Source organism: Saccharothrix sp. HUAS TT1, assembly GCF_040744945.1.
GTDB lineage: Bacteria > Actinomycetota > Actinomycetes > Mycobacteriales > Pseudonocardiaceae > Actinosynnema.
Genome location: NZ_CP160453.1, coordinates 4,310,703 through 4,426,045, shown reverse-complemented (window position 1 = coordinate 4,426,045; position 115,343 = coordinate 4,310,703). Strand labels below are relative to the sequence as shown.

Genomic DNA, 115,343 nt, shown 5'->3' with positions numbered 1-115,343 from the left:
CCACGTCCGGACCGGGTTGGTCGACCAGGACCATCCCCGCGCCGCGCAGGCGTTCGGCCACGTCGCGCGCCACCGGGCCCACCGCGGTGACGTGCACCCGCACGCCGCTCACAGCAGACCCGCGCGCAGCGCGTAGGCCACCGCGTGCGCGCGGTTGCGCAGCCGGAACCGGTAGGTGATGTCGTGCACCACCGTGGTGACGGTCCGGGGCGAGTAGCACAGCTTCTTCGCTATCTCCCCCGTCTCGTGCCCCTCGGCGACGAGGCTGAGCACCGCGCGCTCCCGCGCGCTCAGCCCGGACCCGGCCAGCGCCGACGCGGGCGACGAGCCCTCCACGCCGGGCAACCGGTCGAGCAGGTCGGGCGGCACCGTGCAGTCCCCGGCGGCGGCGGCCAGCACCGCGCGGGCCAACCGCTCCGCGCCCGCGTCCCGGCGGCGCAGCAGGCCGCGCACCCCGGCCAGCACGGCGTGCAGCGCCTGCGTGGGCGTCAGGTCGGCCACCACCAGCACCACCGCGCCGCGCCGCGACCGGGCGAGGTCGAGCACCGCGCGGTCGACCTCGTCCACCATCACCACCGTGACCTGCGCGGACTCCGCGTCGTCCGCGCTCACCACCACCAGTTCCGGGTAGCCGCGCAGGGCGCTGGCGGCCCCTGCCTCCAGCATCGGGTCCCTGGCCACCACGGCCACGGGCACCAGCGCGCCGATGACTGCACAGTTCTGCTCCATGTTCGCCCCCGAGCGATTCGACGGATGACATCGCGTTGAGACTGAGTTCGAACGAAGGATCGGCAGCGCGGCTATCACGGCGAAATCCCCGACCTATCCACCTGCCGCGAGCGGCGGGACGGGCCGGGGACGACGACACCTGCTCCTCTGCGGGGTCAGCGCATCTCGCGCACCGGTTTGGAGGCGAGCACGCCCAGCGCGGTCACGGCCAGGATCGCCGCCGTGCCGCCGAACATCGCCGCGGTGTTCCGCTCGGCCAGCGCGCCGCACAGCACCAGCGACAGCGGCGCGACCGCGTAGCCGAGCACCATGTCCACCGAGATGACCCGGCTCAGCACCGAGCCCTTGATGTTGCGCTGGATCCAGCTCAGCCCGAACACGCCCTGGAAGCCGATGCCGAAGCCCATCGCCAGCACCGTCGCGACGGCCACCACGACCTGGTCCACGACGCCCAGCGCGGCCATGCCCACCGCGAGCCACCCGGCCAGCGCCGCCACCAGCAGCCCGACCCGGGGTCGGGCGCCGATCGCGCCGCCGACGAGCGTGCCGAGCATCGCGCCCGCCGCGAGCGCGCCGTTGAGCAGGCCCATCGTGGTGGAGCCGCCCTGCACCTCGGCGCGGGCGAGGGTGGCGAACCCGACGGTGAACGGCCCGGCGTAGCAGAAGGTCACCGCCATGTCGACGACGAGGACGGTCCGGATGCGCGGGTCGGCCCACACGTACCGCAGGCCCTCCTTGATCCGGGCCCACAGCGAGTCCCCCGGCTCGGCGGAGCCGGTGGTCGCCTCCTGCTCGCGGGGCAGCGTGCGCACCGCGGACACGCACAGGGCGCACAGCGCGAAGCACAGGGCGTCGACCAGGAAGGCGTAGTTGGCGTCCGAGGCGGCGACCACCACGCCGCCGACCGCCGGGCCGAGGACCGAGGCGACCTTGATCCCGGTGCCGAGCAGCGCGTTGGCGGCGGGCAGCACGTCCTGGGCCACCACCGAGGGCAGGATGGAGACGCGGGCGGGCTGGAAGAAGGCGTCCACCGCGCCGAACGCCGCCGCGGCGACGCACAGCACCCAGAAGCCGAGCGTGCCGGAGAACCCGGCCACGGCGACCGCCGCCATCACCGCCGCCCGAGCCCAGCTGGACAGGACCATGAGCCGCCGGGGCGACCACCGGTCGCTCAGCGAGCCGCCCACGAGGGTGAGCAGCGCGCGGGGCACGGCCTGGAACGCCAGGACGTAGCCGAGCATGAGCGTGGACCCGGTCAGCTCCAGCGTGATCCAGGCGAACGCGATGTAGCTGAACCCGTCGCCGAGCAGCGACAGCGCCTGCCCCGCCCACAGCAGGCGGAACGAGCGGAGCCGGGCCGGGGCCCACAGGCGCGAGCCCGCACCTGCCAACTTGGTGGCCATAGCGGAGACCTTCTTCCTTGCCTGCGGGTGCGTCAGTAGCGGACGGGCAGCGCGGTGAGGCTGCGGTTGAGCAGGGACGGCTGCCAGGAGTGGCGGGCGCCGGCGAGGCTCAGGCCCGGGTACTCGGTGATCAGGACCTCCAGCGCCGAGCGGGCGACCATGCGGGCCAGCGCGGCGCCGATGCAGAAGTGGGCGCCGAACCCGAAGCCCAGGTGCGCGGTGTCGGCCCTGGTGACCAGGAACCGGTCGGGGTCGGGGTGGCGGGCCGGGTCGCGGTTGGCGGCGGCGGTGACCAGGAAGACCCGGTCGCCGCCGCGGACGGTGTCGCCGTCCAGCTCGAAGTCGCGGGCGGCGACGCGGATGGACATCTTGGAGGGCCCGTCGAACCGCATGGTCTCCTCGACCACGGCGCGCGCCAGCTCCGGTTCCTCGCGCACCGCGGCCAGCTGGTCGGGGTGCAGCAGCAGCGCGCGGACGGCGTTGGCGATGAGGTTGCTGGTGGTCTCGCCGCCCGCGAAGGCCATCTGGGTGAGCATCCCGATGAACTCGACCTCGCTGACGCCGTCCCCCACCTGCCCGCCGGCGAGCACGGCGCTGATGAGGTCGTCCCGGGGATCGGCGCGGCGCTGCCGGACCAGGTCGGCGAGGTAGTCCTCCAGGTTCACCAGGGACTGCAGGGAGGTGCGGTACTCGCGCTCCTCCTGCGCGGCGCCGAGCACGAGGTCGCCGACCCGGGCGTTCCAGTACCAGAACGACGCGCTGTGCTGCTGCGGCACGCCCAGCCAGCGGGCGAACACCAGCGCGGGCAGGGGTTTGGCCACGTCGGCGGTGAGGTCGCCGACCCGGCCGGGCACGGCGCGGCGGGCCAGCAGGGCGCGGGTGACGCGCTCGATGAGCGCCTGGTAGCGGTTGATCGCGCGGGCCGAGAACTGCTCCTGGAACACCTGCCGCAGCCGCCGGTGGTCGGGCGCGTCGGTGAACACCATCCAGCGGGACAGGATGTCGAAGGCGCGCTCGGCGTCACCGCGGGCGCCCTCGGGGACGGCGTCCATCATCGGGCCGACGCGGTCGGCGGACGCCGCCGGTTCGCGCAGCACGCGGGTGAGCTGGGAGTGCCCGGTGACCAGCCAGGCCCGGTGCAGCGGGCTCCAGTGGACGGGCCGGTGTTCGCGCAGGGAGTTGAGGTAGGGGTAGGGATCGGCGTTCACCGCGGGGTCGAGCAGGTAGCGCTCGGTGAACCCCGGCGCGGGCCGGGTGGGTTCCAGGGTCGCGGTCATCGGCGGGCCTCCGCCCTGATCGCGCCGAGCAGGTCCGCGAACGCGCGGGTGTTGGGCTCGGCGAGGATGGTCATGTGGTCGCCCGGTGAGACGTGCACGGCCAGGCCGCCCAGGGCCAGTACGCGCCAGCGCTCGACGTACTCGGCGAAGCCGACGTCCAGGCCGGGCATCAGCTCGCCGTCGGGCATGCCGGCGGCCTCGGAGCCGACGACCAGGTGGACGTGGCCCGGGTGGGGGCGGGGTTCGTAGTCGGCCAGCGCGGCCAGCAGGGAGTGCCACACCTCGATCGGCGCGTCCTGCACCAGGTCGGCCTCGCCGGGCGACATCCCGGCGCCCAGCAGGGTCTCCGTCAACTCGGCCACGGCGCGGTCGCGCTCGTCGGACGGCGGCAGCGCGCGCACCCGGTCGCGCAGCGCCAGCGCGCCGGCGAGGTCGTCGGCCACGCCCGAGAGGCGGGCGCGGGAAGCCTCGTTGGGCAGGTAGGGCTCGACCAGCACCAGCGGGTCGGCGGCGCGCCCCTGCTCGTGGAGCTGGGTGGCCATCTCCAGGGCGAGGTTGGCGCCCATGGACCAGCCCAGGACGGCGTGCGGCCCGTCGCCCCGCATCTCCCCCACGTAGTTCGCCGCGATGCCCGCCACGGTGGTGGGGTCCACACCGCCGAGCAGGCCGCGGGCCTGGAACGCCAGGACGGGCCCCTCGGGCAGGGTCCTGGCCAGCGGCACGAACCAGGCGGCGCTGCCGCCGGTGGGGTGCACGCAGTGCAGCGGGTCGCCCGCGCCGTCGCGCAGCCGGACCTCCGAGCGCACCTCGGCCGGGACGTCGCCGCGGGCGCGGTGCACCAGCGCGGCGAGCTGGGCGATGGTCGGGCGCTCCACGAGGTCGCGCACCGACACCGGCACGCCCTTGGCGCGGGCCGTGGCGGCGACCTTCACCGTGGACAGCGAGCTGCCGCCGATGCGGAAGAAGTCGTCGTGCACGCCGATCTCGGCCAGGCCGAGGACGTCCCGCCACACCTCGGCGAGCACCACCTCGGCCGGGGTCGAGGGCGCGACGTAGGCGGCGCCGCTGTCGCCCCGCTCCGCCGAGGGCAGGGGCAGCGCGCCGCGGTCGACCTTGCCGCTGCGGTTGATCGGCAGGGCGTCGAGGACGACGAACCGCGCGGGCACCATGTAGGCGGGCACCGCCGCGCGCAGCGCCTGCCGCAGTGAGTCCACATCGGACACGTCGCCGACGACGTAGGCCACCAGCGCCGGGCCGCCGGGCAGGTCGCGCAGCAGCACCACGGCCGCCGAGATCCCGGGCAGCTCGCCCAGCGCGTGCTCGACCTCGCCCAGCTCGATGCGGAAGCCGCGCAGCTTGACCTGGGAGTCGCGGCGGCCGATCCACTCCACGGAGCCGTCGGCGCGCCGCCTGCCCAGGTCCCCGGTGCGGCACAGCCGCGAGCCGGGCGGGCCGAAGGGGTCGGGCACGTAGGTGGCGGCGGTCAGGCCGGGCCGGTTGAGGTAGCCGCGACCGGTGGCCAGGCCGCCGAGGTGGATCTCGCCGGGGACGCCGACCGGGACGGGCCGCATGTCCGGGTCGAGCACGTGCATGGTGGTGTTGCGCATCGGGAGGCCGATCGAGGGCCTGCCGCCGCCGGGTTCGCAGACCTGCGCGGTGGACCACACCGAGGTCTCGGTGAGGCCGTAGACGTTGTGGAAGCGGCGTCCGCGCGACCAGGTGTCGGCCAGGTCGGCGGGGCACGCCTCCCCCGCGACCTGGAGGGTGGCCAGCTCCGGGAACTCCTCGCCCGGCATGACCGCCAGCGCGCTCGGCGGCAGCATGCCCGCGGTGATCCGCAGCTCGCGCAGGGTGCGGGCGAGGTCGGGGCCGGGCCGCAGCGCTTCCTTGGGCGCGGTGCACAGGCGCCCGCCGTTGGCCAGCGACCAGGTCATCTCCAGGATCGAGGCGTCGAAGCTCGCGGAGGCGAACTGCAGCACCCGGTCCGCGGGGCCCGGTTCGACCAGGTCGCGCTGCCCCTCGACCATGTTGGCCAGGCCGCGGTGCGGGATGGCCACGCCCTTGGGCGTGCCGGTCGAGCCGGACGTGTAGATGACGTAGGCGGTGGACTCGCCGAACACCTCGTCCGAACCGGCCACCGGCGTGACGCCCCCGGGCAGCGGTCGGTCGAGCGGGGTGGTGGGGCCGTCGAACGGGACGACGCCCACCAGCGGGGTCTGGGTGAGCAGCACGCGCATCCCGCTGTCGCGCGCCATGAACGCCAGCCGGTCGGCGGGCAGCTGCGGGTCCATCGGCAGGTACGCGCCACCCGCGTGCAGCACGCCGAGGACGGCGCGCACCAGGTCCGGGCCGCGGTCGACGCAGATGCCGACGATGGATTCCCGCCCGACGCCCAGCTCCCGCAGGTGCCCGGCCAGCAGCAGCGCCTGGTCGTTCAGCTCGCCGTAGGTCAGGTCGACCGGCCCCGCCGCCGACAGGTGCGTGATGGCGACCGCGTCCCGGTCCTGGGCGGCGACGAGGTGGTGGAACGGCGTGCCGGCGGGCGGCACGACCGGACCGCGCGCCCACTCCAGGTCCCGCTCCCGGGCCGCGCCCTTGATCGTGGGCCGGGTGACGGTCCCCTCCGGGTCGGCGACCATCGTCTCCAGCAGGTCGAGGAAGACGTCCGCGAGCTGTTCGGCGGTGGCCGGGTCGACGCGGGTGGGGTCGACGTCCAGGGTGAAGCCGTTGACGCTGGTGTTGGCCAGCAGCGGGAACATGGTGCGGGCGATCTCCAGCGACTCGTCCCAGGTGTCGCTGGTGAGCCGGTGGAAGTTGACGTAGTTGAAGATCACCTCGACCAGGTTCGGCTCACCGGGGCGGAAGCGCGCCATGCGGGCCAGCGGGACGCGGCGGTGCGGCAGCACCCCCTGCTCGGCGGCGAAGGTGTCGCGCACCAGGTCCAGCCAGGTGGCGCCGGTGCGGCGGACGCCGAAGGGCACGGTGTTGAGGAACAGCCCGCGCATCCGGTCCGCGCCCTCCCGCTCCGGCCTGCCGTTGGTGGCCAGGCCGATGGAGTGGCCGCCGACCGGGTCGCCCGGTTCGGCGAACAGGCTCGTGGTGTGGTGGAACGCGGCCAGCAGGACCGTGCGGCGCGGCACGCCCGCGAGCTGCGCCAGCCGCCCGATGGCCTCGGTCAGCCCGCCGAAGGAGCGGCGCACCTCGTGGACGACCTCGTCCGACCGCGACTCGCGGTGGCCGAAGCGCACCGGCCGGAACTCCGCCAGCTCCTCGCGCCAGAACTCCAGGCCCTCCGGCGACTCCAGCGCGGCCAGCTCCAGCGCGACGTACTCGGCGAAGCGCGGGGACGGCGACAGCTGCGCCGGGCGGCCCTCGACGGCCCGGCGGTGCAGGTCGAGCAGGTCGGCGATGAGGGAGGTGAGGCTCCAGCCGTCGAGGACCACGTGGCAGTCGGTGAGGGTGAGCCGCAGCTCGTGGTCGGTGAGCCGGTGCAGGTGGATGCGCACCAGCGGCGGGGCGGCCAGGTCGAAGCGGCGGGCGAACTCCGCGTCGACGAACCGGCGCAGCTCGGCCCGCTGCTCGGCGCGCGACCGGCCGCGCAGGTCGGAGTAGCCGACCGGCAGCTCCGCGGCGGGGTGCACGAGCTGCAGCGGCTCGCGGAAGCCGACCAGGTCGATGGAGGTGCGCAGGATGTCGTTGCGGCGCACCACCTCGTCGGCGGCGGCCTGGAACGCGGCCAGGTCGAAGCCCTCCGGGACGGTGATCTTGAGGTCGGTGACGTTGTGGTAGGCCGCGCGGTGCGGGTCGGCCAGCATCTCGTGCAGCATCCCCGCCTGGAGCATGGTCAGCGGGTAGGCGTCGACCAGGCCCTCCGGCAGCCGGGCCCGGTCGGCCGGGTCGACCAGCGAGAACGGCTCCACCGGCGCGGCCTCGTCCGGCGCGGCGCCCGCCAGCGCGGCCAGCGCGCCGAGGGTGCGGGCGCGGAACAGGTCGGCGACGCTCAGCCCGAGACCCGCCGAGCGGGCCAGGCCGACGACCCGCAGCGCCAGGATCGAGTCGCCGCCCAGGTCGAAGAAGTTGTCGCCCAGCCCGACCCGGTCGGCGCCGACGACCTCGGCCCAGATGGCGGCGAGCGCCCGCTCGGTCGGGGTGCGCGGCGGCACGTGCTCGGGCTGGGTGCGCGCGCCGCCGACCTCGACCGCGGCCAGGGCCGCGCGGTCGACCTTGCCGTTGGAGGTCAGCGGGAGCCGGTCGTGCCGGACGAACAGCGCCGGGACCATGTGGTCGGGCAGGGTCGCGCGCAGCCGGTCGCGCAGCGCGGACGGGTCGAGCCGGGCGCCCTCGGCGAGCACGACGTGGCCGACGAGGCGGGCGCCCTGCGGCCCCGGCCGGGCCACGACGGTGGCGTCGGCGATCTCCGGGCAGCCGCTCAGGGCGCTCTCGACCTCGCCCGGCTCGATGCGGAACCCGCGGATCTTGACCTGGTTGTCGGCGCGGCCGACGTACGCCAGCTGCCCGTCGGGCAGCACGCGCACCAGGTCGCCGGTCCGGTAGGCGCGCCCGCCCAGCGGGCCGCGCGGGAACCGCTCGGCGGTCAGCTCGGGCCGGTTGCGGTACCCGCGTGCGACGCCGCCGCCCGCGATGTGCAGCTCGCCGACGGTGCCCACCGGGACGAGGCGGCCGTGGCGGTCCAGGACGTAGCCGTGCTGGCCGGGCAGCGGGCGGCCGATGGGCGAGCGCTCCTCGGCGGCGACGTCGGACGCGGTGATCAGCCGGTGGGTGACGTGCACCGTGGTCTCGGTGATGCCGTACATGTTGACCAGCGCGGGCTTGCGGCCCGGCTCGGCGAACCAGTCGCGGTAGTCGCGGGTGTCGAAGGCGTCGCCGCCGAACACGACGGTGCGCAGCGCCAACCCGTCGAAGGTGTGGCCGTGCTGCGCCAGGTGCGCGCGCAGGCCCTTGAAGGCGGCCGGCGTCTGGCTGAGGACGGTGACGCCCTCGTCGCGCAGCACCCGGTGCACGGCCTCGGGGTCGCGGGTCTCCTCGCCGGTGAGCACCACGGCCCGGCCACCGCTGCCCAGCGGCCCCCACAGCTCCCACACGGAGAAGTCGAAGGCGGTGGAGTGCATCAGCGACCACACGTCGTCGGGGCCGAAGTCGAACACCCGGTCGGCGGCGTCGAACAGCCAGGCGGCGTTGGCGTGCGTGACCTCGACGCCCTTGGGCTTGCCGGTGGACCCGGAGGTGTAGATGACGTAGGCCAGGTCCTCGGGGCGCACCTCGACGCGGTCGGCCCCAGAGGCTCCGGCAGCACCGGCGGCACCGGCGGCACCGGCGTCCGCCGCGGGCCCGTCGACGTCGACCAGGCCGACGGGCAGGCCGGCCAGCGCGGCGCGGCCGGTGCCGTCGACCACGACCAGCGACACCCCGGCGTCGGCGACGGTGAACTCGACGCGCTGCCGCGGGTGGCGCGGGTCCAGGGGCAGGTAGGCCGCGCCGGCGCGCCACACGCCCAGCAGGGCCACCGCGAGGTCCGCGGTGCGGGCCAGGCACACCCCGACCAGGCTCTCCCGCCCGACGCCCCGCGCCCGCAGCCGGGACGCCAGCGCGGTGGCGCGGGCGTCCAGCTCGGCGTAGGTCAGCGACCGGCCGCCGCCGGTGACCGCGACCGCGCCCGGGGTGGCCGCGACGTGCTCCGCCACCCGGTCCAGGACCAGCTCGGGCAGGCCGACCGCCGCGCCGGGGGCGGCCGGGCCGTCCGGGCCGAGCAGGAACGCGCGCTCGGCCTCCCCCAGCAGCTCCACCGAGCCCAGCGGCTCGTCGGGGCGCTCGAAGAACGCCCGCAGGACGGCGACGGTGTGGTCGGCCAGCCGCGCCACGGAACCGCGCTCGAACAGGTCGGGCCGGTAGACGAACGTCAGCCGGTAGCCGCCGTCGTGGCCGCTCGCCTCCAGCGACAGGTCGAACTTGGCGGTGGTCAGCGCGATCGGGAACGCCCGCGCCGCCGCGCCGCCGAGCGCGAACCCGCCGTCGCCGGACTCGGCGTAGGCGAACAGGACCTGGAACAGCGGGTTGCGCGACAGGTCCCGCTCGGGGCTCAGCTCGTCCACGACCCGCTCGAAGGGCAGGGACTGGTGGCTCAGCGCGCCCAGCACCCGTTCCCGGGCGCGGTCGAGCACCTGCGCGCAGGTCGGGTCGCCGGACAGGTCGGCGCGCATGACCAGGGTGTTGACGAAGAACCCGACCAGCCCCTCGGTCTCGGCGCGGTCGCGGTTGGCGGTGATGGTGCCGATCGCGACGTCGTCCTGCCCGCTGTGGAAGCCCAGCGCGGCCTGGAACGCGGCCATGATCGTGGTGAAGGGGGTGGCGTCGGCGGCGGTGACGGCCGCGGCCAGGTCGGCGGGCAGCTCGACGGTGTGCACGGCGCCCTCGTGCGAGCGCTCCTCCGGGCGCGGGTGGTCGGTGGGCAGCTCCAGCGGGGTCAACCCGGCCAGCGCGGCGCGCCAGTGCTCCAGGTCGGCGGTCTCGTCGGCGGCGCGCTGCCACACCGCGTAGTCGGTGTACTCGATCGGGGTGGGCGTCAGGCGCGGCGCCTCGCCCGCGAGGCGGGCCCGGCACAGCTCGCGCAGGTCGCGCACCAGGACGTCCAGCGACCAGCCGTCGGTGACGATGTGGTGCATCGCCAGCACCAGCACGTGGTCGCTGTCGGTGACGCGGACCAGAGTGGCTTGGAAAGCGGGTTCGACGGCCAGGTCGAACGGCCGCACGGCGGCGGCCCGCACGGCCTCGGCGAGGCCGTCGGCGTCGGTGTCGACCACCGCCATCGGCCTGCCGCGCGGCAGGACCCGCTGGAAGGGCGCCCCGTCCTCGGCGGGGAAGACCACGCGCAGCTGCTCGTGCCGGGCGACCAGGTCGTCCACCGCGCCGGCCAGCGCGGCGGCGTCGAGCGGGCCGGTCAGCCGCCACGCGGCGGGCATCAGGTACTCGGTGCCGCCGGGCGCGAGCTGGTCGAGGAAGTACAGCCGCTGCTGCGCCGCGGACAGGGGCGCCCGGTCGGGCCGGGGTTCCCGGCGCGGGATGCCGGTCGGGGCGGCGCCGAGGCCGCGCAGGCGCCGCTCCAGCAGGGCGCGGGCCGCCGGGGACAGACCGGGACGGGTGGGCTGGATCTCCGAGGTGGTCATGGTGTGCTCCGTCCGGTTCGGCTCAGAAAGCGGCGTCGATCGACAGGGACAGGTCGATCTCGTCCTCGCTCATCGCGGAGATCTGCTCGACCAGCAGGCGTTCCACCTCGGTCGCGAGCAGCGCGACGGTAGGGTTCTCGAACAGCTCGCGCACCGCGATCGCGCAGTCGAACGCGGCGCGCACCCGGGAGGCGGCGGCCACGGCCCGCATGGAGTGCCCGCCCAGCGCGAAGAAGTCGTCGTGCAGGCCGACCCGCTCCACGCCCAGCACCTCGGCCCAGATCTGGGCGAGGACCACCTCGGTGGGCGAGGTCGGCGGGACGAACTCGGCCGCCGCGGCGACCTCGGGAGCGGGCAGGGCGGCGGTGTCGAGCTTGCCCTGCACGGTCAGCGGCAGGGCGTCGAGCACGACGAACGCCGAGGGCGCCAGGTAGGCGGGGAGCCGGTCGCGGCACCACGCGGCGAGCACGTCGGGGTCGAGGCGGTCGCCGGCGGCGTAGGCGACCAGGGCGCGGTCGCCCCGGACCTCGCGGACCACCACGGCCGCGCCGCGCACCCCGGCGCAGCCCTGGAGCACCGCTTCGACCTCGCCGGGCTCGATGCGGAACCCGCGGATCTTGACCTGGTCGTCGACCCGGCCGAGGAAGTCCAGCTCACCGCCGGGCAGCCGGCGCACCCGGTCGCCGGTGCGGTAGACGCGACCCGCGCCGAAGGGGTTGGGCGGGAACCGCTCCTCGGTCAGCTCAGGGCGGCCCAGGTAGCCGCGGGCCAGCTCCGGCCCGCCGACGAGCAGTTCGCCGGGCACGCCGTCGGGCACCGGTTGGCCCAGGGCGTCGACCACGTGCAGGGTGCGCGCGCCCAGCGCGACGCCGATCGGGACGCGGCCGTCGACCGGCGCGGTGACCACGTGGGCGGTGGTGGAGATGACCGACTCGGTGGGGCCGTAGGTGTTGACCACCGGGACGTCGGGCAGCAGCTCGAACCAGCGGCCGAGCGGGGTGGCCGGCAGCGCCTCGCCGCCGGTGACCAGCAGCCGCAGCGACGCCAGGTCGCCCGCCACGTCGCCCAGGCGGGCCACGACCTCCTCCCAGTAGGACGGGGTCAGCTCGGCGACGGTGACGCCCCGGGAGCGGACCTCGGCGGCCAGCTCGTCCACCGACCACACCTCGTCGGGCCGCAGCACCACGCGGGCGCCGGCGGTCAGCGCGGGCAGCACCTGCTCCAGCGAGGCGTCGAAGGACAGCGACGCGAACGACAGCACCCGGTCGTCGGCGGTGAGCCGGAACAGGTCGCGGGCGGTGGCGACGTGCGCGGCCAGCGGGCCGTGCTCGACGCCGACGGCCTTGGGCCGCCCGGTGGAGCCGGAGGTGAAGATGACGTAGGCCAGGTCGCCGGGGTCCGCGTCCGCGCCGGCGTGGGCGGAGGTGGGCACGACGTCCTCGACGGGGACGACCCGCGCGTCCAGCCCGGCGAGGGCGCCCGCCGTGCCGCCGTCGGCGACGACCAGCCCCACGTTCGCCTCGGCGAGCATGAACCTCAGCCGCTCCGCCGGGAACGCCGGGTCCAGCGGCACGTACGCGCCACCGGCGCGCCACACCGCGAGCATCGCGGCCACCGACCACACGCCCCGGCGCAGGCACACCCCGACCGGGTCGCCGCGGCGCGCGCCCGCGTCGGCCAGCGCCGCGGCGAGCCCGCCGACCAGCTCGTCCAGCTCCCCGTAGGCCACGGTCCGGTCGCCGCACACCAGCGCGACGTCCCCCGGCGCGCCGGCGACCCGCAGCGGCGGGACCGGGACGACCGGCGGCGCGGCGGTCAGCGCGGCGCGCTCGCGCTCGGAGAGCAGGTCGAGGCGGGCGACGTCGGCGTGCGGGTCGGCGACCACGGCGCGCAGCACGCGGGTCACGTGCTCGGCCAGCCGCGTCGCGGACGCCTCGTCGAACAGGTCGGCGCTGTACTCCACGTCCAGCGAGAACCGGTCGGGGTCCAGCAGGAAGGTCGCGGTCAGGTCGAACTTCGCCGACTCCCAGGGCAGGGTGAAGCCCTCGACGTCCAGGCCGGGCAGGGCCAGCCCGGTGGCCACCGCGCTCTCCTGCACGTCGAACATCACCTGGAACAGCGGGTTGCGCGACGGGTCGCGCTCGGGCCGCAGCTCCTCCACCAGCCGCTCGAACGGCACGTCCTGGTTGTCGAAGGCGCCGAGCACCGTGCCGCGCACCCGCGCCACCAGGTCGAGGAAGGACGGGGCGCCGGACAGGTCCGAGCGCAGCACCACGGTGTTGACGAAGAACCCGATGAGCCGTTCCAGCTCCACCCGGCCGCGGCCGGCGACCGGGGCGCCCACCGCGACGTCGGTCTGCCCCGACCAGCGGGCGAGCACCACCTGGAACACCGCCAGCAGCACCGTGAAGCGGGTCGTGCCGCAGCGCTGGGCCAGCTCGTCGACGCCCGCGGCCAGCTCGCGCGGCAGCGGGACCTCCACCGCGCCGCCGCGCGCCGACCGGGCGGCCGGGCGGGGGCGGTCGGTCGGCAGCTCCAGCACCGGCACGCCGTCCAGCGCCGCCCGCCAGTGCTCCAGCTCGGTGTCCAGCGCGCCCGCCGCGAGCAGTCCGCGCTGCCACACCGCGTAGTCGCCGTACTGCACGGGCACGGCGGGCAGGTCGGCCGCGCGGCCGGCCAGGCGGGCGGTGTAGGAGCGGGTCAGCTCGTCCACGACGACGTCCTTGGACCAGCCGTCGGTGGCCACGTGGTGGAACGACAGCACCAGCACGTGGTCCTCGGGACCCAGCTCCCACAGGCCGGAGCGGACCAGCGGTGGGCAGTCCAGGTCGAAGCGGGCGGCGGCGAACTCCTTGGCCCGCGCGCGGACCTCTTCGACGTCGGCGCAGGCGTGGCGCTCCAGGGGCGCCGGCACGTCGTCGTGGACGAGCTGCACCGGGTGCCCGTCGACCTCGACCAGCGCGGTGCGCAGCACCTCGTGCCTGGCCACGACGTCGCCCAGCGCGGCCTCCCAGGCGTCGGCGTCCAGCGCGCCGCGCACCCGCCAGGAGAACCACAGCACGTAGTCCTCGCCGGAGTCGGACATGCGGTCGAGGAACCACAGCCGCTCCTGGGCGAAGGACATCGGCAGCGGGCCGCCGCGGTCGACCGGGACGACCCCGGCGGTGGTGACCGGGCGGGCCGCGGCGACCAGGGGGCCGAACTCGCGGATGCGCGGGTTCTCGAACAGGGCGCGCAGCTCCACGTCGCGCTCCAGTCGCTCGGCGATGCGCGAGACGGCCATCGTGGCCAGCAGCGAGTGCCCGCCGAGGTCGAAGAACCCGTCGTCGATGCCGATGCCGTCCACGCCGAGCACCTCGCCCCAGATGCGGGCGATCTCGCGCTCGACGTCGTCGCGGGGCGCGGTGTAGGAGGCCCCGGTCGCCGCGCGGTCGGGGCGGGGGTCGGGCAGCGCGGCGCGGTCGAGCTTGCCGGAGGCGGTCACCGGCAGCGCGTCGAGCCGCACGACCTCCGAGGGCACCGCGTAGTGCGGCAGCCAGCGCGCCAGTTCGGCCCGCAGCGCGGCCGGGTCCGGGGTGGAGCCGTCGCCGACGACGTAGCCGACGAGGACCTGCCCGCCGTGCGGGTCGGCCTTGACCGCCGCCGCGGCGGCCAGCACGCCCGGGCAGCCGGACAGCGCCGACTCGACCTCGCCCAGCTCCACCCGGAACCCGCGGATCTTGACCTGGTCGTCGACCCGGCCGAGGAAGTCCAGCTCGCCGTCGGGGCGCCAGCGCACCAGGTCGCCGGTCCGGTAGAGCCGGCCGCCGTGCCCGGCGGGGTCGGGGACGAAGCGGTCGGCGGTCAGCGCCGGGCGGCCGAGGTAGCCGCGAGCCAGCTCCGGTCCGCCCACCAGCAGCTCGCCGGGGACGCCGAGGCCGACCGGGTCGCCGTGCGCGTCGACCACGAGGACGCGCCTGCCGCCCAACGGCCTGCCGATGGGCACCCGGTCGCTCCCGGCGGCTTCAGGGGCGCTCGCAGTGGCTTTATGGGCGTTCGTGGTTCCGGTGACCTCGTGGGTGGTCGCGGTGACGACGGCCTCGGTCGGGCCGTAGGCGTTGAGCACCCGCACGTGCGGGACGTGCCGCCGCCACGCGGCCAGCGCGCCGGTCGGGACGGCCTCGCCGCCGAGGATGAGCAGCCGCAACGACTCCAGCCCCGCGCCACCGGTCAGCGACAGCGCCAGCTCGCTCCAGTACGTCGGCGGGAAGTTGGCCACCGTGATGCCGTGCCGGGCCACGATCGCGGGCAGCCGCGAGGGCAGCCACTGCTCGTCCGGCCGGATCACCACCGTCGCACCGCTGGTCAGCGCCGGCAGCAGCTGGTCGAGGGAGGCGTCGAACGAGAACGAGGAGAAGGCGAGCACCCGGTCCCCCGCCGTGACGCCGAAGTGGTCGCGGGCGGCGGCGACGTGGGCGGCCAGCGCGCCGTGCTCGACGCCGACGGCCTTGGGCCGCCCGGAGGAGCCCGACGTGAAGATGACGTAGGCCAGGTCGGCCGGGTCCGGCGGGTCGACGGGCGCGGTGGCGTCCGGGACGACGTCGGCCACCGCGACGCGCCGCACCCCCGCCACGTCGACGTCGCCGACGACGTGGCGCACACCGGCGTCGGCGACCATGAACGCCAGCCGGTCGGGCGGCAGGGCCGGGTCCAGCGGCACGTACGCGCCGCCCGCCCGCCACACCGCGAGCATGGCCACCACCGACCACGTGCCGCGCGGCAGGCACACGCCCACCGCGTCACCCCGGCGCACCCCGGACTCGCGCAGCAGCGCGGACAACCCGCCCACCAGGGCGTCGAGCCGGTCGTAGGTCACGACCTCGTCGCCGCACACCAGCGCCGGCCCGTGCCCCCGGACCACCAGCGGCCCGGCGGGCGCGGGTGGCTCGGCGGGCCCGCCCCAGGAGTCCAGCAGGGCGCGGCCGGGCAGCGGCGGCAGCGCGGCGGCCAGGTCGGCCACCGGCGCGGACGGGTCGTCGAGCACGGCGGTGAGCAGCCGCAGGAAACCGTCGGCGAACCGCTCCGCGGCGCCGCGGTCGAACAGCGCGGTCGCGTACTGCAGGCGCGCGGCGAGGCTGCCGTCCGGCATCAGGTTGAGGTCGAGGAAGACGTCCATGTCGGTGCCGCCCAGCGGCGCCCTGGTCAGCACCGCGTCCAGCCCGCGCAGCGCGGCGGGCTGGTGGACGGTGTTGAGCAGCGTGAACGACGCCTGCGCCAGCGGGTGCCGGGACAGGTCGCGCTCCAGGCCCAGCGCGCCGACCACGCGGTCGAACGGCGCCTCGGCGTGCGACAGGTCCTTGAGCACGGTGTCGCGGACCCGGCGCAGCAGCACGTCGAACGACGGGCGACCGCCCAGGTCCGAGCGCAGCACGACGGTGTTGACGAAGGGGCCGATCAGCTCCGAGACGTCCACCGGGCCGCCCCGGTCGGCCATCGTGGTGCAGGTGGCGATGTCGGTGCGCCCGCTGTAGTGGCCCAGCAGCGACTGGTAGACCGCGAGCAGCAGGATGTAGCGGGTGGCCCGGCGCTCACGGGCGGCGGCGTCCACGCGGGCCAGCAGGTCGGCGGGCACCGCGAAGCGCACCAGGTCCACCGATCCGTCCCACACCTCGGGCCGGGGGCGGTCGGTGGGCAGCGCGAGCGGCGTCACCCCGGCCAGGCGCCCCGTCCAGTGCGCCAGCAGCCGCTCCAGCCGCGCCGGGGTCAGCCGCTGGTTCTGCCAGGCGGCGAAGTCGGCGTACCGGTGCCGCGGCGCGGGCACCGCCTCGCCCCGGTAGCCCGCGTCCAGCTCGCGCAGCAGCACGTCCCAGGACCAGCCGTCGACGGCGATGTGGTGCACGACCACCAGCAGCAGGTGGTCGTCCGCCGCCAGCCGGGCCAGCACCATCCGCACCGGCGCCTCCGCCGCCAGGTCCAGCGGGCGGCCCAGCTCGCGGGCGAACACCTCCTCCGGGTCGCGCGCCTCGGTCCGGCGCAGCACCACCGAGCCTGGCGGGTCCAGCACCGGCACAGGTTCGCCGTCCGCCGAGGCGAACCTCGTCCGCAACACCTCGTGCCGCTCGACGATGCCCGCCAGCGCCCGTTCCAGCGCGGCCGCGTCCAGGGCGCCGCGGATGCGCAGCGCCAGCGGCAGCAGGTTGTCCGAGGAGCCGCGGGTGAGCTGTTCCAGGAACCACAACCGCCGCTGCGCGGAGGAGACCGCGCCGCGGTCCGTCACCGTCTGCGGTGCGCCGCCTTCGTTCACTGCCGACCTCCCTGCGAGCTGAGTTGGACGCAGCCTGCTCGCCGGGAAGGGCCTCCCACCAGGGAAGAAGCGGCACGACGCGGTTGCCGTCGTGACTGCGCGTTCTTCTCTACCCGGCCGCCCGACCCGGCGGCATCGTCTGTCCCGGCAACGCAAGAGCGACCGATCGGGAGCGCCGATGACACAGGACGAGCGGGTGTACCGGGTCGTGACGAACGACGAGGAGCAGTACTCGATCTGGCCCGCCGACCGCGACCTGCCACCCGGCTGGGTCGCCGACGGGACCGAGGGGCCGCGCGAGGTCTGCCTCGACCACGTCGAGCGGGTGTGGACCGACATGCGTCCGCGCGGCCTTCGCGAGCGGATGGGGCAGCAGGGCTGACAACAGCCCTCGACAGACCTGGGAAGGGATGGTCAGCGTGGCTGGAACGGTGCTGTTGCCCGGTGGTGGTTGGCGGTTGTGGGGCCAGTTCGCCCTGCGCGGGACGGGTTTCCCGGCCGCCGGTGTGCTCCGCCTCGCCCCGCCGGGACTGGGGGTGGCCGCCGACAAGTTCGCCGACGTGGCGCCCCGCGACCGGTGGACGGGTCCGGAGTGGGAGGAGTTCGAGGCGTTCTTCGCCGAGTCGGCGGTGCGCACCGCCCGCGAGCTGCAGGACATCGCCGCGCAACCGCGGTTCCGCACGGCCCTGGCGTGGCAGAACAAGGCGGTCCTCGGCTCGGGCATCGCGCCGTTCCTGGCGTGGACGCCCACCGCGGCGGGCCGCACCAGCATGCCGCGGCAGCGCGAGGAGCTGGTGGCGCACTACTGGCAGCGGTTCTGCGTCAAGAACGACACCATCGGCTTCTTCGGCCCGGTCGGCTGGGGTAGCTGGGACCTGGGGGGCACGCGCGGCGTCACCGTCGTGCCGGGTGAGGACCTCCTGGCCGCCGCGGAGGTGTACTTCTCCAGTTGGGGCATCGACGCGCTGGCGAAGGTGATCGGCGCCGAGCCGGGGATGCGCCCGTGGGTGCCGCCGCGCCGGGTGTCGTTCGCCCGGGTCGCCGACGGCGCGGTGAGCCTGCCGGGCCGCCCCGCCGTGCCGCTGGCGGAGGGCCTGGAGGACGTGCTGCGGCTGTGCGACGGCGCCCACCAGCCGGTGGAGATCGCCGAACGGCTCGGCCGCGACCTGGACGGCGTGCTCGGCGCCCTGGACGAGCTGCTGCGCCGCCGCTGGATCACCTGGCGCATCGACGTCCCCGCCAGCGCCCACCCCGATCAGGCGCTGCGGTCGGTCGTGGAGCGCGTCGGCGACCCGGTGGCGCGGCAGCGGGCGCTGGACCGGATCGACGTGCTCCAGCGCGGCCGGGAGCGGGTGCGGGCGGCGCTGGGCGACGCCGACGAGCTGCTGGCGGCGATGTCCGCGCTGGAGGCCGACTTCGTCGGGATCACGCAGACCTCCGCGCAGCGCGAGAAGGGCGCCAAGACCTCCGCCAACCGGGCGCTGGTCTACTCCGACACCCGCCGCGCGGCCACCGCCCTCCTGGGCCCGGCCGTGCTGGCGGAGCTGACCCCGCTGGCCCAGTGCCTGACCGCGGCCCGGTGGATGACCAACCGGTACGCCGAGATCGCCCGCGACCACCTGCGCGAGGCGTTCGACTCGCTGCGCGCGAAGCGGCCCGCGGTGGACCTGGCGTCGCTGTGGATGGCGTGCCTGCCCGTGCCGCACCCGGACTCGATCGCCGACGCCGACCGCGTGCAGGCCGAGCTGCAGCGCCGCTGGGAGGCCATCGTGGACGCCCCCGAGGGCGCGCGGCGGGTACGGCTGTCGTCCGCGGCGATCGCCGACCGGGTCCGGGAGGCCTTCGAGGAGCCCGCCACCGGCTGGAACGTCGCCCGCTACATCAGCCCGGACGTGTTCATCGTCGCCGAGGACGCCGCCGCGGTCGAGCGGGGCGAGTTCGAGATGGTGCTCGGCGAGCTGCACGTGGGCGTCAACACCATGAGCGCGTCGCTGTTCGTCATGCAGCACCCCGACCAGGACGAGCTGCTGGCCGAGACCGACACCGACTACCCCGGCCCCCGGCTGCTGCCGATGCTGCCCAAGGAGCAGCCGCCGCGCTGGAACACCCGCAGCCGCCCGGCGCTCAACCGGCCGCGGGACTACCTGGTGGGCATGGTCGACCACACCGCCGACCCGCACCGCCCGCGCACCGCGACGGGCGCGGACGTCCTGGTCGAGGAGCGCGACGGCGACCTGGTCGCGGTGCTGCCCGACGGCGCGGTGTTCCCGGTGATCGACGTGTTCGGCAACGCGCTGACCGCCCGGATCATGGACCGGTTCAGCCTGCGGGCCGCCGCCGACCACTCGCCCCGGGTGACCGTGGACAACGTGGTGGTCGCCCGCGAGTCCTGGCGGTTCACCGCCGACTCGCTGGAGTTCGCCGCCGAGAAGCACGAGTCGCGCCGGTTCGTGCGGGCGCGGGCGTGGCGCGACGAGCACGAGCTGCCCCGCTACGCCTTCGTCGTCTCCCCCGTCGAGCCCCGGCCGTTCTACGTCGACTTCGACAGCCCGGTCTACGTCAACGTGCTGGCCAAGGCGGTGCGCCGGCTGGCGCGCGAGGACCCCTCGGCTCGGCTGACCGTGTCGGAGATGCTGCCCAACCCGGAGCAGGCGTGGCTGACCGACCACACCGGCGCCAAGTACAGCTCCGAGCTGCGCTTCGTCGCCTTCGACCAGACCGGGCGGGACTGACGTGGGCGGGACTGACGTGGGCGCGGCCGACCTGATCGGGACCGACCCGGACCCGGTCGGCACGAGCGCGGCCGGTCACCCGGACCGACCGGCCGTCGTCACCCCCGACGGCGTGCTCACCCACCGGGAACTCGCCCGGCGGACCGACCGGCTGGCCCGCGTGCTGCGCGGCCACGGCGTCGGCCCCGAGGTGGTGTGCGGCATCGCGCTGGAGCGCGGCGCGGACGCGGTGGTGGCGATGGCGGCGGTGCTGCGGGCCGGGGGCGCGTTCCTCACGGTGGACACCGACTTGCCGCCCCTGCGCACCGCCGCCCTGTTGGAAGGCGCGCGGGCGCTGGTCACCAGCCGCGGCCTGGCCGGCCGGTTCGCCGTTCCCGGTCCCACCGTGCTGGTCGGCGAGGACGGGACCACCGGCCCCGTCGCGCCGCTGCCGGCGGGGCGGCACGACCCCCGGTCGCTGGCCTACGTCAGCCACACCTCCGGGTCCACCGGCGTCCCCAACGCCGTGCTGGTCGAGCGCCGCTCGCTGCGGGCCTACCTGCGGTCCGCCGTGCGGGACAACGACCTCGGCCCGGACACCGCGGCGCTGCAGCTGGCGCCGCTGGGCTACGACGCCTCGATCCGCGACACCCTGGCCCCGCTGCTGGCGGGCGGTCGGCTGGTGGTGCTGCCCCGGTCGGCGCTGCTGCGCCCCGAGGAGCTGTTCGAGGCGGTGCGGACCTACGGCGTCAACACCGTCCTGAGCACCACCCCATCGTTCCTGACCTTCCTGTCCCGCCAGGACGGCGCGGCGCGGGCGCTGCGGGACGTGCGGCTGGTGGCGACCAGCGGCGAGTCGCTGCGCCCGTTCCTGGCCGCCGGCGGGCGGGCGCTGGTGCCGGGCCGGCTGGTCAACCAGTACGGCCCGACCGAGTGCACCATGACCTCCACCCGCCACGAGGTGCCCGACCGGCCCGAGGCGGACGCCGACCTGGTCGGCACGCCGCTGGCGGGCGTGGTGGTGCGGCTGCTGGGCGGCGACCTGCGGCCGGTGCCGGACGGCGAGGTCGGCGAGGTGCACATCGGCGGCGTCGGCGTGGCCCGCGGCTACGCCGGCAGGCCGGCCCTGACCGCGACCCGGTTCGTGCCCGACCCGTGCGGCGAGCCGGGCGCGCGCCTGTACCGCACCGGCGACCTGGCGCGGCGGCGGCCGGACGGCGTGCTGGAGTACCTGGGGCGCAACGACCGGCAGATCAAGGTCCGCGGGCACCGGGTCGACCCGGCCGAGGTGGAGGCGGTGCTGCTGACCCACCCGGCGGTCACCGGCGCGGCGGTCACCCCGGCCACCGACGAGGTGCGAGGCGCCTACCTCGTCGCGCACGTCACCGGCGAGCTGGCGGAGGTCCGCGACACGGCGCTGCGCGCGCACCTGGCCGAGTCGCTGCCGCCGCACCTGATGCCCCGGCGCTTCACCCGCCTGGACCGCTTCCCCACCACCCGCAGCGGCAAGGTCGACCGCGCCGCGCTCGCCGGGAGCGCGCGGTGACCCGCCTCGACACCCGGCTGGGCACGGCCGACGTGCTCGCCGCCGCCCGGCGCATCGAGGGGCACGTGCTGCGCACACCCCTGCTGGCGCTCGACTCCGTGCCGGGCGTGCTGCTCAAGGCCGAGCACGTCCAGCGCGGCGGGTCGTTCAAGATCCGCGGCGCGGCCAACGCCCTGCTGGCCGAGCCCTGCGGCGAGGTCGTCACCGGGTCCTCCGGCAACCACGGCATCGCGGTGGCCACCCTGGGCCGCGCGCTGGGCGTCGCGGTCACCGTGGTCATGGCCGGGGGCGCGAGCCCGGCGAAGGCCGCCGCGCTGCGCGGGCTGGGCGCGACCGTGCTGGAGGTGGCGGGCGGCGTGGACGAGCGCGACCACCGCGCCCGGGAGCACGCGGCGTCGACCGGGGCCAGGCTGGTGCCGTCCTCCGACCACGAACTGGTGGTCGCGGGCCAGGGCACGGTGGGCGTGGAGGTCTTCGAGGACGTGCCCGGCGTCGACGCGCTGTTCGTGCCGACCGGCGGCGGCGGGCTGCTGGCCGGGGTGTGCCTGGCGGCGCGGGACCTGCCGGTGCGGGTCATCGGCGTCGAACCGGCCGACGCCCGCCGCTACGCCCTCTCGCTGGACCGGGGCTCGCCCGTGGCGGTGCCGCCGTCGCGGACCATCGCCGACGGGCTGCGCGGGCAGCGGCCCGGCGCCGTGACGCTGCCGGTGATCGCCGACCGCGTCGACGACCTCGTGGGCGTCACCGACGACGCCATCGCGCACGCCGCGGCGCTGCTGCGCCGGGCGGGCGTGCACGCCGAGCCCAGCGGCGCCGTGGCGCTGGCCGGCGCGCTGGGATCGCGCTTCACCGGGACGGCCGCGGTGGTGGTGTCCGGCGGCAACACCGCCGAAGCGCTCGCCTTCGCCGGCTCGGCCGTCCCACCACCGCACGTCGACCACCGCACCACCACCAGAGGAGACCGACCATGACCGCCATCGGCATCACCGCGACCGAGCTGACCGACCTCGTCGTCGACGTCTACCGCGAGGCGCTGGCCAACCCGTCGCTCGACTCCGAGAGCGACTTCTTCGAGGCGGGCGGCGACTCGCTGGCCGCGTTCCAGATCACCGCGCGCCTGCAGGCCACGCTGGGCGTGGACGTGCCGGTGGCGCTGGTCTTCGCCTACCCGTCCCCCGCCGACCTCGCGTCGGTGGTCGAGCAGGAGCTGGAGGTCGGCTGAGATGGCGGACGAGCGGGAGGGGCCGGCCCGGGGGGAACGGGCGCTGCCCGGCGGGCGGTGGCGGCTGTGGGACCAGTTCAGCGTGCGCGGCGCGGGCTTCCCCGCCCAGGGCGTGCTGCGGCTGGCCCCGCAAGGGCTGGGGCTGGCGGCCGACCGGTTCGCGTCGGCGAAGTCCCAGCGGGGCGCGGAGTGGGAGGTCTTCGAGGCGGCGTTCGAGGCGGCGGCGGCCAAGGCGGCGCTGGAGATGCGGGACATCGCCGCGGGCGACGCGTTCCAGAGCGCGATCGCCTGGCAGAACCGGGCGGTGCTCGGCCGGGCGGTGCGGCCGTTCCTGGAGTGGGAGCCGGGTGACGGGCGCACCAGCCGCACCCGGCAGCGCGAGGAGCTGATCTCCCACTACTGGCAGCGGTTCTGCGTCAAGAACGACACCATCGGCTTCTTCGGCCCGGTCGGCTGGGGTCGGCTGGACGACGGCGTCGACGGCGTCGAGGTCGACCCCGGAGAGGGGCTGGTCGCCGAGACCACCGTGTACTTCGCCAGCTGGGCGATCGACGCGCTGGCCCGCGTGCTCGGCGAGGACCCGGCGCTCGCGCCGTGGGTCGCACCGCGCCGCGTGCCGTTCGTGCGCGTCGGCGACGGCGAGGCGGCCCTGCCGGGCTGCCCGCCGAAACCGGTGGCCGCGCCGCTGCTGGAGGTCCTGTCGCTCTGCGACGGCACCCGGTCCGCCGTCGCGATCGGCGAGGAGCTGGGCCGCGACGTCACCGACGACCTGGCGCGGCTGGAAAGCCGCCGGTACCTGGTGCGGCGGCTGGAGGTCCCCGCAGGCTCCCACCCCGAACGCGCCCTGCGGACGTGGCTGGAGGGGGTGCCCGCCGAGGTGGCCGCACCCGGCCTCGCCGCGCTGGGGGCGTTGGAGCTGGGCCGCGGCCGGGTCGCGCGGGCGTCCACTCCGGACGAGCTGGTCGAGGCGATGTCGGCGCTGGAGCGGGAGTTCGAGGCGCTGACCGACGCCGCGGCGGCCCGTGAGAAGGGCGGGTCCACCGCGCCGGGACGGGCGCTGGCGCACTCCGACGCCCGGCGCTCGGCCACCGTCCGGCTCGGCGGGGCGGTGCTGCGGGAGCTGGGCGCGCTGGAGCCGCTGCTGGCCGGCGCCGCCTGGCTGACCTCCTCGCTGGCGCGGCGGGTGCTGGCCGGCGCGCGGCGGGTGTTCGACGCCTCCGGGCCGGTGGACCTGGCGACGTTCTGGTTCGCCTGCATGCCGGTGCTGCACCGGGACGCGGTGGCCGACCTCGCCGAGCTGCGCGCCGAGTTCTGGCGGCGCTGGGCCGACGTGCTGGACCTGCCGGCGGGCGCGCGGGACGTGCGGTTGTCGACGGCGGAGGTCTCGGCGCGGGCGGCCGGGGCGTTCGCCTCCCCCGGCGGCGGCTGGAACGCCGCCCGCTACCTCAGCCCGGACGTGATGATCGCCGCGGCGGGCGTGGACGCGGTGCGGCGCGGCGAGTTCGACCTGGTGCTGGGCGAGCTGCACGTGGCGATGAACACCCTGGGCGCGTCGCTGTACCTCGACCAGCACCCGGACCGCTCGGAGCTGGTCGGGCTGACCACCCGCGACGTGCCGGGCCCGCGGCTGCTGCCGCTGCTGCCCAAGGAGCACCGGTCCCGGTTGTCCACGCGGGTCCGCCAGAGCCTGGTGCGCCCCGAGGACTACTGCGTGGCGCTGGTCGACGACACCGCCGACCCGCACCGCCCGCGCACCCCGCGCAGCGCCGACGTGCGGGTGGAGCTGCGCGACGACGAGCTGGTGGCGGTGCTGCCCGACGGCGCGGTCTTCCCGGTGGCCGACGTGTTCGGCCACGTGCTCACCACGCTGGTGGTCGACGGTTTCCGGGTGCTGCCCGAAGCCGACCACACGCCCAGGGTGCGGGTGGGCGGGCTGGTGGTGTCGCGGGAGACGTGGCGGTTCCCGGTGGCGGAGCTGGGTTTCGCCGACGCCAAGACCGAGGCGCGGCGCTTCGTGGGCGCCAGGGCGTGGCGGGCGGGGCACGACCTGCCCCGGTTCGTGTTCTTCACCTCCCCCGCCGAACCGCGCCCGGTGTTCGTCGACTTCGACAGCCCGGCCTCGGTGACCCTGCTGGCCAAGGCCGCCCGCCGGCTGGCCCGCGCCGACGCCTCGGCCAGGCTGACGGTGACGGAGATGCTGCCCACCCCGGAGCAGACGTGGCTGACCGACGACAGGGGGGAGGTCTACACGTCGGAACTGCGCTTCGTCCTGCACGACACGGCTTCCTGACCTCGCCGAAGCCCACACGGCCCCACACGGCCCCGCCCCCGGGCGGGGCCACAGGCACTTCCCGGCTCTACCGCTCCAAGCGGGCCACGACGGACCACAGGTAGCTCAACGCCTCGCCGTCGGGCTCGTCGCGCTCGGCGAACTCGGCGATCAGCTCCTCCACCCGGGCCTTCAGCTCCGCCTGCGAAGCCGCCCCCAGGCGCAGCACGCCCCTGGCCGTCTCGCGGTTGGCGTCCGGACCGGCCTCCGCCACCTCGGCCCGGTGCGCGGCCAGCAGCGCCAGGTCCACCCGCTGCGCCAGCCCCTCCCCCTCGACGTCCACCAGGCCGAGCCGCCACGTCCGACCGGTCGCCCGGTACGGCCGCTCCAACGCGCCCCGCGCACCGCTGCGCACCGGCTCGGCGGCCAGGAACCCGGTCTTCACCAGCGCCCGCACGTGCCGCAGCACGGTCGCCGGCGCGACGCCCAGCCGGTCCGACAGCTCCTTGTTGGTCCACGCCCGGTCCAGGCACAGCCGCAGGACGCGCCACCGCAGCGGGTGCGCGAGCGCCTTCAGCTCCTCCACCGTGGCGTCGCGGGCGGGGTGATCGGGCGGCGGCACGCGCAGAGGTTAACCCAAGCGCCCTTGCCGCGCCCGGCACTGGTTTGCTTGACTGTCATCGGTTGCAATAAGTGAAATCACTCATGCGCCGCATGTCGCCCCACCGCGAGGAGGAACGGTGAGCTGGACCGACTTCGAGTGGCTGTCCGGCGCCGAGCCCAGCCCCGACGGGCGGAGCGTCGCCTACCTGAGCGACGCCTCCGGACGTCCGCAACCGTGGCTGCTGCCGCTCGACGGGACGCCACCGCGACTGGTCGAGGTGCCCGGATCGGTCCGCCGGTGCGCGTGGCGGCCGGACGGCCGGCGCCTGCTGGTGCTGACCGATCCCGACGGCCGCGAGGACCACCGCCTCGCCGAGGTGGACCTCGGGACGGGCGAGGTGGAGTGGCTGGCCGCCGAGGAGGGCGTGCGGTGCGAGATCGGCGTGCCCTACGGCAGCACCGGGCAGCCCTACAGCCCGGACGGCGCGCTGCTCGCGTACGCCTGCAACGCCCGTGACCGCGAGGTGTTCGACGTGCTGGTGCGCGACCTGCGCACGGGCGACGTGCGGATCGCGCTGCGCGGCGACGACCGCTACCTGCCGGTGGGCTTCTCCCCCGACTCGCGGCTGCTGCTCGTGCTGCGGCTGCACCAGAACACCGAGCAGGACCTGTTCGCGGTCGACCTCGCCGACGGGGCGGTCCGGCGGCTCACCCCGGCCGGAGGACCGGCGAAGCACCACCCGGTCGGGTGGCTGCCCGACTCGTCCGGCCTCTACTTGTGCACGACCCTGGGCCGCGACTTCCTCGGGCTCGCGGTCCTGTCCCTGACCGGCGACCTGACCTGGATCGACACCCCCGAGTCCGATGTGGACGGGGCCGCCCTGTCACCGGACGGCACGCGGTTGGCGTGGGGCCTCAACGAGGACGGCTACACCCGGCTGAGGTGGGCCGACGTGGGCGGCGAACCGCGGGACGTGACGGGCCTGCCGCGCGGTGTCGCGGTGACCGAGTTCGGCCTCGACGGGCACGCCCCGCGGTTCACCGCGGCCGGCGACCTGCTGGTCCAGCTCGGCCGGCCGGACGCGGCGACCGACCTGTTCCTGGTGGACCCGGCCGCCGGCACGGCCCGGCAGCTCACCCGCTCCGGCGCGCGGCTGCCCGGCGCGGCCGTGCCGCCGACCGTCGTGCGCACGGCCGACGGCGCCGTGCCCTGCCTGCTCTACCGCCCGCCGTCGGCGAGCGCGGACCGCCCGGCGCCGGTGGTCATGACCGTCCACGGCGGACCGGAAGCGCAGGCGCGCCCCGTGTTCGACCCCCTGGTCCAGTCGCTCCTCGCGGCGGGCATCGGCGTGCTCGCGCCGAACGTCCGCGGGTCGTCCGGGTACGGGCTGCGCTACCAGCGGTCGATCTACCGCGACTGGGGCGGCGGCGACCTCGCCGACCTGGAGGCGGCGGTGGGCGTCCTCGACGGCGTGCCGTGGGCCGACACGACGCGGCTCGGCGTGCACGGCGCGTCGTACGGCGGCTTCGCCGCGCTGTCCTGCCTGACCAGGCTGCCGCACCGGTGGCGGGCCGGGGTGAGCGAGTGCGGGTCGGCGGACCTGATCGGCGACGTCCGGTCGTTCCCGCCGACCTGGCGCAAGCGGGCGGTCGACTGGATCGGCGACCCCGACGACCCGGCCGACGCGGCCGCGATGACCGCGCGCAGCCCGCTCACCCACGCCCACCGGCTGAGCGCGCCGGTGCTGATCATGCACGGCGAGAACGACACCAGGGTCGACCCGGCGGAGTCCGAGCGGATGTACCGGAGGCTGCGCGAGCTGGGCAAACCGGCGCGGCTGGTGCTGCACCCCGGCGTCGGCCACGAGTGGGACCGGGCCGGGTTGGCCGACGTGGTGGGCCTGATCGTCTCGTGGTTCGCCGAACACCTCCGCTGACCCGGGGGGTGCAGGCGGACGGTCACGTCAGGGTCAGCACCAGGTGCAGCGCGACCAGCAGGCCGCACGTGGCGGTGTGCGCGACCGGGTTCTGCGCGAGCAGCGCGGCGAACTCGCGCAGGAACGCGCTGGGCAGGAAGTACCACGCCGTGGGCGCGCCGATGATCTGCATCCGCAGCCGGAGCCTGCGGGCCAGCACGGCGGCGCGGAAGACGTGGTAGTTGTTCGTCACGGCGACCGCCCGCCCGGTCCAGCCGCGCTCGGCGAGCAGGTTCGCGCTGTACCGGAGGTTCTGCTCGGTGGTGGCCGCCCGGTCCTCCGGCACGATCAGCTCGTCGGGCACGCCGCGGCGGAGCAGGTAGTCGCGCATCGCCGCCGCCTCGGACACCGCCTCGTCCGCGCCCTGCCCGCCGGAGACGACGATCAGCGGCGTGCGGCCGGCGGCCACCTCGCGCCGGTGCACGCTCAGGCCCCGGTCCAACCGCGCGGCCAGCAGCGGCGGGACGCGGTCGCCGGACAGGCCCGCGCCGAGCACCACGACGGCGTCGAAGCCGGTGCGGCGGCCGACGCTGCCGTAGACGATCGAGTACAGCAGCAGGCTGACGAACAGGAACGCCACGTAGGCCGCGACGACCAGCAGCGACCCGATCACCGCGTCGACCACCGGCCCGGTGTGCGCGGTGGCGAAGCCGAACGCCGCGACCACGCCGAAGATCGCCAACCCGGCCAGCAGCGAGAGCAGGTTGGCCAGGCCGAACCCCTCCCGGCGCAGCATCACCACGCCGTTGACGATCAGCGCGCTCGGCAGCACGAAGCCCAGCCCCAGCAGGAGCAGCACGAACGCGTAGCCGACGGCGGCGGCCGACCACCCGCCGTTGGCCGAGGCCCGGAAGACCAGCCAGAGCAGCAGGAGCACCAGGGTCACGCCGAGCCACACCGCGTTGCCGATCCGCCGCCGGTCGCGGAGCACGCCGACGACGAAGAACAGCGCGGGGACGATGGCCGCGATCCCGAAGATCATGCGGGTCAATGTAGGCGGCGGACCGCCCGGCTGTCGCGTCGCAGGTCAGTCCACCTCGTCCTGGTCCGCCGCCGCCTCGTCCGCCGCCGCCTCGCGGTCCGGCAGCACGGTGGCGAGGTAGGACCGCAGCGCGGCCGTGGTGCCGACGTCGCGGCCCGCGTTCTCGGACAGGTACCAGCGGTGCACCAGGACCTCGTGGAACAGCTCCGCCGGCGCCAGCACCCCCAGCAGGTCGCGCGGCACGGCGGCGACGACCGGGTCGTACACCTCGTTGCGCCACAGGTGGCCGGCCGTCGTCTCGGGCACCGGCGCGCCGTCGCGCTGCTCCAGGTACGCGCGGAACGAGCGCAGGTCGTTGAGCAGCCGCCGGGCCTGGCCCTCCTGCACCTCCAGGCCGGTGAGCTTGAACAGCTCGCGGCGGCTCTGGCCGATCTCGGCGACCCGGATGTCGACCCGCAGCCGCGCGCCGCTGTCGGAGGTGACCAGCTCCACCTCGCCGACGTCGAAGCCCAGGTCGTTGAGCCTGCGCAGCCGCTCGGCGACCCGGTAGCGCTGCTCGTCCAGCCGGAAGAACTCCTCCCGGGTCACCTCGTCCCACAGCGCCGCGTACCGGCGGGGCACGCTGTCGGCGACCTCGACCGGGTCGATGTCGGCGGGCAGCAGGCCGCCCGCTTCGAGGTCCATCAGCTCGCCGCCGATGCGCTCGCGCGCCAGGTCGACGTCGTAGGTGCGCTGGCCGGCGGACAGCTGCGGGTGCCGCTCGACGGTCTCGGCGTCCACCAGGTACGCGGCCAGGCCGCCCGCGTCCAGCCGGAACAGCGTGTTCGACAGCGAGCAGTCGCCCCAGAACGTGCCGGACAGGTGCAGCCGCACCAGCAGTTCGACCAGCACGTCCACCAGCCGGTCGGCCGAGTGCTCGTCGCGCGGGCCGGAGAACAGGTAGCGGTAGGACATCGAGTGCTCTAGGTAGCGGGTGACGAGGATCGCCTGCTGGTCCTCCGGGCGGTCGACGCACAGCCCGAGCACCGTCACCGAGGGCATCCCCTCCCGCTCCAGCTCGCCGAGCACCGCGTACTCGTGCCTGGCCAGCGACTCGGCGATCTCCTTGAGCGCGTAGACCCGACCCTCGCTGGCCACGAACCGCACGACGTGCCGCGAGATGCCCCGCTGGGGGACGGTCAGCAGCAGCCGCTCGTCCCACTCCTCCAGCGGTCGGTCCCACGGCAGCGCGAGCAGCCCGCCCGCCTCGGTGGCGGGTGGGCGGAAGAGGAATCGCATGTGCCCCCCGTGGCTGGTCCGGACGACGCCGAAACTACCCGGCGCGACTCACCCACCAGAGGAGTCCGGTGGCACAGGTCACACCCGCCCGGTGCAACGCGGGACGTCCTCCGAAGGGTTTCCCGTCCGCAACCGACCCGACAGCGGCAGAAGGGGGCGACGTGCGGGACGACGACGACTTCGACCGGTTCGTCACCGATCGCCTTGATCGACTATTGCGCTACGCCACGGCGTTGACGTGCGACAAGCACCTGGCCCAGGACATCGTCCAGGACGTGCTGCTGCGCGCCAGGCAGCGGTGGGCGCGGATCGGCGCGGTGGACGTGCCGCACCTCTACGTCAAGCGGATGGTGACCAACGAGTACCTGTCGTGGCGTCGCCGGCGGGCGGCCCGGGACGTGTCGGCCACGCACGCCAGGCTGGACGAGCTGTCCCCGGTGGTGGCCGACCACGCGGTCGGGCACGCCGAGCGGGACGCGATGCGCGCCCGGATCGCCGTGCTGCCGCGCAAGCAGCGCGCCGCGCTGGTGCTGCGCTACTACGAGGACAGCACGGACGCCGAGATCGCCGCCGTCCTCGGCTGCGCGGAAGCCACCGTGCGCAGCCACGTCTCCCGAGCGCTCCACACGCTGCGGATCAACGAGAACAGCCCGTCGGAGGTGCTGCGATGACCGGTTCCCGCCAGGAGGCCCTGATCCGCGAGGCCATCGCGGCCGAGGCCGACCAGGCCGTCGACCACCGCGCCGTGCTCGCCGGCCTGCGCGACGGGCAGGCCCGGCGGCGGCGGCCGTTCGCGCTGTTCGCCGCGGCCGGGCTGACCGCGGCGGCGGCGGTCGTCGCGGTGGTCGTGCCGCTCGGCGCGGACCGGGGCGCGGCGCCGGACCCGGCCGCGACCGGCGGCGCGCCGGGGACCGTGCTGCTGGCCGGTCTGGACGACACCGGGAACACCGACCTGGTCGTGCTCGCCCGGGTCGGCCCGGACGGCACGACCAGCGCGGCCTCGGTGCCGCGCGACTCGTTGGTCGACGTCCCGGGCGGGGGTGTCGACAAGGTGAGCGCGGTGTTCCGCCGGGCCCGCTCGGCGGCCGAGGCCGAGGGGCGGGACGGCGCCGCCGCGGGCGCGGAGGCCCTGGTGGCGGCGGTCGAGTCGCTGACCGGCGTGGAGGTCGACCACCACGCGACCGTCGACACGGCCGGGTTCACCGCGCTGGCCGAGGCGGTGGACGGCGTGGACGTCTGCCTGCGGGCCGCCGCCCGCGACGAGCACTCCGGCGTCGACCTGCCCGCCGGGCCGCAGACGGTGCGCGGCGCGCAGGTGCTGGCGTTCCTGCGGCAGCGGCACGGGCTGCCCGGCGGCGACCTGGACCGGATCGCGCGGCACCAGGCGTTCCTGCGCTCGGTCGCGGCGGAGCTGGCGGGCGACGCCGACCCGGCGGCCCTGGCGCGGGTGGTCGACGCGGTGCGGGACAACGTGCGCACCGACCCCGGCTGGGACCTGGCGGGGTTCGCCCGGCGGCTGGGCCCGACCGTGCGGACCGCGACCATCCCGGTCGAGGGGGTGGCCGACACCGACCGGGGCCAGGGGCTGGTGGTCGACCCGGCGGCGGTCCGGGAGTTCATGGCCGGGTTCTTCGCCGACGACGCACCCGCTGACACACCCACCAGCGCACCCGCCGGCGCGCCCACTGACGCGCCCACTGACGCGCCCTCCGACCCGCCTGTCGACACACCCACCGGCGCACCTGCCGACACGGCCACCGTGCCGCCCACCGGCGCACCCGCCGTGCCGCCCGCCGTGCCGCCCGCCGGAACCGCCACCGAAGTCCCCGCCGGCTGCGTGCGGTAGTCGCGCGGCCCCGGCCGGAGTGGCGTCGGCGAATGCCGTGGACGGCCGGCGCGGCGGTGTGGTCGAGTGTGACCGTGAGCCTCGCGGTCGACGTGTTCCGGTCCGGACCGGCCCCCGGTGGGGGTGTGCCGGCGTGGTGACCCGCAGGATCGTCGTGCTCGGGGTGAGCGGCGGCGGCAAGTCGACGCTGTCGCGCCGGCTGGCCCGCGTGGTCGGCGGCGCGCACGTCGAGCTGGACGCGATCCAGCACGGCCCGGACTGGACGTCGCCGCCGGTGGCGGAGTACCACGCGCGGCTCGCGGCGGCGACCGACGGGCCGGCCTGGGTGGTGGACGGCAACTTCGTGGCGCAGACCGCCGACGTGCTGTGGCACCGGGCCGACCTGATCGTGTGGCTGGACATGCCGCTGTGGGTGTTCCTGCCCCGGCTGGCGCGGCGCACGACGAGTCGGATCGTGCGCCGGACCGTGCTGTGGAACGGCAACCGGGAGGGCTGGGGCTCGCTGGTCGGGCGCGACTCGACGCTGGGGTGGGCGGTGCGCGCGCACCGCAGGCACCGGTCGACCTACCCGGACCGGTTGCCGCGCACGGGGGTCCCGTGGGTGCGGCTGCGGTCGCCCGCCGAGGTGCGGCGGTGGCTGGCCGGGTTCGGCGCGGTGAGCCGCCGGCCGCCGGGGGCGGACCACCCCGGTTCCCCCTGACCGGTCAGGGGCGGCGGCGGAGGTGGACCTCGGCGTCCGTCGCGGCCGAGCGGACCAGGGCCTGGCCGACCCTGGCGGTGCGCGCGGAGTGGGCCGGCGACACCAGCGGCGTGACCTTCTCGCGGACCGCCTCGGCGAACGCGGCGGCCTGGTGCGCGTAGGCGTCCGACGCCGGGACGACCTCCTCCCGCACGCCGTCCAGCGTGACGACCGTGATCGACCCCTCCTCGTCCGGCCGGGTCCACGCGTTGCGCACGGAGATCGAACCGCGCGTGCCCTGGAACTCGTACGCGGCCCGCGGCCCGTACTCCAGGCTGTAGTCCAGCACCGCCGAGCGGCCGTCGCCGAAGTCCAGGGCAGCCACCGCGCTCAGGTCCACCTCCCGCGAGTGGAACCGGGCCCGCACCGCGCGCGGCTCGGCGTCGAACGCCCACAGCGGCACGTCGAACGCGTAGCAGCCGACGTCCCACGTCGCGCCGCCGCCCAGCGCCGGGTCGAACCGGATGTTGCCCCCGGTGGCCGTCGGGTACGCGAACGCCGACCGCACCACCCGCAGCTCGCCGATCTCGCCGGACGCGAGCAGCGCGGCCGCCCGGGTCTGCTGCGGGTGGAAGCGGTACATGTACGCCTCCATCACCACGAGGTCGGCGGCGGCGCGCTCGACCCGGACGCAGTCCTCTTCGGACAGCGCCATCGGCTTCTCCACCAGCACGTGCTTGCCCGCTTCGAGCGAGCGCAACGTCCACGGCACGTGCTGCGTGTTGGGCAGCGCGATGTACACGGCGTCGACGCCCGGGTCGGCCAGCAGCGCGTCGTAGCCGTCGTGCACCCGCGCCCCGAACGGCCGCGCCACCTCCGCCGCCGCGGCCAGGCGACCGGCGCGGGCGGCCACCGCGGCGACCGCGTTGCCGGGCGTGCGGTGGATCGCGGGGACGACCCGGCTCGCGATGTGGGAGGTGGCCCCGAGGACACCCCAGCGCAGCGGCTTCACAGCGGAACACTAGCCTTGGGCGTCCCCCACCGGGAACGAGCGTGCGCGAGGCCCGACCGGGCCTCCCCCACCCCCCTCACCGAGCGGTTCGGGGGCGATCAGCGAGACTTGAGGGTATGAACGACGAGCCCGACGACCGGACCAGCTTCGCCGACCTCGGGTTGCGCCCCGAACTCCTCCGGGCGCTGTCCGGCCTCGGCTACGAGGAGCCCACCCCCATCCAGCGCGAGGCCATCCCGCCGTTGAGCGCGGGCCGCGACCTGCTCGGGCAGGCGGCCACCGGCACCGGCAAGACGGCCGCGTTCGCGCTGCCCGTGCTGGAGCGCATGGCGGGCGGCGAGCGGTCCCGGCGGGAGCCGTTCGCGCTCGTGCTGGTGCCCACGCGGGAGCTGGCGGTGCAGGTCTCCGAGGCGGTGCACCGGTACGGCCGGGAGCTGGGCGCGCGGGTGCTGCCGATCTACGGCGGCCAGCCCATCGGGCGGCAGCTGCGGGTGCTGGAGCAGGGCGTGGACGTCGTGGTGGCCACGCCGGGTCGCGCGGTCGACCACCTCAGCCGGGGCACGCTGAAGCTGGAGCACCTGGAAGTCGTCGTGCTGGACGAGGCCGACGAGATGCTGGACATGGGCTTCGCCGAGGACCTGGACACGATCCTGGCCGAGACGCCGGCCGAGCGGCAGACGGTGCTGTTCTCGGCGACCATGCCGGGGCGCATCGACCGGCTGGCCCGCCAGCACCTGTCCGACCCGGTGCGCATCACCATCGGCCGCGAGCAGGCCGAGCCGGGCGAGGCGCCGAAGGTGCGGCAGAGCGCCTACGTCGTGCCGCGCGCGCACAAGCCGGCCGCGCTGGGCCGGGTGCTGGACGTCGAGGCGCCGACCGCGGCGATCGTGTTCTGCCGGACCCGCGACGAGGTCGACCAGCTCACCGAGACGCTGAACGGCCGCGGTTACCGGGCGGAGTCGCTGCACGGCGGCATCAGCCAGGAGCAGCGCGACCGGGTGATGGCCCGGTTGCGCAACGGCACCGCGGACCTGCTGGTGGCCACCGACGTGGCGGCCCGCGGCCTGGACGTCGAGCAGTTGACGCACGTCGTCAACTACAACGTGCCGTCCGCGCCGGAGTCGTACGTGCACCGCATCGGCCGGGTCGGCCGGGCGGGCCGCGAGGGCGTGGCGATCACCCTGGCCGAGCCGCGCGAGCACGGCATGCTCAAGACCATCGAGCGGGTCACCAAGCAGCGCATCCAGGTGGAGAAGGTCCCGACCATCGCCGACCTGCGGGCGCGCAGGCTGGAGCTGACCCGGGCCGCGCTGCACGAGAGCCTGCTGGAGGACGACCTGGAGCACTTCCGGGTCGTGGTGGAGACGCTGACCGACGAGTTCGACGTCATGGAGGTGGCGCTGGCGGCGGTCAAGCTGGCCCACGAGGCCACCGGCGCGGCGGCGGACGAGGAGGAGATCCCCGAGTACGTGCCGCGGGCGGGCTCCGGTGAGCGCCGCGGCCGCGACGGCGGCGGCGACCGCCGTGAGCCGCGCCGGCCGCGCCGCCCGTCGGCGGGGATGACCAGGCTGTTCGTCGGCGCGGGCCGCAGCTCGGGCATCCGGCCGCAGGACCTGGTCGGCGCGATCGCGGGCGAGGCCAGGCTGAACGGCCGCGACATCGGCGCGATCGAGATCGCCGACCGGTTCTCGCTGGTCGAGGTGCCGGACTCGGCGGCGCAGCAGGTCATCGCGTCACTGCGGGGCGCCACCATCAAGGGCCGCAAGGTCACCGTGCGCCGGGAGCGCGACGACCCGCGCTGACCCCGGACCCGTGCCGCGGGCTGTCGCGGTTCGCGGCGCGGACCACCCGCGCGGTCACGGGTCGCGATGTTCCCCCGCACCCGCTGGTCGAGCAGCTCGCGGTCGGCGGGCCGGCCGGGCACGTGCCCGAGGCAGCGGACCGTCCGCTGTGGACGGCGTCCAGGTGTTCCGGGTCGGCACGTCCTCGTCGCCGGGCCGCCGCGCCGGCGCGCGGGGCAGCCGCTCGGACGCCGCCGACCGCGGCCCCGGAGCTGTCCCCGCGTCGTCATCAGCGCCTACCCTGCCAAGATGGGTGACCCGCTGAACGCGAGAGAGGACGCCGCCGAGGCGTTGGGCATGGTCGCGCGCGCCGCGGGGCCCTACCTCGACGCGCTGCCGCACCTGCCGGTGCGCGACGCCACGCACGCCCACCTGCTCGACGACCTGGACGGCCCGCTGCCGGAGTCCGGCGACGGCACCGTCGCCGCCATCGCGGACCTGCTGCGGATCGGCACCCGGGCGGCCACGCACTCGTCCGGGCCGCGGTTCTTCCACTTCGTGGTCGGCGGCGCGACACCGGCCGCGCAGGCGGCGGACTGGGTGACGTCGCTGCTGGACCAGGCGGGCGGGCTGTGGCTGGCCTCGCCGTTCGCCGCGCGGGCCGAGACGGTGGTCCTGCGGTGGTTGAAGGAGCTGTTCGGCCTGCCCCCGTCGTACGGCGGCGTGCTCACGCCGAGCGCGACGATGGCGAACCTGACCGGGCTGGCGTGCGCGCGGCACTGGTGGGCGGGGCGGCACGGGGTGGACGTGACGGCGGACGGCCTGGCCGGGCTGCCGCGGCTGCCGGTGTTCTCCAGCGGTTACGTGCACCCGAGCAGCCGCAAGGCGCTGCAGCTGCTCGGCCTGGGCCGGGACTCGGTGCGCGTGCTGGCCCGGGACGAGGCGGGCAGGCTGGACGTCGGGGCGCTGGACCGCGAGCTGGCGTCGTCCGGGCCCGCGGTGCTGATCGGCACCGCGGGCGAGGTCAACGGCGGCGACCACGACCCGCTCGACGAGCTGGCCGACCTGGCCGAGCGGCACGGGGCGTGGCTGCACGTGGACGGCGCGTTCGGGCTGTTCGCGGCGCTGTCGCCGCGCACGGCGGGGCTGGTGCGCGGCGTGGAGCGGGCCGACTCGGTGGCCGCGGACGGCCACAAGTGGCTGAACGTGCCGTACGAGAGCGGGATGGCGTTCGTGCGGGACCGGTCGGTGCTGGGGCGCGCGTTCGGCGGGTGGAACGCCCCGTACCTGCCGGAGCCGGACGACGAGTTCGTGAACTACAACAACCTGGGGCCGGAGTCGGCGCGGCGGGCGCGGGCGCTGCCGATCTGGGCGACGCTGCGGGCGTACGGGCGGGACGGCCACCGGGCGATGGTGGAGCGGCACCAGGACCTGGCGCTGCGCCTGGGCCGCCGGATCGCCGAGGCGCCGGACCTGGAGCTGCTGGCCCCGGTCACCCTGTTCGTCGTCTGCTTCCGCTTCCACCCGCCGGGCGTGCCCGCCGAAGACCTGGACGCCCTCAACCGCCGCCTCGGCGAGGAGCTGATCGAGGACGCCCGGGTCTACGCGGGCACCACCGTCTACCGCGGCGTGGTGGCCCTGCGGCCCGCCATCGTGAACTGGCGGACCACGGAGGAGGACGTCGACCTCCTGGCCTCCGTGGTCCGCGAGCTGGGCGCCCGCCTGCTCCGGGCGACCTGACTACCCCGCGGTCAGCACTGGGATTCCCGGAGGAATTCCCCGTACGACATGTTCTTCAGCTCGAACCGGACCTTGCCGTCGGCCAGGTCGCCGAGGGCGAACCCCGTGCCCGTGGTCATCCCCCCGTCGACGACCTGGACGAAGAACCGCTGGTCGGGTGGCGGCTCCTGCCACTCGACGGTTTCCCGAGCCCCCGGTGGGATCTCGCCGACGACGTACGTGCGCGCCATCGAGGGCGGGTCCAGGTCCAGCCGCCAGGCCACCGGGTCGTCGGCGTCCACGACGCGGTCGGCGTTCGGCATCAGGATCTCCACCCTGCTCACCCCCTCCACGTCGCACTCGGTCACCCAGATCTCGATGGCCCCGGAGTGGTCGAGCCGGACGGCGATCGGGGCGAACGGCGTCTGCGGCACGCACGCCGCCGAAGCCGCGCCGACGAGGGCGAGGCACAGCGCGGCGACGAGGTGCCTGGTCAGCACTCGTAACCGCCCTTCTCCGCATCCGCCATGACCTCGAACACGTTGCAGTCGCCCGTGATCGCCGCCGGGATCGCGGCCGCGGCGTAGAGCACCGGGAACCCTGGGATCAGCGCCCACTGCGTGGCGTGGTTCGCCTCGTGCTCGGCCAGTGGCGGGCCCACCTCCGTCTCGCCGGTGAGGAAGGTGTTCCCGATCGTCATCCCCGCGAGGACGCCATAACCGCTCTCCATGCCCGTGCAGTGCACCATCATGCCCTGCTCCATGCCGCACGAGCCACCGTTGAACTCGCCCCAGAGCACGGCTCCCCCGGTGAAGGGCGCGTTGGTCGCGAAGCGGCCCACGTGGAACCCGCGGCGGGCGAGGTCGGCCAGGTCGTCGAGGCTGGGCGTCATCGCCGTCGAGGTGGCCTCCTGCGACGCCTTCGCCAGGGTGAGCACCATGCTCACCTGCTGGCCGATGCTCATCGACTTCGACTTGCGGCACATCGAGTCCGCCGCGAACTCGTGGCAGTACGCCTGCTTGAACTGCTCGGCCGCCTGGGCCTTGTACGGCGTCTGCTGCAGCGTCCGCAGGCGGTTCAGCAGGTAGGGCTGCTTGTACTGCGGCGCGGCGGTCTGGTACTCCTCCGGGATCTCCTCGGGGTACGCAGGCGCCGCCGGGGTCGACGGGTTCGGGCCGCTCCGGTCGTAGCCCAGCCCGTTCTTGCCGTGCCGGCCGCACTCGCCGTCGGGGCACATCCACGTCGCCAGGCCGGTCGGGTCGCTCAGCGTCACCGGGTTGTTGTCGGCGTAGGCGTAGCCGTTCCACTGCTGCGGGTCGTCCAGGTCGAACACCGGGTCGACCGCGGTGAACCTGCCCAGCGCCGGGTCGTACTCGCGCGCGCCCAGGTGCACGGTGCCACCGGGGTCCCGCACGCCGTCGACGAACCCGTGCCGGTCCGGCCACCAGCCGGGCGGCGCGCCGCGGACCACGCCGAACGGGTCCTGGTAGCGCTTGGTGACCGCGAGGGTGCTCGCGTCCACGGAGCACATCGCGGTGCCCTGGTGGTCCTCGACCGTCCACGTCAGGACGCCCGCGGTGCGCCGGGCGACGTTCTTGCCGCCGTGGTCGTAGAAGCGGGTGCCGGTGGCCGTGGTGGAGCCGGTCGGGACGAACAGCTCCAGGTCGACGGCGTACAGGGTGGTGCCCGCAGGCTCCTTCGAGATCAGCCTCTCGCCGTCGGCGTCGTAGAGGTGGGTGGTCTCCTTGCCGGTGGCCGTGTCCTCGTCGACGGCGACCCGGCCCTCCAGGTCGTGGTCGAGCTCGCGGCCGGGCCGGACCACGGTGCTACCCGCCTGGTTGTAGTCGTAGCTCGCCGAGGTCTGTCCGCCGCCGGGGTTCGTGGTGGTCGTGGAGGTGACGGCGTGCGGCCGGGGCTGGCCGGGGTCCGGGTAGGCCAGCTCGGTGACCGTGTCGCCGGCCGCGGCGTGCCGGACCTGCTTCTTCCGGTTGCCCGCCTGGTCGTACTCCCAGTCCGTCCAGTACGGCGCGGGCCCGCCGAGCCCGGCCACCGACGGCGCGACCGCGCAGTCGCCGGAGGTCGGGGTCCACGCCGCGGTCAGGCGGCGCAGGTGGTCGTGCTCGAAGCACTGGTTGTCGGGGATCGCCGGCGCGGTGTCGTCCACCTCGGTGATGTCGCCGACCTGGTTGTAGGTGTACGAGCGGTTGACCAGGAACTGGTCGGTGGTGGTGGCGCGCACCGCCAGGGTGGAGGTGAGGCGGGAGGTGAAGTCGTCGTAGGTGTGGGTGGTGGAGACCTGCTTGGGGTCGTTGGCGTCGGCGTAGTTCGTGCGCAGCACCTGGCCGAACGCGTTGTAGGTGGTCAGCGAGACCAGCTTGGTGCCGCCGTTGCCGTCGGCCGCGAACGACTCGGTCGGCTTGCCCAGCGCGTCGTAGGAGTGGTAGATCGTCTCCGCCGGCAGGCCGCCCACGCCGGGCGAGCTGACCGTGGCGACGGCTCCGGTGTTGGGGTCGTAGGTGATGGGGAACGAGTGCGAGCCGCCGATGCCGGTCTCGCTGGTGGGGATCACCAGGGTGGTGCCGGTCGACCGGCCCGCCGCGTCGTAGCCGGAGACGGCGCGCACGTAGGCCTTGCCGCCCGAGAAGCGCACCGAACTCGTCTGCCTGCCCTTGAGGAGGGTGTCGTACACCCAGCTCGCGAGCCTGGCGCCCGTCGTGGTGGTGTTGAACATGCCGGTCCGGCGACCCAGCGCGTCATAGCTGTACGCGAGGGTCTTGCCGCGGGCGTCCGTGGTGGTCAGCACCTGGCCGACGGCGTCGTAGGTGGTCGAGCTGGCACCCGAGTCCGGGTCGGTCTGCGCCACCTTGCGGCCCATGAGGTCGTAGTCGTGGGTCCAGGTGTTGGCGCCGGTGCCGTCCGTGACCGTGTGCAGCAGGCCCGACCGGTGGTAGGTGTAGGTGGTGGTGACGGCGGGGTCGGTCGGCGCGGTGTGCGCCCGGTCCTCGAACTGCTGGGTCAGCACCTTCTGGCCGAGCCCGTTGGTGACGACCGCCGACGCGGTGCCGCCCAGCGGCGGGACCGTGGTGACGCGGTCGCCGTCGTACGCGGTGGTGGTCCGCCACTGCTCGGCGCCGTCGCGCAGCGACAGCACGTCCGTCGCGCGCCCGGCCGAGTCGTAGCGCGTCTCGGTGGTGTTGGGCACCGCGTTGTCCTGCACGACGAGCAGCGACGGCGCGGGCGCGGCGCTGTTCCAGTAGGACGCGTGGGTCTTCCAGACCCGGCCCTGGCTGTCGTGCAGGGTGTCCGCGACGACCCGCCCGCCCTCCGCGTACGAGGTGGGCTCCTGCGTCTGCACCGTCCGGCCGAGGCCGTCGACCAGCGCGTAGGTGGTGGCGTACTGGCCGGAGGCCAGCAACCGCTTGGACGCCGTGACGCTCGGCGAGGAGGTGTTCACGGTGTACTCGAACTTCAGGTCGGGTTGCGCGTTCGCGGCCTTGTCGTGACCGGGCCGCCAGACCGCGGTGATCCGGCCGAGCGGGTCGTGGGCGATGTCGGTCCGCAGCCCGCTCCGGTCGACCTTGCCGGTGACCAGGCCGGAGGCGGGGTCGAGTTCTTCGGACGAGGTCAGCGCGGTGGGCGTGTTGGCGATGTTCACCTTGGGCGTGGTGGTGACGACCTTGGTGACCGGGCTGCCCGTGGCGGGGGTGTAGGTGGTGGTCGTGGTCCGGTCGAGCGCGTCGGTCCTGGTCAGCACCCGGCCGTAGACGGTGTCGTACGTGGTCTTGGTCGTCGGCGCCTGGAAGACCTCCGCGCCGCCGGCGGGCCACTGGGAGAGGGTGTGCGCCTCGGTCACGTCGCCGCGGGTCGGCGCCGCCCCGAACGCCTGGCCGTCGTAGAGCGACCGCACGTCGGAGATGATGTTGGCGCTGGTCGCGGTGTTGGTCTCGGAGCACGGCCCGGAGACCTTCTGCACGGCCTTCGGGTAGTTCAGCAGCCACGTGCCGGTGTTCTGCGCGTAGGTGGTGCGGACGCACGTGGTCTGGTCCGGGTCGTCGATGTCGCCTTCGGTCTGCACCGAGGTCACCAGGCCGTGGCCGTCGTACGAGGTGGTCGTGCGCGAGGTGCGCCACTCGTTCGACGCCGCGAGCCGCACCCGCGTCCGGGTGGCCCCGGTGGCGGTGTGGAAGGACTGGACGCCGTGCAGGTCGGTGGCCGTCGCGGCCGAGGACCACGGGTCGTCCACCACCGACTTGATCACCTGGTTGCCCAGGTGGGTCAACGTCTCCCGGGTGACGCCCGCGAACTGCTTGCCGTCGACGACGCTCTCGCCCAGCGAGTTTCCGACCGACACGGACCGGGTGCCGCCGCCGGGCGCGACGTCGCCGTCCATGCCGCGCAGGTACAGCTTCTCGGTGACGGTGCGCGGCCCGGACGGGTCGTCGGGGTTGCCGACCGTGGTCTTCACCCTGCCGTAGCCGCGCCACTGCGACCACGTCCGGTGCGCCGGTTCGGAGAAGAACTTCTCGTCGTAGTGCCAGGCGCCGCCGTCGAGGTAGTCGTAGTGGGTGCGGGTCTGCTTGCCCAGCGTCGTGCGGCCGTCGGCGTGCACGTCGGTGACGACGTACTTGTTGAACCAGTCGAGGACCGGGTCCGTCGCGCCGTTGGGCGTCCAGTGCACCGGGTAGCAGCGGGTCGTGTTCGTGCCGGGGTCCGGGGTGCCCGACTGGCAGTCCGGTCCGGTGTAGTCGATCGTGGTGACGCCGCCCAGCTCGCCGGTGATCGAGGTGATCCGGTAGCGCGACAGGCTGGTGTAGTCCTGGTGGGCGCGGGTGCGGTTGGTCTTGGCGGTGCCGCCGAACGTGGTGGCCGGCATGGCGGCCGACCCACCGGCGAGGCCGGTGCGGGTGATGCTCTCCAGCCACAGCGCGGGGTTGCCGCCGTCACCGGTGACGGGGAACGCGTGGTCGAGGTTCCAGCGGTCGGCGTCGAGCCAGCCGCCGGCGCCGTTGGCGACCTGCGTGGTGACGGTCGTGAGCTTCTTGCGGGTGAAGAAGGACGGCGACACGCTCTTGCACACCGCGCCGGGCGCGCAGATCAGGTCGGCGGGCACGTCGGGCCAGGACTTCGCGGTGGTGTCGTTCAACTGCGCCGGGTCGCACGTGACGCCGTTGCCGGGCACGCACCGCTCGGCGGTGTCGAACAGCACCCGCGCGGGGGCCTGGGCGTACGCGCCGCCCGCGTTGGTGTTCAGGCCGTACTCCATGCGCAGCAGATAGCCGCCACGCACGTACGACGTGCCCGCCGTGGTGACGTTGAGGTTGCGGCCGTAGGCGTTGGTCTCGGGCTGGTAGTAGTAGGACGCGATGTTGCCGTGCGGATCCACCACGTAGTCCAGGTTCCACCGCCACGCCTGCGTGCACCACGAGGCGGCGAACGTGGTCGCGTTGCACGGTTCCCCGCCGTGGTTGCCGAACACCGGCGCGGTGAACGTCGACTGGGTCTCCGGCTTGCCCTCGGTCCAGCCGGGCATCCGGTTGAGGCCGAAGAAGTACTGCGTGCCGTCGACCGCCGTGACCTTCCAGTGCTCGCCGTCGCGCGCGCCGTTGGTCGCGCCGTGCAGCCGCTCGACCCGGGAACCGTCGTCCTGGCGGGGCCGCCAGGTCTCGACGTTCGGGTTCGAGGTGTCCTTCACCAGCGTGTTGCTGCTGCCGCCCAACGACATGACCGCGTTGTCGGTGGCCCAGCACTGGTCGCCGGTCTTGGTCTGGCCGTTGTTGCCGCCGAGGTCCTTGGCGCACGACTTGTACTGCCGCTCGATGAACCCGCCGGCAGCGAGGGACCAGCCGTCGCCGATCCAGGACGCCTGGTTGTTCGTCGCCGACGTGGCGCCGTCCACGGCGCCCGACGAGTACGCGAGCTTCAGGCCGGGCGTGGCCCCGCCGAGGGCGGCGGGCAGCTTGAACGGGTAGCTGTAGGTGAAGTCGCCACCCGAGCCACCCGCCGTCCAGGTGCCGGTCGGCGACAGCGGCGTGGCGGTGTAGTCGCCCTCGCCGCTGTCGGCGTCGGCGGTCGCGGCCAGCACGGTCGCGCTCGTCGGTGAGGCCAACGCGACCTCGCCGACCAGGTGCTTGCCCTCCGAGTTCACGTGCTCGACCGGGGTGGCCTCGCGGCACCGCGGTTCGTCCGGTGTGGACAGCACGCAGTCCGGGTAGGAGACCAGGCGCAACCGCCGCCCGTAGTCGCCGCCGTAGGCCGCCGTGAACGCGGAGTAGTCCAGCCGGACCGACAGCGGTCCGGACACGTCGCCCGACACCGGGCTGATCCGGTACAGCGGCCCGGTGACGCCCGCCCGGTCGGCCCGCGCGGTGTCGACCAGCTCCACCTCGACCCGGCCGGACGACCGGCGGGCGGTGGGCGCGCCGTCAGGACCGCGGCCCGCCTTGCCGCGACCGCGGCCGATCTCCAGGCCGGTGGCCCCGGCGCCGACGGCGGCCGTGCGCGCCGTGGCGGCGGAGGCGGGGAGGTCGACCGCGGCCCGGCCCGGCTGCGGCAGCCGGACCTCGGGCGGCGCGGTCAGGGCCCGGTCGGCGGACTCGGCGCGCGGCGCGGGCCGGTGCCGGTCCTCGACGCCGGGGACCGACTCGGTCCGCTGGAGCCCGGGCAGGTCCCAGCCGAGGCCGTGCCAGCCCTCGTCGGGCGCGGCGACGGCGGGGGTGGCGGTGGCCGTGCCCATCAGGACGACGACCGCGAGCACGACGGACTTGGTGAGGGCGCTGGCTCTGCGTCTGGTCATGTTCTCAACCTGGGTGTGGGAGAAGTGGCCGGGTCAGTGGACGGTGCCGAACAGCGTGCCGGGGTCGTCGGCGGTGCGGTCGTCCTTGATCTGGTCGACCGTGCGCACGCCGGAGTGCACGCGCACGCCCGCGATGCCGCCGTGCCACAGGTCGGCGTTGCCGCCGTTCCAGAAGCCGCGGCCGAGGACCAGCGACCCGGTGGAGTCGTGGAAGCCGGTGATGTCCGCGCAGCCGGTCTGGTCGTCCTGCTTGACGCCGTTGACGAACAGGCACGCCCGGCCGGTCACGGTGTCGAACGTCGCCGCCAGGTGCGTCCACTCGCCGATCACGGCCGGCGCGTCGCTGCGCGCCGCGCGCAGGCAGTTGGCGACGGTCCGGTTGCAGGACACGGCGAAGGCCCACTGGCCCCCGGAGCCGGTCGTGGCCGGGCGGAAGCCGAGCATGAACGGGCTGTTCGTGGTGTCGTCCATGCTCACCGCGGTCCGGGTGCTGGTGTCGGTCGTGTCGTGCCTGACCCACGCCTCGACGGTGTAGGAGCGGTCGGGGCGGAAGTCGCGCGGCCGGGGCAGGGTGATCGCCGCGCCCGGCTGGCCCGTCAGCGCCGCGTTCGCCGCGCCGTCCTGCGCGACCAGCGACACCGCGCCGGTGGCGGCGCCGGTGACCGGGCCGGTCACGCTCCACACGCTGTCCACGTAGGACCGACCGGCGAGCGCGGCGACCTGGCTGGCGGTCAGCGCCTGCTGCCACACCTGCACCGAGTCGATCGAGCCCTTGAACTGGTGGACCATCCCGCCGAAGTCGTAGGCGCCGACGGTGACCGGTCCGGGCGCGTTCCACGGCGTGCCGGTGTACAGCCGCGACCCCATCAGCTCGCCGTCCACGTAGAGCTGCATGCGCTTGGACTCGTTGTTGTAGACGCCCGTCACCAGGGTCCAGACCCCGGCCGCGGTCACCGAGTTGCTCCGGTACGTCCACTGCGGGTGCGCGCCCACCTGGTCGGCGGGGGCGACGCCGAAGATCCAGGCTTGCACGTCCTGGGAGTAGCGGATGGCGAAGCCGGGCACGTTCTGGCCCGACTGGCCCACCACGGCGTAGTAGCCGTTGAGGTCGTCCAGCTTGACCCACGCGGACACCGAGAACGACTGCGAGGTGTTCACCGCGGGCCCGGTCGAGTGGCTGTAGCTGTCCGCCGCGCCGCTGTAGCGCAGGGCGCTGCCCGTCTTGCCGGGCACCCAGGACGCGCCGGTGGTGATGAGGTTGTTCTCGTACCCGGCGCCGTTGTTGCTGGAGTCCGCCGCGGTGCTGCCGGAGTTCTCGTCGAACTTCCAGTAGCCCTGGAGCGACTTCACCGGCGCGGGCACGTAGGTTCCGGCGTACTCGTCACCGGACGCGCCGGTGGCCAGCAGCTCGGTCGCGCCCTCGGCCAGGCCGAGGTTGGCGCGCGGCGCGGAGGCGGTGGCGAGGTCGTGCGCGTCCTTCGGCGACAGCACCCGCTGCCACGCCTGCACGTCGTCGACCTGGCCCGGGAAGTGGTCGGCCCGCACGCCGTCCCACTTGGCCGCGCCGATGACGAACGGCCCGTCGGCGTCCCACAGCGGGCTTCCCAGGGCCTGCGACCCGGCGGGCTTGCCGTCCACGTACAGCGACAGCTGGTCGCTGTTCTCGTCGTAGGTGCCGATCAGGTGGACCCACCGGTTGACCTTGGGCACGGCGGTGCCGTCGGCCGAGGTCACCCGGACCGGGTTGGTGGTGACGGCGTCGGAGGGCGTCGCGCTGAACGTCCACTTGCCCACGTCGGCCGAGTACTGCAGGTAGAAGCCGCTGACGCTGCCGCCGTCCTGGGACAGGACGGTGTGGTAGCCGGTGGTCTGCTGGAGGTAGGCCCAGGCGGCGACGCTGAACGACTTGTCGGTGTCGACCACCGGACCGGAGGTGGACAGGTAGCCGCCCGGCCGGATGTTGATCCCGCCCTTGACGCCGTCCTTGGCGCCGAAGGCGTCGGCCTGGGTCCAGGCGCTGCCCCGGCTGTACCCGACCGCCCAGCCCGCTTCGGTGAGCGTCGCCGGGTGCGGGGTCTGGCCCTCGTTGAGCACGGCGACGTTGTCCGCGGCCGTGGGGCCCGCCGCGTCGTCCAGCGCCCAGGCGCCCTTGAGCGCGTTCGCGGAGGTCAGCGGCAGCACGGTGTAGGCGCACGCGGTGTTGGGCGCGGTGCCGACGGTGGTCAGCGGCGCCGCGCAGGAGCCGTCCGGCCCCGGCGTGCCCGCCTTGTTCACCGCGCGGACCTTGAGCAGGTTCTGCTGCGGGTTGAGCGCGGTGGTCGACAGGCTCGCCTTGGCCAGGAGCTGGCCGGTGCCGGTGTCGCTGGTCGCGGGCACGCTCAGCGAGCCCTGGGTCGACGGCTCGCTGCCGTCGGTGGTGTAGACGAACCGGTCGATGTCGAACAGGCCGGCGGTGGCCATGGGGACGCTGATGTCGAACGTCGCCGTGCCGCCCTGGTTCGCCGGGATGCTCTGGGCTTGCACGGTCGGCGCGAGCGGCACCGCGGTGTTGACGTAGAACTCGCAGTCCCAGTCCCACCGGGGCGAGGACAGCGCGCCGTCCGACACCCGCATCGCCCACTTGTAGATGCCGTCGGTGGTGATCCACCCCTGGGGCACCTGCACCTGGGCGAGCGCGCCCTGACCCGGCCCGGCCGTGCCGACCCAGGGCTGCGAGCCGTTGTTGTCGTGGTAGGTGTTCGGCACGTCCGCGCCGTACGGGCCGCCGCTGGTGGCGACCAGCACGTTGAGGCTGCCGCCGTCCGGGTCGGACACCCACGCCTGGAGCTGCGGCGTGCGGGTGAACACGTACGGCCGGTTCGCGCCCTTCACGCACGGCACCGTGCCGTTCTGCATGGCGTGGTTGGTCGGGTCGTTGGGAGTGGAGTTGTAGTGCACTTCGAGGTACGGGTTGAGCCCGAACCGCCGCCACGAGTAGGTGGTGTTCTCCTGCTCGCCCTTGAGCAGGAACGTGGTGAGGCCCCAGCCGCCGGCCGCCGCCGCCCGCGCCGCCGCGGTCGCGCCGAACTGCATCGGCACGTTGGCCGCCTGGGACTGGTTGACCGTGTTGACCGACGACAGGTGCGACGACGACGTGCCGGGCACCGGTCCGCCGCCGGGCTGGTTGTCCCAGGTGGTGTTGGCGTCGACCCAGCCCGCGAGGTGCAGCTCGGTCGGCTTGGCCTGCGCGCTGCCCCACCACGAGTACAGCAGCGTGGTGTTCAGCGTCGCCCAGTCGACCGTCTTGCCGATGATGGCGCTGGTGTTCATCTGCAGGTAGGTGCGGGAGATCCCGGAGGAGTCCGAAGTCTGGTAGCCCGCCTTGAGGTCGCTGAGCGAGCCGGTGGTCGCGTCGAAGTTCTTGGCCGTGCGGTAGCCGGACTGCACCACGACGTGGTGGGCCTTGCCGCACGAGGTGCACGAGTAGTCGGGGTCGAGGTAGACCGGGTAGCGGGTGTCCGGGTGGGCCAGGAACTCCTGGTCGGGGATGATGCTGACGCTGCCGTCGGCCACCTCGGCGCCCATCTCCGCGCGTCGCGGCTCACGCCGCTCGTCGCCGCTGGAGTCCCACATCCGGGTCGCGTCGCCGGTGAACACCACCTCGCCCCCGGCGTCGACGACCTCCAGCCCGGGGTCGGTGGCCTTGGCCTTGCGCTCGACCGCGCGGACCCGGGAATTCTTGGTGTGCGAGCCGAACGTGATCTTGCGCAGGTCGGGGTTCTTCGCCGCCTGTGGCGTCTTGACCACCAGCACCTCGGAGAACCCGATCACGTCCGCGGTGACCTTGAGGTCGACGCCGGGCAGCACCTCTGGGTAGGTCGCGGTCGGGCCGTCCAGGACCGGCTCGGGCAGGTCGGCGTGCCAGCCCAGGCCGACCTCGGCGCCCTGGTGCGCCATCTTGACCAGCGGTCCGCGGTCCTTGGAGCCCTTGCCGCCGCCCGACAGGGTCAGCTCGACCACCGCGGCCCTCGGCGCCACGGTCCCGTCCGGCCGCCGCTCCAGCGTGGTGTCGGCGGCGGTCCACCCGCCGTCGCGGCGCACGCGCACCGGGCGCTCGTGCTGGCGCCAGGTGAACGCGCCGTCCGGGGTCGCCCAGAACTCGTCGACCTCGGTGGTCTTCCCGGTGATCCGCACCGGCCGGCCGAGCCGCTTGGCCAGCGCCTGGGCCGAGACCTCGTCCACCGCCTCGTCCACCACCGGCGCCGGGGCGGGCGCGGGAGCGGCCCGCGCGACCGGCTGCACGACGGCGAACGCGACGAGCGAGGCGGCCAGCGCGGCCACGAGTCCGCTGCCGCGCGATCTGTTCCCGCGCATGCCGAAGAACGACGTCATCTGGGTACCCCCCGGACCGGGCAACCGGGCGAGGGCTGCCGACACGATGCGAACGGGGCAGAACAATGCCTCACGACGCGGCGGCGCTCACTCGCCCGAACGGCCCAATCACCCCGGGTTGAACCGTTCGGAGCAGTCCGGTGTGGACGGACGGCCGCCCTTCCCGACCCGCGCACCGGGTTTGACCAGGCACTTTGTCGCAGGCCCCCGATTCCGGCCGCGGCGGGCCGCTGTCCCGCCGCAGGACCGGTCGTGATGGATTCGAGACTTCGTCACATTCACCGACCGCCCGCGCCGCGGGCCCGGAGCCGGTCCCGGCCCTAGCATCGACGGCGTGCGGAACTCGATCACCGACGTGCCCGGCGTGCTGGCGGGACACGCCACGCGCGTCGGCGGCGGCGCGCTGACCGGCGTCACGGCCGTGCTGCTGCCGACCGGCTCACTGTCCACTGTGGACGTTCGCGGCGGCGCCCCGGCGACCCGCGACACCGCCGCGCTCGACCCGCGCCACGGCGGCCGGGCGGTGCGCGGAATCGTGCTGGCGGGTGGGAGCGCGTACGGGTTGGCGGCGGCCGAGGGCGCGGCGCGGGAGCTGGGGTCGTTCGTGCCCGCCGCCGCGTTGTTCGACCTGGGTCGGGGCGGTGACTTCCACGCCCGTCCCGGGCCGGACGACGGCGCGGCGGCGGTGCGGGCCGCCGGGGTCGAGGTCGCCCAGGGCAACGTCGGCGCGGGCACGGGCGCGCTCAACGCCACGCTGAAGGGCGGTCTGGGCACCGCGAGCGCGGAGCTGCCGGGCGGTGTGGTCGTCGGCGCGATCGCCGCCCTGAACGCGGTCGGCCCGTCGGTGGACCTCGACACCGGCCTGCCGTTCGCCGCGCACCTCGGCCTGCCCGGCGAGTTCCCGGCCTACCGGGGCGACGACCTGGCCGCCGCGCGCGCCGCCGCGATGACGCCGGTCCGGCCGTTCAACACCGTCATCGGCGTGGTCGTCACCAACGCCCGCCTGCCCCGGCTGTTCGCGCTGGCCGAGGCCGCCCAGGACGGCCTGGCGATCGCCGTCCGCCCGGCGCACGGCCTGACCGACGGGGACACGGTGTTCGCCTCCTCGACCGGCGCCCGCGACGCGGACGCGGGACCGGTGCTCGCCGCCGCCCGCGCGGTCTTCGCCCGCGCGCTGGTGCACGGCCTGCTGCGCGCCGAGTCCGTCACCACGCCGCAGGGCCACTTCCCCGCCTACCGCGAGCTGTACCCCCGCACGGCCGCCGCGTACGGCGGAGCCTGACCCCCGGGCCGCGCTCAGTGCACCCCGGGGCGGGACCGGCCGGTCCCGGGTTCGCGGGCGCGCTCGGCGTAGGGCAGGGACACGTAGCCGACCAGGTCGAGCACGCCGCCGCTGGTGCGGTCCAGCTCGCGGGCGAACGCGAGGATGTGCGCGTCGGCGCGGTCCATCAGCCACGCCAGCAGCACGACCACCACGTCGGCGAGCAGGCCGACCTGGAACGGCATCTCCGCCCGGTTGCCCGCGGTCACGGCGCTGGCGAAGTCGGTCATGCCGCGCTCGGTCAGCGGCAGCGGCCCGGTCTCGATCGCCCGCTTCATCGAGTCCACGACCAGCGGCAGCACCGACGCCCACACCTCGCGCGGCGCGACCTCGCAGATCAGGCCGCCGCACAGGGCCGCGGTCCACAGCGCCTCCGGGTCGCGCGCCCGGACCGCGCCGACGGCCAGGTGCGGCAGCAGCTCGGCGCCGCGCTCCCACGCGCCGGTGGCGACCAGCTTCTCCACCGCGTGCCGGTAGTGCCCCAGCGCCTGGCCGTGCTCGCCGCGCGCGGTCAGCACGCCGCCCAGGTCGTCGTGGAACGACGCCACCTCGGCCGCCGCGCCCAGCTGCTCTGCGCGGGCCAGCCCGACGGCGGCGTAGTGCTGCGCGGTCTCCAGGTCGCCCCGGTCGCGGTGGCACGCGCCGAGCCGGCGCAGCGCGGCCAGCTCCTGCCGGTCGTCGCCCTCGGCGCGGAACAGCTCGACCGCGCGCGACCCGGCGTCGATCGCCGCGTCCAGCTCGCCGCGCTCGCGCCGCCGGTCGCACTCGGCGAGCTTGAACGCGGCCTGCCTGGCCCGGTCGCCCAGCTCCTCGGCCAGGTCGTGCCCCTCGACGGCGTGCCGGAGGGACGTCCCGCCGTCCGCGTCGCCGAGGTCGTGCAGGACGGTGACGGCTTCCAGCAGCCCCGCCCGGTCACCGCCGAGGCGGTGCTCGTCGTGCGCCAGCCGCGCCGCCTGGCCGGCTTCCTCGGTCCTGCCCTCGTGCATCAGCAGCCTCGCCATCCGCAGCAGGACGTCCGCCCGGTCGCGGCACGCGTCGCCCAAGCCCACACTCTTCTCGAAGTCCGCGACCGCGGCCCCGTATTCCCCGCGCCGCTCGAACCGCGCCCCGGTGAGCGCGAACCGGGTCGCCCAGCGCGGCTCCAGCTCCTCGTCGGGCAGGTCGAGGCCGGTCAGCAGCGCGTCGACCCGCTCGGCCAGCGCGGCGGCCCGCTCGTCGTCGTCGGTCAGCCGCAGCTCGGCCAGCAGCACGTCGGCGTAGGACGGGGTGCCGGTCGCGCCGCCCGCCTCGGCGACCTCGCGCAGCGCCGCCAGCTCCCGGCGCAGCACGGGCGCCCGCGGGTCGGCCCGGTCGCGCGCGGCGGCGGCCAGCAGCTCGCACCCGGTCAGCGCCGCCTCGGCGTCGGTGGTGGACCGGTCGCGCCACTCGTCCAGCCGGCCGTTGACCGTGCCCACGTACAGGTAGGACCGCTCGATGCCGCCGGGCGTGCCGGTGTTGACGATGGCGCGCGCGGCGGGCGCCTCCTCGGCGGTGAGCCGGCGCAGGACGGTGCGGGCGAACCCGGCGGCCAGGTTCGGCGGGATCGTCCACAGGGTGCCGATGTAGCCGCGGGCCCCGGCGCGGACGAACTCGCGGCCGAGCCCGGTCCACGAGCGGCACGAGTTGTTGAACACGATCGGCCGGTGCCGCAGGTCGACCGGGAGGTCGTCGTCGGGCAGCACGTCGTCGCCCAGCGCGATGGCGTCGTCGGCGTCGTGCCGGTTGAAGAACACCACCTCGACCGGCAGGTCCGCGGCCAGGTCGCGCAGCGCGTCGGCCGAGGCGTCCTCGTCGGCCAGCACGATCGGGTGGGTGTGGTGGCCGGGCGACGGGGTGGTCCGCGGCGGCTCCGGGAACGGGCCGGAGTCGAAGACCAGGCTGAACGCGGCGGGCTCGCGGGCGACGCCCGCCCGGTGCAGCTCGGTGAGCACCACCAGCGCCGGGTCGGCGACCACGTGCCCGATCGGCTTGCGCGCCCAGCTGACGTCGCCGGTGTGCACGAACGAGTAGGGCAGGCCGGTGGTGAACGCGGTCAGCCCGCGGTCGCCGACCTCCTCGACCGCCGCGACGGGCACCTGCGCGGTGACCACGGCCTCGACCGCCGCGAACGGGTCGTGCCCGCCGGTGGACAGGTACCGCCACAGCGCCTCGACGAACCCGATGCCCTTGACCGCGTCGCCGATCGCGCCGGCCGCCGCGGTGACCCGCTCCTGCTCCTCGGCCACCACCGCGCGCACCTCGGCCAGGTCGGGCGCGGGCGTGACGACGAGCCGGGCGCCGCGGTGGTGGGCGTAGACGGCGGCGACCAGGTCGTCCGCGCCGCCGGTGCGCTCGACCAGCACGGCCTCGTCGGCGTCGGCCGGGTTGTGCGCGGCGAACGGGACGGGTGGCGCGTCGTCGTCCACCCGCAGCGCCGCCCCGGTGCGCAGGGCGGTGAACAGGGCGGCGGCGAAGTCGGCGTCCGGCGCGACGTCGAGGGTGCGCTCGGGCTCGCCGCCGCGCAGCAGCTCCCACGCCTTGGCGGTCAGGCCGATCGGGTCGTCGCACGGCAGGTGCAGGTGTTCGGGCAGGTCGACGGCCGGGCCGACGCCGGCGCCCGGTTCGGCGAGGAGCACCGCGCGGCGCACGCCCACGGCGTCGAGCAGGTCCGCCACCAGCCGGTCGTGCCGGTGCGACGACCCGGTCGCGGGTCTCAGCGCGAGGACCGGCGTGACCCGGTCCGGCGGCAGGCACGACACCACGACCGCGGCCTCGCGCACCTGGTCCGGTCGGCACACCACGACCGTGTCGCCGACCTCGAACACCGGCTCGCTGGTCACCGCGACGGCCAGTTCCGACTCGCCCGCGGGCAGGTCGACGCGCACGCCGCCGTCGTCGAGCACGCACGGCGACGAGCCGGACACCAGCAGCGTCACCGAGCCCGGCAGCGAGAACACCACCCCGTCCGGGGTCTCGGCGGCGGGCGCGTCGACGGCGAGCCGCCAGCGGGCGGGCGACGGCAGGTCGAAGCGCTGCCGCAGCACCGCGCGCACGTGCCCGTCCCGGGTCTCGTCCACGACCAGGTCGCGGGCGCCCGCCTCGGCGGTCAGCTCCTCACCGGCCTCGACCGGTGGTTTGCGGTGCACGTCGAGCAGGACGGCGCGCAGCAGCCCCGCTTCGAAGCGGAAGCGGATTCCGTGCGGGGCACCGAGGTCCACGGGCGTCACGACCCTTGCAAGCGAGGCGAGTCCACCGTGTCGGGGGTGGCGGGCAGAAACTACGCCACCGACGGCCCGACCTGGGGGAAATCCGCCCGGGTAGTCGTGCTCGTTACACGCCGGGCCGCTCGGACCGGGCGGCGGGCGTCCACGGGGCGCGACGCCGGCCGCCCGCGGCCTGCACCTGGTCCCGGCCGAGCCGCTTGGCCTCGTACAGCGCCGCGTCGGCGGCGGCGAGCAGCCCCTCCACGGTGTCCTCGGCGACCTCCGGCCACACCGCGACGCCGACGCTGACGGTGAGGCCCGCCACCACGCGGCCGTCGCCGACGTCCACGAGCACCCGGTGCACCTCCGAGCGCACCCGCTCGGCGATCGCCACCGCCTCCTCGTGCTCGACGCCGGGCAGCAGCACGGCGAACTCCTCGCCGCCGAACCGGCCGACGGCGTCGCCGCGCCGGACCGCGCTCCCCAGCGCCGCCGCGATGCGCCGCAGCACCAGGTCGCCGGCCTGGTGGCCGTGGGTGTCGTTGACGTCCTTGAAGTGGTCGACGTCGATCATGAACAGGCCGACCCGCGCGCCGGGCGGCTGCTGCCGGGTGCGCCGCAGCTCCAGCTTCGCCTGCAGGTGCCACGCCTCGGCGTTGAGCAGGCCGGTCTTGGTGTCGGTGCGGGCGGCCAGCTCCAGCTGGTGGATGAGCACGGTGCGGTGCAGGGCGACGGCCGCGACGACCATCGGCAGCGCGAACCCGGGCCACCACGCCACCGCCAGGGCCACGAACCCGCCCATCGCGAGCTGACCGGCCTCCAGCAGGTTGTCCGCGCCGCTGCCGATCGAGTCGCGCACCGAGCGCGGCCGGACCGTCAGCAGGATCACCGCGGCCACCAGGGCGGTGTTGACCAGCCACTGCGCCGCGCCCGCGCCGACCACGCCGACGAGGTCGAGCGCGCCGCCGGGCTGCCCGGCCTGGAGGTGGGCGCGCAGGCCGGTGAGGCCCGCGACGGCGTTCGCGGCGAGCGTCGCCAGCACCATCATCGAGGTGGTGAACACGCACCGGTGCGGTGGGCGCGAGGCGTCCCAGCGGCCGACGACCCACCAGCGGTGCGCGTACATGAGGACGACGAGCGCCACGGCCAACGACGGCGGCAGCACGAGGGCGCCGGCCAGGATCCAGATGCTGCACAGGTCGACGTGCGGCAGGTGGCTGTGGTCGCGGCGGATGCGCTCGATCCAGCGGGAGCAGTGCAGGTGCAGCGCGGCGCACCCGAGCAGCACCGCGAACGTGGTCCACGAGCCGGGCGGCACCGGCCAGGCGGTGGTCGCGGCGATCGCGATCGCGGCCGAGAGATCCACCGACAGCACGTACACCAGGGCCTGCCCGGGCAGGGACCATAGTGACCAGCGTCGATCGCCCGACGACGTCGAACGCGCTCTGCCCATGGTTCCTCACGACCGTCTACCCCGGACCGTCATGGCGTCCGGACGGAGGGTCACAGTAGTGGTGACCTGTGCCGATGTCAGCCGCTACCGGGGTGACGCGACCCACTGGAGGTGATTGCGGTGCGCGACAAGATCTGGTGAACCCGCAGCTCAGGACCGCTCCACAGGAGACGGAGGTGTCGTCGTGCGCGACAAGATCTGGTGACCCCGCCCCCGCCCGCGTTCCCGCCGAGCACCACGTCGAGGGGAGGTGCGCCGCCATGCGCGACAAGATCTGGTGAAACAGCCACCACCCGGTGAAGACCCCACCGAGGCCACCACGCGGGCCGCGTCGAGCCCCGTCTCCCGCGGCCGGCGCGGCCATCCCCTCACCCCGCCGCCGACGGCGCCACCCGGGACCAGGCGGTGGTCGCGGTGAGGGCCAGGGCAGTGCCCGCGACACCCGCCACGGCGATGGCGGTGGTCGCGGAGCCCGTGGCGGACGCCAGCAGCCCCCCGGCGGCCACGCCGATGCCCTGCGCGGCGACCAGGCCGCTGCGCGCGAAGCCCAACGCCTGACCGCGCTGCTCGTCCGGCACCAGCCGGACGAACGTCGCGCCCGCCGTCACCTGGTACGCGCTGAACACCCCGCTCAACGCCAGCAGCGCCACCGCGCCCACCAGGTTCGGCGCGAACAGGTACCCGACCAGCGGCAACGCCGTCGCCACCGCCAGCAGGCCCAGCAGCCGCACCCGCAGCGACGCGGGCAGGAACCGCAGCAGCACCGTCCCCAGCACCATCCCGGCCGGGTCGGCGGCCAGCAGCAGCCCCACCCCGGCCGCACCGGCGCCGACCTCCGCCGAGAACGGCGCCGCCAGCCCCTCCGGCACGACGGTGAACAGCGCCAGCCACCCCAACCCGACCAGCAGCCGCAGCCGCCGGTCCCGCCACACCAGCGCCGCGCCCGCCCTGATCCGCACGCGCGCGGCCGGCACGGACGCCGGCGCGGGCCGCGCCCGCAGGCCGAACCGCAGCACCAGCGCCGACAGCGCGAACGTCACCGCGTCCGCCAGCAGCGCCCCGGACGTCCCCAGCCACGCCACCGCCAGACCACCGCCGACGAACCCCAGCAGCAGCCCCGCCTGGTGCGTGATCAGGTGCACCGACTGCCCGGCCTCGTACCGGTCGCCCAGCACGGTCGGCAGCAGCGCGCCCTGCGCGGCGGCGAACGGCGGCTCGGCGAGCTGCGCGACCACCAGCAACGCCGCCACCACCGGCAGCGGCACGCCCGGCACCGCCATCACGGCCAGCAGCACGGCCCGCACCGCGTCCGCGACCACCATCACGGTCCGCCGCGGGTAGCGGTCGGCGAGCCCGGTCAGCAGCACCCCGGAGACCAGCGCGGGCAGCATCGTCAGCGCGTAGGTCAACGCCGTCCACGCGGCCGACCCGGTCCGCTGGAACACCAGCACCGACAGCGCCACCCGGGCCAGCTGGTCGCCCACCGTCGACAGCGCCGCCGCCGACCACAGCACCCGGAACTCCGGCGCCGCGAACACCGCGCGGAACCCCGTGCCCCCGACCACCCGATCCCCCGATCAGCCGAGACCGATGAGTTTTCCGCGTCGGTCGAGTCCCACTTGTGCGACGTGCGACCGGCACGTCACCGTACAAGCCCGGAGGGTGACCATGAGCGAGGTCGCGCGGATGACGGTCGACTTCACGCAGGAGGCCGAACGGCACCGGCACGAGCTGCGGGTGCACTGCTACCGGCTGCTCGGCTCGTTCGACGAGGCCGAGGACCTGGTGCAGGAGACGTTCCTGAGGGCGTGGCGGGCCAGGGACACGTTCGCGGGGCGCTCGTCGTTCCGCGCGTGGCTGTACCGGATCGCCACGAACGCCTGCCTGGACGTGATCGGCCGCCGTCCCCCGCTCGCCACGACCGACGGGATGCCGGCGGCCGACGTGCCGTGGCTCCAGCCGTTCCCGGACGCCCTGCTGGACGCCGAACCGGACGCCGAGGTGGTGGCGCGGGAGACCATCGAGCTGGCGTTCCTGGCCGCGGTGCAGCACCTGCCCGCCAAGCAGCGGGCGGTGCTGGTGCTGCGGGACGTGCTGGGCTGGCGGGCGAGCGAGGCGGCGGAACTGCTGGACGACTCGGTGCCCGCGGTGAACAGCGCGCTGCAACGCGCCCGCGCCACCATGCGCAAGCACCTGCCGCCGCGGCGCGCCGACTGGTCGGGCGAGCCGAACCCGCGGGAGAAGGCGGTGGTCCGCAAGTTCGTGGAGGCCACCGAGCGCAGCGACATGGGGCTGATGGCCGCCGCGCTCAGCGAGGACGTCACCTGGACCATGCCGCCGCAGCCCGAGTGGCACCGCGGGCGGGACGTCGTGGTCGGCATCTGGGCGCCGGTCATGGTCGGCCCCGACGCGTTCGGCGAGTGGAAGGTCGTCGAGACCCGGGCCAACCGGCAGCCCGCCGTGGCGAACTACGTCCGCGAGCCCGGCCGCGAGCACTTCGAACCGGTGGCGCTGGACGTGCTGCGGGTCGAGGGCGACCGCATCGCCGAGGTGATCACCTTCCCGTCGGACCGGTTCCCGCTGTTCGGCCTGCCCACGGCGTTGTGACCGGCCGCCTTCACCGGCCCGCGAAGACGCCGCGGGCCAGGGCGACCAGCTCGTCGGGCACCTGCTCCGGCGACCCGGCCCGGTAGGGCGGCCGGGGGTCGTACTCGATGAACAGCTGGGTGAGCCGGGCCCGCTCGTCGCCCCAGATCCGGCCGACGAGGGTGAGCGCCAGGTCGATCCCGGCGGACACCCCGGCGCCGGTGGCCACGTCCCCGTCGAACACCACCCGCTCGGTGCTGACGACCGCGCCGAGGGCGGCCAGCTCGTCGCGCAGCGCCCAGTGCGTGGTCGCGGTCCGGCCGTCGAGGATGCCCGCCTGCGCCAGCAACGTCGACCCGCTGCACACCGACGTCGTCCAGGTCGCCGTCGGGTGCACGGCGCGCAGCCAGTCGGCGACCACGCCGTCGGCCAGCACCTCCGCCCAGCCGGCGCCGCCGGGCACGACGACCACGTCGGCGCGGTCCAGCTCGGCGAACGTGGTCGTCGGCACGATCGTCAGCCCGGCGTCGGTGCGCACCGGGTCGGGTGACGCCGCCACCAGGTGCGCCGTCACCTCCGGCTGGTGCGCCAGCACGTCGTACGGGCCGGCCAGGTCCAGCGCGGTCAGCCGCGGGTAGAGCACGAAAGCGATGTCCATCCGGTCCCCCTCGTTCACGCCGCACCGGTGGTGCGGAACCTGTCGCGGTAACTGCCCGGCGGCACGCCGAGCACCCGCAGGAACGCGCGGCGCAGCGTCTCGGCCGAACCGAAACCGCACCGGCGGGCGACGACGTCCAAGCCCTCGTCGCCCGACTCCAGCGCCGACGCCGCCGCCTCCACCCGGGCCTGCTCCACGTGCCGGGCGGGCGACACGCCCACCCGGCGCGGGAACACCCGGGCGAAGTGCCGCGGGCTCATCGCGGCGCGGCGGGCCATCTCGTCGACGGTCCACCGGGCCGCCGGGTCGTCGGCGATCGCGTCCAGCACGGCCCGCAGCCCCGGCTCCCGCACCGGCGGGACCCTGGACCGCACGCTGAACTGCGACTGGCCGCCCGGCCGCTGCAGGAACACCACCATCCAGCGGGCCACCAGGCGGGCCAGCGCGGCGTCGTGGTCGCGCTCCACCAGGGCCAGCGCCAGGTCGATGCCCGCGGTGACACCGGCCGACGTGGCCAGCCGCCCGTCCCGCACGTAGATCGCGTCCGGGACGACGTCGACCGACGGGTGGTCGGCGGCGAGCCGACCGCAGTACGCCCAGTGCGTCGTCGCCCTCGCGCCGTCCAGCAAACCGGCCGCGGCCAGCACGAACGCGCCCGTGCAGACACCGGCGACCCGCCGTGCGCCGGCCGTGACGCGACGCAGGTGGTGCAGCAGCTCGGCATCGCGGGCCGCCTCGGCGAACGTGAAGCCGCCGACCACCAGGACCGTGTCCACCCCTCCGGACACCTCCCGCAGGTCCTCCGCCTCCATCCGCAGCCCACCGGTCACCTCGAACCCACCACCGACCGCCGCCAACCGCACCCGGTACCCGAGCGCCCCACCACCCCGACCCGACTCACCGCTCCCGACCACCCGCCCGACCTCCGCCGCCCGCCCGACCTCCGCCGCCCGCCCGACCTCCGCCGCCCGATTGGCCTCGACCACCCGGTTCGCCCCGGCGAACACGTCCGCCGGCCCGGCGATGTCGGTCAGCGCCGCACCGTCGTACCCGACCACCAGCACCTCGCGCTCCACACCGTCCACCCTCCCCACCACCCCGGCCGGCGGCAACGACCCGCAACCCTCGATTCCCGCCACGCTCCCGATTCCCGCCACGCTCCCGGTTCCCGCCACGCTCCCGGTTCCCGCCGCGCTACGGTCCCGTCCGTGCTGAGAATCGAGGTCGACGGCGAGCCCGCGACGGCCGACCACTGCGCGCCCGGCCTGCTGGCCAACTACGGCCACTTCACCGCCCTGCAGGTCCGCGACCGCCGCGTGCGGGGCCTGCACCGGCACCTGCACCGCCTGGACCAGGGCAACCGCGAGCTGTACGGCACGGGACTGGACGGCGACCACGTCCGCACCCTCGTCCACCACGCCCTGGGCGACCTCCGCGACGCGGCCGTGCGCGTCATCGTGTTCGGCGCCGACGCACCGTCCGTCATGGTGGTGGTGCGCCCGCCGCTCACTCCCCCGGCGGCACCGCAACGCCTGATGTCGGCGCCCTACACCCGCCCGCTGCCGCACGTAAAGCACCTCGGCGGTTTCGGTCAGCTCCACCACCGCACCCTCGCCCGCCGAGCGGGTCACGACGACGCGCTGCTCACCGCCGACGGCGTCGTGGTGGAGGGCTCGACCGCCAACATCGCGTTCCTCGACGGCGACGACGTGGTGTGGCCACAGGCCGACTGGCTGCACGGCGTCACCATGCAGCTCCTCGAACAAGTGATGCCCACCCGTCGGGAGGTCATTCGTTCGGCGGACGTCGGCCGCTACCGGGGCGCGTTCCTGACCAACTCGATCGGCGTGGTCGGCGTGTCCCGGATCGACCACGTCGAGTACGAGGTGGACGCCGCCGCGCTCGCCCGCGTCCAGGCCGCCTACGACGCCGTCCCCGCCGACCCGCTCGACTGATCAGACCGCGGGCGGCCGGTCCTCGTACGGCGTGGACAGCACCACCGTGGTGCGGGTGGACACGTTGGCGACCTCGCGGATCTGCCGCAGCAGCTCCTCCAGCGCCGTCGGCGACGCCACCCGCACCCGCAGCACGTACGAGGCGTCGCCCGCGACCGAGTAGCAGGCTTCGATCTGCGGCAGGTGCTCCAGCCGCTTCGGGTAGTCGTCCGGCGCGGCCGGGTCGATCGGGGTCAGGGAGATGAACGCGGTCAGCGGCAGGCCGACCTCGTCGCCGTCCAACCGCGCCGCGTACCCGCGGACCACGCCGCGCTGCTCCAACCGCCGCACCCGCTGGTGCACGGCCGACACGCTCAGCCCCACGCGTTCGGCGAGGTCGGTGAAGCTGCACCGGCCGTCGGCGGCCAGCTCGCGCAGGATCGCCCGGTCTATGGGCTCCAGGTTCGTCACGCGGGCAGCACCACCAGCTCGTGCGGACGGTTGTTGACGCTCTCCACGCCGTCGGCGGTCGCGATCACGATGTCCTCGATCCGCGCGCCCCACCGGCCGGGCAGGTAGATGCCGGGCTCCACGCTGAACGCCATGCCCGCCTCCAGCGGCAGGTCGTTGCCACCGACGATGTAGGGGTCCTCGTGCACGTCCAGCCCGATGCCGTGGCCCGTGCGGTGGACGAACCGCTCGCCGAACCCGGCGTCGGCGATGACGTCGCGCGCGGCCGCGTCGACCGCCTCGCACGTGACACCGGGCCGGACCGCCTCGACCGCCGCCTTCTGCGCCGCCTGCAGGACCGAGTACGTCTCCCACACGTCCGCGTCCCGCGGCTCACCGAGCACGTAGGTGCGGGTGGAGTCGGAGTTGTACCCCTCCGCCACCGGACCGCCGATGTCGACCACGACCACGTCACCGGCCTCGATCACCCGGTCGGACACGTCGTGGTGCGGCGACGCGCCGTTCGGCCCGGACCCGACGATCACGAAGTCCGCCACCACGTGCCCCTCGGCGACGATGGCAGCCGCGATGTCCGCCCCCACCTCGGCCTCGGTGCGCCCGACGCGAAGCCACTCCCCCATCCGCGCGTGCACCCGGTCGATCGCCGCGCCCGCCTTCCGCAACGCCGCCACCTCGGCCGCGTCCTTGCGCATGCGGAGCTCCCGCAACACCGGCCCGGCCAACACCTGGTCCGCCCCCACCACGTCCCGCAACCGCAACGTGTGCAGCGCGGGCATCATGTCCGAGACGGCGGTGCGCGTCCCCTTCAGCGCCTTCTTGACCAGCGCGTAGGGATCTTCCCCGTCGACCCAGGTGGCGACCTCCACGCCCAGCGCGTCGGTGGGCACGCCCGCGTACCCGGGCTCCTCCAACTTCGGCACCACCAGGACAGGCGTGCCACCGACCGGCAGCACGAGGCACGTCAACCGCTCGAACGACGACCCACCGGCCCCGAGGAGGTAGCGCAGATCCGAGCCGGGCGTGATGAGCAACGCCTCGACGCCAGCGATGGAAGCCGCAGCAGTGGCCCGGTCGAGGCGCGCGCGCAACGCGTCCACGTCGATAGGCCCGACTTGGGTCGACATGGGAAGAAGCCTAGTCGTGCCCACCCCGTCCCACGCCACACGCCGCTCCAACAGATCACGCGTCCCCACCGAGTGACACGCTCACCGCATTTCCCCAGCTCACCATGAACCGCCACTCCCCAACCGAGTGAACTACTCCAATCCCACCCATCAGAAACACTGTTACCACCACCCTCAAACGTCGGTTAAAACAACGAGGCCCGCCGCAACCACCCCCACACCCCTCCCCCTCCTCCCCCGCTCCCCCCTCCCCCCGCATCTCCCCCGCATCTCCCTCCCCCTCCGCTCCCCCTCCGCTACCTCCCCCCCTCCGCCCCCTTGCCTTCCACCCTCTTGCCACCGCACTCCTCCTCCCAAATCCGAGTTATCCACAGTCAGCGGACGAGCACCCCGGGATGTCAGTGATCTCTGGCAAGCTGTCCCAGGTGAGCAATCCGCTGGTCCTGATGGACGCCGCCAGCCTGTACTTCCGGGCGTTCTACGCACTGCCCGAGTCGATGACCGCCCCGGACGGCACACCGGTGAACGCGGTGCGCGGCTTCGTCGACACGATCGCCAAGGTCATCACCGAGCGGAAGGCGAGCCGCCTGGTCGCGTGCCTCGACGCCGACTGGCGCCCGGAGTTCCGCGTCGCCGCCCTGCCGTCCTACAAGGCGCACCGCGTCGCCGAGGGCGCAGCCGACGGTGAGGAGGAAGTCCCCGACACCCTCACCCCGCAGGTCCCGATCATCCTCGACGTGCTCGACGCAGTCGGCATCGCGACCGCCGAGGCCGCCGGCTACGAGGCCGACGACGTCATCGGCACCCTCGCCGCCCGCGAGACCGCCGACCCCGTCGAGGTGATCACCGGTGACCGCGACCTGTTCCAGGTCGTGCGCGAAGACCCGACCCCCGTGCGCGTCCTCTACCTCGGCCGCGGCTGGGCCAAGGCCGAACTGCTCGGCCCCGAAGAACTGGCCGCCAAGTACGCGCTGCCGGTGCAGGACGCCGGGCGCGCGTACGCCGGGATGGCCGTGCTGCGCGGCGACCCGTCGGACGGCCTGCCCGGCGTGGCCGGCATCGGCGAGAAGACGGCGGCGAAGTTGATCACCGAGTTCGGCTCCCTGGACGCCGTCCTCGCCGCCGTGCACGACGGCCGCGACCGCAAGCTCACCACTCGCGCCCGCACCGCCCTGCTCAACGCGCAGGACTACCTCGCCGTCGCACCGACCGTGGTCAACGTGGCGACCGACGCGGAGATCGTCATGGACCGCCCCGACCCCGTGCCCGCCGCACCGGTCGACCCGGACCGCGTCGCCGAGCTGACCCGCCGCTGGGGCCTCGGCAGTTCCCTGCCGAGGCTGGTGTCCGCGTTGGAGCGTCGTTGAGCACGGCGAGGTCTGGGACGTCCAGGGCGTGAGTCAGGCGACGGCCGCCCTCGGCTGGGGGTTGGCCGGCCGGGGTGGTTGTTACGGTTCGTGGCGTGTGCGTTTCCACTGACGAGGCAGACTTCAGCGGCACGGTTTTGTACGTCGGCCGGTGTGAGCACCCGTTGCACGGGGCTGTCGAAGTGCTCGGGTACCAGAACCAGGCGGTGAACCTGGCGGCTGGGCCCAACGCGATGGTGCTGCACGTGCCCGCGGTCGGGGTGACGCGGGAGAACTTCCTGTCGGTGGGGCGGGATGGGGCGGTGCTCGGGCGGATGGTCGAGGCTGCGCGGGCGCACGTCGCGGTTGGTGGTGGGGTGGCGTCGATGGACTGGACGGGCGGTGGGGTGGAGGTGTTCGAGCACGACATCTACACCGTGGTGCTCGCCTCTGATCCGACGCGCATCCCGCAGGCGCTGGAGCAGGTGCCGCCGCACAAGCGGCCCCGGGTGGGGGCGGAGTTGTTCCGGTTCTACGCGGATGTGTTCCCGGGGCACGCGATCGTGTTGTGCTGCTTCGACAACGCGGAGGCGCGGTGGGCCAGGCCGTTGATGCTGTGGTACCGGCCGACCGAGCCGGATCGGTTGGTGCTGCCCGCGTTGGACTGCCACACCGGGGACGTGCCCGACCTGGATGCGTTGGTGCCGGTCGATCACTGGTTGCTCTTCGGCACGGACGAGGTCGGGGTGGGGTGGGGGCACGAGGTCGACTACGGGGGCAAGGTGCGGCACAAGTTGCGGGAGTTCTTGCCGGATCGGGTGATCGGGGTGCGGGTCGGCGGGAGCGGGAGCGGGGGCGAGTGGAGTGAGTGGGGTGGGGTCGGGGGTGAGTGGGGTGGGCTCTTGCCCAATGGGGATTTCGTGTTGTCGCGGGACGATCTGGTGCGCGGTGATCTGTCGAAGGTCGGGCGGCTTCGGCCGGGGGCGTGAGGGAATCAGAAGCAGGTGCCGCAAAGGAACTTCAGAAGTAGGTGCCGCACCAAGGAACTTCGGAGACGGCGAAGAGCTGGTCGGCGCGGGATGGGGCGGTCGGGTCGACTGCGTCCAGCCTGCGGGTGGCGGCCAGGGTCGTGAACGGCACGTCGCCCAGGTAGGCGGAGGCTAGGACGTCGACGTCCAGCACCAGTTCCGGTGCGGAGTCGACTCGGGTCGCGCCGTCCGCGGTGATGCGGTAGGAGCCCGAGTTCTCGGGCAGGTAGGTGTCGCGCACGCCGAGCACCACGGGTTCGCCGGTGCGGTAGGTGCGGGCGGACAGGGCGGCGGGGACGTCGAGCAGGCGCAGCCACACCTCGTCCTCCTCGTCGACGACGCGGCACGCCCGCCGGTCGCCGAGCAGCCACTGCACCGGCTCGTCCAGCGGCCGGCCGTGGGCGGTGATCTCGTCCACCAGGTCCACGCCCAGGACGAACAGCCACAGGTCGACCCACGCCTCGGCGGTGCGCGCCCACAGGTCGGTGACGGTCAGGGTGGTCGGTTTTCCGTCGACGGAGTGGTCGCCGGGGGTCACCTTGAACATCACGTAGCCGTCATCGGCGGACGGTGCGCTGGAACCGGACGGTGCGCTGGAACCGGACGGTGCGCCGGAGTCGGACGGTGAGCGCACGGCGATCTTGATGTTCTCCTCGACGGCCACGCGGCGCACGGTGGTGGCCCACCAGGCGGGCCAGCGGGCGATGGTGCCGGCGCGGCGCGGTGACAGTTCTTCGAACAACGCGCGCGCGATGCGCTCCCCCGCTTCGCCGTCGACCAGCCGGACGCGGCCGGTGGGGCGGGTGCGGGGCACGGCTCGGCGGCGGTCGAGGCGCAGGAACCGGTAGCGGGTGGCCACGCCGTAGCCGTAGCGGCCGTAGATCGCGGTTTCGGAGGCGCGCAGGGTGGCGACGACGTCGCCGGCCGAGCGCAGGTCCCGCAGCTGCACCCGCTGCAACGCGCTGAGCACGCCCCGGCGGGTCCAGTCGGCGCGCACGCCGACGCGGCTGACGGCGGCGTGCGGCACGACGGCGCCGCCGGGCACGGCCAGTCGGGACGGGAAGGACTGGACGGTGCCGACCAGCTCGTCGTCGGCGAAGGCGCCGAACGCGCGTCCGGGCTCGTACGACTCCTGCACGAACTTCCACATGTCGTCCGGCGCGGGGGCGTGGTGCAGGGTGCCGCGGAACAGGCTGTGGGCGGTGCGGTACTGGGAGTCGTCCAGGGCGCGGACGTCGTGGTCGGTCACCACCGCATGGTGCCGGACGGTCGCTCGCACCGCTAACGAGTTTCACGGTCGGGTGAACGACGCCACAGGGCGGCGACACCGCCGAACGGCAGAGGCCACTCCCGCACACCGCGGGAGTGGCCTCGACACCACAACGGGCGGAGCGGGTCAGCCGGCGGGCTGGCCGACCTCGTACTCGCCGTCCTCGGTCTTCACCGTGATCTTGACCGTCTTGTCCTTGCCGCCGACCTTCACCGTGCACTCGAAGGTCGTGTTCGGCTTGACCTCCTGCTCGGCCGGGCAGGTGGCGCCCTCGACGTCGGAGATCTTGTAGTCGTCCTTCAGCACGCCGACGACGCCGTTCTGCACGGCCGTCTGGTCGAACACCTTCTTGTTGAAGAAGCCGGGCGTCACGAACCCGGTGATGCCGACGGCCGCGACCACGAGCACGACGATCGCGACGATCACCCACACCACAGCGCTGGACTTCTTCGGCGCCGGCGGCTGCCCGTACTGCCCCGGCTGCCCGTACTGGCCGGGCTGCTGCCCGTACTGACCGGGCTGGCCGTACTGCCCCGGCTGACCCGGCTGCCCGTACTGGCCCTGCTGCGGCTGGCCGTACGGGTTGGACTGCGGGTTGTTCGGGTCGTAGCCCGCCGGGTACTGCTGGGTGTACGGCTGCTGCTGGGGCTGCTGCCCCCACTGCTGCTGCGACGGGTCCGGCTGGCCGTAGGGGTTGGGCTGCTGCTGCGACGGGTCCGGCTGCCCGTAGGGGTTGGGCTGCTGAGCGGGGAAACCACCCGACGGCGTGCCGGGGTACCCACCACCGTAGGGCTGCTGTTGCTGGCCCCACTGCGGTTGCGGGTCGTTCCCTCCGGATCCGTACGGACTGGTCATGCTCGGCCTCCGACGGTCGGTCTGGAAAAAGGTGTGGCAGTGCTCTTGCAAGCCTTGCGGGCGCGATCAAACCACAGCCGCGCGGGCGTGACCCACCCGCCCCGCAAAGCTTTGTCAAACGGTGGCCATCGCCACCACCCCGCGGCGCAGCGCGTCGACCGCCTTCCGGGCGGACGCGCCGACCGGGTCGCCGCCGCCGACGACGTCCCGGATCTGGTCCAGGAAGTCGATCACCTGCCGGCACCACCGGACGAAGTCGCCCGCGCCCAGCTCGGCGCCGTTCTCCTCGGCCGCGGACAGCACCTTCTCCAGCGACTCGCCGCGCGCCCACCGGTAGACCGCCCAGGCGAACCCGGGGTCGGGCTGGCGGGTGCGGTCGAGCCGGTGCCGGCGCTCGTCGTCCTCCAGCTCGGCCCACAGCCGGGCGGTGGCGGTGAGCGCGTCGGACACCTTGCCCGGTGGCAGCCGCGCTTCCAGCGGCCCGTCCCGGCGGGCCTCGTAGACCAGCGCGGACACGACGGCGGCCAGCTCGGCCGGGTCGAGGTCGCGCCACACGCCGTGCCGCAGGCACTCGGCGGCCAGCAGGTCGGACTCGCTGTAGAGCCTGGTCAGCCGCTTGCCGTGCTCGGTGACCTCCTCGCCCGGCCCGTTCTCGCCGGCGTGCAGGTAGCCGCGTTCGCGCAGCAGGCCGCGGATGCGGTCGAACTCGCGGGCCAGCGAGTGGGTGGTGGCGGCGACCTTGCGCTCGACCTGCTCGGTCTCGGCCAGCAGCCGGTGGTACCGCTCGCCCCAGCGGGCGTGGTCCTCGCGCTTCTCGCAGCCGTGGCACGGGTGGGCCCGCAGCGCGCGCCGCAACGTGGCCAGCTCGGCGTCGTCGTCCGCGGTGGAGCGCCGCTTGCGCATCGCGGGCGCGACGATGCCGGTGGCGCGCAGGGACGCGGCGAGGTCGCGGCGCGCCTTCGGGGACCGGGTGTCGACCTGCTTGGGCAGCCGCATCCGGCCCAGCACCTCGACGGGCAGCGGGAAGTCGGCCGACGACAGCCGGCCCGCCCACCGGTCCTCGGTCACGACGAACGGGCGCGCCTCGCCGAGCGGTTCCAGCCCGGGGTCGATGACGACGGCGAGCCCGGAGCGGCGGCCGGACGGCACGGCGATCACGTCGCCCTTGCGCAGCCGTTCCAGCGACGCCGCCGCCTCGGCCCGCTTGGCGGTGGTGTTCTGCCGCGCCAGCGCCTTCTCCCGGTCGGCGACGCGGCGGCGCAGCGACGCGTACTCGGCGAAGTCGCCGAGGTGGCAGGTCATGGCGTCGGCGTAGCCGGTCAGCGCCTCGCGGTTGCGCTCGATGCGGCGGGCCAGGCCGACCACCGACCGGTCGGCCTGGAACTGGGCGAACGACTGCTCCAGGATCTCCCGGGCGGCGGCGGCGCCGAGCTGGTTGACCAGGTTGACGGCCATGTTGTAGCCGGGCCGGAACGACGAGCGCAGCGGGTAGGTGCGGGTGGAGGCGAGGCCGCCGACGGCCTTGGGGTCGACGCCGGGCTGCCACACGACGACCGCGTGGCCCTCGACGTCGATGCCGCGCCGCCCGGCGCGGCCGGTGAGCTGGGTGTACTCGCCGGGGGTGAGGTCGACGTGCGCTTCGCCGTTGTACTTGACCAGCTTCTCCAGCACGACCGTGCGGGCGGGCATGTTGATGCCCAGCGCCAGCGTCTCGGTGGCGAAGACGACCTTGACCAGGCCGCGGACGAACAGCTCCTCGACGGTTTCCTTGAACGCGGGCAGCAGGCCGGCGTGGTGGCTGGCGATGCCGCGCTCCAGCGCCTCGCGCCACTCCCAGTAGCCGAGCACCATCAGGTCGCCCTGGGGGAGGTCCTTGGTCTTCTGGTCGATGACCTCGCGGATCTGCTCGACCTCGTCGGTGGAGTTGAGCCGCAGCCCGGCGCGCACGCACTGGGTGACGGCGGCGTCGCAGCCGGCGCGGCTGAACACGAAGTCGATGGCGGGCAGCAGCCCGGCGCCGTCGAGCCGCTGCACGACGTCGACCCGGGACGGCGGTTTGAAGCCGGAGCCGCGCGGCGGCCTGCCGCGCTGGTCCTTGTTGTTGCGGTTGCGGCTCCACGGCACGTGGAAGCGGGCCAGGTCGTCGGTGTGCCGGAGCAGCTGCGGGTTGATCCTGGTGTGCCCGTCGGGCCCTTCGCCGGCGAAGAGGTCCATCATCCGGCCGCCCGCCATCATGTGCTGCCACAGCGGCACGGGCCGGTGCTCGTCCACGACGACGGTGGTGTCGCCGCGCACCTCGACCAGCCACTCGCCGAACTCCTCGGCGTTGCTGACGGTGGCGGACAGGCCGACGAGCCGGACGGACTCGGGCAGGTGCAGGATGACCTCCTCCCACACCGGGCCGCGGAACCGGTCGGCCAGGTAGTGGATCTCGTCCATCACCACGTAGGCGAGGGTCTTGAGGGTGGAGGACCCGGCGTACAGCATGTTGCGCAGCACTTCGGTGGTCATCACGACGATGGGCGCGTCGCCGTTGACCGAGGTGTCGCCGGTGAGCAGGCCGACCTTCTCGGGGCCGTAGCGGGCGACGAGGTCGGCGTACTTCTGGTTGGACAGCGCCTTGATGGGGGTGGTGTAGAAGCACTTGCTGCCCTCGGACAGGGCCAGGTGCACGGCGAACTCGCCGACGATGGTCTTGCCGGCGCCGGTGGGGGCGCAGACCAGCACGCCGTGCCCGTCCTCCAGCGCCTCGCAGGCGCGTTGCTGGAACGGGTCGAGGTCGAACGAGATGACTCCCAGGAAGTCGGCCAGCTTGGGCCGGGAGGCGCGGCGGCGGAAGTCCGCGTACGAGTCGGCCGGAGACCGCGAAGTGCTTGACACCTGTCCAGGCTGTCACATGGGACCGACAAAATCGCTTCAGATCCGCAGCGGACCGGAACGGACTGGCTTCGGTCAACACTGAAGCTATAGAGACTACCGGCCTTGATCGTGCGGCACACTGCAGGCGTGGAGGCGATTCCGCTGGCGGAGGGCGACCTCCGGTGGGTGTTCCCGGACCTGGAGGACGTGGACCCGGTGCTGGACGTGCTGCGGCAGGCCGCGGCGCGGGTCGAGCAGCTGGCCGGTCACCTGGGCAGACCGGGCACCGGCCTGGTGTTCGACCACCTGCCGGGCGCGCCCTACGCGGGATTGTCGGCCCTCGCCGAGGTGGACGAGGTGGCGTTCCACGTCCACCTGTCGCTGCCGCGCGACCCGCACCGGAACGTGGTCGCGCCGCCCCCGCCGTGGCAGGTGGAGGGTGAGATCTCGGTGCGCTGCGACGCCATCCGGGACTGCGGCAGGCACGAGATCGAGACGGTCGAGTCGGCGCACGGCACACCGTTGGACGCGGCCAACGGGGTGCTGGCGGTGGCCGGGTGGCTGTTCGGGCGGGGCACGGCCGAGCCGCGCGACTCGTGGCGCAGGCGCGACGTGCTCAGCCGGCACCGGTGACGGGACCGGCGGCGGCGCGGGTCACGGCGGTGAGGGCGCCCGGGACGCACGTCGCGGTCAGCGGGACCTCGCTCAGCCGCTCGCCGTCGGCGTAGGCCACCCAGGGCGGCCCGGACAGCCGCACGGAACGGGCGCGCAGCGTGCGCACCGCGGGGTGGTCGACGTGCCGCCCGGTGCGCAGGGTGGGCAGCATCCGCAGCAGGGTGCGGCGGGGCGTGGCGCGCACCACGGTCAGGTCGAACAGGCCGTCGGTGGTGGAGGCGTCCGGGCAGACGGGGATGCCGCCGCCGTAGCTGGTGGTGTTGCCGACCGCGACCAGCAGCGCGTCCAGCTCCAGCACGTCGTCCTCGGTCTCGACCACCAGGCGCCGCGGTCGCAGCGCGGCCAGCTCGGCCAGGATCGCCAGGTCGTAGCGGCGGGGTCCGGCGGGCCAGCGCATCGCGTTCGCCCGCTCGTTGACCGCCGAGTCGAAGCCCGCGCACAGCACGGTGGCGAACCACGGCCCGCCCTCGACGCGGCCGAGGTCGAGCGGGCCGCGGGAGCCCTCGCGCAGGGCGGTGACCACGTCGTCCAGCGAGGTGGTGCCGAGGGCGGTGGCCAGGTCGTTGCCGGTGCCGGCGGGCACCACGGCGAGCGCGGTCGAGGACCCGGCGCACGCCTGCACGGCCAGGTGGGCGCCGCCGTCGCCGCCGAGGACCACCAGCACGTCCACGCCGTCGGCCACGGCGCGGCGCGCCAGGTCGGCGGTGCCGGCGGCGGTGGGCGCGACGTGCAGGTCCAGGTGGTCGACCACGTCGCGCAGCCGTTCGGCGACGGTGCCCGCCATGCGGCCGGCCCTGCCCTTGCCCGAGGTGGGGTTCACCAGCAGGGCCGCCCGCGTTGACGTCGACATGGTCGGGAAGCCTACAAAGGCTTCACCGGATCAGGTGATCTCGCTCAGGTCACGTCGTCGTAGCGGGCGCGTCCGGAGGTCTCCGGCGCGGCCACCGGGTCCGGCGTCGGCACCGGTTCGGGTGACGCCACGGGTTCCGGCGACGGCGTGTAGTCGAACGGCGCGGCCTCGTCGTCCGGCACGTCGTCCAGGCCCTCGGCCTTGCGCCTGCGCTCGGCCCGCCGGTCGTGCACCCGGGCGATCTGGATCGCCACCTCGAACAGCAGGGTGAGCGCGATGGCCAGGGCGACCATCGAGAACGGGTCGGTGCCCGGCGTCGCGACCGCGGCGAAGATGAACAGGGCGAACACGATGCCGCGCCGCCACTTGTGCAGCTTCGCGTAGCTGACCACGCCGACCTGGTTGAGCATCACCACGATCAGCGGCAGCTCGAAGCTCACCCCGAAGATCAGCAGCAGCGCGACGAGGAAGCTGACGTACTCCCCCGCGGTCAGCGCGGTGATGAACTTCTCGTCACCGAAGCCGACCAGCACCTCCAGGCCCTGCGGGACCACGTAGAACGCCAGCGTGGCGCCCGCGACGAACAGCACCGACGCGATGGCCACGAACACGACCGCGAAGCGCCGCTCCTTGGCGTACAGGCCGGGCGAGATGAACCGCCACACCTGGTAGAGCCACAGCGGCGCGGTCAGCGCCATGCCCGCGCCCGCGCCGACCTTGAGCCGGATCATGAAGATCTCGAACGGCTTGGTCTGCAGCAGCTGGCAGCCCTGCCCCTGCTGGGTGAGCCGCTGGGTCTCCGGGATCGCGCAGTAGGGGTCGACGACGACGTCGCCCAGGTCCGGCAGGCCGAAGATGTTCCACTCCCACCAGATGAAGCCGAAGATCGCGCCGCCCGAGATGAACAGCAGCGCCCACCCGAGCCTGCGCCGCAGCTCGTAGAGGTGGTCCTTCAGCGACATGGTGCCGTCCGGGTTGCCCCGACGGCTCGTGATCTTGCGGCGCTCCCGGACTTGGGCCCACCACCGGACCGGACTTGCCCCCACCGTGCGGACCGTCCTTCGGCTCTTGTTGACGCGGCTCTAGTTGGTGTTCTGCTTGTTCTGCAGGTTCTGCGCGGACTGCTCGATGGGCTGGGCGACCTGCGGCTGGGTCACCTGCGGCTGCGGCGGCGTGACCGGCTGCGCGACCTGGGGCTGGACCACGGGCTGCTGGGCGACGGGCTGCTGGACCACCGGCTGGGCGACCGGCAGCTGCTGCGGCGCGGGGACCTGCTGCGCGGTGGTGGCCTGCTGCTGCGGGTCGTCCTCGTTGCGCAGGCCCTTGGTCTCGGCCTTGAGGATCTTCGCCGAGCGGCCGATCGAGCGGGCCATGTCGGGCAGCTTCTTCGCGCCGAACAGCAGGATGATCACCACGGCGATGATGATCAGTTCGGTTGGTCCGAGGTTACCCACGGTTGTCCTCCTGTCTCCCCCGGTCCACCGATGGTACGCGGGGCTTGCCCTGGCGGGCGTGATCCGGACGCCGTTGGGCGATGGCCACTCCGAGCGCGGCAGAGCGCGCCCGCAGCAGACCGACGCCGTCGCCGACCCTGTCACCCACCAGAGTGCTTGCGGCGCGGAAGCGGCGCAAGGGTCCGACGACTCGCAGGACGGTCAGGACCAGCAGGACCAGCCCGAGCAGGACCAGGGCCAGGATCGGCAAGTACGGCACGGCACCACCGTACTGGCCCTAGGTTGCCGGGAGGTGATCTGCCCGGCGCAATGCGGCCTCGGCCTGCCGGGCGACTTCGGCGACCAGGTCGGGCGGCTGCTCGACGTGCACCTCCCCGCCCAAGCCGAGCAGCAGGCGCACCATCCAGGCCGTGTCGGCGTACCGCATGAGCACCCTGGCCCGGCCTTCGGCCAGCTCGACCAGGCCGTCCGTCGGGTAGTACTCGGCCACCCAGCGGGCGTCCGGTTCGAGCACCAGCACGGCCGTCCGCTGCGACGGGTCGGGTTGGAACAACCCCTCCGACGTGTCGGTGGGGGTGGCGTGCGGCGGCGGGGCGGCGGGCTCGGCCAGCACGTCGACGGCGTCGATCCGGTCGAGCCGGAACAGCCGCACGCCGTCTGCGGCGCGGCACCACGCCTCCAGGTAGCCGCGGCCCTCGACCAGCAGCATCCGCATCGGGTCGACGACGCGTTCGGTGACCTCGTCGCGCGACGGGGTGTAGTAGCGCAGGTGCAGGGCGCGGCGGCGCAGCACGCCGTCGGACACCGCGTCGCGCACGCGCGCGGTCTCCGGGGCCTCCCGGACGGCCAGGCCGACGGCCACCCCGGCGGGCTGGGCCTGCCCCACGGCGGCCTCGATCTTGGCCACCGCGCGCTGCACGGCGTCCTGGTCGGCGACGCCCGGCGTCTCGGCCAGCGCGCGCAGCGCCACCAGCAGCGACGTGGCCTCCGCGGCGGTGAGCCGCAGCGGCCGGCTCATGCCCGCGTCGAAGGTGACGGTGACCGTGTCGCCCTCGAAGGACAGGTCGATCAGGTCGCCGGGGCCGTAGCCGGGCAGGCCGCACATCCACAGCAGTTCGAGGTCCTTGCGCACCTGCTTGGGCGTGACCTCGAAGTCCTCGGCGACCTCCTCGATCGGGATGCCGGGGCGGGCCAGCAGGTAGGGCACCAGGGCGAGCAGCCGGGGCAGCCGGTCGGTGGCGGCGTTCACGCGCGCACCCCCGCACCGCGCAGCGCGCCGAGCAGCTTCTCCCGCACGGACTTGGCCAGCACTTCGGGCTCCAGCACCACCACGTCGGGGCCGAACCCGGCGATCCAGGTCGCGGCCGAGTCGGGGAACCTCAGCTCGATCCGCAGCACGTCGCCGGGCTCGCCGTCGAAGTCCCTGGTGCCGATGACGCGGGCCCGGCGGCGCACGCCCTGCGCCCGGCCGCGGGCCACCCACAGCTCGGCGGTGGCGGGCGCCTGGTCGGCGGCGGGCTGGGTGCGGGCCACGAACGACAGCAGGTCGACCTGGTCGGGCCGCTGCACGGCGCCGGGCTTGCCGGTGAGCCGCACGTCGCCGACGATGCGGGACAGCCGGAAGCAGCGCGGCGCGTCCCGGTCGCGGTCGTGCCCGACGAGGTACCAGCGACCGCGCCAGGCGACCACGCCCCACGGCTCGACGGTGCGGGCGCGCACCTCGACCGGTGACGGGCGGCGGTAGTCGAACTCGACCACGCGGCCCTCCTGGACGGCGGCGAGCAGCGGCGGGAACGCGGGTTCGCTGGTGCGGACCTTCGGCTCGACCGGCACGTGCACGTCCTGGTCGACGTCGACGCCCGCGGCGCGGAGCTTGATCAGGGCGCCGTGCGCGGCGCCGGTGAACTGCGGCGAGTCCCACAGCCGGGCGGCCAGGGCGACGGCGGCGGCCTCGTCGGGTTCCAGGTCGATGTCGCCGAGCTCGTAGTCCCGGCGGGCGATGCGGTAGCCGTCGACGGCGTCGAAGCCCGCGCTGCGGCCGGTCTCCAGCGGCACGCCGAGGTCGCGCAGCTCGGTCTTGTCGCGTTCGAACATGCGGAAGAACGCCTCGTCCGTGGGTGCGTCGGCATAGCCGGGGACGATGGCGCGGATGCGCTCGGCGGTCAGGTACTGCCGGGTCGAGAGCAGGCACAGCACCAGGTTGACGAGCCGTTCGGCACGTGCGATGGCCACACCGGAACCCTATCCCCGGACGGGGGCGGGGTGACGCCATACCCGCCCCCGAAGCAGATGAATGGTCCATTCAGTCGATTGCCAGCGGTGGGAGGCCGCCGTTCAGCGGCCCCCCACCTCGCGAAACAGGCATTTCGGTGACCATCGGTCACGGTGATCTGGCACACTGTCACAACCCGCGATCCCCGATCGTCCACTTGACAGGAGCGTCGAGCGGAGGAGATGGGGACCATGGACGTCTACGAGGCGGTCACCGGCAGGCGGGCGGTGCGCGCGTTCACCGACCGGCCGGTGCCGGACGAGGTGCTGCGACGGGTGCTGGCCGCGGCGGCGTGGTCGCCGTCGGGGTCCAACCTCCAGCCGTGGCACGCCTACGTGGTGACCGGCACGCCGCTGGCCGAGATCAAGGAGCGGGCCGGTGAGCGGGTCGTCGCGGGCGACCCGTGGGACGAGCGGGAGTACGAGATGTACCCGGCCGCGCTGGGGTCGCCGTACCGCGAGCGCCGGGCCGCCTTCGGCGAGCAGCGCTACGGCTCGCTCGGCGTCACCCGCGAGGACGTCGAGGCCAGGCAGAGGGCCGCCGCGGGGAACTGGGACTGCTTCGGCGCGCCCGCCGCCCTGTTCTGCTACGTCGACCGCGACCTGGGCCTGCCCCAGTGGTCCGACGTCGGCATGTTCCTCCAGACGGTCATGCTGCTGCTGCGCGCCGAGGGGCTGCACAGCTGCCCGCAGATGGCCTGGTCGGTGTACCGGAAGACGGTCGCGGACGTCCTGTCGCCGCCGGAGGGGCTGATCCTCTTCTGCGGCGTGTCGATCGGGTACGAGGACGTCGCGGCGCACCACCCGCGGACGGGTCGGGCGCCGCTGGCCGAGACGGTCGTCTTCGTCGGCGACCGGCCCTCGCCGGCCGACCCCCGGTGACCAGCCCTCGACGAGCACGCCCTCGGGCAGGCCGGGCACGTCCGGCTGGAGCCGGATCGGCCGCCAGTCGGCCAGCTCGTGGTAGCGGCGCAGCTCGGCGACGCCGGACAGCCGGCCCGCCCACGCGCCGTGCGGCGGCAGGCCGGGGTCGAACCCGCTCTGCACGAACGTGAGCCGCGTGCCGCCGTCGGACCCGGCCAGCTCCCGGGTGGACACCATGCCGCCCCGGTCGACGCCCATCCTCCTGCCGGGCTCGAAGTCGACCACCTCGGCCGGCTGCGGGTTCATCTCGAACCCGCCCATGGGGACCCGGCCGCCCTCCCACGCCTCGATGTCGATCTTCGCGCCGAACCACCGCGAGTGCTCCTCGGCGTCGACCAGGGACCGGGCCACCGCCTCGACGGGCGCGCCGACCAGCACCTCGCCGCGCATCTCGGCGGTGGTGAAGTCGACCTTCGGGGTGAGCGGGCGGCCTTCGACGTGGTCGACCAGGTTGGCCGGCGACAGGCGCCAGTAGGTGTGGAGGTGGCCGAGCACGCCGCTCTCGGCCACGGCCTCCCGCCAGCCGGGGAAGTGGCTCTGCGCGAGCGTGACCACGGCGCCGCCCTCCTCGGCGGCCCGGTCGACGGGGACGGTGGTGCCCTCGCCGCCGACGTGCCAGCCGAAGCGCAGCGAACCCGCGCCCACGTGCCGCAGCACCTGGCGCGGCCGGTCGCCCCCGGCGTGGTGCGGCCTCAGAACCCGAACCGGTCGGGCAGCTCGACGTCCACGTGCTCGGCCAGCCACGTGCCCAGCTCGCCGGCGTCGGTGAGCGCCCGGCGCACCCGGTCGACGGGCGCGGTGGTGCGGGCGCGGAGGACCGCGGTCTCACTCATCGGTCTCCTCCTTCGGGTAGCACGCCACGGCCAGCCGGAAGGCGTCGCCCTCCGCGCCGCCGTAGCGGGCGAACAGGTCCTGCAGGGTCGTCCTGAGGTCGTCGAAGAACTGCTGCCGCTGGTCCGGCCGCACCCTGATGTCGCCGGACACGCCCAGCGACGGCAGCTCGGGGCGGGCCCGGTCCAGGCCCGCGATGTCCGACTGGACCTGTTCGACCAGGTCGAGCAGGTAGCCCAGGCTCAGCTCGTCCTGGGCGCGGCGCAGCCCGAGCCGGCCGACCAGGCCCGGTGACAGCCAGTACGACCGCGCGCCGGCCTGGTAGACGCCCTCGTGGACGCCGCGCACCCGCCGTTCGCCCACCTGGGCCACCAGACCGGCTTCGACCAGGCGTTTCACGTGGTAGTAGACCCGCTGCGGGGTCTGGTCGAGCGCCGCCGCGACCTCGGTGCACGAGCGCGGCTCGGCCAGTTGCCGCAGCACCTCGATGCGCTGCGGCTTGAGCAGCGCCTCGGCCTGCTCGATCTGCTCCAGGTACAGGACGTCTCTCATCGCGAAAATCACCTTGTACGTAAAAAAGTATTTTTTCAATTGGGCTGAAGAGAGCCCCGGACCACCGGGCCCGGGGCTCCCGACCAGCTCTTACAGGGACGAGATCAGCCGCTCCACGCGCTCGTCCACCGCGCGGAACGGGTCCTTGCACAGGACGGTGCGCTGGGCCTGGTCGTTCAGCTTCAGGTGCACCCAGTCGACGGTGAAGTCGCGGCCCGCGGCCTGCGCGGCGGCGATGAAGTCACCGCGCAGCTTGGCCCGCGTGGTCTGCGGCGGGGTGTCCTTGGCGGCCTCGATCTCGCCGTCGTCGGTGATCCGTTCGACCTGGTCCTTGCGCTGGAGCAGGTCGAAGATGCCCCGGCCGCGCCGGATGTCGTGGTAGGCGAGGTCGAGCTGGGCGATGCGCGGGTTGGACAGGTCCATGTCGTGCTTGGCCTGGTAGCGCTCCATCAGCCGGTACTTGATGGCCCAGTCGATCTCGCGGTCGATCTTGGACAGGTCCTCCGCCTCGACCGCGTCCAACGTGCGGCCCCACAGCTCCAGCACCCGCTCGGCCATGGGGTCCGGCGCGCGCTTGGCGACGTGCTCCACCGCGCGCTCGTAGTACTCGCGCTGGATGTCCAGCGCCGACGCCTCCTTGCCGCCCGCCAGCCGCACGGTGCGCCTGCCGGTCAGGTCGTGGCTGATCTCGCGGATCGCGCGGATCGGGTTGTCCAGGCTGAAGTCGCGGAACTGGACGCCCTGCTCGATCATCTCCAGCACGAGGTTGGCGCTGCCCACCTTGAGCAGCGTGGTCACCTCGGACATGTTCGAGTCGCCCACGATGACGTGCAGCCGCCGGTAGCGCTCGGCGTCGGCGTGCGGCTCGTCGCGGGTGTTGATGATGGGGCGCGACCGGGTGGTGGCGCTGGACACGCCCTCCCAGATGTGCTCGGCCCGCTGCGACAGGCAGTAGACCGCTCCGCGCGGCGTCTGGAGCACCTTGCCCGCGCCGCAGATGAGCTGCCGGGTCACCAGGAACGGCAGCAGGACGTCGGCGATGCGGGAGAACTCCCCCGCCCGCGCGACCAGGTAGTTCTCGTGGCAACCGTAGGAGTTGCCCGCGGAGTCCGTGTTGTTCTTGAACAGGAAGATGTCGCCCCCGATGCCCTCGTCGGCGAGCCTGCGCTCGGCGTCGACGAGCAGGTCTTCGAGGATCCGCTCACCAGCCTTGTCGTGCGTGACGAGCTGGGCGAGGTCGTCGCACTCCGCCGTGGCGTACTCGGGGTGCGAGCCGACGTCGAGGTAGAGCCGAGAGCCGTTGCGCAGGAAGACGTTCGACGAGCGTCCCCACGAGACGACCCGGCGGAACAGATAACGCGCGACCTCATCCGGGGACAGCCTGCGCTGCCCGTGGAAGGTGCAGGTCACCCCGAACTCAGTCTCAATGCCGAAGATCCGCCGCTGCATCCCTCAACAGTAGGCGCATTCGGCGCTTTCATCAGTGATCCAATCGGGCGTCGCGCCGATTTCGCGGATAACGTTCCTGTCGTGCTCCGACGAGTGAACCGCCTGGACCAGGCCCTGATGCGGCGTTCCGGGGCGTTGCGCGCCCCGTCCGCCGACCGCGGGATGAAGAAGTTGTCGCGCGCCGCGAACCACAGCGCGCTGTGGTTCGCGGTGGCCGGCGTGCTGGCCGTCCGCAAGGGCGTGACCAGGCGCGCGGCGCTGCGCGGGGTGGCGGCCATCGCGGGCGCGAGCTTCGGTTCGAGCCTGGTGGCCAAGCGCCTGTTCCCGCGCCGCCGGCCCGCCGCGGACCTGCTGACGCCGGGCCGGCGGCTGACCAAGCGGCCCACGTCGTCGTCGTTCCCGTCCGGGCACTCGGCGTCGGCGGCGGCGTTCACCACGGCGTTGGCGATGGAGTCGCCCGCGCTGGCGGCGGTGGTCGCGCCGGTCGCGGCGGCGGTGGCGTACTCGCGGGTGCACACCGGCGTGCACTGGCCGTCGGACGTGGTCGCGGGCGCCGCGATCGGGGTCAGCGCGGGCCTGGTGACCAGGCGCTGGTGGCCGCTGGGGCGGACCGAGGCCGCGTCGGCGCGGGAGCACCGGGAGCTGGAGCCGCTGGTCGACGGCGAGGGCCTGGTGGTCGTGGTGAACCCGAGCGCCGGGCTGGGCGGCGCGGACCCGACCGGGGCGTTGGCCCAGGAGTGGCCGAAAGCCACGTTCGTGGGAATCGAAGACCTCGACACGGTGATCGAGGACCACGCTCCGCAGGCGCTCGGCGTGGCCGGCGGTGACGGGTCGGTGGCGGCGGTCGCGGCGCTGGCGGCGGCGCACCGGCTGCCGCTCGTGCTGGTGCCCGCCGGGACGCTGAACCACTTCGCGCGCGACGTCGGCGTGCGGGGGCTGGACGACGCGGCGCGGGCGACCGCGGACGGCGACGGCGTGCTGGTCGACCTGGCCGCGGTGTCCGTGGACGGCGACGGGCCGCGCTGGTTCGTCAACACCGCGAGCCTGGGCGGCTACCCCGACATGGTGCGGCTGCGGGAGCAGTTGCAGGACCGGTGGGGCAAGTGGCCGGCGGCGGCGATCGCGCTGGCCTCGGTGCTGCGCACGTCGCGGCCCATGCGGGTGGAGCTGAACGGCGAGCCGCAGCTGGTGTGGATGCTGTTCGTCGGCAACGGCCCGTACCGGCCGAAGGGGTTCGCGCCGACCATGCGGCCCGCGCTGGACGCGGGCCTGATGGACGTCCGGTACATCCGCGCGGACACCCGGTTCTCCCGCGCCCGGTTCTTCGCCGGCGCGCTGCTGGGCTCCCTGCACCGCAGCCGGACGTACCGGCACCTGGAGACGCGGTGGCTGGACGTGCGGCTGCTCGACGGCGCGGTGGCGATCGCGACCGACGGCGAGGTCGGGCCGACCGGCTCCCGCTTCGAGTTCCGGGCCCGGCCCGCCGCCCTCGCCGTCTACCGACCCCAGGGGTGAGGGTGCCCCGTCAACGGTGAGCCACGGGGTGCCCGCGCTGGACGACCCATCGCTGCTCGACCGGGTTCACGCTGTTCGCGCGGACCCGGGTGTGCTGCGAGCAGGAGGGACGCCTCCGGGCACGGCGAAGGCCCCCGGTGGGATCACCGGGGGCCTTCGCGGTCGGGTGGGACCTACGCCTTGTCGTCGTTCGGCGGCAGGTTCGCGTCCGACGCGGGCTTCTTCCCGCCGCCCTCGGCGGACGGCTCCTCGGCTTCGGCCGCCTCGGCCGGCGCCGGGTCGTCGCCGGGGAGCAGGGCCGCCAGCGCGGCGCCCGCGATGCGGCGGAACGCGCGCCGCGGCCGGGAACGCTCCAGGACCGCGACCTCCAGCTTGCCGCGGTCCAGCAGGTCCGGCTTGCCGTTGCCGGTGGTGGTGCTGCCCGCGCTCAGGGCCTTCACCGCCGTGCGGACGGCGTCGGCCAGGGGCTGGGACTCGGTGTAGGCGTCCTTCAGCGCGGTGCCGGTGGCCTCGGCCTGGCCGCCCATCACCACGTACTGCGGCTCCTCGACGATCGAGCCGTCGTAGGTGAGCCGGTACAGCGTGTCCTGCTCGGGCGCGGTGCCGACCTCGGCCACGCAGATCTCCACCTCCAGCGGCTTGATCTGCTCGGCGAAGATCGAGCCCAGCGTCTGCGCGTAGACGTTGGCCAGCGACCGCCCGGTCACGTCGCGCGGGTCGTTCTGGTACCCGCGGATGTCGGCGAACCGGATGCCCGCCTGCCGCAGGTTCTCGAACTCGCTGTAGCGGCCGACCGCGGCGAACGCGATTCGGTCGTAGATCTCGGACACCTTGTGCAGGGTGGCGGACGGGTTCTCCGCCACGAACAGCACGCCGTCGGCGTACCGGAGCACGACGACGCTCCGGCCTCGGGCGATGCCCTTCCGCGCGTACTCCGCGCGGTCGCGGAGGATCTGCTCGGGTGAGGCGTACAACGGCATCGTCACTGGTGCGGCTCCCGGGCTCGGCGGATGCGGGTGGGGATCGGGGTCGGCACGGCGCTCAGCCCGACGGCCGGGCCTTGCGGCCCTCGACGACCGCCTCGGCGAGCGCGGCCGTCTCCTCGTCGGGCAGGTGCGCCGCACCGTCGGCGGTGATCGTCACGACGACCGGGTAGATCTTGCGGATCACGTCCGGCCCGCCGGTGCCCGAGTCGTCGTCGGCCGCGTCGTACAGCGCCTCGATCGCGGTCCGGACGGCCCGCTCCGCTTCCGCGTCGGGGTCGTACAGCTTCTTCAGCGCCGACTTCGCGAACAGCGAACCGGAGCCGACGGCCTGGTAGCCCTGCGACTCCTCGTACCGCCCGCCGGTCACGTCGTAGGAGATGATGCGGCCCGCGCGCTCCGGGTCGGGCGCGTCGGTGTCGAAGCCCGCGAACAGCGGCACGACCGCGAGGCCCGCCAGCGCGGCGTCCAGGTTGCCCTTGATCATCGCGGAGAGCCGGTTCGCCTTGCCGTCCAGCGACAGCGAGACGCCCTCGATCTTCTCGTAGTGCCGGAGCTCGACCGCGTAGAGCCGGACGATCTCGACCGCGATGCCCGCCGTGCCCGCGATGCCCACCGCCGAGTAGTCGTCGGTGACGAAGACCTTCTTCATGTCGCGCTGGGCGATCACGTTGCCCATCGTGGCGCGCCGGTCGCCCGCGATCACCACGCCGCCCTTGAAGGTCAGGGCGACGATGGTGGTGCCGTGCGGAGCCTGCACCGCGCTGCCCTCGGGGAGCTTGCGGCTCGACGGCAGCAGTTCGGGTGCCTGGGCGCGGAGGAAATCGGTGAACGACGACGACCCCGGCCTGAGGTAGGCCGGGGGCAGCGACGCGGCCGGGTAGTGCCCGGTCGAGCTGTGGTCCATGTGTGGGTTTCTCTCCTGTCCCGCCGGCGGCTTCTTACTCGCCGCCCTTTTGCACGTACGCGCGGACGAAGTCCTCGGCGTTCTCCTCCAGGACGTCGTCGATCTCGTCGAGGATGGCGTCGACGTCCTCGCCGAGCTTCTCCCGGCGTTCCTGACCGGCGCCCGCCGCGCCGTCGCCGTTCTCGTCGCCGTCACCGCCGCCTTGGCGCTGAACCTGTTCCTGGGCCATGTCGACCTCCCGGTCTTCGGGTCCTGCGAGTTAAAGCCTACCCACGAGGTACGACGAACTGCGCCTGCCACTCGGGTCTGTTGATCAGCCCCGGGTCAGCGCCTCCACCAGTTGCTCGGCTGTGTCGGAGGCTTCCAACAGGGCTCCGACGTGGGCTTTCGTGCCGCGCAGCGGTTCCAGGGTGGGAATCCGAACGAGTGATTCCCGACCGAGGTCGAAGATCACCGAATCCCACGACGCGGCGGCCACCGAAGTGGGGTAGCGCTCCAGGCAGCGGCCGCGGAAGTAGGCGCGGGTGTCCTCCGGCGGCGCGAGGACGGCCGCGCGCACCTCCTCCTCGCCGACCAGGCGCTTCATCGAGCCGCGGGCCACCAGCCGGTTGTACAGGCCCTTGTCCAGCCGCACGTCGGAGTACTGCAGGTCGACCAGCGACAGCCGGGGCGAGCCCCAGGCCAGGCCGTCCCGGGCGCGATAACCTTCGAGCAACCGCAGCTTCGCCACCCAGTCGAGCCGGTCGGCGCACTCCTGCGGGTCGCGGGCCAGCGCGTCCAGCACCTCGCCCCACACGCGCAGCACGTCCCGGTCGCCGTAGCCCTCCTGCTCCACGAACGCGGCGGCGCGCTCGTGGTAGGCGAACTGGAGGTCGAGCCCGGTGACCTTGCGCCCGTTGGTCAGCTCCACCCTGGTCTTCAGCGTCGGGTCGTGGCTGATCTGGTGCACCGCGCGGACCGGCTCCTGCAGCCGCAGGTCGTCGAACCGGCGGCCGGCCTCGATCATGTCGAGCACCAGCGACGTGGCGCCGCACTTGAGGTAGGTGGAGTACTCGGCGAGGTTGGCGTCGCCGATGATCACGTGCAGCCGGCGGTACTTGTCCGCGTCGGCGTGCGGCTCGTCGCGGGTGTTGATGATGCCGCGCTTGAGCGTGGTCTCCAGGCCGACCTCGACCTCGATGTAGTCCGAGCGCTGGGACAGCTGGTAGCCGGCCTCCTCGCCCGCCGCGCCGATGCCGACCCGGCCGGAGCCGACCACGACCTGGCGGGACACGAAGAACGGCGTGAGCCCGGCGATCACGGCGGTGAACGGCGTGCTGCGCTGCATCAGGTAGTTCTCGTGGGTGCCGTAGCTGGCGCCCTTGCCGTCCACGTTGTTCTTGTACAGCTGGAGCCGGGGCTGGCCGGGCACGGTGGCCGCGCGCATCGCGGCCTCCTCCATCACCCGCTCCCCCGCCTTGTCCCAGATCACCGCGTCGCGCGCGTTGGTGACCTCGGGCGCGGAGTACTCGGGGTGGGCGTGGTCGACGTAGAGGCGCGCGCCGTTGGTGAGGATGACGTTGGCCGCGCCGAGGTCCTCGACGTCGTTGTCGCCCGGGTGGCCGCCGGGGGCGCCGAGGTCGAAGCCGCGCGCGTCGCGCAGCGGCGATTCGACCTCGTAGTCCCAGCGCGCCCGGCGGGCCCGCGGTATGTCGGCGGCGGCCGCGTAGGCGAGCACCACCTGTGTCGAGGTGAGCACCGGGTTCGCCGTCGCGTCACCCGGCACCGAGATGCCGTACTCGACTTCGGTTCCCATGATCCGCCGCATGGCTCCAGCCTACGACCAACCACCCGCGCACCGCCCGGACGAAGGTCACGTTTCAGCCGGCGGCGAGTCCGGCGGCCGGCCTGATCCGGGCCGCGCCGCGGGCCGGGCCGAACGCCGCGAGCACCGCCAGGACCACCACGCCCGCGCCACCGACCAGCAGCGGGAGCACGGCTGCGGTGGGCCAGGCGAACACGCCGACGGCGGCCAGCGCCAGCTCCGCGTAGACCAGGCCGAACACACCGCCGCCCAGCACGCCGACCAGCGACAACAGCACCGCTTCGGCCACCACGCCGCCCTGGATGCCGCCCTTGGTGACGCCGAGCGCGCGGCGCAGCGCCAGCTCCTTGCGGCGCTCCTGCACGGAGATCGTCAACGCGGTCCCGATCCCGGTCACCGCGACCGCGACGGACAGCCCCAGCAGCACCATCAGCAGCACGATGCCCAGGTCGAGGTAGCGCTGGTTCTCGGCGCTGGTCTCGGCCCTGGTCTTCACCAGGACGGTGGGCGCGTCGGCCAGGGCGGCCCGCACGCCCCGCTGGTAGGCCGCCGGGTCCGCGCCCGGCTTGAACGCCACCAGCACCTTGGACGCCGGGGCCAGCCCCGGGTCGGGCAGCACCACGTCGGCGTCGTCGAGCAGGGAGCCGGTGAACGTGCCGACGAACGTGGCCGTGCGCGGTCCGCCGGGCAGGCCCTGGACGGTGAACGGCTCGCCGAGCCGCGCGCCGAACCGCTCGGCGTACCACTCGTTGAGCAGCACGGCGCCGGTCGTGAAGTCGGTGGCCCCGACGCCCCGCCCGCCCAGCCAGTCGCGCAGGCGGTCGGGGTCGGCGCCGACGACCAGCGTCGGGAACGCGTAGCCCTCGCCGTCGCGCTGGTCGACCTCGACGCCGTGCAGGACGACGGTGCTCGCCGCCTCGGGCTGCTCGGCCGCCGCGCCGACACCGCCGTCGAGCGCGCGCCCGCCCGCGTCCGCCACCACGGCGTCCGGCTGGGGCTCGTTGCTGAACTCGTCCTCCATGCGCTGCGCCGAACCGACCGTGACGGCGAAGAACGTGACCATGGCGGCGGCCAGGAGCAGCGGCATCGCCACCGACGCGGACCGCTGCGGCACCCGCCGCACCTCGGCGGCGGCCAGCTTCCACTGCGCGCCGCCGAACCGGCTCGCGACCGAGCCGAAGATCCGGCCCAGCGCGGGCACGATGACCGGTCCGAGGACGCCGAACAGGCCGAACACCGCGGTGATGCCGGAGAACAGGACCAGGAAGATCGCCGCCAGCGAACCGGCCGCCAGCACGCCGAGCGCGGCCATGACCGCGGCGGCGGCGACCAGCACGACGCCGAAGACCCGGCGACGGCGCACCACGGCCTGGTCCGGCGTCTGGCCTTCGGACGTCCGCAGCGCCGCCAGGGGTGGGATGCGGGCGGCGGTCAGCGAGGGCCGGACCGCGGCGAACGCGCTCAGGGCGGCCGCAGTGGCCACGCCGATCAGCAGCTGGCCGGTGGTCGGCAGCAGCGGCGGGCTCAGCTCCACCGCGCCGAGCAGCGCGGACAGGCCGGTGGCGTCGAACAGCCTGGCCAGCAGCCAGGCCACGGACCCGCCGAGCACCGCGCCCACCACGCCCGCGACCGCTCCGGTGAGCAGAGCTTCGAGCAAGTTCGCCCAGACGAGTGGTCCTCGGTGCGCGCCGAGGCAGCGCAGCAGGGCGGTGTGCCGCTGGCGCTGCGCGTAGACGGCGCGGTAGGTCGCGGAGGCGACGAACACCGACGTGGCCAGCGCCAGGATGCTGAACGGCAGCAGCACGGCGGCCAGGCTGTTGTCCGCGGGCTCCGCGGCGATGGCCGCCCTGGTGTCCACCCGGAAGTCCGCGCCCGCTGCCTGGGCCACGGCGGCGCGGTCGCCGCCGACCACGTACAGCGCCTCGACCCGGGGCGTGCCGCCGAGCTTGGCCGCCAGGCGCTCGCCGACCACGATCAGCGGCTCCTCGCCGACCGAGCCGCGCTTGGTGACGCCCCGGACCACCACGTCCAGCGGCTTGCCCGCCGCGTCGGCCAGCCGCACCGCCGCGCCCGGCATCAGGCCGTGCTCGTGGGCGGTGACCCGGTCGACCGCGATCTCGCCGTCCGAGCCGGGCGAACGGCCCTCCAGGATCGGGACGCGGTGCAGGTCCTCCCGGTCCGGCTCGACGTCGGCGGTGGCCCGGCGACCGCTCGCCCGGCCACCGTCGAGCAGCAGGTCGGCGCGGACCTCGCGGATCGGTTGCGCCAGCGTCACCCCGGCCACCTGCGCCACCCGGTCGGCGGTCGCCTGGTCGAGGACCGCGTCGGAGCCGGGCAGCGGCGGGCGGACCACCAGGTCCACCCCGGCCGGCGCGGAGGGCGTGCCGTCGTTCGTGGCGCGGACCATCGCGTCGCTGAGCATCAGGGCCGCCAGCAGGCAGGCGACGCCGACGACCAGGGCGACACCGGGCAGCACGGCGCGGCCGGGCCGGTTGCGGAACTCGGCGACCGCGAGCCGCAGGGATGTGGGCACAACTCCTCCTCGTGACGCGAACGCCACGACGGTAGGAAGCGGGGACGTCGGCAGGCGTCGGCCCGGGGTAGCACCGGCCGGTACTACCTGGGGAGGATCTTCCCGTGGAACGAGTGGTGGTGGTGGACCCCGACGGCACCCCCGTCGGCACGGCGACGCGCGCCCGGATGCGCGCGGAGGGCTTGTGGCACGCGTGCGCGGTGATCGTGGTGCGCTCGCTCGACGGGACGCGGCTGTACGTGCACCGGCGTACCGGGACCAAGGACGTCTACCCCGGGCTGTACGACCCGACGTGCGGCGGCGTCGTCGCGGCGGGTGAGACGCCGGACGAGTGCGCGGTGCGCGAGCTGGGCGAGGAGCTGGGCGTCTCGGCGACGCCGGAGTTCCGGTTCCGCACGCCGTTCGTCGACGGAACCATCCGCTACGTCGCGCACGTTTACGAAGCGCGCAGCGACGGGCCGTTCACCCTCCAGCCGGAGGAGGTGGCCTGGGGCGGCTGGATGGCGCTGGACGAGGTGCGGGCGAGAGCGGAAGACCCGGGGTGGCCGGTCGTGCCGGACGGCCGGGTCCTGATCCGGAAGTGGTTCACATGGGCATGATCTTCGCGATGTCGATCCCCGGCCTCGCCCTGCTGCTGCTGGGCCTGGCGACCGGGGAGCAGCTGTCGAGGTGGGCGCGACGGCGCAAGGGTCACCCGGTCGTGTCCGCGACCGTGCTGGAGGAGTTCACCACCCTGTTCCAGGGCGGCAAGCACGTCGAGCTGGAGCAGCGCCAGGTGTCGCTGATGCTGGGCGAGGACGAGGAGTCGTCCGCGCCGCCGCGCGGGCCGCTCGACCTGGACTCCGGCCGGGTGCGGCTCACCCCCAAGCCAGCGACGCCCGAGTAGCCCAGTACCGCTCGGCGGGTTCGGCGCAGTCGGCCAGCTCGTCCGGGTCCAGCTCGACGTGCTGCGCCTTGAGGTTGGCGTGCAGCTGGTCCGCGCTCGCCGCCCCGGACAGGACCACGTCGGCCCACGGCTGCGCGCGGACGGCGGCCAGCGCGATGGCGTCCGCGCCCACGCCGTGCCGGTCGGCCAGCTCGCGCACGGGCGGCGGCGGGTTGACGGCCAGCCTGCCGTTGGCCAGGCCCTCCTTGACGAACACCTCCGCGCCGGCGTCCCGCGCGAACGCCAGCGCCGGTCCCGCCGACGTCTCCAGCACGTTCCAGGTGGACTGGACGCTGTCGAACAGCCGCCGTCCCTCCACGGTCAGCTCCAGGGCCCGGCGGATCGTTTCGGCCTGGCGCGGGCCGGACGTGGAGAAGCCGAGCCGCACCCCGGAGTCCCGCAGCCCGCCGAGCGCGACGAGCAGGTCGAGGTCGCCGAACAGCCCGCTGTCGGACGTCAGCGAGTGCACCTGGTAGAGCCCGACGTGCGCGCCGAGCAGGTCCTCCGTCTCCCGCCACTGGCGGGTGAAGCGGTCCAGCGAGTGCTCCTTGACCTCGTGGACCTCGGCGTCCGGCCGCCAGTCGGCGACGTAGGCGTACCCCCACTTGCTCGACACCTGCACGTCCCGGTGACCGCGCGCGGACAGCCACTGGGCCAGGAACTCCTCGGCGCGGCCGTAGGAGCGGGCCGCGTCCACCCGCCGCACACCGGCCGCGTAGGCGGCGTCGAGCACGGCGTGGCACTGGGCGCGCATGGCGTCCACGTCCCGGTGCTCGGGCAACGCGTGCTCGCGGCCGAGGTTGATGTACGCGGGGCGACCGAGGGCGGCGAGGCCGAGGGCGAAGTCGGGCACGCCGGACACGGTAACCGGACACCCCGCCGGCCGCCGGTCGCCGGGAGTCGTGGCCACCGCAGGTCGGCTGTCGTGGGGAGCGGGCCGGTGTGCGGTCGAGGCCGTCACTTCCGGTGGTTCTCGTGGGGGCTGTCGGGGCGGGCGGGGCTGTCGGGGCTGCGGCCGGCGGCGAGGTGGCGTTGGAGCCGTTCGTGGCGGAACTCCCAGACCGGGCCGGACTGGCGCAGCACACCGCGGTCGTAGGCGTCTTCGAGGAACGAGCGCAGTCGCCACGGCAGCCGTCCGGTGAGCGGGAGCCACAGCCTGGCCACGATCAGCCAGTGCCCCCACGCGGACGCGGTGACGGCGTAGGCCAGCGCGCCGAAGATCCAGTTCATGACGCCGACACCGAGTGCGTAGCCGAGGCTCGTGTACGCGGCGCCCGGGACGACGAGGGCGATGATCAGGTCGCCGAACGCGTAGGCGCACAGCCCGGTCACCAGCCCGAAGACGAGGCCGCCCAGCAGCATCTGGGTGCGCACCGCGTCGCGGTTGGCCTTGAGCGAGTCGCCCGGGCTCGCCGCCGCGTCGGCGTCGGCGGGCGACTCGAACCACGACGCGACACCGATGGCCGCGGCGGCCGCGACGCCGAACACCGCGGCGAACACCGCGCTGAGCACGGCCCCGGTCCGCGGGGTGACCACCGCCGCGCTGGGGAGGGCGGCCAGCAACCCCACCCCCGCGCCGAAGCCGAGTCCGCCGATGAGCGCGGTGACGGTCCTGGAGCGCACCTTGGCGAGCGGGATCGCGCCGGAGGGCCTGCCCCGCCCCATCCGCACGCGGATGAGCGACGGGGCCGGGGTGATCACCCGGAGGTGGCGCATCAGGCCGTGCGCCAGGCCGAGCACCGGTCCGGCGACCGCGCCGGTGAGCAGGCCGTTGACGAGCTGGAGCCACAACCCGTCGAGGATCGTGCCGCCGTAGATGAGCACCGACAGCGGACCGCCCACGACGACGTAGACCAGCGTGATGGACACCATCGACACGAGCCCGACCACGACGGCCCGCGACCAGGCGGGCAGCGACGTGCCGAGCCCCCACCACGCGATGCCGGGCTCCCGCCGGGTGGCGCCGTGCCGCGCGAGGTAGCCGAGCCACCGGAGGACCTGGTCGAGGCGCCAGTCCTGCTCGCGCTCGTCCGCCGGGTCGTCGTACACGCTCGGCACGAAGCTGCCGAGCAGGTGGTCCTCGATGTCGGGGGCGGCGGGGAACCGCCCGGTGTCCAGCAGGTCGGCCGGGTCCCGCCCCGGGGTGTCGCTGTAGATCGCGCGGGCCAGGGAGACCATCAGCGGCGTGCTCAACGCGGCGGCGACGTTGCGCGCGCCGGCGTCCGGGACGTCGGCGGTCAGCCGCGCGATCACCGGGTGCCACCTGGTCCCGGCGGTCCCGGTGGCGCTGCCGGCGCCGGGGTCGCTGCGGGTGGCGCGCGGCAGGTAGCCGGCCAGGTCGGCCGGGCTCAGGACGCCCAGCCGGATGACGGCCGCGCCGGTGAGCACGTCGGCGGCGACGGCGTTCTCGTACTCGGCGGGCCGGCTCGTCAGCACCACCGGGAGGTCGGCCTTGTTGAGCTTGCGCAGCGCCGGCCCCCGCAGCCCCCTGGCGATCTCGTCGAAGCCGTCCAGCACCGGGAGGACCATGTCGGTCCCGACCAGCGCGGCGCCCAGCGCCACCCCGCCGGGCGTGGTCCGGGCGAGGCCGGGGTGGTCGCGGACCAGCAGCTCGGCGAGCCACGCGCGGAACCCGGTCCGGGTCGGGTCCCACGAGGCGACGTCGACCCTCACCGGCACCGGTTGGCCCGGCTCGCGGTCGCCGAGCAGGTCCAGGGTCAACCGGGTGGCCAGCATCGTCTTGCCCGAACCGGCGTCGCCGAGCACCACCAGCCTGCCGGTCGGCACTCGCCGGTAGACCTCGGCGACCTGGCCGAACCCGCCGTCGAGGTCGACCCGCTCCGCGCGACCGCCGATCGGCCGGGCGTGGATGTTCTCCACGTGGTCGCTCAGCTCCCCGACCACGTGCGCCCAGCGCACCGGCAGCGGGAAGGGGTCGTGCACCTGCTGGTGCTCGTACTCGCGCCGCAGGCGGATGCCCACGCTCATCGCGAGTTCTTCGGCGGCCGGCTCCAACCGGCCCACCGGTCGCGTCGGTCGGGTCCGGCGGGTCGAGGCGCCCGGTTCCCGGCCGGGCGGCCGCGCGGAGGACGCCTCCCCCTCGGACGGCGGCAACGCGTCCGAGGACCGCTGCGCGGCGATGGTCGGAGGCGGTGCCACGTGCAGGTGCACGCCACCGTGCAGCACCCCGGCTTGCACGACCCCGCCCGCGACACCGGGCATCACGTTGTGCGCCACGCCGGTGCCTCCCCCGACGACGACGGCACCGGTGTCGGCGGGCTCGGAGTCGGAGGGTTCGGGGTAGGCGGGTTGCTCAGGCACGAACGCCCCCCCCCCCAAAAAAAACACCTCCCCCACCCGGTCGCGGGCTCGCCGGGACCAGAGTCGCACCACACCGCCGGGCCACCGGGTGACGTCGGCCGAGTTCACCCGATCGACCGACCTCACCCGGCCGGAGCTCAGGCGTCTCTTCGCAGCAGGGCGGCCGCACCGGCGCCCACCGCCAGGACCAGGTAGGCGACCATCACCAGGCCGGCTTGCAGCGGGGACAGCAGGGGGTTCGGGATGTCGCCCGACAGCTGGGGCGCGAGCACCGGCAGCATCACCGCGTACGCCCGCTCGTTCCACGGGCTCGGCAGGATGAGGGTCAGGGTCGGCAGGACGTACAGCAGGACGCAGAGGGACACCAGGGTGCCGGCGGTGGAGCGGAGCAGGAAGCCCAGCCCCATGCCCACCAGGGCCAGCAGGACCATGGACGCCACGTTCGCCAGCAGCTCGGGCAGGGCCTCGCCGAACGAGTCGTGGGCGGAGATCGGGCTCGGGCGGCCGACGGTGATCCACTCCCCCGCCAGGTAGGCCGGCAGGGTCACGAGCAGGGCGACGGCCAGGGACGCGGCGGCCACCACGGCGGTCTTGGCGACCAGGTAGTCGCGGCGCCGGGGCACCGAGACCAGGGCGGTGCGGATCATGCCGGTGCCGTACTCCGAGGTGATCGCCATCGCCCCCAGGACCCCCAGGCAGAACTGGGTGAACGGGACCACGAGGATGCTCGGGTCGGCCGCGCCGAACTTCTGCTGGAGGTCCGGCGGCGAGGTGTCCCAGTCGGCCGTCATCAGGTACGACACCAGCACACCGCCCAGCAGGGCGATCACGATCGCCAGCAGGACGTAGGTGGTCGAGCGGACCGAGCGGAGCTTCAGCCACTCCGAGTTCAGCACGGCGGTCATCGGGTCGTCTCCTTGGTGCGGTACTCCACGCTGTCCTCGGTCAGCTCCAGGTAGGCGTCCTCCAGGGACGCGCTGCGCGGGGTCAGCTCGTGCAGGCGGATGTCGTGGTGGGCGGCCAGGTCGGCGATGTCCGGCGCGGCGAGCCCCTGCACGAGCAGGGCGCCGTCCTCGGACCTGGTCCGCGCGCCGGCGGCCGTCAACGCGGCCACCAGGGCGTCCGGCGCGGGCGTGCGCACGAGGACGTCCTTCTTGAACTGCTCCTGCAGGTCCGCCATGGACGCCTCCAGGATCAGCCTGCCCTTGCCGATCACGATCACCCGGTCGGCGGTCAGGGCCATCTCGCTCATCAGGTGGCTGGACACCAGGACCGTGCGGCCCTCCGCGGCCAGGCCGCGCATCAGGTCGCGGATCCAGCGGATGCCCTCCGGGTCGAGGCCGTTGACCGGCTCGTCGAACAGCAGCACGCCCGGATCGCCCAGCAGGGCCCCCGCCACGCCCAGGCGCTGCTTCATGCCCAGCGACAACGACCCCACCCGTCTCTTCGCCACCCCGGCCAGGCCGACCTGCTCCAGGGTCGCCACCACCCGGCTGTCCTTGATGCCGTTGCTGCGGGCCAGCACCCGGAGGTGGTCGTAGGCGGACCGGCCGCCGTGCACCGCGCCCGCGTCGAGCAGCGCGCCGACGTGGTGCGCGGGACGGCGGATGTCGGCGTACCGGCGGCCCTCGACCAGCGCCTCGCCGCTCGTCGGCCGGTCCAGGCCGAGGATCGCCCGCATGGTGGTGGACTTGCCCGCGCCGTTGGGGCCCAGGAAGCCCGCCACGTAGCCGGGTTTGACCTCGAACGACAGGCCGTCCACGGCGCGGGTGGCGCGGTAGCGCTTGGTCAGGTGCCTCACTTCGATCATGGGGTTGAGCTTGCCGGGGGTGGTGGGGTGGGCGGATCGGACCACGGTCCTTGATTTCGGGTCGGACCGTGGTCCGACGCCACCGGCCGCGCCGACGATTACCGTCCCGACCGTGAGATCACGAGTCCTGCGGATCCTGCCGACCGCCTACCTGTACGCGCTGGACACAGCCGCGGCGGTGCTGCTCGTCCTCGTGTACCTGGAGTTCGCGCGGAACAGCGGGGTCTCGCCGTGGCTGGGCTACCCGGTCGCGATGCTGGTCGGCGCGCCCCTGGCGCTGCGCCGCCAGCGGCCGGTGCTGACGCTCGTGATCGTGCTGACCGCGCAGAACGTGGCCACGCTCGTCCACATCACGCTGGAGCCCTACAGCGCCACGGCGTTCGCGCTGTACATGGTGGCCGCGGTCAGCGCGCACCGGGTGGCCGTCATCGCGCTGGGGTGCTCGCTCGGCACGGCATGGGCAGCGGTGCTGATCAGCGAGTCGTGGCCGGAGTCCGCCGGGCTGGCCGTGTTCCTGAGCCTGGTGCTGGGCGCGGCGTGGGCGTTGGGGCGCACCACGCAGGTGCGCCGGTCCTACGAGAGCCGCCAGGCCGCCGAGGCCGCGTCCAGGGCGGTGACCGAGGAGCGGATGCGGATCGCCCGCGAGCTGCACGACGTGGTCGCGCACAACCTCAGCCTGATCACGGTCAAGGCCGGTGTCGCCGTGCACGTGGCGGCGACGCAGCCGGAGCAGGCGCAGGAGGCGTTACGGGTGATCGAGAGCGCGTCGCGGGGCACGCTGGTCGAGATGCGGCGGCTGCTGGGCGTGCTGCGGTCGGAGCAGGCAGCCGCCGAGCTGGTGCCGATGCCCGGGCTGGACGACCTGCCCGCGCTGGTCGAGCGGGCGTCGCTGGCGGGGGTGTCCGTTTCGCTGTCGGTGTCCGGCTCGCTGCCCGACGGGTTGGGGCTGACCGCGTACCGGATCGTGCAGGAGTCGGTGACCAACGTGGTCAAGCACGCCGCACCGGCCTCGTGCGAGGTGTCGATCGTGGTCGGGGACTCCTCGGTCGTGGTGTCCGTGGTGGACGACGGGCCCGGGGAGAGGGTGCTGGCCGGTGGGGTCGGGGGGCACGGGTTGATCGGGATGCGGGAGCGGGTGGCGGTGTACGGCGGCACCTTCTCGGCCGGGCCGCGGGCAGGCGGCGGCTTCGCGGTCCGCGCCGAGGTGCCGCTGTCATGACCGGTGTGGTGATCGCGGGTGGGAGGTTGCCGACCGGCGGCAGCGGGCGGTTCGAGGGCAGCGGACGGTTCGACGACAGCAGGCGGTTCGAGGGCAGCGGGCGGCTCGGCGACAGCGGGCGGCTCGGCGGCAGCGGTGGCGAGGTGCGGCGGGGCGGCCGCGATCGTGGCTGGCCTGGCGATCGCCGACGAGAAGTTGCCGGCAGTGGGCGGCCCGGGCGCGCCGGTGGCGAGGCGCGGCAGGGCGCTCCCCGCCGGAACGCGGGCAGACAGCCGCTCAACGGTCCGGGCCAAGGCGTCTGCGGACGTGGCCGACCTGGCGATCGCGGACGCGAGGCTGCCGACAGCGGGCGGCTCGGGCACCGACGGCGAGGTGCGACGGAGCGCCCCCGCCGGGCCGCAGGCGGACAGCGGCTTAGCGGTGTCGGCCGGAGCGGTCACGGGCGGCGTGGCGATCGCGGGCGGGAGGTTGCCGGTGGCGGTCGGTTCGGGCGCGCCGGTGGCGAGGCGCGGCAGGGCGGCCGTGGTCGTGGCTGGCCTGGTGATCGCGGACGGGAGGTTGCAGGTGGTGGGTGGTTCGGGCGCGCCGGTGGCGAGGCGCGGCAGGGCGGCCGTGGTCGTGGCTGGCCTGGTGAACGCGGACGGGAGGTTGTCGGCGGCGGCGCGGGGAGAGGTGGGCTGGTCGGGGTGGCAGTGGGTGGTGGGGCGCGACGTGGGGGTCGGCTGGGTAGCGGCGGGTGGAGGCTTGGCGGTTCGGGCCGAGGGGGCGCTGTCATGATCGACGTGGTGAGCGCCGGTGGGTTGGGTGGGAGACGGGTGGTGGGGTCGTGGTTCGGGACGAGGTGGCGGTGTCGTGACTGATGTGGTGATCGTGGACGACCAGGCGTTGTTGCGCGGCAGCTTCCGGGTGCTCGTGGACTCCGCGCCGGACCTGCGGGTGGTCGGCGAGGCCGGTGACGGGGCCGAGGCGGTGGCGGTGGTGCGGGAGACGGCGCCGGACGTGGTGTTGATGGACGTGCGGATGCCGGGGATGGACGGGATCGCGGCGACGCGGGAGATCAGTTCGTTCTCGGCGGCGCGGGTGCTCATCCTGACCACGTTCGACCTGGACGAGTACGTGTACGCGGCGTTGCGGGCCGGGGCGAGCGGGTTCCTGCTGAAGGACACCCCGCCGGCGGACCTGTTGGCGGCGGTGCGGGTAGTGGCGGCCGGGGACGCGTTGTTGTCACCCTCCGTGACGCGGCGGCTGGTGTCGGAGTTCTCCAGAACACCCCCTCCGCGCGTGGATCGGCTGGAAAAAATCACGGAGCGTGAACAGGAAGTATTGCTGTTGATCGCGCGCGGGTTCTCCAACGCCGAGATCATGCAGGAGCTGCGCCTGTCGACCGGCACGGTGAAGACGCACATCGGCCGTCTGCTGCACAAGCTCCAGGCCCGCGACCGGGCCCAGCTGGTGATAGCGGCCTACGAGTCCGGCCTGGTCACCGCCCGGTCCTGAGCGGGCCGAAGACGAGAGGCAGCGGCCGGGGAAGCGCCCCGACACGCGGACAGCCCGCCCGGCGCGAGGGCCGGGCGGGCTGTCCAGGCGGGTTGTCGTGGACGACGCCGCAGGTGCGGCGCTACAGGTACTGACCGGTGTTCGTCGCCGTGTCGATGGCCCGACCCGACTCCTGGTTCTTGCCGGTCACCAGCGTGCGGATGTACACGATCCGCTCGCCCTTCTTGCCCGAGATCCTGGCCCAGTCGTCCGGGTTGGTCGTGTTGGGCAGGTCCTCGTTCTCGGCGAACTCGTCCACGATCGCGTCCAGCAGGTGGCGCACCGACAAGCCCGGCTGCTTGGTGTCCAGCAGGCTCTTGATGGCCGCCTTCTTCGCGCGGTCGACGATGTTCTGGATCATGGCGCCGGAGTTGAAGTCCCGGAAGTACAGGACCTCCTTGTCACCGTTGGCGTAGGTGACCTCCAGGAACCGGTTCTCCTCGGACTCCTCGTACATCCGTTCGACCGTGTGCTGCACCATGCCGTCGATGCAGGCCACCGGGTCGCCGCCGAACTCCGCCAGGTCGTCGGCGTGGATCGGCAGGTCGGGGGTCAGGTACTTGTTGAAGATGTCCTTCGCGCCCTCGGCGTCCGGCCGCTCGATCTTGATCTTCACGTCGAGCCGGCCCGGCCGCAGGATCGCCGGGTCGATCATGTCCTCGCGGTTGGAGGCGCCGATCACGATCACGTTCTCCAGGCCCTCGACGCCGTCGATCTCGCTGAGGAGCTGGGGCACGATCGTGGTCTCGACGTCGGACGACACACCGCTGCCGCGGGTCCGGAAGATCGAGTCCATCTCGTCGAAGAACACGATCACCGGGGTGCCCTCGGACGCCTTCTCCCGGGCCCGCTGGAAGATCAGCCGGATGTGCCGCTCGGTCTCGCCCACGAACTTGTTCAGCAGCTCGGGGCCCTTGATGTTGAGGAAGTAGCTCTTGGCCTCGCGGTGGTCCTCGCCCCTGGCGGCGTGGACCTGCTTGGCCAGCGAGTTCGCCACCGCCTTCGCGATGAGCGTCTTGCCGCAGCCGGGAGGGCCGTAGAGCAGCACGCCCTTGGGCGGGCGCAGCTTGTACTCGCGGAACAGGTCGGCGTGCAGGAACGGCAGCTCCACGGCGTCGCGGATCTGCTCGATCTGCCGGAACAGGCCACCGATGTCCTCGTACTTGACGTCGGGCACCTCCTCCAGCACCAGGTCCTCGACCTCGGCCTTCGGCACGCGCTCGTAGGCGAAGCCCGCCTTCGAGTCGACCAGCAGCGAGTCGCCCGCCTTGAGCGGCGAGTCCATCAGCGGCTGGGCGAGCCAGACGACCCGCTCCTCGTCGGCGTGCCCCACGACCAGGGCGCGGCCGATCGAGCTGTCGGCGGTCTCGGACGCCAGCACCTCGCGCAGCGTGCAGACCTCGCCGGTGCGCTCGAAGTCGCCGCCCTCGACCACGGTCAACGCCTCGTTCAGGCGCACCGACTGGCCCAGGACCAGCGACGGCGCCTCGACCGCCGGCGAGACCGAGACCCGCATGCGACGGCCCGAGGTGAACACGTCCACCGTGCCGTCGTCGAACCTGGCCAGGAACACGCCGTAGCCGCTGGGCGGCTGCGCGAGGCGGTCCACCTCCTCACGCAGCGCGAGCAACTGGCTGCGTGCTTCTCGAAGGGTGTCGATGAGCTTCGTGTTGCGCTCGGTCAGTTGGCTGACGCGCTCCGTCGCCTCCGCCAACCGCTGCTCCAGCAGGCGGACGTGTCGTGGGGATTCCGTCAACTTGCGGCGCAGCAACGCGATCTCGTCCTCCAGGAACCTGATCTGCGCTGTCAGCTCACCAGAGTTATTGCCCTTGTTCAGCTCGCCACCCTCATCGGGCTGGCTGCCGGGATGACCGTGCTGCATGTCGGCACCCTCCTCCCGTGTTCGTACGACAACGGTACCGGCGATCACCGACAAAAGCCGCCACCCAGCGGGTTCCCGGGAGTCGTGTGATGACACAAACCGCCCGCTCGGACGGATCAACTGCTCCATACCGGTGTCTGCCGGAACCACCTACCCGCTACCGTGCGTCCCATAACGAGAGCCACGCGCGTCGTCCGGGCAGTGACCACTGCCACCAGCGGAAAGTTCTAGGAGAACGTGATGTCCGTCCCGCCGCAGCAGCCGGGTCCGTACGGTCAGCAGCCGGGTCAATTTGGCCAGCAACCAGGCCAATTCGGCCAGCAGCCCGGATACGGCCAGCAGCCCGGCGGGTACCCGCCGCCCGGCCAGGGCTTCCCACAGGGTGGGCAGCAGCCCGGTTACGGCACGCCGCCCGGCGGCTACGGGCAGCCGGGGCAGCCCGGTCCCGGCCAGCAGCCGTACGGCCAGCCCGGCCAGTTCAACCAGCCCGGTTACGGCCAACCGGGTGGTTTCGGCGACCCCTACGGCACGCCGCCGAAGAAGAGCCCCCTGCCCTGGATCCTGGGCGGCGTGGGCGCCCTGGTCGTGATCGGCGTCGTCATCACGTTGGTCTTGACGATGGGCGGCGGCAGCAACGGCACCGCCAAGGACGCCGCCGACAGCTACGTCGCCGCGGTCAACGCCCGCGACTTCGACAAGCTCAAGACGCTGACCTGCACCGAGAAGCACGGCACGATCGACGACATCAAGAAGGCGACCGACCCGGGAGCCTTCGCCGCCGAGCTGGAGAAGGAGCTGGAGAACCTGCCCCCGGAGTTCAAGGAGCAGGTCGAGGCGGCCCAGAAGGCGGCGAAGGACATCAAGGTCAACCTGACCGTCGACAAGGTCGAGGAGAAGAGCGACACGGAGGCCGCGGCCACCGTGTCGGTCAAGTTCGCCGGCGTGCCCGACAGCATGAAGGAGTACGTGAAGGACCAGACCGACACGCTGCCCTTCAAGAAGACCGACGACGGCTGGGTCGCCTGCCCGGACAACTGATCGCGACCGTCGCGCGAACGGCCCCGCACCTCGCGTGCGGGGCCGTTCGCGCAGGTCAGCCCTTGGACGGTCGGCGCTGCGGCCGGGGCGGGGTGACGCCGTCGGCCAGCCTGCGGGTGGTCAGCAGGAACGCCGTGTGCCCGATCATCCGGTGCTCCGGCCGCACGGCCAGGCCCACCACGTGCCACGGCCGGACGAGGGTTTCCCACGCGTGCGGCTCGGTCCAGTGCTGCTGCTCCCGGATCGCCTCGGTGACCTTCGACAGCTGGGTCGTGGTCGCCACGTACACCACCAGCACGCCGCCGGGGATGAGGCTGCGCGACACGGCGGGCAGCACGTCCCACGGCGCGAGCATGTCCAGCACGACCCGGTCGACCTCGCCCTCGTGGTCGACCACGTCGCCCACGGTCAGCGACCAGTTGCCCGGCCGCTCGCCGAAGAACTGCTCGACGTTGCGGATGGCGTGGTCGGCGTGGTCCTGGCGGACCTCGTAGGAGGTCACGCTGCCCTTCTCGCCGACCGCCCGCAGCAACGAGCAGGTCAGCGCGCCGGAACCGGCGCCCGCCTCCAGCACCCGCGCGCCGGGGAAGACGTCGCCGTACATGACGATCTGGGCGGCGTCCTTGGGGTAGATCACCTGCGCGCCGCGCGGCATGGACAGCACGTAGTCCGACAGCAGGGGCCGCAGCGCCAGGAACGACGTGCCGCCGACCGAGACCACCACGGACCCCTCGGGCTGCCCGATCAGCTTGTCGTGCGGCAGCGCGCCGCGGTGGGTGTGGTACTCCTTGCCCGGTTCGAGCACGATCGTGTAGTGCCGTCCCTTCGGATCGGTCAACTGCACCCGGTCTCCCGGCTGGAACGGACCACTGGCGGTGCTCACCGCGGCGAACCTCCTGCTTGACGCGCGTCAACAGCGCACGATGGTCGCACGGGGGCGGTGGCGACCCGTCGGCGGGACCGGTCGCCTCAGTCACCCCTGCCGGTGGTCTTCCGCGCGTTCGACCTGGTCAGCTCGGTGACCGTGTGGTAGACGGGCCAGCCGAGCAGCCAGATGACGCCGACCACCGTCATGCCGCGCACCTGCCCCCACAGCGCCTGCGTGCGCTCCGGCGTGCCCACGACGTGCGTCAGCAGCAGCACCACCGAGCACGCGATGACCCAGGCGATGGCGAACTTGCCCCACTCGCGCCACTCGTAGCGGACGCGCTGCGGCCCGTGCTCGGGCCGCTTGACCGGCGGCGGGCCGCCCGCGAACCGGTGCGCGACCCGCTGGTCGGCCCACCGCAGCATCGAGTGCCCGAACGCGACGCTCACCCCCAGGTAGATCGCCGCGAGCCCGTGCGCCGTCCCGGCCTCACCCCCCGAGCGGAGGTCGAAGACGGTCGCGACGAGCAGCACGACGTCCACCACGGGCGTGCAGAGCAGCAGCGCCGCGCCCAGCCCGCGCCTCCTCAGCGCGTACCGGGCCAGCAACCCTGCGCCCAGCACGACCCAGAACCCGACCTCGCACGCGACGATGACGACCACCAGCGGATCAACCACGTGTCCGAGCCTGCGGTCCCGGACCCCTCGGGCGCGTCGTCGGGCCGACCGACCGCGCGTCATCAGTTCGTAGGACGCCGCACGTCGGGCGCTGTGCTGTGATGACGGGGTGCAGCTCCGCCGTGGACACCGGGACGTGCTGGTCGCGGCGGCTTTCTTCGCCGTCGGCGTGGTGCTCGACCGGCTCGACATGGACCTGGTGCTCGGCGGTCCGGGCGCGGACGCGCCGCTGGGGGTCCGGCTGGCGGTCCTCGCGGTCGCGTGCGCCGGTCAGGCGTTCCGCCGCCGGGCGCCGGGCGTGGCGCTGGCCGTCGTGACCCCGGCCCTGGTGGTCGACGTGCGCTACGGCCTGACCATGCCGGTGATGGTGGTGTGCATCGACGTGCTCTTCATGGCCACCCTGAACGGGTCGCGCGGGATGCACCGGGCGATCGTCGGGGTGGTGGCCGTGCTGACGGTCGGCATCACGGTGGCGGTCGCGGTGCTCGGCGACTGGCGGCAGTCGTTCTACGCGGGGCTGCAGGCGTTCTCGCTGTTCGTGGTGCCGGTGTGGTGGTCGACGAACGTGCGGCAGCACCGGGACGCCGCCGAGCAGGTCACCCGGATCGCGGAGCTGGACCGGCGGGCGGCGGTGAACGCCGAGCGCACCCGGATGGCCCGCGACCTGCACGACGTGGTCGCCGGGCACCTGTCGGCGATCGCGATCCAGTCCGAGGCGGTGCTGTCGCTGCGCGAGGACGACCCGGAGACGGTGCGCACGGTGCTCAAGTCGGTGCGCGAGAACAGCGTGCGCTCGCTGGCCGAGATGCGGACCATGATCGACGTGCTGCGGGCGGACGACCCGGTGGACGAGCCGGTGGCGGTGCGGCTGGCGGAGGTGGGCAGGCTGGTCGAGTCGGCCGTCGCGGGCGGGCTCGTGGTGGACTTCCGCGGCGCGGACGTGGCCGAGCTGCCGGCGGGCGTGGACGTCGCGGCGTACCGGGTCGTGCAGGAGGCGTTGACCAACGCGTTGAAGCACGCGCCCGGCGCGCGCACGTCGGTGGTGCTGGAACGGCAGGTCAGGCGGTTGGTGGTGGTCGTGCGGAACGAGGCGGCCGACGGGCCGCGCGGTGTCGGGACGGGGTTGGTGAGCATGGCGGAACGCGCCCAGGTGGTCGGCGGCGCGCTCCGCGCGGGCCGGGAGGACGACGGCGACTGGGTCGTGCGGGCGGAGTTCCCGCTGTGATCCGGGTGGTGGTGGCCGACGACCACGCGGCGATCCGGGCCGGCCTGGTGATGATCCTGAACGGCGCGGACGGCGTCGAGGTGGTCGGCGAGGCGGCCGACGGCGAGGCGGCGGTGCGGTTGGCGACCGGGTTGCGGCCGGACGTGGTGCTGATGGACATCCGGATGCCCGGGGTGGACGGCATCGAGGCGACCAGGCGGCTCGGCGGCGTGTGCGAGGTGCTGGTGCTGACCACGTTCGACCTGGACGAGTACGTGCACGGCGCGCTGCGGGCCGGTGCGGCGGGCTTCCTGCTGAAGTCGGTGGAGGCGCCCGCGCTGGTCGACGCGGTGCGGCAGGTCGCGGCCGGTGACGGCGTGCTCGCGCCGAGCGTGACGCGGCGGGTGATGCGGGAGTTCGCCTCGGTCGCGCCGCGCTCCCGGCCGGCCGCGCTGGACTCGTTGACCGAGCGCGAGGTGGACGTGCTGCGCTGCCTCGGCGAAGGGCTGTCGAATCACCAGATCGGGCGAAAGCTGCACATCGGCGAGACGACGGTGAAGACGCACGTGTCGCGGGTGCTGACGAAGCTGGACCTGCGCTCGCGGGTGCAGGCGGCGATCCTGGCGCAGGAGGCCGGGCTGCTGGGCGGCGGCCAGGTCAGCGGCGGTCCAGGGCGGCTTTGAGGTCTTCGCGGCGCAGCACGCCCGCGGGCCGCCCCTCCAGGTCCACGACCAGGTACTCCCAGGCGGCCGTGCCGTGCACGCGCTCGACCACCTCGGCGCCGGTCTCGTTCTCCAGCAGCACGGTCTCCGGCCGGATCGGCACGGCGGCCTGCTCGGCGGGCGCGTGCGGCGAGGTGCTGGCCAGGCGCTGCGCCATCTCGCGGTCGAGCAGCCCGGCGGCGACGCCGTCCGCGCGGACCAGCACCACGCCCCGGCCGGCGGACGCGGTGAGCGCGCCCGACACCGGGCTCTCGGCGGGCAGCTGGAGCACGGGGCGGACCAGCTCGCCCAGGGTCAGGCCGTCCGGCCAGGTGGTGCGGCGCTCGGCGGTGAGCTCGCCGCGCGCGCCGGCCAGCACGAACCACGCGGTCAGCAGGCACACGCCGAAGCGCAGCCAGCGGTCCTCCGCGCCGTCGAGCACGCCCCACACCGCCCAGACGACGAGCAGCGCGGCCACCACACCGCCACCGACCACGGCGGCCTTGGTGCCCGTGGCCCGGCGACCCGTGACGGCCCACACGCCCGCCCGCAGGATCCGGCCGCCGTCCAGCGGCAGGCCCGGGAGCAGGTTGAACACCGCCACGGCGGCGTTGGCGAAGGCGGTCTGCGCGACCAGCAGCCAGACCGCGTCCGGGCGCGGGATGGCGGCGGCGGCCAGGCCGAACACGCCCGCCAGGACGATGGAGACGATCGGGCCGGCCGCGGCGATGGCGCCCTCGTGGCCGGGTCGGGTCGGGGTGCGCATGACCTCGGACACGCCGCCGAGCAGGAACAGCCGCAACCGGCGCACCGGCAGGCCGAGCCGCAGGGCGACCAGGCTGTGGCCGAGTTCGTGGGCCAGGACGGACAGGCCGAGGAAGATCGCGAAGGTGGCGGCGAGGAGCACGCCGGTGATGCCGCCGGCGCCGGGCGCGATCCGGCCGACCAGGGGCGCGTAGAGCACGACGATGGCCGCCGAGCCGAGCCACCACGAGGGCGCGAGCAGCACCGGGATCCCGGCCGCGCGGAACAGCGGCAGCCCGCCGTCCCGGCCGACCTGCCGCCGCCAACCACCCGTCGTCGCCACGTGCCGAGCCTAAGGTGCCGGGTGTATCGGCACTGTGTTGGATCACGGCGTCGCGCGGCGGGAGCCGGGCGCACGGGTCCCCGGTTCGAACCCGATCTTGTCGGGGTGGTGGCCTATGGTTTCGACCATGGCAGTGCCGACGATCACCGAGCGTCCTGTCCGCAGGCCGGCGTTGTCGCCCTCGCGCGCGGGCGACTTCAAGCAGTGCCCGCTGCTCTACCGCTTCCGGGCCGTCGACCGGCTGCCCGAGAAGCCGACCAGGGCGCAGGTGCGCGGCACGGTGGTGCACGCGGTGCTGGAGGACCTGTTCGGCCTGCCCGCCGCCGAGCGGGTGCCGGAGACGGCGCGGTCGCTGGTGGGTCCGGCGTGGGACCGGGTGCGGGCCGAGCGGCCCGAGTTCGCCGAGCTGTTCGCCGAGGGCGACCCGGAGCAGGAGACCTGGCTGGCCTCGGCGGAGGAGCTGCTGGACGGCTACTTCGGGCTGGAGGACCCGCGCCGGTTCGACCCGGACGCCCGCGAGCTGCTGGTGGAGTGGGAGCTGCCCTCGGGCGTGCTGCTGCGCGGGTACGTCGACCGGGTGGACGTGGCGCCGACCGGCGAGATCCGGGTGGTCGACTACAAGACGGGCGCCGCGCCGCGCGAGATCGGCGAGGCCAAGGCGTTGTTCCAGATGAAGTTCTACGCGCTGGTGCTGTGGCGGCTGCGCGGCGTGGTGCCGCGCCAGCTGCGGCTGATGTACCTGGCCGACCGGCAGGCGCTGGCCTACCAGCCCGACGAGGCCGAGCTGGCCCGGTTCGAGCGCACGCTGGAGGCGATCTGGGACGCCATCCTGCGCGCGGCCAAGACCGGCGACTTCCGGCCGAACCCCGGCAAGCTGTGCGCGTACTGCGACCACAAGGCGCTGTGCCCGGCGTTCGAGGGCACGCCGCCGCCGTACCCGGGCTGGCCGGAGCCGGACGCCGGCGTGGAGACCGCGCTGGACCGGGCCGACTGATGGACGCCTTCTACGAGCGGCTGGCCGAGGACCGCTTCGCGTCGACCGCGCACACCAGCGGGCCGTGGGGCGAGGACAGCCAGCACCTGGGTCCGCCGTCGGCGCTGCTGGCGCGGGCGTTGGAGCGGTGCGCGCCGCGGCCGGGGGCGGTGCTGTCCCGGGTGGTGCTCGAAGTCCTCGGCCCGGTGCCGGTGGCCGAGCTGGCGGTGACCGCGTCGGTCGAGCGGCCGGGCCGGTCGGTGGAGCTGCTGGCGGCCGAGCTGGCGCACGACGGCCGGCCGGTGCTGCGGGCCAGGGCGTGGCGGATGGTGGCCGGTGACACGGCGGCGGTGGCGTCCGGCGGGGACGAGCGCTTGGCGCCGCCGTCGTCGTGCGAGCCGATGGCCGTCCCGGAGCACTGGCGGGGCGGCTACCTGGCCGCGATGGAGTGGCGTTCGGTCAGCGGCGGGATCTTCACCCCCGGTGACGCCGTGGTGTGGGCCCGGCCGCTGGTGCGGGTGGTGGCGGGCGAGGAGCCGAGCGCGGTGCAGCGGCTGTTCACCGCGGCCGACTCGGCGAGCGGCGTGTCCAGCCGGGTGGACATCCGCACGTGGTACGCGATCAACACCGACCTGACCGTGCACCTGCACCGCGAGCCGGTCGGCGAGTGGTTCGCGCTGGACGCCCGGACGGTGATCGGTCCGTCGGGGGTCGGCGTGGCGACCAGCACGCTGCACGACGAGCGGGGTCCGGTGGGGAGCAGCGCGCAGTCGCTGTTCGTGCGGGAGCGCTAGGCGCCTCGACGACCTCGCCGACACCTGTCGCGCCGAACGGGACGAGGCGCGGCGGCGGTCGGAGCTGTACCGCGACGGGCCGGTGCGGCTCGAAGGGCAGGACGTGCTGGTCGTGGACGACGGCCTGGCCACCGGCGTCACCGCCCGCACGGCCCTGCGCGAGGCCCGCGGTCGGGCCCCACGCCGACTGGCGCCGGTGGGCGCGGCGGACTCGGTGCGCGCCCTGCGCGCGGACGCCGACCGGTCGTCTGCTCGAACGCCGCCTCGAAGTCCGCCTCCAGGCCGGAGCGGACGTCGAGCGCGGCGACCTCCAGGATCACAGGTGCTTGTACACGTCTTCGAGGGTCAGGCCGCGGCCGAGCATCAGCACCTGCACCCGGTACAGCAGCTGGGAGACCTCTTCGGCCAGGCGCTCGTCGGACTCGTGCTCGGCGGCGATCCAGACCTCGCCCGCCTCCTCCAGCACCTTCTTGCCCTGCGCGTGCACCCCGGCCTCCAGAGCCGCGGCGGTGGCGGAGCCCTCAGGGCGGGTGCGTGCGCGTTCGCTCAGCTCGGCGAACAGCTCGTCGAAGGTCTTCACGGGGTGTGATCCTCCCATCCCCCGAGCGGTCGCGGGCAGGCAGACCCCTGGTCAGGCCGGGACGCGGACCCTGGTCCGCAGGCCGACCCCCTGGGCCACCGCCGACGCCACCGCGAACAGCACGCCGACGCCGGGACGCGGCCGGACCGCCGGGACGACGTGGTCGAAGACGGCCGACGCGTCGTCGTACCCGATCGCGACGACCACCGCCGCCGCGATCGGCACCACGAGGAAGACCAGGCCGACCCGCGCGGGCAGCAACGCGCACAGGTGCAGCAGCACCGCCGCGCCGAGGTAGGCCCACCACAGCGGCAGGCGGGACAGCTCCACGTCGATGTCGCCGTAGTACGCCCACGGCACGAACATCGCCAGCACGGTGAGGCAGACCGCGACGATGGTCCACTGGGACAACGGGGTCACCGCACGAACCCTAGATGCCGTACTCCGGGTTCGCGAAGGGCCATGCCTCGGCGATCCACCGGGGCACGAACGCGTCCAGCGCGCGCTCCAGGTCCGTGCCCGCGTGCGCGTCCACGACCCACCACGAGATCCGCGCGTCGTCGCCGGCCGGGTCGATGTAGACGCACCCCAGCAGCTCGGTCTCGTCGGCGTCGAGGAGGGCGTAGTTGAACGACTCGTGCTCGTCCTGCTCGCGCTCGTGCCGGGCCAGGTCGACGCGGTCCTGCTCGTGCGTCATGTCGGCGGGCGGCCAGCCCCACTTCTCGCCGTACAACGACCACAGCCGCTCCCGCGAGCCCATCACGGCCGGGTAGTCGATGTCCACATCGGACTCGCGGATCGGCCGCAGGTGGTGCTCGGCGTCCAGCGGCACGCGGGTCGGGTGGGCGAAGTCAGCGGGGAGCCAGGTCACCAGCGGATTCTGCGCGGACCCGGCCGCGATAGCCACCGAAAATGCGCTGGCGCGACTTCCGCCACACCGCGACACTGCACCGGTGATCGACGGGTTGGCGCTGCGAACCGCTCGACCGGACGACCTCGACCAGATCGGGGCGCTGCTGGCTCGGCGGGGCGAACCGGAGGACGCGGTGGACCACCGCCTGGTGGTCGAGGACCCGGAGGCGGGCTGGGAGGCGTGCGCGGTCGTCGTGGACGGCGACCGGGTCGTGTCCACCGCGACGCTGCTGGACGAGGTCCTGGTGCTCGACGGGCTGCCGATCCCGGCGGGCCAGGTCGAGCTGGTCGCCACCGACGAGGAGTACGAGGGCCGCGGGTTGGTGCGGGCGCTCATGGGCTGGGCGCACGAGCGGTCCGCCGCCCGCGGTCAGCTGGTGAACGTGATGCTCGGCATCCCGTACTTCTACCGGCAGTTCGGCTACACCTACGCGATCCCGGTGCCGGCCACCCGACCGGTGACCGGCCTTCCCGACGGCGGCGGGCACGTGCTGCGCGCGGGCGCGGTCGAGGACGTCCCGGCGATGGCCCGGCTCCAGGACGCCGAGCAGGCGCGGGCCGACCTGTCGATGCCGCACTCCCCCGCCCTGTGGCGGTGGCTGGTGGCGCGGGAGGGCAGCGCGCAGTGCCTGGTGGAGCGGGACGGCGTGCCGGTCGCCACCGGTCGCGTCACCGCGCCGGACGAGGACGGTGACGTGCGGCTGTGCGAGGTGGCGGCGGTGGACGGGGCCGCGGCGCGCGCGCTGCTCGCGCTGACCGCGCCCACCGGGGTGACCGAGCGGCCGGGCTCGGTCGCGGGTGACGCGCTGGAGCCGTTCCTCGGGCCCGCGCCGGAGGGGGCGGAGTCGCACTACGTGCGGATCGGCGACCCGGTCGCGCTGCTGGAGCACCTGCGGCCGGTGCTCGGCAGGCGGTTGGCGGCCGGCGGGTTCGGCGACGGGGTCGGCGAGGCGGTCGTCTCGTTCTACCGCTCGCACGTGCGGCTGCCGTTCGAGGCGGGCGAGGTCGGGCCGGTCGTGCCGGGCGGCGTCATGCAGGCCCCCGGTGCGGCGGGCGGTGCGGGCGTGGCGCCGGACATGCTGGCGTCGCTGCTGTTCGGACCGCACGGGCTGCGCGGCCTCACCGCGCGGTTCCCGGACGTCTACCCCGGTCCGAACGCCGAGCTGATGCACGCCCTGTTCCCGCCGGTGCGCGCCGACATGATGACGTTCTACCTGTCGTAGGCCCGGTCCATCGGCGGCCGGGGCGGCTCTGCCGGATCGGACACCGGTGCGGGCCCGGCGCGCCCGCGGCGGCAGACTGGGCGTCGTGTCCGAGTTCGCCCTGGTTCTGGCCACCCTGCGGCAGGTCCGCGGCCTCAGCCCGTTCTTCGCCCTCGACGTCGGCAGGCCCGGCGACGACTGGCACGGCGGCGAGGAGCTGCTGTCCGGTCCCGCCCTGCCCGACGCGCTCGACCGGATCGCCGCGAGGTACCGCACCGGGGAGCGGCGGGTGGCCGCGTCGCTGTTCTTCCTCGGCTACGCGGCGCGGGTGCTGAGCCCGGTGGTCGCGGCGCGCGCCGTGGGCGGGGTGGCGCCCGACGTGCGCCCGGCCAACCTGTGGTGGCGGTACGGCCCGGACGGCGTGCAGGTGCGGTTGAAGGAGCCGGTGCGCGGTGTCGGCATCGCCGAGTCGTTGGAGCCGGTGGTGGACGCGGTGCGCGCGATCACGCCGGTGGCGCGCGGGTTGTTGTGGGGCAACGCGGCGTCGAACGCGGCCGGGGCGCTGCGGACGATCAGCCGCAGCGGGGTCGACTGCGGCGCGGTGATCGACGAGCTGTTCGCCGGGCCGCCGTTCGGGGGCACAGGCGAGTTCATCCCGTTCCCCGGCGAGGTGGCGTTCCGGCGGCGCAGCTGCTGCCTGTACTACCGCCTCGACGGCGGCGGCACGTGCGGCGACTGCCCCCTGCCGCGGCGCGCTCCCTGACCGCGGCCGTCAGCGGTCCAGGAGCGGGGTGAGCACCCCGAGGTCCACACCCACCAGGGATTCGCGGAACACGCGGCGCTCGCCCTGCTCGACCGGCACGTCGCAGGGCACGACCAGCACCGTGCAGCCGGCGGCGACGGCGGACGCGACGCCGGTCGGCGAGTCCTCGACCGCGACGCACGCGACCGGGTCGACGCCGAGCAGCCGGGCCGCCTTCAGGTACGGGTCGGGCAGCGGCTTGTTGCGGCGGTCCACCTCGTCACCGCACACCGTGACGTCGAACAGGTCCCGGCCGAGGGTGTCCAGCGCGACCTCGGTCAGCCGCCGCTCGGTCGAGGTGACCAGCGCCATCGGCACGCCCGAGTCCCGCACCGCCCGCAGCGCCCGCGCCGCGCCCGGCCGCCACGGCAGGCCGGCCCGGAACACCTCCTCGGTCCGCCTGCTGATCCACTCCGCGCCGTCGACCAGGTCGTCCCCGGTCGGGGTGACCCCGGCCTCGGCGAACAGCAGGTCCATCGTCCGGGCGGTGCTGGAGCCGACCAGCGCCTGCCGCGTCGCGTGCGACAGCGTGCCGCCCAGCTTCTCCACGAACTCGCCGAGCGGGACGTCCCACAGCTTCTCCGAGTCCAGCAGGGTGCCGTCCATGTCCCACAAGACGGCCGCGGGCTCACCCACGTGGTCCTCCATTCGTCCGGTGCCTGCCGCCGCGCCGCCGCCCGGCGAACCCCGCGATCCCCCTGACCAGCAGGAACGAGCCGCCCAGCAGGGGCACCCCGAGCAGGGAGAGGGTCCAGAACGGCTCGTTCGAGACTTCCGGGGTGCGGAAGCGGTCGGGGTCGTCGCGGTCGTGGAGCACGGTAACCCGGTCGCCCGCGCGGTAGGCCGGGTGGGCGACGTCCACGACCAGCGTCCCGGTCCGGGGGACGCCGGCCACCCGGTACCGGATTTCGGCGCTGCCCGGGAACCGGCCGCCGGCGTGCACCTCCACCACCTCCCCGGTGGTGCGGACGCCCGTCCGGGCCAGCTCCTCGGCGCCGCGACCGCTCAGCGCCAGACCGCCCGCGAAGATCAGGAGCAGGGCGAGGCCGGCGATCAGCGGGGGCGCCCACGCGGGCGGTCGCGCTCTCACGGGCGGGCCGGTTCGGCACCCCGACGTGACGCCCCGGGGACCGGGTTCCCGGCGGCGCGGACGGCGGGGGCGGTCGGACCGGGCCCGGACGTGCCGGTCCCCGCGGCTTCCGGGCGGTCGGCGGGGACGCGGTCCGCGAACCCGCCCGGCGACGGCCGCGCGCCACGATCCGACATGCGCCAAGCCTACGGCGTCGGGTGTGCGGCGGTGGTCGTAGTCTGACGCCGTGACCGATCCGGACCAGGCCGCCCAGACCCCCTTCGACCCCAGCGAACCGCTCACCAACCCGATCATGGTGGCGGCGTTCGAGGGGTGGAACGACGCAGGCGACGCCGCCAGCACGGCGATCGAACACCTGCAGCTCACGTGGGACGCGACGCCGCTGGCGGAGGTCGATCCGGACGACTACTACGACTTCCAGGTGACCCGGCCCACGGTCCGATTGGTGGACGGTGTCACCCGACGGGTGGAATTCCCGACCACCCGGTTGTCGGTGTGCCGACCGCCGGGGTCGGCCACCGACGTGGTGCTCGTGCACGGGATCGAGCCGAACATGCGGTGGCGGAAGTTCGCCGCCGAGCTGCTGGGCCACATCGAGGACCTGGGCGTGACCACGGTGGTCACGCTGGGCGCGCTGCTGATGGACACCCCGCACACCCGGCCGGTGCCGGTGACGGGCACGGCGTACGACGAGGCCGCGGCGGCGAAGTACGGGCTGGAGCGGTCCCGCTACGAGGGGCCGACCGGCATCGTCGGCGTGTTCCAGGACCTGTGCGTGCAGGCCGGGGTGCCGGCGATCTCGTTCTGGGCCGCCGTGCCGCACTACGTGTCCCAGCCGCCCTCGCCGAAGGCGACGCTGGCGCTGCTGCACCGGGTCGAGGAGGTGCTGGACGTCGAGGTGCCGCTCGGCGCGCTGCCCGAGCAGGCCGAGGAGTGGGAGCGCACGGTCAGCGAGATGGCCGACGAGGACGAGGACGTGCGCAACTACGTGCGGGCGTTGGAGGAGCGCGGCGACGCGGAGCTCCAGATCACCGAGGCCAGCGGTGATGCGATCGCCGCCGAGTTCGAGCGCTACCTGCGCCGGCGCGGGCGCGGCCCGGGGCGCGGCCCGACCGGGATGTGACCCGGGGACCGTCCACGCCCTTCGCCCGGGTTCGACCGGCGGCGCTGTACGCCGACGGGTTCCTGGGTCCGTTCGGCGGCGCGATGACGGCGTCCGCGCTGCCCGAGGTCGGCGCCGACTTCGACGTCCCGGCGGGCGCTGCGGCGGCGACGCTGACCGGCTACCTGCTGCCGTTCGCCCTGTTCATGCTGGTCTCCGGCACGCTCGGCGAGCGGTGGGGCGCGCGGCGGACGGTACGGGTGGCCGCCGTCGGGTGCGTCGCGTGGGGCTGCCTGGGCGGGCTGGCGTTCCTGGTGGCGTTGCGGCTGGGCGAGGAGTTCGGGTTGGGCGCGGGGCGGTGCTGACCGGGTTCGGCCTGGTCGCGATCTGCACCGCGCGGCTCACCGGGTGGTCGATCGACCGGTTCGGCGCGCGGCGGTGCGTGCTGACCGGCGCGGCCGTCGGCGGGGTGCTGCCGGCCGGGGTCGGGCTGCTGCAGTCGGCGGTGGTGGCCGGGCTGCTGCGGGCGGCGGGCGCGTTCAGCCAGGCGGTGGTCGTCGGGCTGATCGCCCTGGCGCCGGCCTCGGACGACGGCAACCGGGGCAGTTCGGTGGCGGTGGTGCGGTCGCTGCGGTTCCCGGGCGCGTCGGCGTCGCCGGCGGCGTTCGTGCCGCTGTACCACCTGGACCCGGTCACCGCGTTCCTCGTGCCCGCCGGGCTGGTCTTCGCCGTGCCGCCAGTGCTCTTAGCGCCAGCACGCCGGCCACCAGGTACAGCGCGGCCTGGGTGTTGAGCAGCGCGGACAGGCCGAGGACGGGCGTGAGCGCGCCGGCGAGCACCATGCCGAGCGCCTGACCGGCGTCGAAGAGGCTGAGGAACGTCGCCATCACCCGGCCGCGCACCTCGTCGGCGGCGTGCAGCTGGAGCAGCGACATCATCCCCGCGCCGATGACCACCGCCGGCAGGCCCGCCACCGCGAACACGCCGAGGAAGAACGCCGACGCGGTGGTCACGTGGGGCGCGTTCCAGCCGAGCGCGGCGACCGCGCCGAACGCGACGAGCGCCCAGCCGAAGAGGCCGCCGGGCGTGAACCGGCGCGCGAGCGCCCCGACCAGCAGACCCCCGACCAGCCCGCCGACGGCCTGCACGCCCCGCAGGAGGCCCACCTCGGCCGCCCCGCCGCCGAGCCGTTCGGTCACGAACACCACGAACAGCACCATGAACAGGCCCTGGCCGACCGCCGTCAGCCCGACCACGGCGAGCAGCGGCCGCAGCGGGCCGCGGATCTCGCGCAGGCCGTCCAGCCAGGCCCGCCACGCGGGCTTGCCCGCCGCGCGCTCCGGGTCCTCGGTGCGCAACGCCGCCAGCAGCACCGCCGCGAGCAGGAACGACGCCACGTCGGCCAGCACCACGCCGGGCAGCCCGGCGCCGCCGAGGAGCAGGCCGCCCAGCGACGCGCCGACCAGCCGGGCCAGGTTGGCGTTCAGCCCGACCAGCCCGTTGGCCGCCGGCACCTGCTCCCGCGGCACGAGCGTGGGCAGCAGCGCGTTCTTGGCGGGCTCGAACAACGCCGCCAGCCCGGCCTGCACCGCCGTCACCACGTTGACCAGCACCAGGTCGCCGGTGAGCAGCGGCAGCAGGGCGACCGCCTGGGCGAGGCTGACCAGCAGCATCAGCTTGCGCCGGTCCCAGCGGTCGGCCAGGACGCCGGCCAGCGGCGCCAGCGCCAGGCTCGGCAGCAGCGCCACCACGAACGTCGTCGCGGTGGCCGCCGCGGAGCCGGTGCGCTGGTAGACGTACACCGGCAGGGCGACCAGCAGCACCCAGTCGCCGACCTCGGAGACGAACCCGGCGACCCACAGCCGGCGGAACGCCGGCGCGCCCAGCGGACCGGACAGCCTCAGACCGGACGACCGCCGCCCGGTCACAGCGGGAAGGCCCGGATGCCGATGTGCACGGGCCGGGCGCCCTCGGGCGCGTCCTCGCGCACCGGCACGAGGTAGGGGCGCAGGATGTCGTCGATCATGCCGAGGAGCCCGGTCAGCTCCTCGGCGGTGGCGTTGACCGAGTAGCCGTGCATCGCGGCGGCGTGCAGCCACTCGCGCGGCAGCTCGTGCTGCCGGTCCAGGAACCGCTGCACCAGCCGGTTGTCCTCGTTGAGCCCCAGGGCCAGCAGCGCGTCCTGCCGGCTGCGGACCTCCGGGTCGTCGGCGAACGCGCCGACGTCGTAGCCGACCGAGGTGGCCCGCCACGGCCGTTCCCGCCCGTCACCGGTCCCGGAGCGCTCCACGAACCCGGCCTTGGCCAGCTGCCGCAGGTGCCAGCTGCAGTTGGAGGCGGTCGAGCCGACCGCTTCGGCGCACTCGCTCGCCGTGCGGGGCCCGACCGCCAGCAGGTGGTTGAGCAGCGCCACCCGCAGGGGGTGCGCCAACGCCTTGAGCGCGTCGGCATCGGTGATCCGTCGGGGCCGTGGGAGGTCCATGGCCCCGACGATAAACCTGAAATACCTCTTTCGAAAGCCTTCTTTCAGATCAGCCGACGTCCCTCCGGCGGAAACCGGCGAACCCGACCGCGAACAAAGCCGCCGCCACCAGTGCCGACCACAGCAGCGGAGCGGCGGTCAGCTCCGCGCCCGGCACCTTCGGGACGTGCGTGAACGGCGAGAGGTCCATCGCCCACTGGTCCAGCCGCAGCAGCGGTCCGAGCTGGCCGAGGACCAGGAACACCACGATCACCGCCCAGCTCGCCGACGCCAGCTTCGGCGCCAGCGCGAACAGCGCCAGCGCGAGGCCCGCGACCACCCACACCGCCGGGACGTGCGCCAGCGCCGCGCCGACCAGCCGGGCGACCTGGCCGCCGACGTCGCCGACGCGCACGCCGTGCACCAGGCCCGCGCCCGCCCCGGCGGCGGCCAGCACCACGACCGCGCCGGCGGTGGCGAACAGCGCGTGGCTGCCGACCCACGCGAACCGGCTGACCGGCGTGGCCAGCACCGGCTCGGCCCGGAACGCGGTCTCCTCGGCGCGCAGCCGCAGCGTCGCCTGCACCACGTAGATCGCGCTGAACAGGGCGATGATGCCGAGGATGGACGCCAGGTAGACGTCCACGACCGCGCCCGCGCCGCCCATCCGGGAGATGATCCCCTCCAGCGCCGGGTTGGCCTCCAGCATCTGCTCGACACCGCGCGCCACCGACCCGTAGACCGCGCCGAGCACGAACAGGCTGAGCGTCCAGCCGACCAGCACGCCCCGCTGCAACCGCCAGGCCAGGCCGAACGCGCCGCCCAGCGAGCCGGGCGCGCGGGCGGGGCCGAGCCGGGTCGGCAGCAGGCCGCCGCCCAGGTCGCGCCTGGTCACCAGGATCGACGCCACCACCAGCAGCACCGCCGCCAACGCCACCGGCAGCAGGAGCACCCAGTACCGGTCGCCCGCGAACGCCCTCGTCTGCTCCAGCCACCCCAGCGGTGACAACCAGGTCAGCCAGGTCGGCCCCTCGTCGCCCGCCGCGTCGCCGACGGCGCGCAGCAGGTAGGCGACCCCGAGCACGCCGCCGGAGATCGAGTTGGCGGTGCGGGCGCTCTCGGACAGCTGGGCCCCGACCGCGCCGACGCCGGCGAACACCCAGCCGACCGACGCGAACGCCAGCCCGAGCGCGAACGACCCGGACGCCGCCTCGCCCTGGGCGACCAGGCCGAGCGCGATCAGCAGGCCGATCACCGCGCTCGCCGACAGCGCCACCGCCACGGCCGCGGCCAGGGGCGCGTGCCGGGCCACGACGGCCGAGCCGATCAGCTCCAGCCGGCCGGTCTCCTCCTCCGCCCTGGTGTGCCGGGTGACCAGGAACGTGCTCATCAGGCCGACCAGCAGCGCGCCGAACACGCCCCACCGCCAGGCGACCACGCCGCCGACGGTCGAGGCGTCGTGCAGCGGGCCGAGCATGGCCAGGAACGCCGGGTTGCCGCCCGCCGTCGCGCCGAGCTGCCGCCGCGACTCGGCCGTCCCGTACAGCTCGCCCACGGTCGAGGCGGTGGTCAGCGTGATGCCGACCAGGCCGACCACCCAGACCGCGAGCAGCAGTCGGTCGCGCCGCAGGGCCAGCCGCACCAGCGAGCCGAGGCCGGTCACGACGACACCGCCCCGTCGACCCGGGCGGAGGGCAGTTCGTCCTCGTAGTGGCGCAGGAACAGCTCCTCCAACGTGGGCGGTTGGCTGGTCAGCGTGCGGACGCCGGCGCCGACCAGCACGCGCAGCGCCGCGTCCAGGTGGTCGGTGTCGACCTCGAACCGCACCCGCGTCCCGTCGACCCGCAGGTCGTGCACGCCGGTCAGGTCGGCCAGCCCGGCGGGCGGCCCGGCCAGCTCCGCGGAGACGCCGGTGCGGGTGAGGTGGCGCAGCTCGGCGAGCGTGCCGGTCTCCACCGTGCGGCCGTTGCGGATGATGCTGACCCGGTCGCACAGCGCCTCGACCTCGGCCAGGATGTGGCTGGACAGCAGCACGGTCCGCGCGCCGCGCAGCTCGTTGACGCACTCCTGGAACACGGCCTCCATCAGCGGGTCCAGCCCGGAGGTCGGCTCGTCCAGGATCAGCAGCTCCACGTTCGAGGCCAGCGCCGCCACCAGCGCCACCTTCTGCCGGTTGCCCTTGGAGTAGGTGCGGCCCTTCTTGCGCGGGTCCAGCTCGAAGCGCTCCAGCAGCTCGGCCCGGCGCTTCTCGTCCAGCCCGCCGCGCAGCCTGCCCAGCAGGTCGATCACCTCGCCGCCGGTCAGGTTCGGCCACAGGCTCACGTCCCCCGGCACGTAGGCCAGCCTGCGGTGCAGCTCGGCGGTGTCGCGCCACGGGTCGCCGCCGAGCAGCGACGCGGAGCCCGCGTCGGCGCGCAGCAGGCCCAGCAGCACCCGGATGGTGGTGGACTTGCCCGACCCGTTGGGGCCGAGGAAGCCGTGCACCTCCCCCTCGCGGACGGTCAGCTCCAGACCGTCCAACGCGCGTGTCGGGCCGAACGTCTTGACCAGGCCCGACACCGAGATAGCAGCACTCATGACCAGAAAATTACAGTCTTTTCAGAATTTCGTGAAGTTAAGGAAGCGTATAAACTGCCACCCGTTCAAGAGCCCCGAAGGGACGGTCCGGCGGTGACACACGTGGGCGAGCGCGACGACCAGGCGGTGCTGCGCTTCATCGAGCGCTTCTCCTCGGTGTTCACCGAGTCCGGCCTGCCCCGGATGCCGTCGCGGGTGTTCGTCGCCCTCCTGTGCACCGACTCCGGCGGGATGACCGCCGCCGAGCTGGCCGAGCAGCTGCGCGTCTCCCCCGCCGCGATCTCCGGCGCCATCCGCTACCTCAGCCAGGTGAACCTGATCAGCCGGGAGCGGGAGACGGGTTCCCGCCGCGACCTCTACCGCGTCTTCGACGACGTCTGGTACGAGGCGCTGTTCCGCCGCGACGAGATGTTCCGCCGCTGGGAGAGCCCGCTCAAGGAGGGCATCGGGCTGCTCGGCGAGCGGACCCCCGCCGGCAAGCGCATCGCCGAGACGCTGATGTTCTTCCAGTTCGTCCACGCCGAGCTGCCGAACCTGCTGAAGAGCTGGCGGAAGTACCGGGACGAGCACTTGGGCGACGCTGATCGTTCCTGATCGGTCCCGATTCGACCTAGTTACGACTAACGGCGCTACTGGTCGCCCGTTTTTGTCCCGACCATGCATGTGACCAGGTCGCTCCACATGTTCGCGCGGACGTCCCATCCCCTGCACAGCTCGGCCGACCGGCGCACCCGCCCGGCACGGCCGCGCAGCCCTGCCCGAAAACGGAGAACCCTGTCATGGGAGACGCCCGAACCACCACCGGAAGACTGGCCGTGCTCGGCTTGGCAGCCGTGTCCGCGGCCGCGTTCACGCTCGCCAACGTCGGCGTGGCGGCGGCCGAGGCGGACGTGCTGGGCGCCGAGCGCGCCGACGCCGTCCCCGGCTCGTACATCGTGGCCCTCAACGACTCCGCCTCGCCGAGGTCCGCGTCCGCTTCGACCGCGTCCGCGCTGGTCGGCAGGTACGGCGGCCAGGTCCGGGTGACCTGGCAGCACGCCCTGAACGGCTTCCACGCCACGATGTCCGCGTCGCAGGCCAGGCGGCTCGCCGCCGACCCGCGGGTGTCGTTCGTGCAGGCCGACCTGCCGATCACGCTGGACGCCGTCCAGCAGAACCCGCCGTCGTGGGGCCTGGACCGCATCGACCAGCGCAACCTGCCGCTGGACAACGCCTACAACTACAGCACTACCGCGGCCAACGTGCGGGCGTACATCATCGACACCGGCATCCGGACCACGCACCAGGACTTCGGCGGCCGGGCCACCTGGGGCACCAACACCGTCGACAGCAACAACACCGACTGCAACGGCCACGGCACCCACGTCGCCGGCACCGTCGGCGGCACCGCGCACGGCGTCGCCAAGGGCGTGCAGCTGATCGCGGTCAAGGTGCTCAACTGCGCCGGCTCCGGCACCACGGCGGGCGTGGTGAACGGCGTCAACTGGGTCACCCAGAACGCCGTCAAGCCGGCCGTCGCGAACATGTCGCTCGGCGGCGGCGTCGACACCGCCCTGGACACCGCGGTGCGCAACTCCATCGCCTCGGGCGTCACCTACGCCGTGGCCTCGGGCAACTCCAACGCCAACGCGTGCAACTACTCGCCGGCGCGGGTCGCCGAGGCGCTGAGCGTGAACGCGTCCACCAACACCGACGCGCGCGCCTCGTTCTCGAACTTCGGCACCTGCACCGACCTCTTCGCGCCCGGTCAGAACATCACCTCGGCGTGGATGACCAACGACACCTCCACCAACACCATCAGCGGCACGTCGATGGCCTCGCCGCACGTCGCGGGCGCCGTCGCGCTGTACCTGGCGGACAACCCGACCGCGACCCCGCCGACGGTGAACGCGGCGATCGTGGCCGCCGCCACCTCCGACAAGATCACCAGCCCGGGCACCGGCTCGCCGAACAAGCTGCTGTTCACCGGCACGGCGACCCCCGGCGGCCCGAGCGTGACCAACCCCGGCAACCAGTCGACCGTCGTCGGCAACGCCGTCAGCCTGCA

The 115,343-nt window shown here is 74.2% G+C and carries 91 protein-coding genes and 1 pseudogene (2 of these 92 cut by a window edge); 37 read left to right on the top strand and 55 right to left on the bottom strand.

Annotated features, from left to right (window positions below):
• The 6 genes from AB0F89_RS21405 to AB0F89_RS21380 all read right to left on the bottom strand — a co-directional run.
• Nucleotides 1-112: the beginning of a response regulator transcription factor gene (locus AB0F89_RS21405; protein ID WP_367127266.1), read on the bottom strand. The gene continues 476 nt to the left of window position 1, outside the view; 112 of the gene's 588 nt are visible here — the first part of the coding sequence; the start codon lies at nt 110-112; its stop codon lies beyond the left edge, outside the window.
• Entirely contained in the window at nt 109-729 is a 621-nt protein-coding gene (locus tag AB0F89_RS21400; protein ID WP_367127264.1) for a response regulator transcription factor, read from the bottom strand. The genes AB0F89_RS21405 and AB0F89_RS21400 overlap by 4 nt, the downstream gene beginning before the upstream one ends.
• A gap of 155 nt (nt 730-884) precedes the next feature.
• A complete protein-coding gene (locus AB0F89_RS21395; protein WP_367127263.1) occupies nt 885-2,132 on the bottom strand; it encodes an MFS transporter in 1,248 nt (415 codons plus the stop codon).
• Nucleotides 2,133-2,164: 32 nt separating this feature from the next.
• Nucleotides 2,165-3,409: a cytochrome P450 gene (locus AB0F89_RS21390; protein ID WP_367127261.1), complete on the bottom strand. Its 1,245-nt coding sequence runs from the start codon at nt 3,407-3,409 to the stop codon at nt 2,165-2,167.
• On the bottom strand, nt 3,406-10,590 hold the full coding sequence (locus AB0F89_RS21385; RefSeq protein WP_367127259.1) for an amino acid adenylation domain-containing protein: 7,185 nt from the start codon (nt 10,588-10,590) through the stop codon (nt 3,406-3,408). The genes AB0F89_RS21390 and AB0F89_RS21385 overlap by 4 nt, the downstream gene beginning before the upstream one ends.
• Before the next feature lie 22 nt (nt 10,591-10,612).
• Nucleotides 10,613-16,873: an amino acid adenylation domain-containing protein gene (locus AB0F89_RS21380; protein WP_367127258.1), complete on the bottom strand. Its 6,261-nt coding sequence runs from the start codon at nt 16,871-16,873 to the stop codon at nt 10,613-10,615.
• Nucleotides 16,874-17,051: 178 nt separating this feature from the next.
• On the opposite strand from AB0F89_RS21380, the gene AB0F89_RS21375 reads away from it, so the two are divergent.
• Genes AB0F89_RS21375 through AB0F89_RS21350 form a run of 6 tightly spaced genes read left to right on the top strand, consistent with a single transcriptional unit; the run spans nt 17,052 to nt 24,642 of the window.
• Nucleotides 17,052-17,255: an MbtH family protein gene (locus tag AB0F89_RS21375; protein ID WP_367127256.1), complete on the top strand. Its 204-nt coding sequence runs from the start codon at nt 17,052-17,054 to the stop codon at nt 17,253-17,255.
• A 28-nt stretch (nt 17,256-17,283) separates the two neighbouring features.
• Nucleotides 17,284-19,605, top strand: coding sequence for a lantibiotic dehydratase (locus tag AB0F89_RS21370; protein ID WP_367127254.1), 2,322 nt, complete (start codon nt 17,284-17,286; stop codon nt 19,603-19,605).
• Nucleotide 19,606: 1 nt separating this feature from the next.
• Entirely contained in the window at nt 19,607-21,130 is a 1,524-nt protein-coding gene (locus tag AB0F89_RS21365) for an amino acid adenylation domain-containing protein (RefSeq protein WP_367127253.1), read from the top strand.
• Nucleotides 21,127-22,101 carry a threonine/serine dehydratase gene (locus tag AB0F89_RS21360; protein WP_367127251.1) on the top strand — a complete coding sequence of 325 codons (975 nt, stop codon included), beginning with the start codon at nt 21,127-21,129 and terminating at the stop codon, nt 22,099-22,101. The genes AB0F89_RS21365 and AB0F89_RS21360 overlap by 4 nt, the downstream gene beginning before the upstream one ends.
• Nucleotides 22,098-22,352, top strand: a complete 255-nt coding sequence (locus AB0F89_RS21355; RefSeq protein ID WP_367127250.1) for an acyl carrier protein — start codon at nt 22,098-22,100, stop codon at nt 22,350-22,352. Before AB0F89_RS21360 ends, AB0F89_RS21355 begins: the two co-directional genes overlap by 4 nt.
• Before the next feature lies 1 nt (nt 22,353).
• The gene (locus AB0F89_RS21350; RefSeq protein ID WP_367127249.1) at nt 22,354-24,642 is read left to right on the top strand and encodes a lantibiotic dehydratase; all 2,289 of its coding nucleotides are present in this window, start codon (nt 22,354-22,356) and stop codon (nt 24,640-24,642) included.
• A 67-nt stretch (nt 24,643-24,709) separates the two neighbouring features.
• On the opposite strand, the gene AB0F89_RS21345 is transcribed toward AB0F89_RS21350, so the two are convergent.
• Nucleotides 24,710-25,243, bottom strand: a complete 534-nt coding sequence (locus AB0F89_RS21345; RefSeq protein WP_367127247.1) for an ArsR/SmtB family transcription factor — start codon at nt 25,241-25,243, stop codon at nt 24,710-24,712.
• Nucleotides 25,244-25,361: 118 nt separating this feature from the next.
• Here AB0F89_RS21345 and AB0F89_RS21340 point away from each other — a divergent pair, with 118 nt between their 5' ends.
• A complete protein-coding gene (locus AB0F89_RS21340; RefSeq protein ID WP_367127245.1) occupies nt 25,362-27,161 on the top strand; it encodes a prolyl oligopeptidase family serine peptidase in 1,800 nt (599 codons plus the stop codon).
• A 22-nt stretch (nt 27,162-27,183) separates the two neighbouring features.
• Here the strand turns inward: AB0F89_RS21340 and AB0F89_RS21335 are convergent, their stop codons facing one another.
• Together AB0F89_RS21335 and AB0F89_RS21330 are read right to left on the bottom strand one after the other, a co-directional pair.
• On the bottom strand, nt 27,184-28,182 hold the full coding sequence (locus AB0F89_RS21335; RefSeq protein ID WP_367127244.1) for a YdcF family protein: 999 nt from the start codon (nt 28,180-28,182) through the stop codon (nt 27,184-27,186).
• A gap of 45 nt (nt 28,183-28,227) precedes the next feature.
• Entirely contained in the window at nt 28,228-29,460 is a 1,233-nt protein-coding gene (locus AB0F89_RS21330) for a DUF4032 domain-containing protein (protein WP_367127243.1), read from the bottom strand.
• 161 nt (nt 29,461-29,621) lie between these two features.
• Between AB0F89_RS21330 and AB0F89_RS21325 the strand changes: the two genes are divergently transcribed.
• The 3 genes from AB0F89_RS21325 to AB0F89_RS21315 all read left to right on the top strand — a co-directional run bounded on the left by AB0F89_RS21325 (nt 29,622) and on the right by AB0F89_RS21315 (nt 32,006).
• Nucleotides 29,622-30,131: a sigma-70 family RNA polymerase sigma factor gene (locus tag AB0F89_RS21325; protein WP_367127242.1), complete on the top strand. Its 510-nt coding sequence runs from the start codon at nt 29,622-29,624 to the stop codon at nt 30,129-30,131.
• Nucleotides 30,128-31,306 (top strand): LCP family protein, encoded by a 1,179-nt coding sequence (locus AB0F89_RS21320; protein ID WP_367127241.1) that lies wholly within the window; start codon nt 30,128-30,130, stop codon nt 31,304-31,306. The genes AB0F89_RS21325 and AB0F89_RS21320 overlap by 4 nt, the downstream gene beginning before the upstream one ends.
• Nucleotides 31,307-31,439: 133 nt before the next feature.
• On the top strand, nt 31,440-32,006 hold the full coding sequence (locus tag AB0F89_RS21315) for a hypothetical protein (protein ID WP_367127239.1): 567 nt from the start codon (nt 31,440-31,442) through the stop codon (nt 32,004-32,006).
• 4 nt (nt 32,007-32,010) lie between these two features.
• Here the strand turns inward: AB0F89_RS21315 and AB0F89_RS21310 are convergent, their stop codons facing one another.
• The gene (locus AB0F89_RS21310; protein ID WP_367127237.1) at nt 32,011-32,997 is read right to left on the bottom strand and encodes a Gfo/Idh/MocA family protein; all 987 of its coding nucleotides are present in this window, start codon (nt 32,995-32,997) and stop codon (nt 32,011-32,013) included.
• 116 nt (nt 32,998-33,113) lie between these two features.
• Here AB0F89_RS21310 and AB0F89_RS21305 point away from each other — a divergent pair, with 116 nt between their 5' ends.
• Entirely contained in the window at nt 33,114-34,799 is a 1,686-nt protein-coding gene (locus AB0F89_RS21305; RefSeq protein ID WP_367127236.1) for a DEAD/DEAH box helicase, read from the top strand.
• Between the two features lie 288 nt (nt 34,800-35,087).
• Complete coding sequence (locus tag AB0F89_RS21300) at nt 35,088-36,518, top strand: aspartate aminotransferase family protein (RefSeq protein WP_367127235.1); 1,431 nt, start codon at nt 35,088-35,090, stop codon at nt 36,516-36,518.
• An 11-nt stretch (nt 36,519-36,529) separates the two neighbouring features.
• Here AB0F89_RS21300 and AB0F89_RS21295 read toward each other — a convergent pair whose 3' ends face one another.
• Genes AB0F89_RS21295 through AB0F89_RS21285 form a run of 3 tightly spaced genes read right to left on the bottom strand, consistent with a single transcriptional unit; the run spans nt 36,530 to nt 47,661 of the window.
• Entirely contained in the window at nt 36,530-36,997 is a 468-nt protein-coding gene (locus tag AB0F89_RS21295; RefSeq protein ID WP_367127233.1) for a hypothetical protein, read from the bottom strand.
• Nucleotides 36,991-43,290 (bottom strand): RHS repeat domain-containing protein, encoded by a 6,300-nt coding sequence (locus AB0F89_RS21290; protein ID WP_367127232.1) that lies wholly within the window; start codon nt 43,288-43,290, stop codon nt 36,991-36,993. The genes AB0F89_RS21295 and AB0F89_RS21290 overlap by 7 nt, the downstream gene beginning before the upstream one ends.
• Nucleotides 43,291-43,323: 33 nt before the next feature.
• Nucleotides 43,324-47,661, bottom strand: coding sequence for a LamG-like jellyroll fold domain-containing protein (locus tag AB0F89_RS21285; protein ID WP_367127231.1), 4,338 nt, complete (start codon nt 47,659-47,661; stop codon nt 43,324-43,326).
• A 334-nt stretch (nt 47,662-47,995) separates the two neighbouring features.
• Here AB0F89_RS21285 and AB0F89_RS21280 point away from each other — a divergent pair, with 334 nt between their 5' ends.
• A complete protein-coding gene (locus tag AB0F89_RS21280) occupies nt 47,996-48,943 on the top strand; it encodes a P1 family peptidase (protein ID WP_367127229.1) in 948 nt (315 codons plus the stop codon).
• A 14-nt stretch (nt 48,944-48,957) separates the two neighbouring features.
• Here the strand turns inward: AB0F89_RS21280 and AB0F89_RS21275 are convergent, their stop codons facing one another.
• From AB0F89_RS21275 to AB0F89_RS21265, 3 genes are all read right to left on the bottom strand, one after another.
• A complete protein-coding gene (locus AB0F89_RS21275; protein WP_367127228.1) occupies nt 48,958-52,218 on the bottom strand; it encodes a hypothetical protein in 3,261 nt (1,086 codons plus the stop codon).
• A gap of 112 nt (nt 52,219-52,330) precedes the next feature.
• A complete protein-coding gene (locus AB0F89_RS21270) occupies nt 52,331-53,656 on the bottom strand; it encodes a GGDEF domain-containing protein (protein ID WP_367127227.1) in 1,326 nt (441 codons plus the stop codon).
• A gap of 368 nt (nt 53,657-54,024) precedes the next feature.
• Nucleotides 54,025-55,221 carry an MFS transporter gene (locus AB0F89_RS21265; protein ID WP_367127226.1) on the bottom strand — a complete coding sequence of 399 codons (1,197 nt, stop codon included), beginning with the start codon at nt 55,219-55,221 and terminating at the stop codon, nt 54,025-54,027.
• A 25-nt stretch (nt 55,222-55,246) separates the two neighbouring features.
• Here AB0F89_RS21265 and AB0F89_RS21260 point away from each other — a divergent pair, with 25 nt between their 5' ends.
• Nucleotides 55,247-56,263 (top strand): RNA polymerase subunit sigma-70, encoded by a 1,017-nt coding sequence (locus AB0F89_RS21260; protein WP_367127224.1) that lies wholly within the window; start codon nt 55,247-55,249, stop codon nt 56,261-56,263.
• Between the two features lie 10 nt (nt 56,264-56,273).
• Here the strand turns inward: AB0F89_RS21260 and AB0F89_RS21255 are convergent, their stop codons facing one another.
• Together AB0F89_RS21255 and AB0F89_RS21250 are read right to left on the bottom strand one after the other, a co-directional pair.
• On the bottom strand, nt 56,274-56,900 hold the full coding sequence (locus tag AB0F89_RS21255) for a DJ-1/PfpI family protein (RefSeq protein ID WP_367127223.1): 627 nt from the start codon (nt 56,898-56,900) through the stop codon (nt 56,274-56,276).
• Nucleotides 56,901-56,914: 14 nt separating this feature from the next.
• Entirely contained in the window at nt 56,915-57,985 is a 1,071-nt protein-coding gene (locus tag AB0F89_RS21250; RefSeq protein ID WP_367127221.1) for a GlxA family transcriptional regulator, read from the bottom strand.
• A 123-nt stretch (nt 57,986-58,108) separates the two neighbouring features.
• Between AB0F89_RS21250 and AB0F89_RS21245 the strand changes: the two genes are divergently transcribed.
• Complete coding sequence (locus tag AB0F89_RS21245) at nt 58,109-58,855, top strand: aminotransferase class IV (protein ID WP_367127220.1); 747 nt, start codon at nt 58,109-58,111, stop codon at nt 58,853-58,855.
• Here AB0F89_RS21245 and AB0F89_RS21240 read toward each other — a convergent pair whose 3' ends face one another.
• Together AB0F89_RS21240 and AB0F89_RS21235 are read right to left on the bottom strand one after the other, a co-directional pair.
• Complete coding sequence (locus AB0F89_RS21240) at nt 58,856-59,305, bottom strand: Lrp/AsnC family transcriptional regulator (RefSeq protein WP_184688005.1); 450 nt, start codon at nt 59,303-59,305, stop codon at nt 58,856-58,858.
• A complete protein-coding gene (locus tag AB0F89_RS21235) occupies nt 59,302-60,429 on the bottom strand; it encodes a M24 family metallopeptidase (protein ID WP_367127219.1) in 1,128 nt (375 codons plus the stop codon). Before AB0F89_RS21235 ends, AB0F89_RS21240 begins: the two co-directional genes overlap by 4 nt.
• A gap of 425 nt (nt 60,430-60,854) precedes the next feature.
• On the opposite strand from AB0F89_RS21235, the gene AB0F89_RS21230 reads away from it, so the two are divergent.
• A complete protein-coding gene (locus AB0F89_RS21230; RefSeq protein WP_367127218.1) occupies nt 60,855-61,796 on the top strand; it encodes a 5'-3' exonuclease H3TH domain-containing protein in 942 nt (313 codons plus the stop codon).
• A gap of 182 nt (nt 61,797-61,978) precedes the next feature.
• A complete protein-coding gene (locus tag AB0F89_RS21225; RefSeq protein ID WP_367127217.1) occupies nt 61,979-62,764 on the top strand; it encodes a hypothetical protein in 786 nt (261 codons plus the stop codon).
• Nucleotides 62,765-62,795: 31 nt separating this feature from the next.
• Here the strand turns inward: AB0F89_RS21225 and AB0F89_RS21220 are convergent, their stop codons facing one another.
• The 3 genes from AB0F89_RS21220 to AB0F89_RS21210 form a co-directional block, all read right to left on the bottom strand.
• Nucleotides 62,796-64,052, bottom strand: coding sequence for a GNAT family N-acetyltransferase (locus AB0F89_RS21220; protein ID WP_367127215.1), 1,257 nt, complete (start codon nt 64,050-64,052; stop codon nt 62,796-62,798).
• A 147-nt stretch (nt 64,053-64,199) separates the two neighbouring features.
• Nucleotides 64,200-64,928, bottom strand: a complete 729-nt coding sequence (locus tag AB0F89_RS21215; RefSeq protein ID WP_367127214.1) for a DUF4333 domain-containing protein — start codon at nt 64,926-64,928, stop codon at nt 64,200-64,202.
• A gap of 114 nt (nt 64,929-65,042) precedes the next feature.
• Nucleotides 65,043-67,808, bottom strand: a complete 2,766-nt coding sequence (locus AB0F89_RS21210) for a DEAD/DEAH box helicase (protein WP_367127213.1) — start codon at nt 67,806-67,808, stop codon at nt 65,043-65,045.
• A 126-nt stretch (nt 67,809-67,934) separates the two neighbouring features.
• On the opposite strand from AB0F89_RS21210, the gene AB0F89_RS21205 reads away from it, so the two are divergent.
• A complete protein-coding gene (locus AB0F89_RS21205; protein ID WP_367127211.1) occupies nt 67,935-68,420 on the top strand; it encodes a hypothetical protein in 486 nt (161 codons plus the stop codon).
• On the opposite strand, the gene AB0F89_RS21200 is transcribed toward AB0F89_RS21205, so the two are convergent.
• The 6 genes from AB0F89_RS21200 to AB0F89_RS21175 form a co-directional block, all read right to left on the bottom strand.
• Entirely contained in the window at nt 68,404-69,312 is a 909-nt protein-coding gene (locus tag AB0F89_RS21200; RefSeq protein WP_367127210.1) for a diacylglycerol kinase family protein, read from the bottom strand. The two genes, AB0F89_RS21205 and AB0F89_RS21200, sit on opposite strands and share 17 nt — an antisense overlap.
• 44 nt (nt 69,313-69,356) lie before the next feature.
• Nucleotides 69,357-70,274: a twin-arginine translocase subunit TatC gene (gene tatC / locus AB0F89_RS21195; protein ID WP_367138952.1), complete on the bottom strand. Its 918-nt coding sequence runs from the start codon at nt 70,272-70,274 to the stop codon at nt 69,357-69,359.
• A gap of 120 nt (nt 70,275-70,394) precedes the next feature.
• Nucleotides 70,395-70,766 carry a Sec-independent protein translocase subunit TatA gene (gene tatA, locus AB0F89_RS21190; protein ID WP_367127209.1) on the bottom strand — a complete coding sequence of 124 codons (372 nt, stop codon included), beginning with the start codon at nt 70,764-70,766 and terminating at the stop codon, nt 70,395-70,397.
• A complete protein-coding gene (locus tag AB0F89_RS21185; RefSeq protein WP_367127208.1) occupies nt 70,759-71,025 on the bottom strand; it encodes a bacteriophage holin in 267 nt (88 codons plus the stop codon). Before AB0F89_RS21185 ends, tatA begins: the two co-directional genes overlap by 8 nt.
• An 18-nt stretch (nt 71,026-71,043) precedes the next feature.
• On the bottom strand, nt 71,044-72,015 hold the full coding sequence (locus AB0F89_RS21180) for a helix-turn-helix transcriptional regulator (RefSeq protein ID WP_367127207.1): 972 nt from the start codon (nt 72,013-72,015) through the stop codon (nt 71,044-71,046).
• Nucleotides 72,012-72,998: a helix-turn-helix transcriptional regulator gene (locus tag AB0F89_RS21175; protein ID WP_367127205.1), complete on the bottom strand. Its 987-nt coding sequence runs from the start codon at nt 72,996-72,998 to the stop codon at nt 72,012-72,014. The genes AB0F89_RS21180 and AB0F89_RS21175 overlap by 4 nt, the downstream gene beginning before the upstream one ends.
• 231 nt (nt 72,999-73,229) lie before the next feature.
• Between AB0F89_RS21175 and AB0F89_RS21170 the strand changes: the two genes are divergently transcribed.
• Nucleotides 73,230-73,919: a nitroreductase gene (locus AB0F89_RS21170; RefSeq protein WP_367127204.1), complete on the top strand. Its 690-nt coding sequence runs from the start codon at nt 73,230-73,232 to the stop codon at nt 73,917-73,919.
• 201 nt (nt 73,920-74,120) lie between these two features.
• Here AB0F89_RS21170 and AB0F89_RS21165 read toward each other — a convergent pair.
• From AB0F89_RS21165 to pafA, 4 genes and pseudogenes are all read right to left on the bottom strand, one after another.
• Nucleotides 74,121-74,351, bottom strand: a pseudogene (locus AB0F89_RS21165) (SRPBCC domain-containing protein); the annotation flags it as partial.
• 302 nt (nt 74,352-74,653) lie between these two features.
• Nucleotides 74,654-74,794, bottom strand: coding sequence for a hypothetical protein (locus AB0F89_RS21160; RefSeq protein ID WP_367127202.1), 141 nt, complete (start codon nt 74,792-74,794; stop codon nt 74,654-74,656).
• Nucleotides 74,787-75,344, bottom strand: a complete 558-nt coding sequence (locus AB0F89_RS21155; RefSeq protein ID WP_367127201.1) for an ArsR/SmtB family transcription factor — start codon at nt 75,342-75,344, stop codon at nt 74,787-74,789. The genes AB0F89_RS21160 and AB0F89_RS21155 overlap by 8 nt, the downstream gene beginning before the upstream one ends.
• A 90-nt stretch (nt 75,345-75,434) precedes the next feature.
• Nucleotides 75,435-76,793, bottom strand: a complete 1,359-nt coding sequence (gene pafA / locus AB0F89_RS21150) for a Pup--protein ligase (RefSeq protein WP_367127199.1) — start codon at nt 76,791-76,793, stop codon at nt 75,435-75,437.
• An 81-nt stretch (nt 76,794-76,874) separates the two neighbouring features.
• Between pafA and AB0F89_RS21145 the strand changes: the two genes are divergently transcribed.
• A complete protein-coding gene (locus AB0F89_RS21145) occupies nt 76,875-78,308 on the top strand; it encodes a bifunctional phosphatase PAP2/diacylglycerol kinase family protein (RefSeq protein ID WP_367127197.1) in 1,434 nt (477 codons plus the stop codon).
• 173 nt (nt 78,309-78,481) lie between these two features.
• Here the strand turns inward: AB0F89_RS21145 and prcA are convergent, their stop codons facing one another.
• From prcA to AB0F89_RS21120, 5 genes are all read right to left on the bottom strand, one after another.
• Nucleotides 78,482-79,294: a proteasome subunit alpha gene (prcA, locus tag AB0F89_RS21140; RefSeq protein WP_367127196.1), complete on the bottom strand. Its 813-nt coding sequence runs from the start codon at nt 79,292-79,294 to the stop codon at nt 78,482-78,484.
• A 55-nt stretch (nt 79,295-79,349) separates the two neighbouring features.
• Nucleotides 79,350-80,198, bottom strand: a complete 849-nt coding sequence (prcB, locus tag AB0F89_RS21135) for a proteasome subunit beta (RefSeq protein WP_367127194.1) — start codon at nt 80,196-80,198, stop codon at nt 79,350-79,352.
• 34 nt (nt 80,199-80,232) lie between these two features.
• Complete coding sequence (locus tag AB0F89_RS21130) at nt 80,233-80,427, bottom strand: ubiquitin-like protein Pup (protein ID WP_053716644.1); 195 nt, start codon at nt 80,425-80,427, stop codon at nt 80,233-80,235.
• A gap of 84 nt (nt 80,428-80,511) precedes the next feature.
• Nucleotides 80,512-82,005, bottom strand: a complete 1,494-nt coding sequence (gene dop / locus AB0F89_RS21125; protein WP_367127192.1) for a depupylase/deamidase Dop — start codon at nt 82,003-82,005, stop codon at nt 80,512-80,514.
• Nucleotides 82,006-82,057: 52 nt separating this feature from the next.
• Nucleotides 82,058-84,535 carry an FtsX-like permease family protein gene (locus tag AB0F89_RS21120; protein WP_367127191.1) on the bottom strand — a complete coding sequence of 826 codons (2,478 nt, stop codon included), beginning with the start codon at nt 84,533-84,535 and terminating at the stop codon, nt 82,058-82,060.
• Nucleotides 84,536-84,639: 104 nt separating this feature from the next.
• On the opposite strand from AB0F89_RS21120, the gene AB0F89_RS21115 reads away from it, so the two are divergent.
• Entirely contained in the window at nt 84,640-85,134 is a 495-nt protein-coding gene (locus tag AB0F89_RS21115) for an NUDIX hydrolase (protein ID WP_367127190.1), read from the top strand.
• Nucleotides 85,125-85,421 (top strand): DUF6191 domain-containing protein, encoded by a 297-nt coding sequence (locus AB0F89_RS21110; protein ID WP_367127188.1) that lies wholly within the window; start codon nt 85,125-85,127, stop codon nt 85,419-85,421. The genes AB0F89_RS21115 and AB0F89_RS21110 overlap by 10 nt, the downstream gene beginning before the upstream one ends.
• Here the strand turns inward: AB0F89_RS21110 and AB0F89_RS21105 are convergent.
• The 4 genes from AB0F89_RS21105 to AB0F89_RS21090 form a co-directional block, all read right to left on the bottom strand.
• Entirely contained in the window at nt 85,393-86,313 is a 921-nt protein-coding gene (locus AB0F89_RS21105) for an aldo/keto reductase (RefSeq protein ID WP_367127187.1), read from the bottom strand. The genes AB0F89_RS21110 and AB0F89_RS21105 overlap by 29 nt on opposite strands.
• Nucleotides 86,314-86,417: 104 nt before the next feature.
• Complete coding sequence (locus AB0F89_RS21100; RefSeq protein WP_367127185.1) at nt 86,418-88,781, bottom strand: NACHT domain-containing NTPase; 2,364 nt, start codon at nt 88,779-88,781, stop codon at nt 86,418-86,420.
• Nucleotides 88,782-88,918: 137 nt separating this feature from the next.
• A complete protein-coding gene (locus tag AB0F89_RS21095) occupies nt 88,919-89,686 on the bottom strand; it encodes an ABC transporter permease (protein WP_367127183.1) in 768 nt (255 codons plus the stop codon).
• Nucleotides 89,683-90,591, bottom strand: a complete 909-nt coding sequence (locus AB0F89_RS21090) for an ABC transporter ATP-binding protein (protein WP_367127180.1) — start codon at nt 90,589-90,591, stop codon at nt 89,683-89,685. Before AB0F89_RS21090 ends, AB0F89_RS21095 begins: the two co-directional genes overlap by 4 nt.
• Before the next feature lie 112 nt (nt 90,592-90,703).
• Here AB0F89_RS21090 and AB0F89_RS21085 point away from each other — a divergent pair, with 112 nt between their 5' ends.
• The 3 genes from AB0F89_RS21085 to AB0F89_RS21075 all read left to right on the top strand — a co-directional run bounded on the left by AB0F89_RS21085 (nt 90,704) and on the right by AB0F89_RS21075 (nt 93,307).
• Nucleotides 90,704-91,810, top strand: coding sequence for a sensor histidine kinase (locus AB0F89_RS21085; protein WP_367127179.1), 1,107 nt, complete (start codon nt 90,704-90,706; stop codon nt 91,808-91,810).
• Nucleotides 91,811-92,116: 306 nt separating this feature from the next.
• On the top strand, nt 92,117-92,587 hold the full coding sequence (locus tag AB0F89_RS21080; RefSeq protein ID WP_367127177.1) for a hypothetical protein: 471 nt from the start codon (nt 92,117-92,119) through the stop codon (nt 92,585-92,587).
• A 75-nt stretch (nt 92,588-92,662) separates the two neighbouring features.
• On the top strand, nt 92,663-93,307 hold the full coding sequence (locus AB0F89_RS21075; RefSeq protein WP_367127175.1) for a response regulator: 645 nt from the start codon (nt 92,663-92,665) through the stop codon (nt 93,305-93,307).
• A gap of 121 nt (nt 93,308-93,428) precedes the next feature.
• On the opposite strand, the gene arc is transcribed toward AB0F89_RS21075, so the two are convergent.
• Nucleotides 93,429-95,228 carry a proteasome ATPase gene (gene arc, locus AB0F89_RS21070; protein ID WP_367127174.1) on the bottom strand — a complete coding sequence of 600 codons (1,800 nt, stop codon included), beginning with the start codon at nt 95,226-95,228 and terminating at the stop codon, nt 93,429-93,431.
• 240 nt (nt 95,229-95,468) lie between these two features.
• Between arc and AB0F89_RS21065 the strand changes: the two genes are divergently transcribed.
• Nucleotides 95,469-96,266: a hypothetical protein gene (locus AB0F89_RS21065; protein WP_367127172.1), complete on the top strand. Its 798-nt coding sequence runs from the start codon at nt 95,469-95,471 to the stop codon at nt 96,264-96,266.
• A 55-nt stretch (nt 96,267-96,321) separates the two neighbouring features.
• Here AB0F89_RS21065 and AB0F89_RS21060 read toward each other — a convergent pair whose 3' ends face one another.
• Both AB0F89_RS21060 and AB0F89_RS21055 read right to left on the bottom strand, forming a co-directional pair.
• The gene (locus tag AB0F89_RS21060; protein WP_367127170.1) at nt 96,322-97,149 is read right to left on the bottom strand and encodes a tRNA (adenine-N1)-methyltransferase; all 828 of its coding nucleotides are present in this window, start codon (nt 97,147-97,149) and stop codon (nt 96,322-96,324) included.
• A gap of 86 nt (nt 97,150-97,235) precedes the next feature.
• Nucleotides 97,236-97,811 (bottom strand): hypothetical protein, encoded by a 576-nt coding sequence (locus tag AB0F89_RS21055; RefSeq protein ID WP_367127169.1) that lies wholly within the window; start codon nt 97,809-97,811, stop codon nt 97,236-97,238.
• A 109-nt stretch (nt 97,812-97,920) separates the two neighbouring features.
• On the opposite strand from AB0F89_RS21055, the gene AB0F89_RS21050 reads away from it, so the two are divergent.
• Nucleotides 97,921-99,036 carry a sensor histidine kinase gene (locus AB0F89_RS21050; protein ID WP_367127167.1) on the top strand — a complete coding sequence of 372 codons (1,116 nt, stop codon included), beginning with the start codon at nt 97,921-97,923 and terminating at the stop codon, nt 99,034-99,036.
• A complete protein-coding gene (locus AB0F89_RS21045) occupies nt 99,033-99,698 on the top strand; it encodes a response regulator (RefSeq protein ID WP_367127164.1) in 666 nt (221 codons plus the stop codon). The genes AB0F89_RS21050 and AB0F89_RS21045 overlap by 4 nt, the downstream gene beginning before the upstream one ends.
• Here the strand turns inward: AB0F89_RS21045 and AB0F89_RS21040 are convergent.
• The gene (locus AB0F89_RS21040; protein ID WP_367127162.1) at nt 99,673-100,803 is read right to left on the bottom strand and encodes a site-2 protease family protein; all 1,131 of its coding nucleotides are present in this window, start codon (nt 100,801-100,803) and stop codon (nt 99,673-99,675) included. The genes AB0F89_RS21045 and AB0F89_RS21040 overlap by 26 nt on opposite strands.
• Before the next feature lie 127 nt (nt 100,804-100,930).
• Here AB0F89_RS21040 and AB0F89_RS21035 point away from each other — a divergent pair, with 127 nt between their 5' ends.
• Together AB0F89_RS21035 and AB0F89_RS21030 are read left to right on the top strand one after the other, a co-directional pair.
• A complete protein-coding gene (locus AB0F89_RS21035; protein WP_367127160.1) occupies nt 100,931-101,797 on the top strand; it encodes a RecB family exonuclease in 867 nt (288 codons plus the stop codon).
• The gene (locus AB0F89_RS21030) at nt 101,794-102,570 is read left to right on the top strand and encodes a thioesterase family protein (RefSeq protein WP_367138950.1); all 777 of its coding nucleotides are present in this window, start codon (nt 101,794-101,796) and stop codon (nt 102,568-102,570) included. The genes AB0F89_RS21035 and AB0F89_RS21030 overlap by 4 nt, the downstream gene beginning before the upstream one ends.
• Before the next feature lie 316 nt (nt 102,571-102,886).
• Here the strand turns inward: AB0F89_RS21030 and AB0F89_RS21025 are convergent, their stop codons facing one another.
• Genes AB0F89_RS21025 through AB0F89_RS21015 form a run of 3 tightly spaced genes read right to left on the bottom strand, consistent with a single transcriptional unit; the run spans nt 102,887 to nt 104,021 of the window.
• On the bottom strand, nt 102,887-103,150 hold the full coding sequence (locus AB0F89_RS21025) for a phosphoribosyl-ATP diphosphatase (protein WP_033434999.1): 264 nt from the start codon (nt 103,148-103,150) through the stop codon (nt 102,887-102,889).
• Between the two features lie 51 nt (nt 103,151-103,201).
• Complete coding sequence (locus AB0F89_RS21020; protein WP_367127159.1) at nt 103,202-103,570, bottom strand: hypothetical protein; 369 nt, start codon at nt 103,568-103,570, stop codon at nt 103,202-103,204.
• A 10-nt stretch (nt 103,571-103,580) separates the two neighbouring features.
• Nucleotides 103,581-104,021, bottom strand: a complete 441-nt coding sequence (locus AB0F89_RS21015) for a GNAT family N-acetyltransferase (protein ID WP_367127157.1) — start codon at nt 104,019-104,021, stop codon at nt 103,581-103,583.
• Nucleotides 104,022-104,103: 82 nt separating this feature from the next.
• Between AB0F89_RS21015 and AB0F89_RS21010 the strand changes: the two genes are divergently transcribed.
• Nucleotides 104,104-105,285 (top strand): GNAT family N-acetyltransferase, encoded by a 1,182-nt coding sequence (locus tag AB0F89_RS21010; RefSeq protein WP_367127156.1) that lies wholly within the window; start codon nt 104,104-104,106, stop codon nt 105,283-105,285.
• An 85-nt stretch (nt 105,286-105,370) separates the two neighbouring features.
• Nucleotides 105,371-106,027 (top strand): (2Fe-2S)-binding protein, encoded by a 657-nt coding sequence (locus AB0F89_RS21005; RefSeq protein WP_367127154.1) that lies wholly within the window; start codon nt 105,371-105,373, stop codon nt 106,025-106,027.
• 9 nt (nt 106,028-106,036) lie between these two features.
• Here the strand turns inward: AB0F89_RS21005 and AB0F89_RS21000 are convergent, their stop codons facing one another.
• Together AB0F89_RS21000 and AB0F89_RS20995 are read right to left on the bottom strand one after the other, a co-directional pair.
• Complete coding sequence (locus tag AB0F89_RS21000; RefSeq protein WP_367127152.1) at nt 106,037-106,714, bottom strand: HAD family hydrolase; 678 nt, start codon at nt 106,712-106,714, stop codon at nt 106,037-106,039.
• Nucleotides 106,695-107,156 carry a DUF3592 domain-containing protein gene (locus AB0F89_RS20995; protein WP_367127150.1) on the bottom strand — a complete coding sequence of 154 codons (462 nt, stop codon included), beginning with the start codon at nt 107,154-107,156 and terminating at the stop codon, nt 106,695-106,697. Before AB0F89_RS20995 ends, AB0F89_RS21000 begins: the two co-directional genes overlap by 20 nt.
• Before the next feature lie 226 nt (nt 107,157-107,382).
• Here AB0F89_RS20995 and AB0F89_RS20990 point away from each other — a divergent pair, with 226 nt between their 5' ends.
• From AB0F89_RS20990 to AB0F89_RS20980, 3 genes are read left to right on the top strand one after another with little or no spacing between them, the layout of a single operon-like run.
• Nucleotides 107,383-108,279 carry a PAC2 family protein gene (locus AB0F89_RS20990; RefSeq protein ID WP_367127149.1) on the top strand — a complete coding sequence of 299 codons (897 nt, stop codon included), beginning with the start codon at nt 107,383-107,385 and terminating at the stop codon, nt 108,277-108,279.
• Nucleotides 108,276-108,623, top strand: a complete 348-nt coding sequence (locus AB0F89_RS20985) for a hypothetical protein (protein WP_367127148.1) — start codon at nt 108,276-108,278, stop codon at nt 108,621-108,623. Before AB0F89_RS20990 ends, AB0F89_RS20985 begins: the two co-directional genes overlap by 4 nt.
• Nucleotides 108,617-109,051: a hypothetical protein gene (locus tag AB0F89_RS20980; RefSeq protein ID WP_367127147.1), complete on the top strand. Its 435-nt coding sequence runs from the start codon at nt 108,617-108,619 to the stop codon at nt 109,049-109,051. Before AB0F89_RS20985 ends, AB0F89_RS20980 begins: the two co-directional genes overlap by 7 nt.
• Here AB0F89_RS20980 and AB0F89_RS20975 read toward each other — a convergent pair.
• The 4 genes from AB0F89_RS20975 to AB0F89_RS20960 are packed head-to-tail and all read right to left on the bottom strand — an operon-like array spanning nt 108,951 to nt 113,296.
• Nucleotides 108,951-110,186, bottom strand: coding sequence for an MFS transporter (locus AB0F89_RS20975; RefSeq protein WP_367127146.1), 1,236 nt, complete (start codon nt 110,184-110,186; stop codon nt 108,951-108,953). The two genes, AB0F89_RS20980 and AB0F89_RS20975, sit on opposite strands and share 101 nt — an antisense overlap.
• Nucleotides 110,183-110,740 carry an ArsR/SmtB family transcription factor gene (locus AB0F89_RS20970; protein WP_367127145.1) on the bottom strand — a complete coding sequence of 186 codons (558 nt, stop codon included), beginning with the start codon at nt 110,738-110,740 and terminating at the stop codon, nt 110,183-110,185. The genes AB0F89_RS20975 and AB0F89_RS20970 overlap by 4 nt, the downstream gene beginning before the upstream one ends.
• Before the next feature lie 49 nt (nt 110,741-110,789).
• Entirely contained in the window at nt 110,790-112,382 is a 1,593-nt protein-coding gene (locus tag AB0F89_RS20965; protein WP_367127143.1) for an ABC transporter permease, read from the bottom strand.
• On the bottom strand, nt 112,379-113,296 hold the full coding sequence (locus AB0F89_RS20960; RefSeq protein WP_367127142.1) for an ATP-binding cassette domain-containing protein: 918 nt from the start codon (nt 113,294-113,296) through the stop codon (nt 112,379-112,381). Before AB0F89_RS20960 ends, AB0F89_RS20965 begins: the two co-directional genes overlap by 4 nt.
• A 93-nt stretch (nt 113,297-113,389) precedes the next feature.
• Here AB0F89_RS20960 and AB0F89_RS20955 point away from each other — a divergent pair, with 93 nt between their 5' ends.
• Complete coding sequence (locus AB0F89_RS20955; RefSeq protein ID WP_367127141.1) at nt 113,390-113,890, top strand: GbsR/MarR family transcriptional regulator; 501 nt, start codon at nt 113,390-113,392, stop codon at nt 113,888-113,890.
• Between the two features lie 185 nt (nt 113,891-114,075).
• On the top strand, nt 114,076-115,343 hold the 5' portion of the coding sequence (locus AB0F89_RS20950) for a S8 family serine peptidase (RefSeq protein WP_367127139.1). It continues 541 nt past the right edge of the window; only the first 1,268 of its 1,809 coding nucleotides appear in the window; it begins with the start codon at nt 114,076-114,078; the stop codon falls past the right edge of the window.

Bases quoted from the DNA above. Each gene is read 5' to 3' on its own strand.
- AB0F89_RS21400 (WP_367127264.1), bottom strand. From the start codon at position 729: ATGGAGCAGAACTGTGCAGTCATCGGCGCGCTGGTGCCCGTGGCCGTG.
- AB0F89_RS21395 (WP_367127263.1), bottom strand. From the start codon at position 2,132: ATGGCCACCAAGTTGGCAGGTGCGGGCTCGCGCCTGTGGGCCCCGGCC.
- AB0F89_RS21390 (WP_367127261.1), bottom strand. From the start codon at position 3,409: ATGACCGCGACCCTGGAACCCACCCGGCCCGCGCCGGGGTTCACCGAG.
- AB0F89_RS21385 (WP_367127259.1), bottom strand. From the start codon at position 10,590: ATGACCACCTCGGAGATCCAGCCCACCCGTCCCGGTCTGTCCCCGGCG.
- AB0F89_RS21375 (WP_367127256.1), top strand. From the start codon at position 17,052: ATGACACAGGACGAGCGGGTGTACCGGGTCGTGACGAACGACGAGGAG.
- AB0F89_RS21370 (WP_367127254.1), top strand. From the start codon at position 17,284: ATGGTCAGCGTGGCTGGAACGGTGCTGTTGCCCGGTGGTGGTTGGCGG.
- AB0F89_RS21355 (WP_367127250.1), top strand. From the start codon at position 22,098: ATGACCGCCATCGGCATCACCGCGACCGAGCTGACCGACCTCGTCGTC.
- AB0F89_RS21350 (WP_367127249.1), top strand. From the start codon at position 22,354: ATGGCGGACGAGCGGGAGGGGCCGGCCCGGGGGGAACGGGCGCTGCCC.
- AB0F89_RS21335 (WP_367127244.1), bottom strand. From the start codon at position 28,182: ATGATCTTCGGGATCGCGGCCATCGTCCCCGCGCTGTTCTTCGTCGTC.
- AB0F89_RS21330 (WP_367127243.1), bottom strand. From the start codon at position 29,460: ATGCGATTCCTCTTCCGCCCACCCGCCACCGAGGCGGGCGGGCTGCTC.
- AB0F89_RS21320 (WP_367127241.1), top strand. From the start codon at position 30,128: ATGACCGGTTCCCGCCAGGAGGCCCTGATCCGCGAGGCCATCGCGGCC.
- AB0F89_RS21305 (WP_367127236.1), top strand. From the start codon at position 33,114: ATGAACGACGAGCCCGACGACCGGACCAGCTTCGCCGACCTCGGGTTG.
- AB0F89_RS21300 (WP_367127235.1), top strand. From the start codon at position 35,088: ATGGGTGACCCGCTGAACGCGAGAGAGGACGCCGCCGAGGCGTTGGGC.
- AB0F89_RS21290 (WP_367127232.1), bottom strand. From the start codon at position 43,290: ATGACCAGACGCAGAGCCAGCGCCCTCACCAAGTCCGTCGTGCTCGCG.
- AB0F89_RS21285 (WP_367127231.1), bottom strand. From the start codon at position 47,661: ATGACGTCGTTCTTCGGCATGCGCGGGAACAGATCGCGCGGCAGCGGA.
- AB0F89_RS21270 (WP_367127227.1), bottom strand. From the start codon at position 53,656: ATGGGCAGAGCGCGTTCGACGTCGTCGGGCGATCGACGCTGGTCACTA.
- AB0F89_RS21260 (WP_367127224.1), top strand. From the start codon at position 55,247: ATGAGTTTTCCGCGTCGGTCGAGTCCCACTTGTGCGACGTGCGACCGG.
- AB0F89_RS21255 (WP_367127223.1), bottom strand. From the start codon at position 56,900: ATGGACATCGCTTTCGTGCTCTACCCGCGGCTGACCGCGCTGGACCTG.
- AB0F89_RS21235 (WP_367127219.1), bottom strand. From the start codon at position 60,429: ATGTCGACCCAAGTCGGGCCTATCGACGTGGACGCGTTGCGCGCGCGC.
- AB0F89_RS21215 (WP_367127214.1), bottom strand. From the start codon at position 64,928: ATGACCAGTCCGTACGGATCCGGAGGGAACGACCCGCAACCGCAGTGG.
- AB0F89_RS21200 (WP_367127210.1), bottom strand. From the start codon at position 69,312: ATGTCGACGTCAACGCGGGCGGCCCTGCTGGTGAACCCCACCTCGGGC.
- tatC (WP_367138952.1), bottom strand. From the start codon at position 70,274: ATGTCGCTGAAGGACCACCTCTACGAGCTGCGGCGCAGGCTCGGGTGG.
- AB0F89_RS21170 (WP_367127204.1), top strand. From the start codon at position 73,230: ATGGACGTCTACGAGGCGGTCACCGGCAGGCGGGCGGTGCGCGCGTTC.
- AB0F89_RS21160 (WP_367127202.1), bottom strand. From the start codon at position 74,794: ATGAGTGAGACCGCGGTCCTCCGCGCCCGCACCACCGCGCCCGTCGAC.
- AB0F89_RS21155 (WP_367127201.1), bottom strand. From the start codon at position 75,344: ATGAGAGACGTCCTGTACCTGGAGCAGATCGAGCAGGCCGAGGCGCTG.
- pafA (WP_367127199.1), bottom strand. From the start codon at position 76,793: ATGCAGCGGCGGATCTTCGGCATTGAGACTGAGTTCGGGGTGACCTGC.
- prcB (WP_367127194.1), bottom strand. From the start codon at position 80,198: ATGGACCACAGCTCGACCGGGCACTACCCGGCCGCGTCGCTGCCCCCG.
- AB0F89_RS21130 (WP_053716644.1), bottom strand. From the start codon at position 80,427: ATGGCCCAGGAACAGGTTCAGCGCCAAGGCGGCGGTGACGGCGACGAG.
- dop (WP_367127192.1), bottom strand. From the start codon at position 82,005: ATGCGGCGGATCATGGGAACCGAAGTCGAGTACGGCATCTCGGTGCCG.
- AB0F89_RS21110 (WP_367127188.1), top strand. From the start codon at position 85,125: ATGGGCATGATCTTCGCGATGTCGATCCCCGGCCTCGCCCTGCTGCTG.
- AB0F89_RS21095 (WP_367127183.1), bottom strand. From the start codon at position 89,686: ATGACCGCCGTGCTGAACTCGGAGTGGCTGAAGCTCCGCTCGGTCCGC.
- AB0F89_RS21090 (WP_367127180.1), bottom strand. From the start codon at position 90,591: ATGATCGAAGTGAGGCACCTGACCAAGCGCTACCGCGCCACCCGCGCC.
- arc (WP_367127174.1), bottom strand. From the start codon at position 95,228: ATGCAGCACGGTCATCCCGGCAGCCAGCCCGATGAGGGTGGCGAGCTG.
- AB0F89_RS21065 (WP_367127172.1), top strand. From the start codon at position 95,469: ATGTCCGTCCCGCCGCAGCAGCCGGGTCCGTACGGTCAGCAGCCGGGT.
- AB0F89_RS21035 (WP_367127160.1), top strand. From the start codon at position 100,931: ATGGCAGTGCCGACGATCACCGAGCGTCCTGTCCGCAGGCCGGCGTTG.
- AB0F89_RS21000 (WP_367127152.1), bottom strand. From the start codon at position 106,714: ATGGAGGACCACGTGGGTGAGCCCGCGGCCGTCTTGTGGGACATGGAC.
- AB0F89_RS20970 (WP_367127145.1), bottom strand. From the start codon at position 110,740: ATGGACCTCCCACGGCCCCGACGGATCACCGATGCCGACGCGCTCAAG.
- AB0F89_RS20960 (WP_367127142.1), bottom strand. From the start codon at position 113,296: ATGAGTGCTGCTATCTCGGTGTCGGGCCTGGTCAAGACGTTCGGCCCG.